This window comes from Bacillus sp. BACIII (assembly GCF_057836745.1).
Window position 1 is genome coordinate 828096 of the sequence record NZ_CM174437.1, and the last position, 110799, is coordinate 938894.

Annotated in this window: 131 protein-coding genes, 1 other RNA gene, 6 pseudogenes and 1 riboswitch (2 of these 139 running past the window's edge); of the genes and pseudogenes, 100 read left to right on the forward strand and 38 right to left on the reverse strand. The window is 45.5% G+C overall.

All coding sequences use genetic code 11. The annotated features are described in order from the left end of the window. Nucleotides 1–722, forward strand: partial view of a sporulation protein YpjB gene (gene ypjB / locus ACXN9U_RS04265; RefSeq protein WP_016939084.1) — the 3' portion only. 61 nt of this gene lie to the left of the window's left edge; the window shows 722 of its 783 coding nt (coding positions 62–783); its start codon lies beyond the left edge, outside the window; the stop codon is at nt 720–722. A gap of 30 nt (nt 723–752) precedes the next feature. Beyond that, a complete protein-coding gene (locus ACXN9U_RS04270) occupies nt 753–1928 on the forward strand; it encodes an oxalate decarboxylase family bicupin (RefSeq protein ID WP_489202208.1) in 1176 nt (391 codons plus the stop codon). 23 nt (nt 1929–1951) lie between these two features. Here the strand turns inward: ACXN9U_RS04270 and ACXN9U_RS04275 are convergent, their stop codons facing one another. Beyond that, complete coding sequence (locus ACXN9U_RS04275) at nt 1952–2824, reverse strand: YitT family protein (RefSeq protein WP_060964905.1); 873 nt, start codon at nt 2822–2824, stop codon at nt 1952–1954. Nucleotides 2825–2966: 142 nt separating this feature from the next. Between ACXN9U_RS04275 and ACXN9U_RS04280 the strand changes: the two genes are divergently transcribed. From ACXN9U_RS04280 to ACXN9U_RS04365, 18 genes are all read left to right on the forward strand, one after another. Beyond that, nucleotides 2967–3302 (forward strand): nucleotide pyrophosphohydrolase, encoded by a 336-nt coding sequence (locus tag ACXN9U_RS04280; protein WP_003153495.1) that lies wholly within the window; start codon nt 2967–2969, stop codon nt 3300–3302. Nucleotides 3303–3310: 8 nt separating this feature from the next. After that, nucleotides 3311–4114, forward strand: a complete 804-nt coding sequence (gene dapB, locus ACXN9U_RS04285; RefSeq protein ID WP_489202209.1) for a 4-hydroxy-tetrahydrodipicolinate reductase — start codon at nt 3311–3313, stop codon at nt 4112–4114. Between the two features lie 23 nt (nt 4115–4137). Next, nucleotides 4138–4551, forward strand: a complete 414-nt coding sequence (mgsA, locus tag ACXN9U_RS04290) for a methylglyoxal synthase (protein ID WP_489202210.1) — start codon at nt 4138–4140, stop codon at nt 4549–4551. Then, a complete protein-coding gene (bshB1, locus tag ACXN9U_RS04295; protein ID WP_489202211.1) occupies nt 4544–5257 on the forward strand; it encodes a bacillithiol biosynthesis deacetylase BshB1 in 714 nt (237 codons plus the stop codon). The genes mgsA and bshB1 overlap by 8 nt, the downstream gene beginning before the upstream one ends. Then, a complete protein-coding gene (gene bshA / locus ACXN9U_RS04300; RefSeq protein WP_016939079.1) occupies nt 5254–6387 on the forward strand; it encodes an N-acetyl-alpha-D-glucosaminyl L-malate synthase BshA in 1134 nt (377 codons plus the stop codon). Before bshB1 ends, bshA begins: the two co-directional genes overlap by 4 nt. A gap of 4 nt (nt 6388–6391) precedes the next feature. Further along, nucleotides 6392–7582 carry a CCA tRNA nucleotidyltransferase gene (locus ACXN9U_RS04305; protein WP_060964909.1) on the forward strand — a complete coding sequence of 397 codons (1191 nt, stop codon included), beginning with the start codon at nt 6392–6394 and terminating at the stop codon, nt 7580–7582. Next, a complete protein-coding gene (locus tag ACXN9U_RS04310) occupies nt 7567–8544 on the forward strand; it encodes a biotin--[acetyl-CoA-carboxylase] ligase (protein WP_060964910.1) in 978 nt (325 codons plus the stop codon). The genes ACXN9U_RS04305 and ACXN9U_RS04310 overlap by 16 nt, the downstream gene beginning before the upstream one ends. Nucleotides 8545–8788: 244 nt before the next feature. Continuing rightward, nucleotides 8789–9622 carry a 3-methyl-2-oxobutanoate hydroxymethyltransferase gene (panB, locus tag ACXN9U_RS04315; protein WP_016939076.1) on the forward strand — a complete coding sequence of 278 codons (834 nt, stop codon included), beginning with the start codon at nt 8789–8791 and terminating at the stop codon, nt 9620–9622. Between the two features lie 3 nt (nt 9623–9625). Further along, the gene (gene panC, locus ACXN9U_RS04320) at nt 9626–10486 is read left to right on the forward strand and encodes a pantoate--beta-alanine ligase (protein WP_060964911.1); all 861 of its coding nucleotides are present in this window, start codon (nt 9626–9628) and stop codon (nt 10484–10486) included. Nucleotide 10487: 1 nt separating this feature from the next. After that, the gene (panD, locus tag ACXN9U_RS04325; protein WP_045927211.1) at nt 10488–10871 is read left to right on the forward strand and encodes an aspartate 1-decarboxylase; all 384 of its coding nucleotides are present in this window, start codon (nt 10488–10490) and stop codon (nt 10869–10871) included. Nucleotides 10872–10992: 121 nt separating this feature from the next. Then, entirely contained in the window at nt 10993–13779 is a 2787-nt protein-coding gene (dinG, locus tag ACXN9U_RS04330; RefSeq protein WP_489202212.1) for an ATP-dependent DNA helicase DinG, read from the forward strand. Nucleotides 13780–13926: 147 nt separating this feature from the next. Continuing rightward, on the forward strand, nt 13927–14097 hold the full coding sequence (locus ACXN9U_RS04335; RefSeq protein WP_003153512.1) for a YpmA family protein: 171 nt from the start codon (nt 13927–13929) through the stop codon (nt 14095–14097). Between the two features lie 9 nt (nt 14098–14106). Then, nucleotides 14107–14592, forward strand: a complete 486-nt coding sequence (tseB, locus tag ACXN9U_RS04340) for a cell wall elongation/penicillin-binding protein regulator TseB (protein WP_060964913.1) — start codon at nt 14107–14109, stop codon at nt 14590–14592. A gap of 22 nt (nt 14593–14614) precedes the next feature. After that, entirely contained in the window at nt 14615–15796 is a 1182-nt protein-coding gene (locus ACXN9U_RS04345; RefSeq protein WP_060964914.1) for a pyridoxal phosphate-dependent aminotransferase, read from the forward strand. A gap of 134 nt (nt 15797–15930) precedes the next feature. After that, a complete protein-coding gene (gene asnS / locus ACXN9U_RS04350) occupies nt 15931–17223 on the forward strand; it encodes an asparagine--tRNA ligase (RefSeq protein ID WP_060964915.1) in 1293 nt (430 codons plus the stop codon). 94 nt (nt 17224–17317) lie between these two features. Further along, entirely contained in the window at nt 17318–18016 is a 699-nt protein-coding gene (gene dnaD, locus ACXN9U_RS04355) for a DNA replication protein DnaD (protein ID WP_016939069.1), read from the forward strand. Between the two features lie 18 nt (nt 18017–18034). Then, nucleotides 18035–18694, forward strand: coding sequence for an endonuclease III (gene nth / locus ACXN9U_RS04360; protein ID WP_016939068.1), 660 nt, complete (start codon nt 18035–18037; stop codon nt 18692–18694). Next, on the forward strand, nt 18691–19182 hold the full coding sequence (locus ACXN9U_RS04365) for a YpoC family protein (RefSeq protein WP_269774889.1): 492 nt from the start codon (nt 18691–18693) through the stop codon (nt 19180–19182). The genes nth and ACXN9U_RS04365 overlap by 4 nt, the downstream gene beginning before the upstream one ends. A 77-nt stretch (nt 19183–19259) precedes the next feature. On the opposite strand, the gene ACXN9U_RS04370 is transcribed toward ACXN9U_RS04365, so the two are convergent. Next, a complete protein-coding gene (locus tag ACXN9U_RS04370; protein ID WP_489202213.1) occupies nt 19260–22040 on the reverse strand; it encodes a transglycosylase domain-containing protein in 2781 nt (926 codons plus the stop codon). Nucleotides 22041–22078: 38 nt separating this feature from the next. Next, complete coding sequence (recU, locus tag ACXN9U_RS04375) at nt 22079–22687, reverse strand: Holliday junction resolvase RecU (protein WP_029575375.1); 609 nt, start codon at nt 22685–22687, stop codon at nt 22079–22081. Nucleotides 22688–22728: 41 nt separating this feature from the next. Here recU and ACXN9U_RS04380 point away from each other — a divergent pair, with 41 nt between their 5' ends. Then, on the forward strand, nt 22729–23691 hold the full coding sequence (locus tag ACXN9U_RS04380) for a DUF2515 domain-containing protein (protein WP_032864901.1): 963 nt from the start codon (nt 22729–22731) through the stop codon (nt 23689–23691). Nucleotides 23692–23729: 38 nt separating this feature from the next. On the opposite strand, the gene sspM is transcribed toward ACXN9U_RS04380, so the two are convergent. Further along, on the reverse strand, nt 23730–23834 hold the full coding sequence (sspM, locus tag ACXN9U_RS04385) for an acid-soluble spore protein SspM (protein ID WP_489202214.1): 105 nt from the start codon (nt 23832–23834) through the stop codon (nt 23730–23732). 204 nt (nt 23835–24038) lie between these two features. Between sspM and ACXN9U_RS04390 the strand changes: the two genes are divergently transcribed. Beyond that, on the forward strand, nt 24039–24284 hold the full coding sequence (locus ACXN9U_RS04390; RefSeq protein WP_016939062.1) for a DUF5446 family protein: 246 nt from the start codon (nt 24039–24041) through the stop codon (nt 24282–24284). 45 nt (nt 24285–24329) lie between these two features. After that, a complete protein-coding gene (locus ACXN9U_RS04395; protein ID WP_060964919.1) occupies nt 24330–24698 on the forward strand; it encodes a YppE family protein in 369 nt (122 codons plus the stop codon). A gap of 37 nt (nt 24699–24735) precedes the next feature. Here ACXN9U_RS04395 and ACXN9U_RS04400 read toward each other — a convergent pair whose 3' ends face one another. Then, nucleotides 24736–24918: a YppF family protein gene (locus tag ACXN9U_RS04400; protein ID WP_003153532.1), complete on the reverse strand. Its 183-nt coding sequence runs from the start codon at nt 24916–24918 to the stop codon at nt 24736–24738. A 187-nt stretch (nt 24919–25105) separates the two neighbouring features. Between ACXN9U_RS04400 and ACXN9U_RS04405 the strand changes: the two genes are divergently transcribed. Beyond that, on the forward strand, nt 25106–25576 hold the full coding sequence (locus ACXN9U_RS04405; protein WP_489202215.1) for a YppG family protein: 471 nt from the start codon (nt 25106–25108) through the stop codon (nt 25574–25576). Nucleotides 25577–25706: 130 nt separating this feature from the next. After that, a complete protein-coding gene (locus tag ACXN9U_RS04410) occupies nt 25707–27059 on the forward strand; it encodes an IS1182 family transposase (RefSeq protein ID WP_060963187.1) in 1353 nt (450 codons plus the stop codon). Between the two features lie 131 nt (nt 27060–27190). Here ACXN9U_RS04410 and ACXN9U_RS04415 read toward each other — a convergent pair whose 3' ends face one another. After that, on the reverse strand, nt 27191–27604 hold the full coding sequence (locus ACXN9U_RS04415) for an Hsp20/alpha crystallin family protein (protein WP_045927220.1): 414 nt from the start codon (nt 27602–27604) through the stop codon (nt 27191–27193). 137 nt (nt 27605–27741) lie between these two features. Here ACXN9U_RS04415 and ACXN9U_RS04420 point away from each other — a divergent pair, with 137 nt between their 5' ends. The 9 genes and pseudogenes from ACXN9U_RS04420 to ACXN9U_RS04460 all read left to right on the forward strand — a co-directional run bounded on the left by ACXN9U_RS04420 (nt 27742) and on the right by ACXN9U_RS04460 (nt 35126). Further along, complete coding sequence (locus tag ACXN9U_RS04420) at nt 27742–28248, forward strand: PTS sugar transporter subunit IIA (protein WP_016939058.1); 507 nt, start codon at nt 27742–27744, stop codon at nt 28246–28248. 98 nt (nt 28249–28346) lie between these two features. Then, a complete protein-coding gene (locus tag ACXN9U_RS04425; RefSeq protein ID WP_095241705.1) occupies nt 28347–30593 on the forward strand; it encodes a DEAD/DEAH box helicase in 2247 nt (748 codons plus the stop codon). 19 nt (nt 30594–30612) lie between these two features. Then, complete coding sequence (locus ACXN9U_RS04430) at nt 30613–31851, forward strand: ribonuclease H-like domain-containing protein (RefSeq protein WP_489202216.1); 1239 nt, start codon at nt 30613–30615, stop codon at nt 31849–31851. Between the two features lie 121 nt (nt 31852–31972). Next, nucleotides 31973–32080 (forward strand): annotated as a pseudogene (locus ACXN9U_RS04435) (hypothetical protein); the annotation flags it as partial. 83 nt (nt 32081–32163) lie between these two features. After that, complete coding sequence (gene cotD / locus ACXN9U_RS04440; RefSeq protein ID WP_269774894.1) at nt 32164–32409, forward strand: spore coat protein CotD; 246 nt, start codon at nt 32164–32166, stop codon at nt 32407–32409. An 88-nt stretch (nt 32410–32497) separates the two neighbouring features. Next, nucleotides 32498–33046, forward strand: coding sequence for an SLOG family protein (locus ACXN9U_RS04445; protein WP_489202217.1), 549 nt, complete (start codon nt 32498–32500; stop codon nt 33044–33046). A gap of 79 nt (nt 33047–33125) precedes the next feature. Continuing rightward, nucleotides 33126–33425: a cell division regulator GpsB gene (gene gpsB, locus ACXN9U_RS04450; protein WP_003153541.1), complete on the forward strand. Its 300-nt coding sequence runs from the start codon at nt 33126–33128 to the stop codon at nt 33423–33425. Between the two features lie 55 nt (nt 33426–33480). Beyond that, an RNA gene (gene rnpB, locus ACXN9U_RS04455) (RNase P RNA component class B) lies at nt 33481–33862 on the forward strand. A 97-nt stretch (nt 33863–33959) separates the two neighbouring features. Continuing rightward, nucleotides 33960–35126 (forward strand): THUMP domain-containing class I SAM-dependent RNA methyltransferase, encoded by a 1167-nt coding sequence (locus tag ACXN9U_RS04460; protein WP_489202481.1) that lies wholly within the window; start codon nt 33960–33962, stop codon nt 35124–35126. Between the two features lie 39 nt (nt 35127–35165). On the opposite strand, the gene ACXN9U_RS04465 is transcribed toward ACXN9U_RS04460, so the two are convergent. Beyond that, nucleotides 35166–35318: a YpzG family protein gene (locus ACXN9U_RS04465; RefSeq protein ID WP_003153548.1), complete on the reverse strand. Its 153-nt coding sequence runs from the start codon at nt 35316–35318 to the stop codon at nt 35166–35168. Between the two features lie 164 nt (nt 35319–35482). Between ACXN9U_RS04465 and ACXN9U_RS04470 the strand changes: the two genes are divergently transcribed. From ACXN9U_RS04470 to pbuX, 5 genes are all read left to right on the forward strand, one after another. After that, nucleotides 35483–35674, forward strand: coding sequence for a hypothetical protein (locus ACXN9U_RS04470; RefSeq protein ID WP_060964923.1), 192 nt, complete (start codon nt 35483–35485; stop codon nt 35672–35674). Between the two features lie 102 nt (nt 35675–35776). After that, complete coding sequence (locus ACXN9U_RS04475; protein ID WP_489202218.1) at nt 35777–37696, forward strand: ATP-dependent DNA helicase; 1920 nt, start codon at nt 35777–35779, stop codon at nt 37694–37696. A gap of 119 nt (nt 37697–37815) precedes the next feature. Continuing rightward, the gene (locus tag ACXN9U_RS04480; RefSeq protein ID WP_047475751.1) at nt 37816–39318 is read left to right on the forward strand and encodes a carboxypeptidase M32; all 1503 of its coding nucleotides are present in this window, start codon (nt 37816–37818) and stop codon (nt 39316–39318) included. Nucleotides 39319–39447: 129 nt separating this feature from the next. Beyond that, nucleotides 39448–39547, forward strand: a riboswitch (purine riboswitch). Nucleotides 39548–39645: 98 nt separating this feature from the next. After that, entirely contained in the window at nt 39646–40230 is a 585-nt protein-coding gene (xpt, locus tag ACXN9U_RS04485) for a xanthine phosphoribosyltransferase (RefSeq protein ID WP_060964925.1), read from the forward strand. Further along, nucleotides 40227–41531 (forward strand): xanthine permease PbuX, encoded by a 1305-nt coding sequence (gene pbuX / locus ACXN9U_RS04490; protein WP_438420102.1) that lies wholly within the window; start codon nt 40227–40229, stop codon nt 41529–41531. Before xpt ends, pbuX begins: the two co-directional genes overlap by 4 nt. Before the next feature lie 408 nt (nt 41532–41939). Here pbuX and ACXN9U_RS04495 read toward each other — a convergent pair whose 3' ends face one another. After that, nucleotides 41940–42215 (reverse strand): hypothetical protein, encoded by a 276-nt coding sequence (locus tag ACXN9U_RS04495; protein WP_159354295.1) that lies wholly within the window; start codon nt 42213–42215, stop codon nt 41940–41942. 369 nt (nt 42216–42584) lie between these two features. Here ACXN9U_RS04495 and ACXN9U_RS04500 point away from each other — a divergent pair, with 369 nt between their 5' ends. Further along, nucleotides 42585–43151, forward strand: coding sequence for a cysteine hydrolase family protein (locus tag ACXN9U_RS04500; protein WP_489202219.1), 567 nt, complete (start codon nt 42585–42587; stop codon nt 43149–43151). Between the two features lie 122 nt (nt 43152–43273). On the opposite strand, the pseudogene ACXN9U_RS04505 reads toward ACXN9U_RS04500, so the two are convergent. The 3 genes and pseudogenes from ACXN9U_RS04505 to ACXN9U_RS04515 form a co-directional block, all read right to left on the reverse strand. Continuing rightward, nucleotides 43274–43857 (reverse strand): annotated as a pseudogene (locus ACXN9U_RS04505) (DUF421 domain-containing protein). A gap of 530 nt (nt 43858–44387) precedes the next feature. Then, nucleotides 44388–44654: a hypothetical protein gene (locus tag ACXN9U_RS04510; RefSeq protein ID WP_489202220.1), complete on the reverse strand. Its 267-nt coding sequence runs from the start codon at nt 44652–44654 to the stop codon at nt 44388–44390. Between the two features lie 140 nt (nt 44655–44794). After that, nucleotides 44795–45058 (reverse strand): transcriptional regulator, encoded by a 264-nt coding sequence (locus tag ACXN9U_RS04515; RefSeq protein WP_438420098.1) that lies wholly within the window; start codon nt 45056–45058, stop codon nt 44795–44797. A gap of 220 nt (nt 45059–45278) precedes the next feature. Here ACXN9U_RS04515 and ACXN9U_RS04520 point away from each other — a divergent pair, with 220 nt between their 5' ends. After that, nucleotides 45279–45587, forward strand: coding sequence for an MGMT family protein (locus tag ACXN9U_RS04520; protein ID WP_489202221.1), 309 nt, complete (start codon nt 45279–45281; stop codon nt 45585–45587). 27 nt (nt 45588–45614) lie between these two features. On the opposite strand, the gene ACXN9U_RS04525 is transcribed toward ACXN9U_RS04520, so the two are convergent. After that, nucleotides 45615–46223 (reverse strand): GNAT family N-acetyltransferase, encoded by a 609-nt coding sequence (locus ACXN9U_RS04525; protein ID WP_489202222.1) that lies wholly within the window; start codon nt 46221–46223, stop codon nt 45615–45617. 166 nt (nt 46224–46389) lie between these two features. Here ACXN9U_RS04525 and ACXN9U_RS04530 point away from each other — a divergent pair, with 166 nt between their 5' ends. From ACXN9U_RS04530 to ACXN9U_RS04560, 7 genes are all read left to right on the forward strand, one after another. After that, nucleotides 46390–47490, forward strand: coding sequence for a type III polyketide synthase (locus ACXN9U_RS04530; RefSeq protein ID WP_489202223.1), 1101 nt, complete (start codon nt 46390–46392; stop codon nt 47488–47490). Further along, a complete protein-coding gene (locus ACXN9U_RS04535) occupies nt 47490–47996 on the forward strand; it encodes an isoprenylcysteine carboxyl methyltransferase family protein (protein ID WP_045926127.1) in 507 nt (168 codons plus the stop codon). The genes ACXN9U_RS04530 and ACXN9U_RS04535 overlap by 1 nt, the downstream gene beginning before the upstream one ends. 71 nt (nt 47997–48067) lie before the next feature. Further along, complete coding sequence (gene fbpC / locus ACXN9U_RS04540) at nt 48068–48163, forward strand: Fur-regulated basic protein FbpC (RefSeq protein ID WP_095241696.1); 96 nt, start codon at nt 48068–48070, stop codon at nt 48161–48163. A gap of 182 nt (nt 48164–48345) precedes the next feature. Continuing rightward, nucleotides 48346–51927 (forward strand): dynamin GTPase, encoded by a 3582-nt coding sequence (gene dynA, locus ACXN9U_RS04545; protein WP_489202224.1) that lies wholly within the window; start codon nt 48346–48348, stop codon nt 51925–51927. Between the two features lie 67 nt (nt 51928–51994). After that, on the forward strand, nt 51995–52252 hold the full coding sequence (locus ACXN9U_RS04550) for a YpbS family protein (protein WP_489202225.1): 258 nt from the start codon (nt 51995–51997) through the stop codon (nt 52250–52252). A 76-nt stretch (nt 52253–52328) separates the two neighbouring features. After that, nucleotides 52329–52472 (forward strand): hypothetical protein, encoded by a 144-nt coding sequence (locus ACXN9U_RS04555; protein WP_101605452.1) that lies wholly within the window; start codon nt 52329–52331, stop codon nt 52470–52472. Between the two features lie 96 nt (nt 52473–52568). After that, nucleotides 52569–53456, forward strand: a complete 888-nt coding sequence (locus ACXN9U_RS04560) for a 5'-3' exonuclease (protein ID WP_438420093.1) — start codon at nt 52569–52571, stop codon at nt 53454–53456. Between the two features lie 5 nt (nt 53457–53461). Here ACXN9U_RS04560 and sspL read toward each other — a convergent pair whose 3' ends face one another. The 3 genes from sspL to ACXN9U_RS04575 are packed head-to-tail and all read right to left on the reverse strand — an operon-like array spanning nt 53462 to nt 54721. Next, entirely contained in the window at nt 53462–53590 is a 129-nt protein-coding gene (gene sspL / locus ACXN9U_RS04565; protein WP_003153575.1) for a small, acid-soluble spore protein L, read from the reverse strand. A gap of 51 nt (nt 53591–53641) precedes the next feature. Next, nucleotides 53642–54034, reverse strand: a complete 393-nt coding sequence (locus tag ACXN9U_RS04570; protein ID WP_029575232.1) for a reverse transcriptase-like protein — start codon at nt 54032–54034, stop codon at nt 53642–53644. 6 nt (nt 54035–54040) lie between these two features. Next, nucleotides 54041–54721: a queuosine precursor transporter gene (locus ACXN9U_RS04575; protein WP_060962492.1), complete on the reverse strand. Its 681-nt coding sequence runs from the start codon at nt 54719–54721 to the stop codon at nt 54041–54043. 81 nt (nt 54722–54802) lie between these two features. On the opposite strand from ACXN9U_RS04575, the gene ACXN9U_RS04580 reads away from it, so the two are divergent. Both ACXN9U_RS04580 and ACXN9U_RS04585 read left to right on the forward strand, forming a co-directional pair. Further along, on the forward strand, nt 54803–55477 hold the full coding sequence (locus ACXN9U_RS04580) for a ribonuclease H family protein (protein ID WP_060962493.1): 675 nt from the start codon (nt 54803–54805) through the stop codon (nt 55475–55477). 2 nt (nt 55478–55479) lie between these two features. After that, the gene (locus ACXN9U_RS04585; RefSeq protein WP_003153581.1) at nt 55480–55662 is read left to right on the forward strand and encodes a zinc-finger domain-containing protein; all 183 of its coding nucleotides are present in this window, start codon (nt 55480–55482) and stop codon (nt 55660–55662) included. A 26-nt stretch (nt 55663–55688) separates the two neighbouring features. Here the strand turns inward: ACXN9U_RS04585 and ACXN9U_RS04590 are convergent, their stop codons facing one another. Continuing rightward, nucleotides 55689–55946 (reverse strand): DUF2564 family protein, encoded by a 258-nt coding sequence (locus tag ACXN9U_RS04590; RefSeq protein WP_016936693.1) that lies wholly within the window; start codon nt 55944–55946, stop codon nt 55689–55691. A gap of 159 nt (nt 55947–56105) precedes the next feature. On the opposite strand from ACXN9U_RS04590, the gene ACXN9U_RS04595 reads away from it, so the two are divergent. Further along, nucleotides 56106–56288: a hypothetical protein gene (locus tag ACXN9U_RS04595; RefSeq protein ID WP_049628657.1), complete on the forward strand. Its 183-nt coding sequence runs from the start codon at nt 56106–56108 to the stop codon at nt 56286–56288. Between the two features lie 51 nt (nt 56289–56339). Here ACXN9U_RS04595 and cspD read toward each other — a convergent pair whose 3' ends face one another. From cspD to metA, 4 genes and pseudogenes are all read right to left on the reverse strand, one after another. After that, entirely contained in the window at nt 56340–56540 is a 201-nt protein-coding gene (gene cspD, locus ACXN9U_RS04600; RefSeq protein ID WP_003153604.1) for a cold-shock protein CspD, read from the reverse strand. Between the two features lie 15 nt (nt 56541–56555). After that, a pseudogene (locus ACXN9U_RS04605) lies at nt 56556–56667 on the reverse strand (hypothetical protein); the annotation flags it as partial. Between the two features lie 87 nt (nt 56668–56754). Beyond that, the gene (locus ACXN9U_RS04610) at nt 56755–57897 is read right to left on the reverse strand and encodes a diglucosyl diacylglycerol synthase (RefSeq protein ID WP_489202226.1); all 1143 of its coding nucleotides are present in this window, start codon (nt 57895–57897) and stop codon (nt 56755–56757) included. Between the two features lie 224 nt (nt 57898–58121). Further along, nucleotides 58122–59027: a homoserine O-acetyltransferase MetA gene (gene metA / locus ACXN9U_RS04615; RefSeq protein WP_060962495.1), complete on the reverse strand. Its 906-nt coding sequence runs from the start codon at nt 59025–59027 to the stop codon at nt 58122–58124. Between the two features lie 282 nt (nt 59028–59309). Here metA and ACXN9U_RS04620 point away from each other — a divergent pair, with 282 nt between their 5' ends. The 10 genes and pseudogenes from ACXN9U_RS04620 (at nt 59310) to ACXN9U_RS04665 (ending at nt 67606) form a co-directional block, all read left to right on the forward strand. After that, nucleotides 59310–59792: a glutathione peroxidase gene (locus tag ACXN9U_RS04620; RefSeq protein WP_016936690.1), complete on the forward strand. Its 483-nt coding sequence runs from the start codon at nt 59310–59312 to the stop codon at nt 59790–59792. Next, nucleotides 59789–60251 (forward strand): annotated as a pseudogene (locus ACXN9U_RS04625) (HD domain-containing protein). Before ACXN9U_RS04620 ends, ACXN9U_RS04625 begins: the two are co-directional and overlap by 4 nt. A 68-nt stretch (nt 60252–60319) precedes the next feature. Further along, complete coding sequence (locus ACXN9U_RS04630) at nt 60320–61453, forward strand: conserved virulence factor C family protein (protein ID WP_060962496.1); 1134 nt, start codon at nt 60320–60322, stop codon at nt 61451–61453. Nucleotides 61454–61711: 258 nt separating this feature from the next. Continuing rightward, a complete protein-coding gene (gene ilvD / locus ACXN9U_RS04635; RefSeq protein ID WP_016936688.1) occupies nt 61712–63388 on the forward strand; it encodes a dihydroxy-acid dehydratase in 1677 nt (558 codons plus the stop codon). 82 nt (nt 63389–63470) lie between these two features. After that, nucleotides 63471–63905, forward strand: coding sequence for a BrxA/BrxB family bacilliredoxin (locus tag ACXN9U_RS04640; protein ID WP_060962498.1), 435 nt, complete (start codon nt 63471–63473; stop codon nt 63903–63905). A gap of 39 nt (nt 63906–63944) precedes the next feature. After that, entirely contained in the window at nt 63945–64715 is a 771-nt protein-coding gene (locus tag ACXN9U_RS04645) for a class I SAM-dependent methyltransferase (protein ID WP_060962499.1), read from the forward strand. 263 nt (nt 64716–64978) lie between these two features. Then, nucleotides 64979–65587, forward strand: a complete 609-nt coding sequence (locus ACXN9U_RS04650) for a YpjP family protein (protein ID WP_060962500.1) — start codon at nt 64979–64981, stop codon at nt 65585–65587. Between the two features lie 100 nt (nt 65588–65687). Continuing rightward, nucleotides 65688–66482 carry a thymidylate synthase gene (locus ACXN9U_RS04655; RefSeq protein ID WP_060962501.1) on the forward strand — a complete coding sequence of 265 codons (795 nt, stop codon included), beginning with the start codon at nt 65688–65690 and terminating at the stop codon, nt 66480–66482. After that, nucleotides 66479–66964, forward strand: a complete 486-nt coding sequence (locus tag ACXN9U_RS04660) for a dihydrofolate reductase (RefSeq protein WP_489202227.1) — start codon at nt 66479–66481, stop codon at nt 66962–66964. Before ACXN9U_RS04655 ends, ACXN9U_RS04660 begins: the two co-directional genes overlap by 4 nt. Nucleotides 66965–66985: 21 nt before the next feature. Further along, the gene (locus ACXN9U_RS04665; RefSeq protein ID WP_489202228.1) at nt 66986–67606 is read left to right on the forward strand and encodes a lysophospholipid acyltransferase family protein; all 621 of its coding nucleotides are present in this window, start codon (nt 66986–66988) and stop codon (nt 67604–67606) included. Nucleotides 67607–67647: 41 nt separating this feature from the next. On the opposite strand, the gene trhA is transcribed toward ACXN9U_RS04665, so the two are convergent. Next, nucleotides 67648–68286 (reverse strand): PAQR family membrane homeostasis protein TrhA, encoded by a 639-nt coding sequence (gene trhA / locus ACXN9U_RS04670; RefSeq protein ID WP_016936682.1) that lies wholly within the window; start codon nt 68284–68286, stop codon nt 67648–67650. A 15-nt stretch (nt 68287–68301) separates the two neighbouring features. Then, complete coding sequence (locus ACXN9U_RS04675) at nt 68302–69288, reverse strand: sigma 54-interacting transcriptional regulator (protein ID WP_489202229.1); 987 nt, start codon at nt 69286–69288, stop codon at nt 68302–68304. A 184-nt stretch (nt 69289–69472) separates the two neighbouring features. Between ACXN9U_RS04675 and ilvA the strand changes: the two genes are divergently transcribed. The 5 genes from ilvA (at nt 69473) to ACXN9U_RS04700 (ending at nt 73171) form a co-directional block, all read left to right on the forward strand. Further along, complete coding sequence (ilvA, locus tag ACXN9U_RS04680; RefSeq protein ID WP_489202230.1) at nt 69473–70741, forward strand: threonine ammonia-lyase IlvA; 1269 nt, start codon at nt 69473–69475, stop codon at nt 70739–70741. Between the two features lie 92 nt (nt 70742–70833). Beyond that, nucleotides 70834–71085 (forward strand): DUF2535 family protein, encoded by a 252-nt coding sequence (locus ACXN9U_RS04685; protein ID WP_016936679.1) that lies wholly within the window; start codon nt 70834–70836, stop codon nt 71083–71085. 98 nt (nt 71086–71183) lie between these two features. Beyond that, a complete protein-coding gene (locus ACXN9U_RS04690; protein WP_489202231.1) occupies nt 71184–71765 on the forward strand; it encodes an SCO family protein in 582 nt (193 codons plus the stop codon). Nucleotides 71766–71842: 77 nt separating this feature from the next. Further along, a complete protein-coding gene (locus tag ACXN9U_RS04695; protein ID WP_438420083.1) occupies nt 71843–72598 on the forward strand; it encodes an SGNH/GDSL hydrolase family protein in 756 nt (251 codons plus the stop codon). 9 nt (nt 72599–72607) lie between these two features. Then, nucleotides 72608–73171 (forward strand): YpmS family protein, encoded by a 564-nt coding sequence (locus tag ACXN9U_RS04700; protein WP_016936676.1) that lies wholly within the window; start codon nt 72608–72610, stop codon nt 73169–73171. A 51-nt stretch (nt 73172–73222) separates the two neighbouring features. Here the strand turns inward: ACXN9U_RS04700 and ACXN9U_RS04705 are convergent, their stop codons facing one another. Next, the gene (locus ACXN9U_RS04705) at nt 73223–73648 is read right to left on the reverse strand and encodes a MarR family transcriptional regulator (RefSeq protein WP_060962506.1); all 426 of its coding nucleotides are present in this window, start codon (nt 73646–73648) and stop codon (nt 73223–73225) included. A 128-nt stretch (nt 73649–73776) separates the two neighbouring features. On the opposite strand from ACXN9U_RS04705, the gene msrA reads away from it, so the two are divergent. Then, on the forward strand, nt 73777–74310 hold the full coding sequence (msrA, locus tag ACXN9U_RS04710; RefSeq protein ID WP_047474523.1) for a peptide-methionine (S)-S-oxide reductase MsrA: 534 nt from the start codon (nt 73777–73779) through the stop codon (nt 74308–74310). A 1-nt stretch (nt 74311) separates the two neighbouring features. Further along, complete coding sequence (gene msrB, locus ACXN9U_RS04715) at nt 74312–74746, forward strand: peptide-methionine (R)-S-oxide reductase MsrB (protein ID WP_060962507.1); 435 nt, start codon at nt 74312–74314, stop codon at nt 74744–74746. Between the two features lie 41 nt (nt 74747–74787). Here the strand turns inward: msrB and ACXN9U_RS04720 are convergent, their stop codons facing one another. Beyond that, nucleotides 74788–75813, reverse strand: coding sequence for an SDR family NAD(P)-dependent oxidoreductase (locus ACXN9U_RS04720; RefSeq protein ID WP_489202232.1), 1026 nt, complete (start codon nt 75811–75813; stop codon nt 74788–74790). A gap of 319 nt (nt 75814–76132) precedes the next feature. Here ACXN9U_RS04720 and phyC point away from each other — a divergent pair, with 319 nt between their 5' ends. Next, nucleotides 76133–77284, forward strand: coding sequence for a 3-phytase (gene phyC, locus ACXN9U_RS04725; RefSeq protein ID WP_489202233.1), 1152 nt, complete (start codon nt 76133–76135; stop codon nt 77282–77284). Nucleotides 77285–77333: 49 nt separating this feature from the next. On the opposite strand, the gene ACXN9U_RS04730 is transcribed toward phyC, so the two are convergent. After that, entirely contained in the window at nt 77334–78290 is a 957-nt protein-coding gene (locus tag ACXN9U_RS04730; RefSeq protein WP_045926146.1) for a CgeB family protein, read from the reverse strand. A 6-nt stretch (nt 78291–78296) separates the two neighbouring features. After that, nucleotides 78297–78728 (reverse strand): hypothetical protein, encoded by a 432-nt coding sequence (locus ACXN9U_RS04735; protein WP_016936653.1) that lies wholly within the window; start codon nt 78726–78728, stop codon nt 78297–78299. Nucleotides 78729–78936: 208 nt separating this feature from the next. Here ACXN9U_RS04735 and cgeC point away from each other — a divergent pair, with 208 nt between their 5' ends. From cgeC to ACXN9U_RS04805, 14 genes are all read left to right on the forward strand, one after another. Further along, complete coding sequence (gene cgeC, locus ACXN9U_RS04740) at nt 78937–79236, forward strand: spore maturation protein CgeC (protein WP_060962528.1); 300 nt, start codon at nt 78937–78939, stop codon at nt 79234–79236. Nucleotides 79237–79299: 63 nt separating this feature from the next. After that, nucleotides 79300–80571: a glycosyltransferase family 2 protein gene (locus ACXN9U_RS04745; protein ID WP_060962529.1), complete on the forward strand. Its 1272-nt coding sequence runs from the start codon at nt 79300–79302 to the stop codon at nt 80569–80571. Nucleotides 80572–80609: 38 nt separating this feature from the next. Continuing rightward, the gene (locus ACXN9U_RS04750; protein ID WP_060962530.1) at nt 80610–81389 is read left to right on the forward strand and encodes a GNAT family N-acetyltransferase; all 780 of its coding nucleotides are present in this window, start codon (nt 80610–80612) and stop codon (nt 81387–81389) included. A gap of 76 nt (nt 81390–81465) precedes the next feature. Beyond that, nucleotides 81466–81603, forward strand: coding sequence for a YjcZ family sporulation protein (locus ACXN9U_RS04755; protein WP_047474574.1), 138 nt, complete (start codon nt 81466–81468; stop codon nt 81601–81603). Nucleotides 81604–81732: 129 nt separating this feature from the next. Continuing rightward, nucleotides 81733–82179: an AraC family transcriptional regulator gene (locus tag ACXN9U_RS04760; protein WP_489202234.1), complete on the forward strand. Its 447-nt coding sequence runs from the start codon at nt 81733–81735 to the stop codon at nt 82177–82179. Between the two features lie 231 nt (nt 82180–82410). Then, nucleotides 82411–83745, forward strand: a complete 1335-nt coding sequence (locus ACXN9U_RS04765) for an aspartate aminotransferase family protein (protein ID WP_060962532.1) — start codon at nt 82411–82413, stop codon at nt 83743–83745. 6 nt (nt 83746–83751) lie between these two features. Next, nucleotides 83752–84441, forward strand: coding sequence for a CoA transferase subunit A (locus ACXN9U_RS04770; protein ID WP_489202235.1), 690 nt, complete (start codon nt 83752–83754; stop codon nt 84439–84441). After that, nucleotides 84426–85121: a 3-oxoacid CoA-transferase subunit B gene (locus tag ACXN9U_RS04775; protein WP_489202236.1), complete on the forward strand. Its 696-nt coding sequence runs from the start codon at nt 84426–84428 to the stop codon at nt 85119–85121. The genes ACXN9U_RS04770 and ACXN9U_RS04775 overlap by 16 nt, the downstream gene beginning before the upstream one ends. Continuing rightward, nucleotides 85093–86394, forward strand: coding sequence for a peptidase (locus ACXN9U_RS04780; RefSeq protein WP_489202237.1), 1302 nt, complete (start codon nt 85093–85095; stop codon nt 86392–86394). The genes ACXN9U_RS04775 and ACXN9U_RS04780 overlap by 29 nt, the downstream gene beginning before the upstream one ends. Beyond that, nucleotides 86372–87214, forward strand: a complete 843-nt coding sequence (gene ablB, locus ACXN9U_RS04785) for a putative beta-lysine N-acetyltransferase (RefSeq protein ID WP_489202482.1) — start codon at nt 86372–86374, stop codon at nt 87212–87214. The genes ACXN9U_RS04780 and ablB overlap by 23 nt, the downstream gene beginning before the upstream one ends. A gap of 12 nt (nt 87215–87226) precedes the next feature. Then, nucleotides 87227–88648 (forward strand): lysine 2,3-aminomutase, encoded by a 1422-nt coding sequence (gene kamA / locus ACXN9U_RS04790; RefSeq protein ID WP_049628641.1) that lies wholly within the window; start codon nt 87227–87229, stop codon nt 88646–88648. Continuing rightward, a complete protein-coding gene (locus ACXN9U_RS04795; protein ID WP_016936641.1) occupies nt 88645–88923 on the forward strand; it encodes a YokU family protein in 279 nt (92 codons plus the stop codon). Before kamA ends, ACXN9U_RS04795 begins: the two co-directional genes overlap by 4 nt. A 74-nt stretch (nt 88924–88997) precedes the next feature. Beyond that, a complete protein-coding gene (locus tag ACXN9U_RS04800; RefSeq protein WP_016936640.1) occupies nt 88998–89222 on the forward strand; it encodes a YozE family protein in 225 nt (74 codons plus the stop codon). Nucleotides 89223–89369: 147 nt separating this feature from the next. Then, on the forward strand, nt 89370–90050 hold the full coding sequence (locus ACXN9U_RS04805; RefSeq protein WP_016936639.1) for a hypothetical protein: 681 nt from the start codon (nt 89370–89372) through the stop codon (nt 90048–90050). Here the strand turns inward: ACXN9U_RS04805 and ACXN9U_RS04810 are convergent. Then, the gene (locus tag ACXN9U_RS04810; RefSeq protein WP_014418137.1) at nt 90047–90190 is read right to left on the reverse strand and encodes a hypothetical protein; all 144 of its coding nucleotides are present in this window, start codon (nt 90188–90190) and stop codon (nt 90047–90049) included. The two genes, ACXN9U_RS04805 and ACXN9U_RS04810, sit on opposite strands and share 4 nt — an antisense overlap. A 119-nt stretch (nt 90191–90309) precedes the next feature. Between ACXN9U_RS04810 and ACXN9U_RS04815 the strand changes: the two genes are divergently transcribed. The 3 genes from ACXN9U_RS04815 to ACXN9U_RS04825 all read left to right on the forward strand — a co-directional run bounded on the left by ACXN9U_RS04815 (nt 90310) and on the right by ACXN9U_RS04825 (nt 91551). Beyond that, entirely contained in the window at nt 90310–90483 is a 174-nt protein-coding gene (locus ACXN9U_RS04815) for a YozD family protein (RefSeq protein WP_013352563.1), read from the forward strand. 76 nt (nt 90484–90559) lie between these two features. Then, nucleotides 90560–91171: a phosphatase PAP2 family protein gene (locus tag ACXN9U_RS04820; RefSeq protein WP_060965030.1), complete on the forward strand. Its 612-nt coding sequence runs from the start codon at nt 90560–90562 to the stop codon at nt 91169–91171. 59 nt (nt 91172–91230) lie between these two features. Further along, the gene (locus ACXN9U_RS04825) at nt 91231–91551 is read left to right on the forward strand and encodes a YodL domain-containing protein (RefSeq protein WP_003153700.1); all 321 of its coding nucleotides are present in this window, start codon (nt 91231–91233) and stop codon (nt 91549–91551) included. Nucleotides 91552–91591: 40 nt separating this feature from the next. Here ACXN9U_RS04825 and ACXN9U_RS04830 read toward each other — a convergent pair whose 3' ends face one another. Beyond that, a complete protein-coding gene (locus ACXN9U_RS04830) occupies nt 91592–91717 on the reverse strand; it encodes a hypothetical protein (RefSeq protein WP_003153701.1) in 126 nt (41 codons plus the stop codon). 136 nt (nt 91718–91853) lie between these two features. On the opposite strand from ACXN9U_RS04830, the gene deoD reads away from it, so the two are divergent. Both deoD and ACXN9U_RS04840 read left to right on the forward strand, forming a co-directional pair. Further along, nucleotides 91854–92552: a purine-nucleoside phosphorylase gene (gene deoD, locus ACXN9U_RS04835; RefSeq protein ID WP_047474591.1), complete on the forward strand. Its 699-nt coding sequence runs from the start codon at nt 91854–91856 to the stop codon at nt 92550–92552. Nucleotides 92553–92635: 83 nt separating this feature from the next. Continuing rightward, nucleotides 92636–93454 (forward strand): M15 family metallopeptidase, encoded by an 819-nt coding sequence (locus ACXN9U_RS04840; protein WP_060962536.1) that lies wholly within the window; start codon nt 92636–92638, stop codon nt 93452–93454. Nucleotides 93455–93498: 44 nt separating this feature from the next. Here ACXN9U_RS04840 and ACXN9U_RS04845 read toward each other — a convergent pair whose 3' ends face one another. Both ACXN9U_RS04845 and ACXN9U_RS04850 read right to left on the reverse strand, forming a co-directional pair. Beyond that, on the reverse strand, nt 93499–93753 hold the full coding sequence (locus ACXN9U_RS04845) for a hypothetical protein (protein ID WP_060962537.1): 255 nt from the start codon (nt 93751–93753) through the stop codon (nt 93499–93501). 92 nt (nt 93754–93845) lie between these two features. Then, nucleotides 93846–94547, reverse strand: a complete 702-nt coding sequence (locus ACXN9U_RS04850; protein WP_489202238.1) for a class I SAM-dependent methyltransferase — start codon at nt 94545–94547, stop codon at nt 93846–93848. A gap of 146 nt (nt 94548–94693) precedes the next feature. Here ACXN9U_RS04850 and ctpA point away from each other — a divergent pair, with 146 nt between their 5' ends. Then, nucleotides 94694–96100 carry a carboxy-terminal processing protease CtpA gene (ctpA, locus tag ACXN9U_RS04855; RefSeq protein WP_489202239.1) on the forward strand — a complete coding sequence of 469 codons (1407 nt, stop codon included), beginning with the start codon at nt 94694–94696 and terminating at the stop codon, nt 96098–96100. Nucleotides 96101–96154: 54 nt separating this feature from the next. On the opposite strand, the gene ACXN9U_RS04860 is transcribed toward ctpA, so the two are convergent. Further along, nucleotides 96155–96880 (reverse strand): GntR family transcriptional regulator, encoded by a 726-nt coding sequence (locus ACXN9U_RS04860; protein WP_016936631.1) that lies wholly within the window; start codon nt 96878–96880, stop codon nt 96155–96157. A gap of 241 nt (nt 96881–97121) precedes the next feature. On the opposite strand from ACXN9U_RS04860, the gene bglA reads away from it, so the two are divergent. Together bglA and ACXN9U_RS04870 are read left to right on the forward strand one after the other, a co-directional pair. Next, nucleotides 97122–98564 carry a 6-phospho-beta-glucosidase BglA gene (gene bglA / locus ACXN9U_RS04865; RefSeq protein WP_060962541.1) on the forward strand — a complete coding sequence of 481 codons (1443 nt, stop codon included), beginning with the start codon at nt 97122–97124 and terminating at the stop codon, nt 98562–98564. A gap of 99 nt (nt 98565–98663) precedes the next feature. Continuing rightward, nucleotides 98664–100142: a glycoside hydrolase family 30 protein gene (locus ACXN9U_RS04870; RefSeq protein ID WP_489202240.1), complete on the forward strand. Its 1479-nt coding sequence runs from the start codon at nt 98664–98666 to the stop codon at nt 100140–100142. A 32-nt stretch (nt 100143–100174) separates the two neighbouring features. On the opposite strand, the gene ACXN9U_RS04875 is transcribed toward ACXN9U_RS04870, so the two are convergent. Together ACXN9U_RS04875 and ACXN9U_RS04880 are read right to left on the reverse strand one after the other, a co-directional pair. Beyond that, a complete protein-coding gene (locus ACXN9U_RS04875) occupies nt 100175–101665 on the reverse strand; it encodes a sodium:solute symporter family protein (RefSeq protein WP_045926158.1) in 1491 nt (496 codons plus the stop codon). Continuing rightward, nucleotides 101665–101865, reverse strand: coding sequence for a DUF3311 domain-containing protein (locus tag ACXN9U_RS04880; RefSeq protein WP_003153716.1), 201 nt, complete (start codon nt 101863–101865; stop codon nt 101665–101667). The genes ACXN9U_RS04875 and ACXN9U_RS04880 overlap by 1 nt, the downstream gene beginning before the upstream one ends. Before the next feature lie 185 nt (nt 101866–102050). Here ACXN9U_RS04880 and ACXN9U_RS04885 point away from each other — a divergent pair, with 185 nt between their 5' ends. Together ACXN9U_RS04885 and ACXN9U_RS04890 are read left to right on the forward strand one after the other, a co-directional pair. Continuing rightward, nucleotides 102051–102974: a ring-cleaving dioxygenase gene (locus ACXN9U_RS04885; RefSeq protein WP_489202241.1), complete on the forward strand. Its 924-nt coding sequence runs from the start codon at nt 102051–102053 to the stop codon at nt 102972–102974. 2 nt (nt 102975–102976) lie between these two features. Next, on the forward strand, nt 102977–103579 hold the full coding sequence (locus ACXN9U_RS04890; protein WP_060962544.1) for an alpha/beta hydrolase: 603 nt from the start codon (nt 102977–102979) through the stop codon (nt 103577–103579). Nucleotides 103580–103624: 45 nt separating this feature from the next. Here ACXN9U_RS04890 and ACXN9U_RS04895 read toward each other — a convergent pair whose 3' ends face one another. Next, nucleotides 103625–104233, reverse strand: a complete 609-nt coding sequence (locus ACXN9U_RS04895) for a nitroreductase family protein (RefSeq protein ID WP_060962545.1) — start codon at nt 104231–104233, stop codon at nt 103625–103627. A gap of 129 nt (nt 104234–104362) precedes the next feature. Between ACXN9U_RS04895 and yodB the strand changes: the two genes are divergently transcribed. After that, nucleotides 104363–104707 (forward strand): transcriptional regulator YodB, encoded by a 345-nt coding sequence (yodB, locus tag ACXN9U_RS04900; protein WP_060962546.1) that lies wholly within the window; start codon nt 104363–104365, stop codon nt 104705–104707. A gap of 25 nt (nt 104708–104732) precedes the next feature. On the opposite strand, the pseudogene ACXN9U_RS04905 reads toward yodB, so the two are convergent. Continuing rightward, a pseudogene (locus ACXN9U_RS04905) lies at nt 104733–104891 on the reverse strand (hypothetical protein); the annotation flags it as partial. A gap of 102 nt (nt 104892–104993) precedes the next feature. Here ACXN9U_RS04905 and ACXN9U_RS04910 point away from each other — a divergent pair. Beyond that, on the forward strand, nt 104994–105230 hold the full coding sequence (locus ACXN9U_RS04910; RefSeq protein ID WP_049628635.1) for a hypothetical protein: 237 nt from the start codon (nt 104994–104996) through the stop codon (nt 105228–105230). Between the two features lie 34 nt (nt 105231–105264). On the opposite strand, the gene ACXN9U_RS04915 is transcribed toward ACXN9U_RS04910, so the two are convergent. After that, nucleotides 105265–105729 (reverse strand): hypothetical protein, encoded by a 465-nt coding sequence (locus ACXN9U_RS04915; RefSeq protein WP_016936621.1) that lies wholly within the window; start codon nt 105727–105729, stop codon nt 105265–105267. A 151-nt stretch (nt 105730–105880) separates the two neighbouring features. Between ACXN9U_RS04915 and rarD the strand changes: the two are divergent. The 4 genes and pseudogenes from rarD to bshB2 all read left to right on the forward strand — a co-directional run bounded on the left by rarD (nt 105881) and on the right by bshB2 (nt 108098). Then, nucleotides 105881–106722, forward strand: a pseudogene (rarD, locus tag ACXN9U_RS04920) (EamA family transporter RarD). 67 nt (nt 106723–106789) lie between these two features. Beyond that, nucleotides 106790–107068: a hypothetical protein gene (locus ACXN9U_RS04925; RefSeq protein ID WP_060962547.1), complete on the forward strand. Its 279-nt coding sequence runs from the start codon at nt 106790–106792 to the stop codon at nt 107066–107068. Further along, a complete protein-coding gene (locus tag ACXN9U_RS04930) occupies nt 107065–107415 on the forward strand; it encodes a YojF family protein (RefSeq protein ID WP_016936618.1) in 351 nt (116 codons plus the stop codon). Before ACXN9U_RS04925 ends, ACXN9U_RS04930 begins: the two co-directional genes overlap by 4 nt. Before the next feature lie 17 nt (nt 107416–107432). Continuing rightward, the gene (bshB2, locus tag ACXN9U_RS04935; protein ID WP_015417637.1) at nt 107433–108098 is read left to right on the forward strand and encodes a bacillithiol biosynthesis deacetylase BshB2; all 666 of its coding nucleotides are present in this window, start codon (nt 107433–107435) and stop codon (nt 108096–108098) included. A gap of 38 nt (nt 108099–108136) precedes the next feature. On the opposite strand, the gene ACXN9U_RS04940 is transcribed toward bshB2, so the two are convergent. Beyond that, a complete protein-coding gene (locus tag ACXN9U_RS04940) occupies nt 108137–108973 on the reverse strand; it encodes an STAS domain-containing protein (protein WP_489202242.1) in 837 nt (278 codons plus the stop codon). A gap of 13 nt (nt 108974–108986) precedes the next feature. Then, entirely contained in the window at nt 108987–110348 is a 1362-nt protein-coding gene (locus ACXN9U_RS04945; protein WP_489202243.1) for an MATE family efflux transporter, read from the reverse strand. Nucleotides 110349–110625: 277 nt separating this feature from the next. Here ACXN9U_RS04945 and cdaS point away from each other — a divergent pair, with 277 nt between their 5' ends. Continuing rightward, nucleotides 110626–110799: the beginning of a sporulation-specific diadenylate cyclase CdaS gene (gene cdaS / locus ACXN9U_RS04950; protein WP_060962550.1), read on the forward strand. Its footprint extends 453 nt past the window's final position; the window shows 174 of its 627 coding nt (coding positions 1–174); the start codon lies at nt 110626–110628; the stop codon falls past the right edge of the window.

The following is a 110799-nucleotide window of genomic DNA, read 5'->3' on the forward strand; positions in this document are numbered from 1 at the left end:
AAGCTGAAGGTGAGGGCGGTCTCAAGGAACTGAACGACCTTTCGGATACCGTTTTCCAGATGACGAGGCATTCGCAGTATGATGAGGCCCTGCAAGTGCTTGGCTACTTTAAGAAAAAAATGACACACGTAAACTCACTGACCGGCGCCGAAGTCAGGCAGGTGACTCTGGGCTGTAATGATTTAGAGCGCGCCTTGAAACAGGCGGATGCCTCAGATTCCGAAAAAATTCGCGCAGCCGCTCAGTTCAGGCTTGTAATGGATGCGATGGAAGACCACTCCGATCCGCTGTGGGGTTCGCTTGAAAGACCGATTATGGCGACATTCAGCGCCTTAAAAGAAGATGTCAGCGGGAACGGAAGTGAGAATTTCAATGAAAAGTGGAATGAATTTATATCATTATATGATTTAATTTATCCCAGCCTGACAATGGATGTGTCGGCCGGCCAGCTTGATACGGTGGCGAAACATATCGAGGTGATTGAGCAGGAAGGGTTTCAGCAGATGACAAAAGGAACAAAGCTTGAGCGTCTGACGCTCCTGCAGCAGGATTTAAAACGTGTATTTGACAAGGTGGAGCGGGATGACGCTGATCCTTCGCTGCTCTGGGTCATTCTGACAACAGGCGGTATCATTATTACTGCGCTGACATATGTCGGCTACCGAAAATACAGAGCGGAAAAAAAGAAAGAGAAAAAGCGTGAATATCCTAAGTCTAAATAAACACAAATTGCTGTAAAGGAGCTAAAGCCAGTGAAAAAACTCATCCAGCAATTGGCTTCAAAACACCTCCCGCAGCCGATCAGAGGCAGAAAAGGAGCGACTGATGAAGGACCGCGGAACCTCGTGCGTGACTTCCAGAATCCTGACATGCTCGTTCCGCCTTCAACGGATGCGGGAACGGTTCAAAATTTGAAATTCTCTTTTTCTGATACGCATATGAGGCTTGAAGACGGCGGATGGTCAAGAGAAGTGACGGTCAGGGAACTGCCGGTGTCCAAAAACATCGCGGCGGTGAACATGAGACTGAAACCGGGAGCTGTGCGGGAACTTCATTGGCATAAAGAAGCCGAATGGGGATACGTGATAAACGGAGAAGTCCGTTTAACCGCAGTCGACCAAAACGGGCGGAATTTTATTGACAACGTCAGTGAAGGGGATTTGTGGTATTTTCCTTCCGGCATCCCTCATTCCATTCAAGGGATGGAGCAGGGCAGTGAGTTTTTGCTTGTCTTTGATGACGGCTCATTTTCAGAAAACAGCACCTTTTCAGTAACGGACTGGTTTGCCCACACCCCGCGCAGCGTGCTGGAGACGAACTTCGGTGTTCCCGGATATGACTTGGCCTACATTCACAAGAAAGAGCGTTACATGTTCCAGCTGGACCCGCCTCCCCCGATTGAACAGGCAGCCGTTTCTTCCCCGGAAGGCACCGTTTTGGAGCCGTTCAGCTACAAGCTCTCCCGGCAGGAGCCTCTTGTTACCAGCGGGGGAAGAGTCAAGATCGTCGATTCCAAAACGTTTAAGGTGTCAAAAACAATTGCCGCCGCTCTTGTGGAAGTCGAACCCGGAGGCATGAGAGAATTGCATTGGCATCCGAATACGGACGAGTGGCAGTATTATCTTTCGGGAGAAGCGAAAATGACGGTGTTTGCGGCGGAGGGAAGAGCGCGGACATTTAACTATCAAGCGGGTGACGTGGGATATGTTCCTTTTGCGATGGGGCATTATGTCCAGAATATCGGTGACACCGTGCTTCGCTTTCTGGAAATTTTCAAAAGCGACCGTTTCGAAGACGTCTCCCTAAACCAATGGCTGGCACTGACGCCGCAGCGCTTCGTCGAGCAGACGCTCAATGTCAGTCCGGCATTCGCCCGCCGATTGAAAAAGAAAAAATCACCGGTTGTCAAATGGAAACACGAACAGTAAAGGCGGCAAAAGCCGCCTTTTTATTATCGTCTGATCGGATTTTTATTTTCATCAAGCGTAAATCCTTCTCCGAGTACGTCATGGACGTCGCTTACGGCAACAAAGGCGTGCGGGTCAACAGAAGTGATGACGCTTTTTAAAAGCACAATTTCGTTTTTCGGAACGACGCAGTAAAGAACGTCTCTGTCTTCTTTTGTGTATGATCCTTGTCCTTTTAAAACGGTGACGCCGCGTTCCATTTCATCTATGATCTTTTGCTGGATCAGATCGTTTTTCGAAGAAATAATCGTTGCCCCTTTTGCGGCATAACCGCCTTCCTGTATAAAATCAATCAATCGCGCAGCGACAAAAACGGCTACAAGCGTGTACATCGCTTCCTTGTAAGAAAGATACGTAAACAAAGAAAGCAGAATGACGCAGGCATCAAAGGCAAACATCGTCCGGCCCATCGGGATTCCGAAAAATTTATTAATCAGCCTGGCGATGATATCAACTCCGCCCGTCGTGCCTCCATATTTAAAAATAATGCCGAGACCCGCGCCGATAAATACACCCGCGAACAAGGCCGCCAGAGCTAAATCATGCGACAGCGGCATATGAATTTCGTAACGCTGAAAAATACTCAGAAAAACGGAAAGAGAGACGGTGCCGATCAGGGTATAGACAAACATCGTCCGGCCGAGCATGCGCCAGCCGATGAAAAAGATAGGAATGTTTAATACCAGGTTGGAAATAGAAGGGCTGATGTGGAATAACGCATATAAGAGCAGCGTAATGCCGGTAAATCCGCCTTCCGCCAAATTGTTCTGCATATTAAAGTGAACCAGTCCGAATGAAAAAACAGCGGCGCCGATTAGAATAAAGCAAATGTTTTTGATTCTGATTTCTCCAAGCATTGCATCAAACCCCTTTTCCTTCCATTAGATTGCGTAAATATTATAGTGGATACAAAAGAAAACAGCAAACTGCCGTTTTTAACATTTGTCAAATGTACTTGAATTAGCTAACATGGAAGAGATGACAGGAGGTATTCGCACAGTGAGTGACAAAACGATGAAAGACTTACAAGCTGAGGTCGATGAATATATCGGCCAATTCAAAGAAGGCTATTTCAGCCCGCTTGCCATGATGGCCCGTCTCACCGAAGAACTGGGCGAACTTGCAAGAGAAGTCAACCATTACTATGGGGAAAAGCCGAAGAAAACGACGGAAAATGAGAAAAGCATGGAAGAGGAAATGGGCGACGTGCTGTTCGTCCTGATCTGCCTCGCCAACTCCCTTGATATTTCATTGGAGGAAGCTCATAACCGCGTGATGCATAAATTTAATACACGGGATAAAGACCGCTGGACGAGAAAAGAAGAAGGAAAGTAGGAGAAACCATGTCAAATGAAACCATTAAAGTCGTAATCGCCGGACCGAGAGGCAGAATGGGCCAAGAAGCCGTAAAACTTGCCGTCCGTACGCCAAATTTTGAGCTTGTCGGCGCCATTGACCATACATACGATCAGCAAACATTGCGGGAAGTGATGTCAGCTGATTCAGATGCCCTTATTTATACGGATATCCGCGCATGTTTCCAAGAAACACAACCGGATGTGCTGATCGATTTAACAACGCCTGAAATCGGCAAAAAACATACGAAAGCGGCTCTTGAACACGGCGTCCGTCCTGTTGTGGGAACGACCGGATTTTCCGAAGCGGATTTAGAGGAGCTTCAAGCTTTGACTGAAGAAAAAGGAATCGGCGCCATCATCGCTCCGAACTTTGCATTAGGCGCGGTGCTGATGATGAAATTCTCACAAATGGCCGCCAACTATTTTGAAGATGTAGAAATCATTGAGCTTCATCATGATCAAAAACTGGACGCACCGAGCGGAACGGCGCTGAAAACAGCGGAAATGATCTCAAGCGTCCGTACAGAAAAGCAGCAGGGTCATCCTGATGAAAAAGAAATCCTGCCGGGCGCCCGCGGTGCTGAATTAAACGGCATCCGCCTTCACAGCGTGCGTCTGCCGGGCCTTATCGCCCACCAGGAAGTCATGTTCGGCATGGACGGACAGACGCTGAAATTACGTCATGATTCCTATAACCGGGCTTCCTTTATGTCAGGAGTGAAGCTGTCAGTGGAGCAAGTGATGAAAATCGACCAGCTTGTGTACGGCCTCGAAAATATTATCGACTGAATCGGCAAGGGGGAGAATATCAAATGAAAATCGCTTTGATTGCTCACGATAAAAAAAAGCAGGATATGATTCAGTTTACGACCGCATATAAAGATATATTGAGCCGCCATGAGTTATACGCGACAGGCACGACAGGCTTAAAAATCCAGGAAGCGACCGGATTGTCCGTTGAACGTTTTCAATCCGGCCCGCTCGGCGGAGATCAGCAAATCGGGGCATTAATTGCGGCGAATGCTCTTGATCTCGTCATTTTTCTGCGGGATCCGTTAACTGCGCAGCCTCACGAACCGGATGTATCGGCGCTGATCCGGCTGTGTGACGTATACGCGATCCCGCTGGCCACAAATATGGGAACAGCGGAGATTCTCGTCCGTACGCTGGACGGCGGGGCGTTTGATTTCCGCAATCTCGTGCGCGGAGGAGAGCCGAATGTCTGAACATGTTGATATTCTTGCGTTCGGCGCCCATAGCGATGATGTCGAGATCGGTATGGGCGGCACAATCGCAAAATTTACGGGCCAAGGAAAAACCGCTGTGATATGCGATCTGACCGAGGCCGAGCTGTCATCTAACGGAACGGTAAGTATAAGAAAAGAAGAAGCGGCGGAGGCCGCCCGAATTCTCGGCGTGAAGGAGAGAATTCAGCTTGCACTTCCTGACCGCGGGCTTTTGAAAAGTGATGACAGCATCCGCCGGATTGTCAGTGTCATCAGAGCATGCCGGCCGAAAGCCGTTTTCATGCCTTATCCGAAAGACCGCCATCCAGATCACGGCAATGCGGCGGCATTAGTCGAAGAGGCGGTATTCTCAGCGGGAATTCATAAATATAAAGATCACCGGGAACTGCCGGCTCACAAGGCTCAAAAAGTTTACTATTATATGATTAACGGATTTCACCGTCCGGACTTTGTAATCGACATAACGGAAACCATCGATCTGAAAAAAGAAAGCCTGCACGCCTATCAAAGTCAGTTTATTCCTACGGCGCAGTCAGTGAACACACCGCTGACAAACGGTTATATCGAAATGGTGGAAGCGCGGGAAAGACTGTATGGCAAAGAAGCCGGGACGGGGTATGCCGAAGGTTTCTTTTCAAAACAGCTTCCCGTTTTGAATGATGATGTTTTTGGGGGCGGACAATGAGACCATTAAAAATAGGGATTACATGCTACCCGAGTGTCGGAGGCTCGGGTATTATTGCGACGGAACTCGGCAAGCTGCTTGCGGAAAAGGGGCACCAGGTTCATTTCATCACATCAAGCATCCCGTTCAGATTAAATACATATCATCCGAATATTCATTTTCATGAGGTGGAGGTCAACCAATACGCGGTATTTAAACATCCGCCTTACGACCTTTCACTGGCGAGCAAAATCGCCGAGGTTGCCGCAAGGGAAAATCTTGATATCATCCACGCGCACTATGCGCTCCCGCATGCAGTATGCGCTTATCTCGCCAAACAGATGCTAAAGCGCGACATCGGCATTGTTACGACGCTTCACGGTACGGACATTACCGTTTTAGGGTATGATCCGTCATTAAAAGATTTAATCCGGTTTGCCATTGAAGCGTCCGACAGAGTGACCGCTGTATCAACCGCGCTTGCCGGAGAAACATATGATTTAATCAAGCCGGATAAAAAAATTGAGACCATTTACAACTTTATTGATGAACGTGTTTATCTTAAGAAAAATACAGAGAGTATAAAAGAGAAGCACGGTATTTCGCCGGATGAGAAAGTCGTCATCCATGTTTCCAACTTCAGAAAGGTAAAACGCGTGAAGGATGTTATCCGTGTTTTCCGTAATATCGCAGCCAAAACAAAGGCGAAGCTTCTGCTTGTCGGCGACGGACCGGAAAAGTGCGTCGCTTGGCAGCTTGTCGAGAAATACGGCCTGCAGGACCAAGTGCTGCTCCTCGGAAACCAGGACAGGGTGGAAGAGCTGTATTCCATCAGTGACCTTAAGCTCCTTCTTTCTGAAAAAGAAAGTTTCGGACTCGTACTTCTGGAGGCGATGGCCTGCGGTGTGCCGTGCATCGGAACGAATATCGGCGGAATACCGGAAGTGATTAAAGATCAAGTAAGCGGTTTTCTGGTGGAAGTCGGCGATATTCAAGCGGCTTCTGAAAAAGCGCTTGCCGTTTTAGAAGACAAACAGCTCAGCAAACGTTTGACTGACCATGCGCTGAAAATGGTGGAGACCGCCTTTTCTTCGCAACGAATCGTCAGTCAGTACGAACGAATTTATGATGAATTGGCAGGACCGGAGTGATCTTATGGAACAGGAATTTGTCAAAGCCCTCCCCATCCTTCACCATCTGATAAAGGCGGGCCACCAGGCCTACTTTGTCGGGGGAGCCGTCAGAGACAGCTATATGAAACGAAAAATAGGTGATGTGGACATCGCGACAAGCGCTTCGCCGGATGAGGTGGAGCGCCTCTTTGAGCGGACCGTCGATGTCGGCAAAGAGCACGGCACCGTAATCGTCTTATGGGAAGATGAAACATATGAAGTCACCACCTTCCGCGCCGAATCAGAATATAAGGACTACCGGCGCCCTGAAGCCGTCCGGTTCATTACATCTTTATCAGAAGACTTAAAGCGGAGAGACTTAACGATTAATGCAATGGCGATGTCTGCCGAAGGAGAATTGCTTGATTATTTCGGAGGCGTTCGTGATATCGCGCAAAAGCTGATCCGTACGGTCGGGAACCCTGAAGACCGTTTTCGGGAAGACGCTCTGCGGATGATGAGAGCCGTCCGGTTTATGAGCCAGCTCGGCTTTCTGTTAGAGAAAGAAACAAAAGAGGCCGTCATAAAAGACAGGGAGCTTTTGGCGCACGTATCAGTAGAACGAAAGACCGTCGAGTTTGAAAAGCTGCTCGTTGGCGCATCTTCAAAAGAAGCGATTCAAACAATGGTGCAGACAGGCCTGATACAAGAGCTGCCCGGCCTTTCTGATTATGAGAAGCAAATGCTTGAAGCGAGCGGATATCCGTTTTCCTCCTTAGATGCGCGCGAAGAACGCTGGGCAGCGCTGTTATTATTTCTCGGTCTTTGTCCGAAAAGCGCCGAACCGTTTTTAAAACAATGGAAACTGCCGGGAAAAGTCATAAAAAAAGCAGTGCAGATCATAAGCGTTTATCCGGCGCAGCTTGAAGCCCAGGCGATGTACCGGGCTGGAGATGCGCTGTTTTCAGCCGTTAAAATCGAAATGCTGAAAAAGCATAAGACGGTTGATGAACAAAAGCTGAAAGAGATTCGGAGCCTGTATGAGCAGCTGCCGATCAAAAGCCTTCGTGACCTCGACATTTCAGGCGCTGATCTGATGGAGCTCAGAAACCGCCGTGCGGGTAAATGGATTGCCGAAGAACTTAGCCGGATTGAAGAAGCGGTATTGGCAGGGAAGCTCTCCAACCGAAAACATGACATAAAGGAGTGGCTCGCATCATGGGATCAACATTAAGAACCCGATTAATTGATTTATTTTCTGAGGCGGGTGACGGCTTCATCTCCGGGCAGAAAATAAGTGACGCGCTCGGCTGTTCGAGAACCGCCGTTTGGAAACATATAGAAGAGCTCCGCAAAGAGGGCTATGAGGTTGAGGCGGTCAGACGAAAAGGGTACAGGCTCATTAAAAAACCGGGGAAACTCAGCGAATCTGAAATCCGCTTCGGGCTGAAAACAGAGGTTATGGGCAAACAGCTGTATTACCGGGACGTCCTGCCGTCCACCCAAAAAACCGCCCATGAACTGGCCAATGACGGCTCGCCGGAAGGAACACTCGTAGTTGCCGATAAACAAACGGCAGGCAGAGGAAGAATGTCCAGAGTGTGGCATTCTCAGGAAGGAACCGGGATTTGGATGAGTCTCATCCTGAGACCGGAAATTCCTTTGCAGAAAACGCCGCAGCTCACTCTGTTATCTGCCGTTGCGGTCGTTCAGGCCATCGAATCCTTTACCGGTGTACAGCCCGCTATTAAGTGGCCGAATGATTTAATGATTCACGGCAAAAAGGCCGTCGGAATCTTAACTGAGCTGCAAGCGGAAGAAGACCGTGTCCGTTCGGTCATTCTCGGCATCGGAATCAACGTGAACCAGCGGGAAACCGATTTTCCCGGCGAGCTTCAGGACATTGCGACAAGCCTCAGCCTGGAAGCCGGCGAAAAAATTGACAGAGCCGGTCTGATACAAGAGATTCTGCTGACTTTTGAAAAACGCTATCAGGATTATCTGAAGCACGGCTTTACACCGATCAAGCTGTTATGGGAAAGCTATGCGGTTGGATTGGCGAGTGAGCTCAGAGCGAGGACGCTGCAAGGGACGTTTTACGGGAAATCGCTCGGCATTGATGATGAGGGGGTCCTTCTTTTGGAAACGAAAGACGGAATAAAGAAGATCTATTCTGCCGATATTGAGCTCAATTAATCTTAGTTGGTACAAGCCTCGTGAATTTGGTATACTTCCTATGGGCAGTATCATAATGAACTGCACCTGATCAGCAGAACAGAGATTACGAAAAGTCTGCCTTGATCCAAAAAAGGACTGGGACAGAGGGATGACATTCGCTGAACGTTAAACAAGTGGAAATCCTTCTTATTTTACAGAAGGCTTTTTTGCTTGCGAAGAATTGGCGGATCATCTCCTCACCGTTTAGAGGAGGAGAAACAGAATGAAAACAAAACTGGATTTCATGAAAATGAAGGAAAACGGAGAGCCGATCGTGATGCTGACCGCTTACGATTATCCGCAGGCAAAACTGGCGGAACAGGCTGGAGTCGACATGATTTTAGTCGGAGATTCGCTCGGAATGGTCGTGCTCGGGCTCGATTCAACCGTCGGCGTAACGGTCAGTGACATGATTCACCATACAAAAGCGGTAAAACGCGGTGCGAAAAATACGTTTATCGTAACCGACATGCCGTTTATGTCTTACCACCTTTCAAAAGAAGATACATTGAAAAATGCCGCGGCCATTATTCAGGAAAGCGGCGCAGACGCGTTAAAGCTTGAAGGCGGAGACGGCGTTTTCGAATCCATCCGCGCGCTGACACTCGGGGGAATTCCTGTCGTCAGCCATTTAGGCCTTACACCGCAGTCTGTCGGAGTGTTAGGAGGATATAAAGTGCAGGGAAAAGATGAGCAAAGCGCGAAAAAGCTCATCGAAGACAGCGTGAAATGCGAACAGGCGGGAGCGATGATGCTCGTGCTTGAATGTGTGCCTGCTGAACTGACCGCAAAAATAATAGAAGAAGTATCCATTCCCGTCATCGGAATCGGAGCCGGTTCAAAAGCTGACGGCCAAGTTCTTGTTTACCATGACGTCGTCGGCCACGGCGTGGACAGAACACCGAAGTTCGTGAAGCAATATGCCAAAATCGACGGCGCGATTGAATCTGCGCTCAGCGGTTATGTGCGTGATGTGAAAGAACGGGTTTTCCCGGAAGAAAAGCATTCTTTTCAGATCAACCAAACTGTGCTGCAAGGCTTGTACGGAGGAAAGTAAGCGATGAAACAACTGACAGAAACTCAACAGCTGAAAGAACTGATTGCGCAATACCGCTCAGAAGGCCGGACGATCGGATTCGTCCCGACAATGGGTTTTCTTCATGAAGGGCATCTGACGCTGGTTGAAAAAGCAACCAAAGAAAACGATATTGTCGTGATGAGCATCTTTGTCAATCCGACTCAATTCGGACCGGGTGAGGATTACGAAGCATATCCGCGTGATTTAAACCGTGATGCCCGGCTTGCAGAACAGGCGGGGGCAGATGTATTGTTTACGCCGTCTGCAAGTGACATGTATAAAGGCGAGCAAAATGTTGCCGTGCATGTAAAAAGAAGAACTGACGTGTTATGCGGCGCCTCCCGCATCGGTCATTTTGACGGAGTGGCCACTGTGCTGACGAAGTTTTTCAATCTCGTTAAACCGACCCGCGCCTACTTCGGGCTGAAAGATGCCCAGCAGGCAGCGGTTGTGGACGGATTGATTGAGGATTTCTTTATGGATATCGAATTGGTTGCGGTGGATACGGTCAGAGAAGAAGACGGACTTGCTAAAAGCTCTCGCAACGTCTATCTGACTGAGCAGGAACGAAAAGAAGCGCCGATGATCTATAAAGCATTGCAAAAAGGCGCCGAACTGATCAGAGACGGTGAAAGAAACCCGGAAGCCGTCATAAAAGCCGTCAGCAGCGTCATCGAAAACACTAGCGGCGTCATTGATTATGCCGAATTGTACGCTTATCCTGAACTGACTCCGCTTAAAACGTTAAACGGCAAGATTATTCTGGCCTGTGCCGTTCAATTTTCTAAAGCAAGACTGATTGATAATATCATTATTGATATTGATGAATGGGAGAGATTATAATATGTACCGCACTATGATGGCCGGAAAACTGCACCGCGCTACCGTGACGGAAGCCAATTTGAACTATGTCGGCAGCATTACGATTGATGAAGATCTTTTGGATGCCGTCGGAATGCTCGTTAATGAAAAAGTTCAAATTGTGAATAATAACAACGGAGCGAGACTTGAAACGTATATTATTCCCGGTAAGCGGGGGAGCGGCGTGATCTGTTTAAACGGAGCTGCCGCCCGCCTCGTCCAACCAGGAGATAAAGTCATTATTATTTCTTATCAAATGATGTCTGATCAGGAAGCAAAAAGCCATCAGCCGAAGGTGGCGGTTTTGGACGATCAGAATAAAATCGAGCAGATGCTGGGCCAGGAGCCGGCGCACACGATTTTGTAAAAGAGCCCCCTTCATGGGGGTTTTCTTTTAAGATTCAGGGGCAAAAGCTGTTTTTCCGCTCCATTTCTCAGCAAAACGTGTTACACTTTTCTCGTATGCAAGAATTGAGGTGTCCATTTTAATGAACAAGCAACGGTTCGTTGTCATAGATGTCGAAACAACAGGAAATTCGCCGAAAAAGGGCGATAAAATCATTCAAATCGCAGCGGTTGTCATTGAAAATGGACAAATAACTGAGCGGTTTTCAAAATATATCAATCCGAATCAGGCCATTCCGCCGTTTATTGAACAGCTGACCGGAATTTCATCCGGTATGGTTGAAAATGAACTGCCGTTTGAAGCGGTCGCAGAAGAGATTTTTCATCTGCTTGACGGCGCGTATTTTGTTGCCCACAATATTCATTTTGATCTCGGATTTGTCCGGCATGAACTGAGCGAAGCGGGCTATGAGCTGCCGGATTGTGAAGTGCTTGATACGGTTGAGCTCTCACGTATTGTTTTTCCGGGGTTTGAAGGGTATAAGCTCGGTGAATTGTGCACGGAGCTGAATATTGTACATGACCGGCCTCACCGCGCAGACAGCGATGCGGAGGTTACGGGGCTGATCTTTTTAGACATTTTACATAAACTGAAACATTTGCCTTTGCCGACGTTAAAGCAGCTTAGAAGGCTTTCACAGCATTTTATCAGCGATTTGACGCTGCTTTTGGATTCTTTTATACATGAAAGCAGACCGGCGGCAGAAGAAAGCTGCATTCCGTACGCGTCTTTTTCAATTAAAGAGCCCGATCAAATTCCGGCTTCCCGACCGGTGAGTGCTGCCATTGACCTTGAAAAATGGAACGATGAAAAAGAACAGCTCCTATCTGACATCATCCCCCGCTACGAAAAGCGGAAAGGGCAGCTTGCGATGATGGATGAAGTGCTTGGCGCCTTTTGCAACCGGGAGCATGCGCTGATAGAAGCGGCGCCCGGCATCGGAAAAACAATCGGTTATCTCGTTCCGGCTCTCTTATTTGCTAAAGCGGAACAAACTCCCGTCATTATCAGCACGTACTCTACTCTTTTGCAGCAGCAGATCATGACTAAAGATATTCCGCTTTTGGAGCGTATGTTTCCATGGCCGGTTAAGGCCGCTGTTTTAAAAGGGAAATCGCATTATCTGTGCTTGCGCAAGTTTGAACATATTCTGCATGAGGAAGATGACAACTATGATGCGGTTCTGACGAAAGCACAGCTTCTCGTCTGGCTGACAGAGACTGAAACGGGCGACGCCGCCGAGCTGAATCTTCCTTCAGGCGGCAGATTGCTGTGGGAGCGCATGTCTTACGATGAGGATTCTTTTTTGAAAAAAGGGAACAACTCCGCCGCCGAATTTTATGAACGGGCAAAAGAAAAAGCGCAGGCCGCAGATCTGATTATCACCAACCATGCTTTGCTGTTTGCAGATCAAAGCAGTGAAACAAAAAAACTGCCCGCAAGCGGAACGGTCATCATTGATGAAGCGCATCATTTCGAACGGGCCGCCAGCGAGCATCTGGGGCGGAGAGCTTCGTACATCGGGCTGCACACAAAGCTCAGCCGAATCGGAATATTAAAAGAACACGGGCTGTTAAAGCGGATGAGAAAACTGTTTTATACGTATGAATTGCCGGCCGAAAGTTTTTTTGACGCCGATGAGTGGATGAAGCATATTCAATCTGAAAGTGACGCATTTTTCAGTTCGGTGCATTCTTTTGTCAAACGAAGAAAACCTAAAGACGATCTGAACCGTCTCGTCTATAGTCTGAATCATAAAAGCCAGGATAAAGGCCTTTACATGATAACGGACGGAGCGGAGCGGCTTTGCGCGATGCTGGATCAGCTGCTCGATGTGTTTTCAGTACAGGAGAAACTGTTGCATCAAAAGCTTGATGAGATGAAGAGCGGCGCAGCTTTTTTAGCGGCCGAGTATGTAAAATGCATCAGGGGGCTGAAAGAATATCGCGATACGTTCAGCAGACTGCTGTTTGAAAATGATGAAAAAGAAGCCGTTTGGATTGAAATTGATGCCAAAGGCGCAAAAAACGCCGTCAGCATCTATGCACAGCCGCTGGAGCCCGGTGAAATGCTGGCAGACCAGTTTTTCGCCCGCAAAAAAAGCGTAGTGCTCACATCAGCGACCTTAATGGTGGAGCAGTCTTTTCAATTTATGATTGAAAGGCTCGGACTGTCGGATTTTTATCCGCGCACCAAAAGCATCCCGTCTCCTTTTTCTTATGATGATCAGATGAACGTCATCATTCCGAAAGAGATGAAATCCCTCAAATATGACGGAGAGCGGGAAGTCATTGAGCATATTGCCAAGTATGCCGAAATCATGTCAAAGGGAAAACAGCCGAAGATCCTTATCCTGTTTACGTCTCATGATATGCTGAAAAAAGTGTATCAGGAATTGAAACTCAGCATGGAGATCTCAGGCATTCAGCTTCTCGGCCAGGGCATCTCGGGCGGAAGTCCCGGTAAATTAATGAAAACCTTTAAAACGGCAAGCCGGGCGATTTTGCTCGGGACGAATCATTTCTGGGAAGGTGTTGATTTTCCGGGGGATGAATTGTCAACCGTCATGATTGCAAGGCTTCCTTTCCGGGCGCCTGATAATCCGCTTCATGCCGCAAAATGTGAATTCGCCAAGAAGCAGGGGAAAAACCCGTTTCAGACGATTTCTCTGCCTGAGGCCGTGTTAACGTTCAGGCAGGGAATCGGGCGCCTGCTCCGTACGGCGGGAGACAAAGGAACGATCGTTCTTTTAGATCAGCGTGTAAAGACGGCGGGATACGGACGGCTGTTTCTTGATGCGCTCCCGACTTCATCCCTTTTGGAACTGACGGATGCCGAACTCGGGGATTACGTCAGCCAAACGGAATAAAAGCCGCATAAACGCGGCTTTCGTGGTGTGGGATGAGGAATTGTTTATATGGTAAAAGCGGGTTCATGCCGCCTTGTGATTTTATTATGCCGCGCGTGCATCCCGTTATGACTAACAAAATTTGTTCGACCGATGGAGGGTATAAAAATGGAAAGCAAAATTGAGATTCTTTCTACAATTAATGTGGAGCATTCAGATGATTTATATAAAATCGTCGATACATTAAACCGGACTTTGAAAAGAGATAATCTGATGTTCGGACTGGCGCTTGACGAAGAAAATCAAAATGAAGCGGTCTTCACCATTTATCGCACATAGGTGAAAAAGATGAGAAAAAAAGCGTTAATATTTACAGCCGTATTTGGTATTATTTTTTTAGCGGTTCTTTTATTTTCGGCCGGCATTTTTAAATCTGCAATGGCTCAAAAAGAGGAAGGCCACGACACAGCAGCCGCAGCCGCTAAAGAAAAAACGGATCTGACAGATGCTGAGAAAGTGGAAACCTTTGTCGGTAAACAGAAGTATTACGTTGTGTCCGGAACGGATAAACATGGAAAAGACATGTATGTATGGGTCCCGGCCGGCAAAAAAGCAAAAATTCTCTCGAAAAAAGCCAGTGACGGCATTTCAAGCAGCAAGGCTGCCAAAATCGTTCAAGACGCAGGGCTTGTTTCAAAGCTGAATGACGTTCACCCGGCGAGAGAAAACGATGTCCTGCTGTGGGAAGTGACCTACATCAACAAAAACGGGCAGTATAGTTTTAGCTATGTGGACTTTACAAGCGGCAAGATTCTCAAAAACATCACACCGTGAGACGTATTAGGGGGAGTTCAAGTTGAAATTGGCAAAAAGAGTATCCGCATTAACACCGTCTGCAACACTTGCAATTACCGCAAAAGCGAAAGAGCTGAAAGCAGAAGGCCATGATGTCATCGGCCTCGGAGCAGGAGAACCTGATTTTAATACGCCTCAGCACATTATAGATGCCGCGGTGCGTTCCATGAATGAAGGCCACACAAAATATACGCCTTCAGGCGGTCTGCCGGCCTTGAAAGACAGCATCGCTGAAAAATTCAAAAACGACCAGGGAATTGAATATAAACCGTCAGAAATCATTGTCTGCACCGGAGCGAAACACGCCCTGTACACATTATTTCAGGTTATTCTCGATGAAGGAGACGAAGTGATTATACCGACTCCTTACTGGGTAAGCTATCCTGAGCAGGTGAAATTGGCAGGAGGACGTCCCGTCTATGTGGAAGGACTGGAGGCCAATCAGTTTAAAATTTCACCGGAGCAGCTGAAGCAGGCGCTCACTGAGAAAACAAAAGCAATCATTATCAACTCACCGAGTAATCCGACAGGTGTCATGTATACGAAAGAAGAGCTTAGTGAACTCGGAAAAGTGTGTCTGGAGCATGACATTCTGATCGTTTCTGACGAAATTTATGAGAAGCTTACATACGGAGGAAAAAAACACGTCTCAATCGCACAGCTTTCCGATGAATTGAAAGAGCAGACGGTCATCATCAACGGCGTGTCGAAATCCCACAGCATGACGGGCTGGAGAATCGGTTATGCGGCGGGATCTGAGACGATTATTAAAGCGATGACGAGCCTTGCGAGCCACAGCACGTCAAATCCGACGTCCATCGCTCAATACGGCGCCATTGCGGCATATAACGGGCCTGCTGAACCGCTGGAAGAGATGAGACAGGCATTTGAGCACAGACTGAATACCATCTATGCTCAGCTCAGCGAAATTCCCGGATTTACCTGTGTCAAGCCTGAAGGGGCATTTTACTTGTTCCCTAACGCCAAAGCGGCAGCAGAAAACTGCGGATTCAAAGATGTTGATGAATACGTGAAGGCGCTTCTGGAAGAAGAAAAAGTCGCCATCGTACCGGGCTCGGGCTTCGGCTCACCGGACAACGTCCGTTTATCTTACGCAACGTCACTTGATCTTTTAGAAGAAGCGGTCGAAAGAATCCGCCGCTTCACGGAAAAACATAGCTGATTCTGAAAAAGCGGCTTTTGAAGCCGCTTTTCACCTGCATTGACCCCGTAAGAGTAGAACGGGTATAATAAAGTGATGAAAAAAGAGATTCAGGCAGATTCCTGAATGTCTTTCTTGTTCTGGAGGGAAAGATTTTGAAAACAACAATCAACCAAGTGTATAAACACACAGGCGAGGAAGTAACGATTGGAGCTTGGGTCGCAAATAAACGCTCAAGCGGTAAAATCGCATTTTTACAGCTGAGAGACGGTACCGGCTTCATTCAGGGAGTTGTCGTCAAAGCTGAAGTTGAAGAAAACATCTTCCAAATCGCGAAATCAGTGACGCAGGAAACGTCACTTTACGTAAAAGGGATTGTGAAAGAAGACGAGCGTTCACCGCTTGGCTATGAGCTTGCAGTCACATCCATTGAAGTCATTCACGAAGCGACCGATTATCCGATTACACCTAAAGAGCACGGCACGGAATTTTTAATGGACCACAGACATTTGTGGCTCCGTTCGAAACGCCAGCACGCGATTATGAAAATCCGCAACGAAATCATCCGTGCGACTTATGAATTTTTCAACAAAGAAGGTTTCGTGAAAGTTGATCCGCCGATTTTGACGGGAAGTGCTCCTGAAGGCACGACTGAGCTGTTTGCGACAAAATATTTTGATGAAGACGCCTTCTTGTCTCAAAGCGGCCAGCTGTATATGGAAGCTGCTGCAATGGCGCTGGGAAAAGTATTCTCATTCGGACCGACATTCAGAGCGGAAAAATCAAAAACGAAACGCCATCTCATCGAATTCTGGATGATTGAGCCCGAAATGGCATTTGTTGAATTTGAAGAAAACCTTGAAGTTCAGGAGAATTATGTTTCTTACATTGTACAAAGCGTGCTGGAGCATTGTAAGATCGAGCTGAACACACTGGGAAGAGACACGTCCAAATTAGAACAAATGAAAGCGCCTTTCCCGCGCATTACGTACGATAAAGCGATCGAGTTCCTGAAAGAAAAAGGATTCGACGATATTGAATGGGGAGATGACTTCGGTGCGCCGCATGAAACAGCGATTGCAGAAAGCTATGACAAACCGGTGTTTATCACTCATTATCCGACTTCATTAAAACCGTTTTATATGCAGCCTGCCAAAGATCGTGACGATGTCGTGCTATGTGCCGATTTAATTGCTCCGGAAGGCTACGGGGAAATCATCGGCGGATCTGAACGCGTTCACGATATGGATTTATTGGAAGAAAGATTAAAAGAACACGGTCTGGATTCAGATGCTTACAAATGGTATGCTGAACTCAGACAATACGGTTCTGTTCCGCACTCAGGCTTCGGTCTCGGACTTGAGCGGACAGTGGCTTGGATCAGCGGAGCGCCTCACGTGCGTGAAACAATTCCGTTCCCGAGACTTCTGAACCGTCTGTATCCGTAATAGTTTTAAAAAACGAAGTCTCCTGCAAGGGAGACTTTTTCTAAGTAAAGGGGAAAGCTCCCGGAGATAACCTTTTACAGTAAGAGGTGTAAGGATGAAAAAACAGCAATTTATAGATATGCAGGAACTCGGCATTTCAAGCATTCCCAACCTGCTGCTGACACATTACCGGCAGCTCGGTCTGAATGAAACCGAATTGATTCTGCTTTTAAAGATTAAAATGCATTTGGAAAAGGGTTCTTATTTTCCGACGCCGTTTGAACTGCAGTCAGGGATGTCCATTTCTGCTGAAGAATGTACAAGCTGCCTGAGAATGTTCATTCAAAAAGGTTTTCTGTTTATTGAAGAATGTGAAGACCATAACGGCATAAAGTTCGAAAAATATTCTCTGCAGCCGTTATGGGCGAAGCTGTATGATTACATGCAGCATTCACAAAATGAAACGCAGGAAAGAACGTCAGAAAGAGAACAAAAAAGCCTGTACACCATCTTTGAAGAAGAATTTGGAAGGCCGCTGTCTCCGCTTGAATGTGAGACGCTGGCCATATGGCAGGACCAGGATCAGCATGACGCGATTCTGATTAAACATGCGCTAAAAGAAGCTGTCTTATCAGGAAAGCTCAGTTTTCGCTATATTGACCGGATTTTATTTGAATGGAAAAAGAACGGCTTCAAAACGGTTGAGCAGGCGAAGGCGCACAGCCAAAAATTCCGGCGTGTTCAGACGAAACAAAATGAACCGCAAAAAGAGTATACGAGACAGGTGCCTTTTTACAATTGGCTGGAACAGTAACTTGAGAAGGGGAGAAACGTGTTAAATTTAAAGCAGATTGAATATTGTCTTGATAAAATCGGTGATATGTTTCCGCACGCAGAATGTGAACTTGTCCATTCAAATCCTTTCGAACTGGTTGTGGCAGTCGCTTTATCTGCGCAATGTACGGATGCTCTCGTCAACAGAGTGACAAAAACGCTATTTCAAAAATATAAACGGCCTGAAGATTATCTTGCCGTCCCGCTGGAAGAATTACAGCAGGATATTAAATCAATCGGCCTGTACCGAAATAAAGCCAAAAATATTCAAAAACTGAGCAAAATGATCATCGAAGAGTACGGCGGAGAAGTGCCGAAAGACCGGGATGAGCTTGTGAAGCTGCCGGGTGTCGGACGGAAAACGGCAAATGTGGTCGTATCCGTTGCTTTCGGCGTACCGGCAATCGCTGTGGACACTCATGTGGAACGTGTCTCGAAAAGGCTAGGCATCTGCCGCTGGAAGGACTCTGTATTGGAAGTAGAGAAAACATTAATGAAAAAAGTGCCCAAAGAGGATTGGTCTGTCACACATCACAGATTAATATTTTTCGGGCGGTATCATTGTAAAGCGCAATCTCCCCGCTGTGCGGAATGTCCTTTGCTTTCGTTATGCAGGGAAGGGCAAAAGCGTGACAAAAAAGGGCTGGTGAAACGGTGACGGCGATTAATATTCTGGCAGGCTATGAAACATACTTGCGCAGTCTTACGGATCTGGATAGCTTAGAGGTCAAAGCGGCTTTGCGCCGGCATCCGCTGTATATGGATTTCAGCAGTCAGCCAAAAGTGCAGCCGTGGACGGAAAGGAGCGAATATGTTCCGTTTCTTTTTCAGATTTGGAACGAAACGAAAGAAGCGCTGCTTCCTGTTTTTCAAACAAGAAAATCCAGGTGTGATCAAAATGATATGCTGAAGGGGATTGCCTGTCTGATTGCCGCGTTTCATTGGACGGCAGGGGAGCGGGTCACCTCACTTGATTGGTCTGTGCTTGAAACCAAGCATTTTCCCGCGGAGCCGATTAATTGGGCGGAGAGAGTGGCGTTTATTCTAACAAAACCGACTCAATTTCACTCGTTTATTCAGCTGGACGAATTGATGACGGAGATGACAAAACAATATCATAAATATGAAGCTATGAACAAATCATAAAAACCTCCTTATAAGAAAAGGAGGTTTTTTTGTATGAAAAAAATCCTTCACCTGTTTGAGGTGAAGGATTCCGTCCGCTAATGAGCGGGATTTGACTGGATGGTTGACGAATTGGACTGCCCGTTGACATTTGAAGATGAGTCTTGGTTTTTGTCCTTCTGACCGCTGTCAGGTTTTTTCGAACCGTCTGAACCGGTATCGGAACCATTATCAGAGCCGTTATCTTGCTGTCCGTTGTTATCCGTCCCGTTACCTGGCTGATTCGGATTGTTATTATCCGTTTGATCCTGATCGGATTGATCCGGATTTTTATTCGGGTCATCGGTTGGTGATTGATCCGATCCGTCTGACGTATCTGTCTGATTATCGTCTGTTTTCGAATCATCGGTTTGGGTCTTGTCTTTATCCTTATCATCAGGTTTCTGTTCATCGTCAGTCGTTTTATCTTTATCTGCATTGTCTTCTTCATCTTTCGGAACTTTGAAAGATGCTGATGCCGTATCGCTTTTTCCGTCATCATTTTCCGCTGTCACCTGGAAGCTGTATGTGGACCCAGGGGTGACATCTGAGACGACGGCTTCTTTTGCCGAACTGTTTTGAATGTCACTGTAACTTCCGCCGTCAACGGATTGTTTGACATTGAATGTTGCATCGCCGTCATAATCCCAGCTTAAAGTTAATGATTTTTTATCTTTGTCGTATTTCACTTGCAAGCCAGTCGGTTTATCTGCTTTTTCTTTCGCGTACGTTTTAGAAACGGCAGTAGGTTCCGTTCCTTTCACGAAGTACTCTGTCACTTTTTTATCATCCGGCGTGTTTGGTCCGGCTAAAGCGGCAGGATTCGAGCCTTTCTCAACTGTTTCTTTTACGACGCTGTCAGGCTGCTTGAAGCTTCCTTTACCGTCATCAACGTATGAGATCAGCTTTTGGAAAATCCGTTTTGCAACTTGCTGGTCTGCAGAAGACAGTGATTTCTTGCCTGCTTTGTTGCCAGACTCAACACCGGTCCAAACCGCCGCTGTATATTGAGGGGTGTAGCCGACAAACCATGAGTCCGGAACTCCGCCTGGAGCAATGTTATATTTTTGAATATCACCTTTAGTGAAGTTTGTCGTACCCGTTTTACCGGCGACTTCCACATTCGGTACTTGAGCCAGTTTACCCGTTCCTGACTGCACCACTGTTTTAAGCATATCGGTAATCATGAACGCCGTGTAATCGCTCATAGCACTCTTCGGTTTCGGTGTTAAATCAAGCTTAGTGCCGTCATTGAATTCAATCGATGTGACCGCGTGCGGTTCATTGTACGTTCCGTTATTTCCGAACGCACTGTAGGCGCCTGCCATGGTCAGAGGGGAAACGCCCGGATTATCAGCTCCAAAACCGCCGATCGAATAAGATTCAGTTACACTGTCTTTGTTTAATCCTAGTCCTAAGTCGTTCGCAAAGTCGACCGCATTATCTTTACCGGCTGCTTGGTATGCCTTCAGAGCCGGAATATTACGTGAGTCTGCGAGAGCTTGACGCATAGATATCTGACCTTTGTAATCATTGTCCCAATCATGGATCGGTGTGCCGTCAGAGTACGTATATGCAGAATCATTAATCTGCTCATACGTCGACCATTTTTTATTTTCAATGACCGGCCCGTAATCAAGAATCGGTTTTATCGTTGAACCTGGCTGGCGTTGAGTGTCTGTGGCGTAGTTAAATCCTCCGGCAGTTCTATTCCGACCTGCTCCGATGGCGCGGATTTCTCCGTTTGTCGTATCAAGGAGCGTGACACCGCCCTGCATGCCTTGGGTAAAGCCGGCTGTATCGCCGTTCATCAATTGATCAAGATAATCTTGTGCTTTCGTATCAAGGGTCGTGTAAATTTTTAATCCGTCAGTTGAAATATCGACGTCTTTCTTTTCTTTTGTCTCAATTTCTTTCATGACTTCTTCGACAAAAGCGCTGTATTTATTTGTGTCCTTTTTATCGTATTCCTTTTGGCTGACGACGCCTTCATCTTTCATGGACACTTTCTTCGCTTTTTGGTATTCAGAATTTGAAATGAATCCTTGTTTTTCCATCAAGCTGAGAACGATGTTCCGGCGTTTTTCGGAAGCCTTCGGATTTTTAACCGGGTTATATCCGGTCGGGCTTTGCGGCATTCCGGCAAGCGTTGCCGCCTGTTCAACCGTAAGCTTGCTCAAATCTTTTACGCCGAAGAATTCTTCAGCCGCTTTACCGACGCCATAGGCGCGCGGTGAGAAATAAATTCTGTTTAAATACATTTCTAAGATTTCATCTTTAGAATAATGGCGCTCCAGCTGCAGTGAAAGCCACACTTCCTGTGCTTTCCGCTTAATCGTTTTTTGATGGGTCAAAAGCGAGTTTTTCACAACCTGCTGGGTGATCGTGCTTCCTCCCTCTGAACCGAAACCATCCGTAAAGTTGGCGACCAAGGCGCCGCCGATCCGGATCGGGTCTATTCCGTGGTGCTTATAAAAACGGGCGTCCTCTGTTGCGATAAATGCTTCTTTCACAACATCGGGTATATCTTTAATCGGGACGTAGGTTCGTTTTTCGCCGCCCACTTCCGCGATTTCTTTGCCGTTTTTATCGTAAATTGTTGAAGAGTAAGGCGTTTTCAGCTTGGCTTCGTCCAAAGACGGCGCACCGGAAACTAAAACGGCAAATGCCGCGGCTCCGCCGACTATGCCAAGGACAAACAGAATAACCAAAGACAGCACAATCTTTTTGAATAAACCGCCTTTACGCTGTTTCTTTCCTTTTTTCGGTGAAGAAGACTTGGGGCTTTTCGTCTGCCTAGCCTTGCGGCGTTCTTCACGGCTCTTAAATTGATCTGACATAACATCTCAACCTTTCGTTAATCAACCTTTCGCTCAGTCTACTGTCCCTGCGAAAAATAAAGCTGTTCAATAATACTAATATAATCAATTCTCGGTGAGTATCCAAGGGAAATCGGAAAGGAAGCATCTTCTAATTCGTCTTTGCGAATCGACTTTCTGCCGTTGTTCTCCTTTCTCTCCCAAAAGACAAACAGCTTGTCGGCCTCGAGGAAATAAACCTTTTCGAAAGCGGATATAATAACAAAACAAATGCCGTCTTGCCTGACCACCTGCTTCATGTGCTCAATTTGATGGTCATGAAAATTCTGCAGGGGAAATGCCGTTTTGTTTTTTGTTTCTTTTGCTTCGAAATCAATGTAGCGCCCTTTATAAATCCCATTGTAATCGGTTGTCGAAGACTGCTTAAAATAAGCCTCCTTAATGACTGCGGCGCTTCTTTTCGGATAATGGACGTTTACAATCTGGACGGGTGTCGGCTTTTTGTGAATGACCGCAATTTGGTTAGCCAGATAATACTTATTCGTTTCATTCAGGTCGTCTTCGAGGGTCATGCCGCGATTACTGTATGAATGGGACCGTTTCTGGCTGTTTTGGGATGAAACCGTTTTGTTCGGCTGAAAAGTTTTTCCATTCGGATACCGAATCACTTTTTCCATCCTCCTTATCAAACTCATAGTGACGGAAGTGAATGAACGTGCATAAACGACAGACCGTAACCGCCATTCTTCATCAGATCGAAAAAGAGACGAAAATAAAAAATGCCGATAACATTTCCCGGACAAATGCCTATAAAGCATATTATGACCGCCATCCTGAGATCAAATGGCCGCTTTTGGCATCTTTTGTGTCCCGTAATGCGGGCTGGTCGATGACTGATTTAAGAGGCGTCCTTTATCAGGAAGGTCTTGACAGCAGGCAGAAAAACTGGTTTTTCCTTTCGTATGAGAGGGCGAATTGGCTGATTTTTTCTGATGCCTATCCTCAGCTTCTGATCTACCAGTGGTCAAAACAGATCGGCGAACCTCTTTTCTGTCATCTTCCTTATTTCCGCGTCTCGGCTTTCATGCAGGAAGAATGGCTCCGCTTTTGGCGTGACGGAGATACGGAACGGCTCATGTATGCTCTTATTATAAATGAACAAAACACTATCCAAGCACCTATTATACAAAATCCTTCGTTTAAAAAGAATGTTTTTGGTACGATTCCTTTTTATTTAAGTGATTGGTTTCACTTTAACACGGTGATATTCCCCTCATTTGACGGATGTTTATACGGAATTTCCGTCAAACGGTTTTCAAAAACAGAAGAAAGAATTACGCTCGGAAAACAGCTTGCCCGTCTTTTATTCAGTCCTGATCTTCACGCTTCTTTTTACCGTTTTCTCGATACCGTTCCACATACCGGCTCGCGCTTTGATATGGAGAAAATGATCGGCATCAAAAAAAGAACGTCACCGATGCTGAGGACAACTTATCCGATTGTTGCCCACTCATTAGACGGCAAAAAGGCGGATTGGTTTCAAAAAAGGTTAAGGAAAGGGGCTTTTTTACAGGAGAAAATGCCGAAACAGCTTGAACTGACGGACTGGTATTTACAGAAAAGGCGGGAGCTCCACGCGCTTTTTGCGGTTAAAGAGTGGCTTAAAAAATAAAAAGCCCGAAACCGTTCGCTGCGGTTTCGGGTGGTGTCTTACGTAGAAGGGCGGTTTGGGCCGCCTAATTTTTTATCAAGCGTATCAGTCGTTTTTGATTCGTCTTTTTGCTGTTTACCTGCATTTTTCGGTCTCGTTTTCATACGGCACCTCCTCAACTGTATCGTTTGCATTAACGTGCCGGTTCATACAAAGTTTGCGGCAATTTTTTGTCGAAAAGTCCGTCTTTTAGGTTAATCTCTGTTTGTTTGCCGAACTGCTTCTAGTTTTGTCAGGTGCGGAGGAGAGCGGTATGAAAACGAGAATTATATCAGGAAAGACGCAAGTGACAAAAGGGAGGAACATGAATGTCTGTTTACACGAGTAAGGCTGATATTCTCCGTCTGCTTTCTGATATCGAAGTCCGGATTTCTGCCGCTGAAAAGACTCTTACACAGGCAGTTAAGTCCTGTCAGGCGGAAGCTGAAGAAATCAGGCAGGACCGGCTTGCCCGCATTGAAGAAGAGGCCCGCGAGCTTCATGTTTGCATTGATGATCTGTTTTTGACTGACCGTCGTAAAAAGGATTTACCGAGAGCCTGCCGGATCAGCTGATTTTATGTGAAAACTTTGGTACGATATGTACTGAGGTGAGTCCGTTTGCAGACACAGTCGTTATTGGAACTGACAGTACAAATGATAGAGGCGGCTCTTGAAGCCGACAGAAGATATCAGGAAGGAAAAGAAACCGGCCGTTCATATGATTTTTTTGACGTGATTAAACCCGATGTTGAAAAAAAAGACCGGCTTTGTGCGATTTGGACTGAAGCAGCGCTTGCGTTTATTCAGGAAAACCGTCCAAAATACGTTCATCACGCCCAAATTCAGGCCGTTTCAGAAAATTTCGGAGAGCTGATGCTCCAATCATATGTTCATCATATTCATAAAAAAAGATACAAGGATCTAACTGAATCTGTTTTATATACGCTTCGTATATTGAGGGATGAAATTGAAAAAGAAGGCAGCTGAAACAGCTGCCTTCTTTTATATAAAGGGGTCGGGTATGTTATTCATACGCCGGGTTTTCTGCTCCACTTGCTTCGAGAACCTTCATACTGTTACGAAATTCGGTTGCGGTGAGATGGCCTTGAATATAGAGGAACTTGGCAAAGTCCATCAGTTTATCTGCACAATCTGTTTCATATTTTTTCACTTCTGCAAAACGTTTTCTTAAGTATGATACGTTCATAATGGTGCATCCCCTCTCATGTATGTTGAGATTATGTTAACATAACGATTCGACTTTTTTCTGTTTTTAAAAAATTAAGACTTTCGACAGCATTTGACAAAGATGAGGCTTTCCAAAAGCACATAACCAAGGCGGGATTCATACATATATAGAAGAAACTAAGCGAGAGGCACAGGGGGAATGTCATATGCAATGGAGAGCGCAGCCGTATCAAAATATGTACCAGCAGCCGGCGGGATATTTCTATCCGCAGCAGATACAGCCGCTGCAGCAGCCGAATCAGCAGCAGATGCAGCCATTACAGCCGCAGCCGTATCCGCAGCAAATACAGCCATTGCAGCAGCCGCCGTATCATCAGCAAGGGCAGTTTCCGCCGCAATTTTATCCGAATCAGGAATACGGTCATATGCAGCAGCCGTACACTCCCGCCCCGCCTCAGGCAGGCATGCCCGGGGGGCCGCCGGGATTTGTGAATCCTTACCCCGTTCCCAGACCGAATCAACAGCAGCCTTCCCAATTCTCAGGGATACTCTCACAGTTTAAAAAGACTAATGGACAGTTTGACTTTAATAAAATGATAGATACAACGGGGCAGATGGTAAGCGCCGTAAACCAGGTCGGATCGCTGGTGAAAGGATTTACCAGTATCTTTAAATAAAAAGCATGAATGATATCTATCATTCATGCTCAGGCTGTCGAGAAAATCTCGACAGCCTTTATTTTTCCTTAAAATATCCATTCTCCTGTATTAAAATAAAAGAAAGACTAAAAAGGACGGTGTCTTTCTCATGTTCCACACAAGAAACTCTTCTCAAAACACAGCCGAATTTGTTTTGCTTGACCAACTCGTCGAAGAAGATCATCTGCTTCGAAAAATTGATAAACACATAGACTTCTCTTTTATCATTGAAAAGGTTAAGCCTTACTACAGCGAAAACAAAGGCCGCCCTTCACTCGATCCGCTGATTTTATTCAAAATGATGTTTATCGGCTACCTCTACGGTATCCGTTCAGAAAGACAGCTCGAAAAAGAAATTTACTACAATATGGCATACAGATGGTTTCTCGGATTGAACATAAATGATCCAGTTCCGCATCACTCCACCATCAGCTGGAACAGACGCACACGCTTTAAAGATACAACCATCTTCCAAGACATCTTTGATGAGATCGTTCTTCAGGCCATCAATCATGACATGGTGGGCGGACGTGTCCTATTCACTGATTCAACTCATCTGAAAGCCAATGCCAACAAGCATAAATACACAAGAAAAACAATTGCGCAGGATACCCAAAACTATATCAAGGATTTAAATGAAGCCATACAAGAGGATCGGGAGGAACACGGAAAAAAGCCGTTAAAAGTCAAAGAGGAGGTGAAAGCTGAAAAAGAGATCCGCCACAGTACAACTGATCCGGAAAGTGGATATATGTATCGTGAAAATAAACCGGAGGGTTTCTTTTATTTAGATCACCGAACAACGGATATGAAACATAACATTATCACCGACGCCTATGTCACGCCCGGAAATGTCCATGATTCTGTACCTTATCTTGACCGATTGGATCACCAAATCGCACGATTTGATTTTGATGTAGAAGCCGTCGCTCTTGATTCTGGTTATTTAACGACCCCGATCTGTAAAGGATTAGCTGACCGCCATATTTTTGGCGTTATTGCCTATAGACGATATCACCCTGCCAGAGGCTTGTTTCCAAAATGGAAATTTCATTATGACAGTGAACAAGATAGATACATTTGTCCAAATCACCAAACACTTACATACTCAACAACTGACCGAAAAGGCTACCGGTCATATAAATCAAATCCTGAAATCTGTTCCGCATGCCCATTGCTTGCACAATGCACAAAATCAAAGAACCGCCAAAAGGTCATCACCCGGCATGTATGGGAGGACCATAAAGAAAGGGTCAGACAAAATCGCTTGTCTGTTTCAGGAAAAAACCTCTACAAAAAAAGAAAAGAAAAAATAGAGCGAAGCTTTGCAGATTCAAAACAGCTGCATGGGCTTCGCTATTGCAGGTTGAGGGGAAAGCGGAATGTGAGCGAGCAAGTCCTCCTCACAGCCGCATGCCAGAATATGAAGAAGATTGCCACATACCTAGCCAAACAAGGCTAGGCATGTGGGAGCTCTTTTTCTGCATCTGAAACCTGATGAATATCTAAAGAAACTGTATAAAACAAAAAAGCTTGTAGAAAAAACATCGTTTTCTCTACAAGCTGAGCATGAATGATATCTATCATTCATGCTTATTTTTTAGGTAAAAAGATGGTAAGCGTGTGCTCATTCCAGGATGTTTCCATATCTTCTTCACGCACCTCATAAGGGAGGACGACGGTTCTTGTCATGCTTGAAGACACATGGGATGAATGGGCTTGCTTGTGATCGTGCCGGATTGTCACGTGGAGGTAGCACCCTTTCGTTTCCACCAGCATATCCCCGTCACGGAACGTCGGAGGGACGCTGATGTCAACCGCAAGGCCCGAGGGCTCTTCTCTGACGTCAATCGTTACTTGTGCTTCAGTAAAAGCAGAATTGACAAGATGCTGAAAACCCTGCATCAATTCTGAGAAGGGGCCTGAGTGAAAAAATTGATCCATCGCATGGCTGAGGATGTCTTCATTTCTTTCCAAATAACGTTTATCGTCTTCATTTTGTTCCATAGGATCACCGCCTTTTTACAACAGACTATGCACTGGTATCCCGTATGGTTAAGAATTGAAGGAAAAAAGAAAGTATGGTTAAATAGTGGAGAATAAACTGGTAACGGACTCACATTTAGGAAGGGGAGCACAACACATTGCTGAAAAAATTATTCGGATTGGGAGACAGCCGGAAAAAGCCTGCCGAGGAAGTGATTTTTTCTCCGGCTGACGGAGCGGTGATGGATTTGGCTTCAGTGCCGGATCCTGTATTTTCACAAAAAATGATGGGAGACGGGATCGCCATCGAACCTGCAAACGGAGATATTGTTTCACCGGCTGAGGGTGAAGTGATTCAGCTGTTTCATACAAAACACGCAGTCGGCATCCGCACCCTTTCCGGAGCGGAACTTTTGATACATGTCGGTTTGGATACCGTCAACATGAACGGAGAAGGCTTTGAAGCACACGTAAAAGAAGGAGACAAAATCAAGACAGGCGACCTGCTTTTAACCTGCGATCTGGATTTAATAAAAGAAAAAGCAAGCAGCACCGTCATCCCTATGGTCATTATGAACGGCGATGCCGCGGAGCCTTTGCAATTTGCAGGCGCAAATGAAGCGAAAAAAGGACAAACAGAGCTTTTTACAATAAAAATGAAGTAGGCAGGGGCTGATTCCCTGCTTTTTTTCTTGTACAGTATTTTCATCTAGCCAGGCAAACAAATATTCGGTAAACTGTACCTCATAAAGAGGTGTGAACGATGAAGAAAAAATCACTGAGCGAACTGATTCAGGAATTAAAAGATCACGAAAATATTGTGCATTGGCATGAAGAGGAACCGCGGGAGGCCAAAACCATGCCAATGCCCGATCAAGTGGACCCGAAGATCCGGGCGGCTCTCGAAAAGAGGGGAATCGAACGGCTCTTTACCCATCAATACTCCGCTTTCCGGACGGTTCAAAACGGAGAAAGCATCGTGGCCGTCACACCGACGGCCTCCGGAAAAACTTTGTGCTATAATCTTCCGGTTCTCCAGTCTATTGCGGAAGATTCCACAAGCCGCGCGCTTTATTTATTTCCGACAAAGGCGCTTGCGCAGGATCAAAAAAGCGAACTGAACGAAATCATAGATGAGATGGGCATGGACATCAAAAGTTTTACTTACGACGGCGATACCTCTCCGGCCATCAGGCAGAAGGTCAGAAAGGCCGGACACATTGTGATTACTAATCCCGATATGCTTCATTCAGCCATTCTTCCCCATCATACAAAATGGGTGAGTCTGTTTGAAAACCTGAAATATATCGTCATTGATGAATTACATACGTACCGCGGCGTATTCGGCAGCCATGTGGCAAACGTCATCCGCCGCTTAATGAGAATCTGTGCCTTTTACGGAAGCACGCCGTCATTTATCTGCACATCCGCAACAATCGCCAATCCGAGGGAATTGGCGGAACAGCTGACGGGAAATCCTGTCAGGCTGATTGACGACAACGGCGCTCCGAGCGGAAGAAAGCACTTTGCTTTCTATAATCCGCCGATTGTGAATAAACCGCTGCATATTCGAAAAAGCGCCACCGTGGAAGTGAACGAGCTAGCCAAAACATTTCTGAAAAATAAGATCCAGACGATTGTTTTTGCAAGAAGCCGCGTCAGGGTTGAAATTATTTTAAGCCACATTCAGGAAATCGTAAAAAAAGAAATCGGCGCGAAGTCTGTCAGAGGCTATCGCGGCGGATATCTTCCGAAAGAAAGAAGAGAAATAGAGCGGGGATTAAGAGACGGCAGTATTCTCGGTGTTGTCAGCACAAATGCGCTGGAGCTCGGCGTTGATATCGGCCAGCTTCAGGTCTGCGTGATGACGGGATACCCGGGCAGTGTCGCGAGTGCGTGGCAGCAGGCGGGCCGGGCCGGACGGCGGCAGGGGGAGGCGCTGATTGTGATGGTCGCGAACTCTGATCCGATTGACCAATATATTGTGCGCCACCCTGATTATTTCTTTAAACGCTCGCCTGAATCTGCACGGATTAATCCTGATAACCTCATTATACTGGTCGATCATCTGAAATGCGCGGCGTATGAGCTGCCTTTCAGAGCCGATGAAACATTCGGAGAAAATGAGGCAAAAGACATTCTCGAGTATTTAGAAGAAGAAGGGGTGCTTCATGAAAATCGTGAACGATATCACTGGGCGAGCGATTCATTTCCCGCTTCAAACATCAGTCTTCGTTCGGCCTCGCAGGAAAACGTGGTCATCGTGGACCAATCAGAGACGGCCGATGTAAAAATTATCGGAGAAATGGACCGCTTTAGCGCGATGACGCTGCTTCATGATGAAGCGATTTATCTTCATGAAGGGGTGCAATATCAGGTTGAAAAGCTTGATTGGGAGCACAAAAAAGCATACGTGCGAAAAGTCGATGTCGAATATTATACGGATGCCAATTTAGCGGTGCAGCTGAAAGTGCTGGAAATCGACAGAACGGACAGCAGAAGGGAAACGGCCATCCATTTCGGGGACGTGACCGTGAATGCCCTTCCGACGATATTTAAAAAAATAAAAATGACGACATTTGAAAATATAGGATCAGGACCGATTCATCTTCCTGAAGAAGAGCTGCATACAAGTGCAGCCTGGCTTGAATTAAAAGAGACGGATTCTGAGATCGGCGAAAAAACGCTTGAGCAGCTGCTTTTAGGCATTGCTCACGTCCTGCAGCATATCGTGCCTGTATACGTCATGTGCGACCGAAATGACGTGCATGTCGTGCCGCAGATCAAAGCGGCTCATACGGGACTGCCGACAATCTTTTTGTATGATCATTATCCAGGCGGAATCGGACTTGCTGATGAAGTATATAAACGATTTGATGAAATCAATGAAGGGGCTATGCGTCTGATCAGACAATGTCCATGTCAAGACGGATGTCCTTCCTGCATCGGCTCCGAAATAGAGGGAATAGATGCAAAGAAAGCGATTCTCCGGCTCTTGAATTACGTGTAAAAGAAAAGGGGGACGAAAGATGTCCTTGAAAAATAAATTAAAGCGGATGAAAAACCACCTGAATATTCCGGAAGCTGAAATAAAGCCTGCTGCTTCTTCGCTTTCGGACCCGGATATTGAAGTCCCGTTTAGAGAAGAATGGGAGGCATTCGGAGTTAAGCCTTTCTTCTTTGAGGATGAATACTGTCTTATCCGCGAAACCGTTTATCCGCTTTCGCACCGCCACGGACGGTACAGCTTCAGTGAACTTGATGACGTCATGGCGTTATGGAATACAGGCGGTTTGACACATACTTTATCAGCCGAAGGATACGAAAAGAGCCAGCTGTTTTTCTTTGATACTGAAACGACCGGACTCGGCGGCGGGGCCGGCAATATGATCTTTTTGCTCGGCCATGCGAGGGTATATGAAGACCGTGTCACAGTCAAACAGCATCTGCTCCCCAAGCCGGGAAACGAGGCGGCTCTTTACCAAAGCTTTTTAAGTGAGGTTGACATTACGTCCCTTGTTACGTATAACGGCAAAGCCTTTGATTGGCCTCAGGTCAAAACAAGACACACATTGCTGCGGGACAGGCTTCCGAAACTTCCTGAATTCGGCCACTTTGATCTTCTGCACGGGGCGAGACGGCTTTGGAAACATAAACTGGAACGAGTATCGCTTTCGGCGGTTGAAAATGAAGAGCTTGCCTTTAAAAGGGGCGAAGACACGCCCGGGTATTTGGCGCCGATGCTGTATTTCCAATTTTTAAAGGCGGAGGATCCCGATCTTTTAAAGGGAGTGCTCCTGCATAATGAACAAGACGTGCTCTCCCTTATTGCTCTTTACATCCATATGTCAAAAAAGATTTTTGCATCCGCTGATCAGACGTCAGAACATCAGGAAGCCTACGCCATGGCGAAGTGGTTTATCGCCCATAAAGAAACCGATCGGGCTGTTTCACAGCTGGAAGCGCTGCGAGGCAAAGCCTTTGAAGATTCGGATCGGGCCCTTTTTGACTTAGCGATGCTTTATAAAAAACAAAACCGCAGGCAAGACGCAGTGCCCCTTTGGGAGGAACTGACGGGCTCTGATCTTCACATATGCAGACATCAATCAGCGGTTGAGCTGGCGATCTATTTTGAGCATCATGCAAAAGATTTCAAAAAAGCTCTGCAGGCCGCGCAGCTGGCCGCAAAAGACGGGGAAATATCGGAAAAAGAAGCCGAGAAACTCCATGTGAGAATTGCCCGGCTGAAGAGGAAATATTCCTCTTGAAATATTGCCCGGGAAAGCGCAAAAGCCGAGCTGTTTCGCCAAAAATATTTTTTTCTGAATCAGCATCGATTTTGTTGTAGAATGGTGCCGCATCCTGTAAAATAGCGTTAGTTATTTATAGGGGAGAGTTGGTATGTATAAAGGTGTTTTTTACTTGTTCTTTGTCGTGGTTTTTTTGATTGCGTTTGTATTTTCGAATTTTAAAGACAGTCTGCTGATGCACTTCTAAATTGGGTGATTGAATTAGAACATGCACCCGCTTATCTTCATAACCTAACAGTGTAATAAAAGTTAATGGAGAGGGGATTTAGCATGTTTCATCATCATCATCATCATTGCTGCAGACCAAACGTAATGCCGCCGATTGTTCATCCGACTAATTGCTGTGAACACCATTGTTTTACTAACACGGTTGTGCCGCATATTCATCCGCAACATACAACTAACGTAAATCACCACAACTTTGAGCACGTTCATTACTTTCCGCACACTTTTTCAAATGTTGACCCGACAACTCACCAGCATTTTCAGTGCGGAAGCCCTTGCTGCGATCATTAGTATTGAACGTTTAAGCATGGTCGGTAAGGATATCAGCAAATCAAAATGGGGCCCGATGGGAGCCCCATTTTTTAAAGCAGGTGATCAATTGAAAGTATTAGCCGTAACGGGGTACAAGCCGTTTGAACTCGGTATCTTTAAACATGATGACCGGGCGCTTGTTTATATAAAAAAGGCGATAGAAGCCAGACTCAGAAGCTTTCTTGACGAAAGCTTGGAATGGATTCTCATATCCGGACAGCTGGGGACGGAACTATGGGCGGCAGAAACGGCGTACGATCTCAGGGAAGAGTATCCGGAATTAAAGGTTGCTGTAATCACGCCGTTCTACGGGCAGGAAGAAAAGTGGAAGGAACCGAATAAAGAAATGTATGAATCTGTGCTTGCACAGGCAGATTATGAGGAGAGCCTGACGCATCGGCCATATGAAAGCCCGCTTCAATTCCGGCAGAAAAACGCGTTTTTTATTGAAAAGTCAGATGCGCTTTTGCTTTTATATGATCCTGAAATGGAAGGATCGCCGAAATATATGCTGCAGCAGGCGGAAAAACGCCGTGAAAAAGACGGTTATCCGATTTATTCGATTACGATGGACGATCTCCGGGCTGCCGTTGAAGAAGAAGACTTCTTTACATAACATGTCAGAGAACATTTGACAACGGGACGTGTTTCTGAATAAAATATAACATGATGATTCACGATACGAGGTGAAAAAGATGCTTGCTGATAAAGTAAAGCTTTCTGCGAAAGACATTTTGGAAAAAGAATTTAAAACAGGCGTTAGAGGTTACAGACAAGAAGACGTTGACAAATTTTTAGATATGATTATTAAGGATTATGAAACCTTCCATCAAGAAATTGAAGAACTTCAGCAGGAAAATCTGCAGCTGAAAAAACAGCTTGAAGAAGCAAGCAAAAAACAGCCGGTGCAGTCGAATACGACCAACTTTGACATTCTGAAAAGGCTGTCCAACCTTGAGAAACATGTATTCGGCAGCAAGCTTTACGACGAATAAGACAGATGCACTTGTCAAATGAGACAAGTTGCTTTATAATGAACAAGTGTTCTTAACGTTCGGGTAATCGCTGCAGATCTTTGAATCTGTAGAGGAAAGTCCATGCTCGCACGGTGCTGAGATGCCCGTAGTGTTCGTGCCTAGCGAAGAAATAAGCTAGGGCAGCCTTGATAGGCTGACGGCAGGAAAAAAGCCTAAGTCTCCGGATATGGCTGAGTATCCTTGAAAGTGCCACAGTGACGAAGTCTCATCAGAAATGTTGAGAGTGGAACGCGGTAAACCCCTCGAGCGAGAAACCCAAATTTTGGTAGGGGAACCTTCTTGAAGGAACTGAACAGATAGAAGGACAGAATACTTTCTGTAGATAGATGATTGCCGCCCGAGTACGAGGTGATGAGCCGATTGCAGTACGACGGAACAAAACATGGCTTACAGAACGTTAAACATTTATTGATATGACAAATTAGAGCTCTCCTTTAAAGGGGAGCTTTTATCTTGAATGAAACGAAAGCTGAAAAGAGACAGGGTGATACGATGAAGAAGTACACACTAATCGCGACGGCGCCGATGGGAATTGAAGCGATTGTCGCCAAAGAAGTGCGTGATTTAGGGTATGAATGCAAAGTAGACAACGGAAAAGTCATTTTTGAAGGGGACGCGCTTGCGATCTGCCGCGCTAACTTATGGCTGCGGACGGCTGACCGCATCAAAGTACAGGTCGCCGAGTTTCAGGCAAAAACGTTTGATGAGCTGTTTGAAAAAACAAAAGCGATTGACTGGCGCGCATACATTCCGGAAAACGCAAAATTTCCCGTTATCGGAAAGTCCGTGAAATCAGTGCTTGCCAGTGTGCCTGACTGCCAACGGATCGTCAAAAAGGCGATAGCGGAAAAGCTAAAACTGCAATCAAGAAACCAAAATGAATGGATTGAAGAAACGGGTCCCGAGTACAAAGTGGAGATTTCGCTTTTAAAAGATAAAGCCGTCATCACGCTGGATTCATCGGGAACAGGCCTTCATAAACGGGGATACAGGGTTGACCAGGGCGGAGCCCCGTTAAAAGAAACGCTCGCTGCTGCTTTAGTTCTGTTAACGAACTGGACGCCTGACCGTCCGTTCGTCGATCCGTTTTGCGGTTCCGGCACGATAGCGATTGAAGCCGCTTTAATCGGGCAAAACATTGCGCCCGGTTTTAATCGTGATTTCGTCTCAGAAGACTGGGAATGGATCGGAAAAGAAGTGTGGGACAAGGCACGTCTTGAAGTAGAAGAAAAGGCGAATTATGATCAGCCGCTGCAGATTTTTGCAAGTGATGTGGATCATCGGATGGTCAACATCGCAAAAGAAAATGCTGAAGAAGCGGGGCTTGGAGACCTGATTGAATGCAAGCAAATGCGGGTGCAGGACTTCACGACGAAACTCGAATTCGGCGTAATCGTCGGAAACCCTCCGTACGGCGAACGGCTCGGCGAAAAAAGGGAAGTCGAGCGGATGTATAAAGAAATGGGCCGGGCATTTGAATCTCTTGATACATGGTCTATCTACATGTTAACGTCAAATGAACAATTTGAAGAGGTTTACGGAAGAAAAGCGACAAAAAAACGCAAGCTCTTTAACGGTTTTATCAAAACGGATTATTATCAGTACTGGGCTAAAGTGCGGCCGCAGCGGAAAAAGCCGCAACAAAGAGAAGACGCCTGAAACAGCGTCTTCTCCGGCATCTTTACATTTATTCTGCCATTACCAGCGGTGCGCTTTTGCATTGCTCCGTAAAATAATGTTGGTCTGGGACATTTCGGTGTGGCCGTTCACCTGTGATTTAGAGCGTTTCGGCCGCGTCCAATTGTGATGAAACAATTCAGAATGCTGATCTAATCGATCTTTATAACTCATGTAACCATCACTCCCGGATAGAATAAATTTGTGAAGATGGATATTCGATCGAATATCTGTTGTAGTTTGTGCAGGTCATGTGCCAATCATTCAGGAAGCATGTATAGAAAGTGAAGCATCGGCATAGAATGATGATTATTTCTATTTGAGAGGTGATCTATTTTATGCTGAACAGCGAGCACTTCAGTAAGATACAAAAGGCGCTAGCCGCAACTTCTTCCCAGCTGCAGGAAGTTGGAGAGGAGTTCGATCCTTCCGCCATGACTCACGCACAGGAAGATCTTGAAAATGCAGTAAAACATACACATTCAACAGACCATCCCTTTTTATGTTTGCATATCTTTAATCGGAAATGAAAATCAAAAAACTTGGCGCGGCCAAGTTTTTTTGTTGTATTGAGAAGGGTTAAATGATATTATAGATGGTCTGAATGCCGAATAGTTAGGGGTTGGAGTTGGGTGACAACATCACGTTTGCCTTTTGCTTTAACAAAAGAAAAGAATTTTTACGAAGAATTGAACAATTGGATTGGTGACGTGTTTTACGATATCCTTCCCGAAAAAGGCTTTGACCTTCGGGATGAGCAGGTATTTATGGCGTTTCAGCTTGAACGGGCATTTAAAGAAAAAAAGGTCATGTTCGCTGAGGCAGGAGTCGGTACGGGGAAAACGCTGGTGTATCTGCTGTTTGCCATCAGCTATGCCAGATATACGGGGAAACCGGCGATTATTGCATGCGCCGATGAAACGTTAATTGAACAGCTTGTCAAAAAAGAAGGCGACATTTCCAAGCTGACAGAGCATTTGGATTTACAGATTGATACTCGGCTGTCAAAATCCCACGAGCAGTACCTGTGTCTGAAAAAGCTTGAAAAAACGATGCAGCGTTCTGATGATGAAAAGTGGCTGGACCTTTATGAGTCGCTGCCTTCATTCGTGCACGAGTCACAAGCGATGCAGCGCTTTTATCCGTACGGAGACCGCAAGCAGTACGCTGATCTGACGAATGAAGAGTGGTCAAGCGTAAGCTATGATTCCTTCCAGGATTGTTTAACATGTGATATGAGACATAGATGCGGTTTAACACTTTCAAGAGATCATTACAGAAAATCAACGGACCTGATCGTTTGCTCCCATGATTTTTACATGGAACATGTATGGACGGAAGAATCACGCAAGAGGGAAGGGCAGCTGCCGCTTTTGCCGGATCACAGCGCCGTCGTGTTTGACGAAGGGCATCTTCTGGAATTCGCCGCGCAAAAAGCGTTAACCTATCGCGTGAAGCAATCGACGCTTGAGCTGTTTTTAGAGCGCCTGCTTCAAAATGACATCAGAGAAGAATTTGCCGAACTGATTGAAGATTCCCTTGCTGCAAACGATGAGTTTTTCTACGTGCTTTCAGAGGAATCGAAGGAAATCGCCGGTTCTCACCGATTGGACATCCAAAACGACCAGCGCGTGAAGCGTGCGGCTGATGAACTGTGCCGTCTGCTCGATAAAATCGGCGAAGCGCTGGTATTTGAATCGGAAATGTATACGATCGATAAGTACGAGCTGTCAGTCGTAGAAGAATACGTCGAACAAATGGCATATTCCCTTTCACTGTATCAAAAGGACGCCATCAGCTGGCTTGAAACGCAGGATACGGACTCAACATTTGTCGTTATGCCGAGAACTGTAGCCGAAGTGCTTGGAGAAAAGGTCTTCTCTAAAAAGATCCCTTATATTTTCTCATCAGCCACTCTTTCTGAGGGCGGTTCATTTGATTATATTGCACACAGTCTCGGAATCCGCGATTCTTTATCATTTACTGTTGAGTCACCGTACGATTACGAGGAGCAAATGTCAGTTTCTCTTCACGGTGATATGACGTCTGAGCAGAAAACAGTCCGAACGATTGATACGATTAAGGAGAATGAAGGCCGAACCCTCGTTCTTTTCCCTTCCTTTGAAGACATGAAGGAATTTAAAGAACAGGCTGCCGCATGGGAGCTGCCGTATCCGATATATTACGAAGGTGACGAAGAGATCAGTAATCTGGTCGAAAAATTCCAGCGGGATGAAAAATCCGTGCTTTGTTCCGTCCACTTATGGGAAGGTCTTGACATTCCGGGTGACTCGCTTCGAAATGTGACCATTTGGGCATTGCCGTATCCGCCTCATGATCCTGTGTTTACCGCGAAGCGGAACGGAGCGAAAAAAGATCCGTTTGAGGAAGTTGATCTGCCGTACATGCTGCTGAGAGTCCGGCAGGGAATCGGCCGCCTGATCCGCTCCAATCAGGACAGCGGAACCATATCTATTTATGCGGGCGGAGAAAGTGAACGGGTCTTGTCCGAGATCAAAAAGGTCTTGCCTGTTACACCAAAAATCGTATAAAAACAAATGCTGCAGGATTTTTATCCTGCGGCTTTTTTAAATTCTGGAAAACCAACAAGTTGACTTTATCACAGCGTTCCATTAGCCTGTAATTGATAGTGAAAAGGGAGGGAACCGATATGGATATACATACATATGAAAAAGAGTTTTTTGATCTGTTAAAAAGAGTATCCCATTATGAAGAAGCCATTGCGCTTATGCATTGGGACTCAAGAACGGGAGCCCCGAAAAAAGGCTCCGATGACCGTGCGGAAAGCATCGGACAGCTGTCGGCTGACGTTTTTCAAATCCAGACATCCGACCGGATGAAAGAGCTGATTGACATCCTTCTCGCGCATGCAAAGGAGCTCTCTGAAGATACAGTGAAAGCGGCGGAACTGGCAAAAAAAGATTATGACCATAATAAAAAAATTCCTGAAGAAGAGTATAAAGAATATGTCATTTTGACATCAAAAGCTGAAACGGCTTGGGAGGAAGCAAGGGCGGCCTCCGATTTCTCCATGTTTGCTCCTTATCTTGAGAAGCTGATTGATTTTAATAAGCGGTTTATATCTTATTGGGGCTATGAGGATCATCCGTACAACGCATTGCTCGATATTTTCGAACCGGGTGTTACGGTAAAGGTGCTGGATCAGCTGTTTTCTGAATTGAAGGAAGCGATCATTCCCTTAGTCAAAAAAGTGACGGCATCCGGCAATAAACCGGACACCGCCTTTATCACAAAAACGTTTCCGAAAGAAAAACAAAGAGATCTCTCCTTGTACTTCTTAAAAGAGCTCGGGTATGAGTTTGACGGCGGCCGCCTGGATGAGACGGTGCATCCGTTTATGACGACAATCAACCGCGGCGATGTGCGGGTGACGACCAGATATGACGAAAACGATTTCCGTACCGCGATTTTCGGAACGATTCATGAATGCGGGCATGCAATCTACGAGCAGAATATTGACGAAGCGCTGAGCGGGACAAATTTATCTGACGGTGCATCCATGGGAATTCATGAATCCCAATCGTTATTTTATGAAAATTTTATCGGCAGAAATCAACATTTCTGGACCGCATATTATGAAAAAATGATTGAGGCTTCGCCTGATCAATTTCAAGATGTAAAAAGAGAGGATTTTGTACGCGCCGTCAACGAGGCGAAACCGTCCTTTATCCGAATTGAAGCGGATGAGCTGACATACCCGCTTCACATTATTATCCGTTATGAAATTGAAAAAGCGATTTTCAGTAATGAAGTGTCAGTGGAGGAACTGCCTGCATTGTGGAATCAAAAATATCATGATTATTTAGGTATTACGCCGCCGTCTGATGCAAAAGGTATTTTGCAGGACGTTCATTGGGCTGGCGGAGATTTCGGTTATTTCCCTTCCTATGCGCTCGGATATATGTATGCGGCTCAGCTGAAGAATACCATGCTTGACGATTTGCCTGAATTTGATCAATTAATCGAACGGGGCGATTTTGAGCCGATCAAACAATGGCTGACAGAAAAGGTTCATCAGCACGGAAGACGCAAACTGCCGCTTGACATTATTAAAGATGCAACGGGAGAAGAGCTGAACGTTCAATACCTCATTGAGTATCTTGTCGGCAAATATTCGAATTTATTTCTATAAACGAAACACCCGGTGTATACCGGGTGTTTTTCTAAACCGAAAAGACGAATAATAGAGATTAATTGTTCGAAAAAAGTTCGTGATTATTAAAATTTCTCTATGCAAAATAAGCGGGTCTTGTTATAATTTGATTAATATCATACGAACACTCATATAATCGCGTGGATATGGCACGCAAGTTTCTACCGGTCACCGTAAATGTCCGACTATGAGTGAGCAATGGAACGGCTTTTATTCGGCCGTTACGTGTAGACATTCGGCATTGCTTGCTCTTTTTATTGAGAGCGGGCAATGCTTTTTTATTTTCTATAAGCGGGGGTAATCATTGTGGAAGCATTAAAACGAAAAATAGAAGAAGACGGAATCGTTCTTTCTGACCAAGTGCTGAAAGTTGATTCTTTTTTAAACCATCAAATTGATCCGGTTCTTATGCAGCAGATCGGCCGTGAATTTGCACGCCGTTTTGAAAAAGACGGTATCACAAAAATCGTCACAATTGAATCTTCGGGCATTGCGCCTGCGGTGATGGCCGGCCTTGAACTCGGCGTTCCCGTCATTTTTGCGAGAAAAAGGAAGTCTCTCACGTTAACGGATGATCTGCTGACGGCGTCCGTTTATTCTTTTACGAAAAAAACAGAAAGTCAGATTGCCGTCTCAGGCAGTCATCTTTCTAAAGATGACCGCGTGTTAATCATTGACGACTTTTTAGCGAACGGACAGGCGGCAGAAGGGCTTTTATCCATCGTAAAACAAGCGGGCGCAGCGGTTTGCGGGATCGGCATTGTCATTGAAAAGTCGTTTCAGCCGGGAAGAGACGGGCTTGTGAAAAAAGGATGCCGTGTCGAATCACTGGCGAGAATTCAATCGCTTAAAGACGGAAAAGTGACATTTGTACAGGAGGTCCGTTCATGAAAAACAGCTATGCCAAAACTCTTTCCCTCGGTATCCAGCATGTCCTTGCCATGTATGCCGGCGCCGTTGTCGTTCCCTTAATTGTAGGAGCGGCGCTGGGACTGAATGCAGAACAGCTGACATATCTCGTTTCAATTGACATTTTTATGTGCGGGGCGGCTACGCTGCTTCAAGTATGGAGGAATAAATGTTTCGGCATCGGCCTGCCCGTTGTGCTCGGCTGTACGTTTACCGCGGTGGCGCCGATTATTTCCATCGGCAAGGAATACGGGATTTCTGCCATTTACGGAAGCATTTTGGCATCGGGTCTGCTTGTCATTCTGCTGTCTTTTTTCTTCGGCAAGCTTGTCGCCTTTTTTCCGCCCGTTGTAACCGGATCTGTCGTCACGATTATCGGGATGACCTTGATGCCGGTTGCAATGAATCATATTGCCGGCGGGGAGGGCAGCAAGGATTTCGGTGATCCGGCTAACCTTGCCCTCGGATTTACGGTGCTTGTCATCATCGTGCTGCTTTATCGGTTTACAAAAGGATTTATGAAATCCATTTCGATTTTAATCGGCATTGTCATCGGGACGGCCATCGCTTATTTTATGGGCAAAGTGCAATTTGACAATGTGGCGAACGCTGACGCAATTCAAATGATTAAACCGTTTTACTTTGGGACGCCGACATTTCATGCGGCACCGATTATTACGATGTCCATCGTTGCCATTGTCAGCCTTGTGGAATCAACCGGCGTCTATTTCGCTTTAGGTGATCTGACAAACCGGCGCCTGTCAGAACGTGATTTAGCAAAAGGCTACCGCGCTGAAGGCCTTGCGGTATTCATCAGCGGCATTTTCAACGCATTTCCGTACACGGCCTATTCCCAAAACGTCGGCCTCGTGCAGCTGACGGGAATTAAGAAAAATGCGGTCATCGGCGTTACGGGCGCACTTTTAATGCTTTTCGGTCTTTTTCCGAAAATCGCAGCTTTCACGACCATCATCCCATCTTCGGTACTGGGCGGAGCGATGGTGGCCATGTTCGGCATGGTCATTTCCTACGGCATTAAAATGCTCAGCCAAATTGACTTCAAAAAGCAGGAAAATCTTCTGATCGTCGCGTGTTCAGTCGGATTGGGACTCGGCGTAACCGTCGTTCCCGATATGTTTAAACACCTGCCGTCTTACTTAAATCTTTTGACCACAAACGGAATCGTCGCCGGCAGCTTTACCGCCGTCCTTTTGAATATTGTTTATAATATGATTCCTAAAACGAAAAAAACCCTTGATGTGACAAGGGTTCAAGAGGGTTAGTCATCCGTTTTTTTTAAAATCACATTTTAATAACATTTCTTTATGAAATCCCGAGATCGAGGATGCTTCCGAAAGTTTGCTGAACTTTTTGTGAGGCATCCTCTTTCATTTTATTATTATCATTGTTGAAAAAGAAACAAATTGAGCGATACGGGTTCCGCCTTACTTCGCTGAAAACTATCCGAAACTGTATGTAAGTGAACATATGACCAAATGTAATAGAAAAAAGGAGAATGGAGGGGTTATATCATAAACGAATACCATTTTCGGACTGTGATGACACGAAACTCGGTTTAGACCATGCAATGAAATGCCTGATGCCTGAAATTTTAACTGCAGGATGGGCACTGAGGGGAATGTCTTGTGCCCGAATCCTTACAAAAGAAGAAGAAGGGAAAGCCCCTTCTTTTAATTAATCCATCCTTCAAAAGTTGCACGATAGAACCCTTCGATTATCTCTACTTTCTTAAGGTAATACGTAACACCATTCTTAACAGTTGTATTTGGGATATCCCATCTGTGAAGGTAATCAATTGTAAAAGAATCTTTGGTGGCTTGTGTCGAAAATTTTGTTTGTGTTGAGTCGCTATTTGTATTGCCAGGGCTAGATGCAAAAGCAGGGGCGGCAGAAACGAGTAAAGCGAGAGACAAGGCAGAACCAGTTAAAACTTTTTTCAATTTCATTTTAAACACTCCTTTATTTTTTAATACACTTGTATTATTACACATAATACAAAAATAACCAAGGGGTTTATTGTTAATATTTTGTGAGTGTGAATTTAGTTAGGGGAGTGGATGGCGATAGGTGCAATTCTTTCATTCAATGTTGGGACTTTTTTCAGGATATTGATAACTATATAGAGAAAAAGAGTTGAATATTGCTGGCCTCTGGTGATCTGCAGCGTTTGAGTGAGTGCTTGCTTTAGATATTTCAATGCTTTTCCAACGGGGAAGGTGCGATATGAAATTTAACACTGAACCAATTGTACAAAAGTAAAATCTTTATTTAAAATGTTATAATAAATACGAATTTTCAATGTGGGGGGTTATCTTTTGGAAGAGACGAAAAAAGCTTTAATCATTGTGGATGTACAAAAAGCTTTCGATGATAAAAAATGGGGAGAACGAAATAACGTAATGGCAGAAGAAAATATCAGTAGAATACTGAAATTATGGAGAGAAAAAGGATGGACAGTCATATACATCCAACACATTTCTGATAAACCCGGTTCTTTATTTTATCCGAAAAGTGAGGGAGTTGCGATAAAGGAAATCGTTAAGCCTATGGATGAAGAAGTCATCATAACGAAGAAAGTAAACAGCAGCTTTATTGGTACTAATCTGGAAGAATTCTTAACATCAAATGGTATAACAACTGTCGTAATAACGGGTTTGACTACGCCTCACTGTGTTTCAACAACTGCAAGAATGAGCGGGAACCTAGGATTTGATACCTACCTCATTTCAGATGCAACAGCAGCCTTCGGTATGAGAGACCAAAATGGTACATATTATGATGCGGCAGCTATTCACAATATATCTCTGGCTACATTGCATGATGAATTTGCCACAATATTAACGACTGATCAATTAATCAATGATTTTATTGAAACTCACTGATTATGGGCGGGCGGCTTCTCCAATAGGAGGCATTTTTTTATTGTTCGTCACTTTGTTTTTATTAGCAGTAGCGATTGAAAAAAGCATCTGAAGCAGATGCTTTTTTTGTTCGTATATGCGAATCATTCAAGCTTTGTTGGCTTGTGCTGAGTCTGGTGTCTTTTGATTTCCTCGAATATATTGGCTTGATCATCTTTTTCTGGTTGAGGCTCTTTGTTAAGGAATTTTGGATCGATCACATTTTTAAGATCTTTGATGGTTAAAGGCTTACAGTCATCTTTTAATTCGTAGCCTAATTGTCCATTAGCTTCTAAAGTGGCATATTTAATTGTGTTTATATTTGAAATGCCAAGAAGCCTTAAACGCATTTCAAGTTGATCTGCTGTCAGTCTCAACTTCTTTAAGTTTTTTATATTAAGTTGGCCGTCTTCTATAACGAATTTAGATTTTCCGGTTAAAAAAATTCAATCCAGTTTACTTTTACTTGAATCCATTCCATCAAAATCAAAGCACTAAAAAGGATAGACGCAGCGATTAATGTTTTCAATAAACTAGTTTCTAAAATGGGATGAACGATAATCGTACCGATTGAAATCATCACCATTGTCTGTGCGATGGTCATTTGTGCAATGGATTTTCTCCCTGAAATTCTCAGTAAAATCATTCCGAATGCAATTATAATTAATTCTTCCCAAGCAAATTTCATGTTATCACCCTGGATTGTGTTTTATCAAAAATAAAAGAGCAAGTAAGAGGTTTTATGGGGTACTTGCTCACGAAGAATTATTACCCTTACATTTAATTTTATTCATTTTAGGTGTTTTCCTGATCGGGGAACTTATCTTGTGCAGACGAGGTTCTTCCGGAATTTTTAAAAGGGAGTGTGGGAAAAGCGACATGGTTGGGAACGAAAAAAGGGTGCACACACAAAAAAGGCAGCGCTCAACTCGAGCAAAAGAGGGTTTGATAATTGAACAGCCTAAGGGGGAAGAAAACATTCCATATCCTTTGGTCACGTCAGCATATATCAAGATATAGGGTGATCCTTAACAGTAGCTGGGGAACTCAAGCGCCCGAGAAATGATTGAAGATTCCGGATTAATCCTCGATAAAAGGAAAACCAATAATTATCATCGGGTAAAATGAAAATAGCACAGGGATATTAATATGTTTGATCTTTTATAAAAGGCAATGAAAAGTGAAACTGGAAGAAGGGGCAGAGCCCCCGCATATATATTAGTAACAGCGCTCATAATTCCCATACCAGACCCCGTTCCAGGAAGAAACTCCTTTTAGATACCAGTTATTAACGCCGTCAAAATAGATGTTCGGAACTTCATTTCGGGAAAACCATGGACCAAATTGATCTGCCACACATGTTCTTAACGCCTTTGTTTCATTGGTTGTGCTGGCAGCCGGAGCAGCAGTTGCAAAAGCAGGAGACGCTGATACAAGTAGAGCTACAGATAATGCAGAACCTGTCAATACTTTTTTTAATTTCACTTTTGACACTCCCTTTAAAATAGGATTGAAAAAAATAATATCTGGTTGAAAAATAGAATACTGGCAATCAATTATTCTTTCATCGAAAAGGTAATATACTGATTATATTTATTTGTTATTTAAGCCAAGCTTTCTGTCCGTCAACTTTTATAGACGGCTGTCCAAGTCCCATCAGCACCATGGAAGGTGATGTTGTCTAAATAATAGGTGATTCCATTCCGGTAAATTGAAGTAGGATAATCAGGGCCAGAACCATTAAGTATGAACGTCGCCAAAGCAGATACTTCCTTCGTTTTACTATCTGCAGAAGGTGTATCAGCAGGACCTGCGGCAAAAGCAGGGGCGGCAGAACAGAGTAAAGCGAGTGACAAGGCTGATCCTGCTAAAACTTTTTTCATCTTCATTGTAAACACTCCTTTTCTTTTTTAATACAATTGTATTATTACATATTATGTTAAATATGTACATGACTATCTTTGTTAATTTTTTGTGAACAAACAGATAATCTATTTAAACGCAGAGATGAAATAAGTATGATGATGAAGCAATTATCATCTATAAAAATAAGATCAGGAAGCGGCTGATTTCTCAAAAATCATCTGCTCTTGCGAAATGAGGAGTTGCATGACATTTACGGAGCGGGCGTTAGCCATTATTAAACAGATACCTGAAGGAAAAGTGATGACGTATGGGCAAATTGCCGGTCTTGCGGGAAGTCCGCGGGGAGCGAGGCAGGTTGTGAGGATTCTTCACTCCATGAGTAAAAAGCATCGTCTTCCTTGGCACAGGGTCATCAATGCGAAGGGGGAAATCGGATTGAAAGATGAAGAGCTGTTTTCTGTACAGAAGCTGTCCCTTGAGGCTGAGGGGGTAGAGGTCACGTCAGACAGACGGATCGATCTCAATTTATACGTCTATGATCCGAATATGTAAAAAACCTGCCGTATATCGGCAGGTTTTTCAGTTATATGCTCCGACCCGATCAGAAAGGTTTTGCCGGATATAAGGCCATTCCTCCCGGAGGATGGAGTAGTAGGCGGTATCTCTGAGGCCGCCGTCGACAGCCCGAACATGCGCGCGGCGGATGCCTTCAAATTGGGCACCGATCCTCAAAATCGCAGTCCGTGAGCGCTGATTGCGAACGTCGGTTTTCAGCGTCACCCTGACAGCCTGCCACACGTCAAACGCATGGGTCAGCATCAAAAGTTTACACTCCGTATTGACACCGGTCCGCTGTACGGAAGAGGCATACCATGTGCTGCCGATCTCACACAATTCCGGAGCTGCCTCCGCCGGCCGCGTAAATACCTCCACATCCATAAACCTCGTGCTTCCGACGATTCGGTCAGTTTCAAGGGTCCGTACTGCAAAAGGCAATGCAATTCCTTTTTCATAATCGGAAAGCGCACGCTCAATATAACGCTTTGTTTCTTCGATGCCGTCAGGAACATGGGTGTAAGCATAAGTCGTCCTATTTTCTGAAGCTGCTTCGCAAAGTGCCTGAGATTGATCAATCGCCAGCGGCTCTAACTGAACGAGTGACCCTTTAAGAATGACAGGTGTCAGCATTCCCAATCACAACCTTTTTTCATGAATGGGTCAAGTATAGTCGAACGGCTTATCATTCAAAAGGGCCAATTTTAAATTAAAATGGCATGTCAGTGAAATCCTCGATTCAAACTTATGCATACATTCAGGAAAAAAGCGGAAACCTTTATGTGAAGAGGTGATGGGCATGGCATATGTGTTATCGGTCGGAACCAGCATTCCGGAATATCATGTCTCGCAAGAAACGGCGGCGGATTTTGCGAGAGGGATGTTTGCCAATTCATTTAAGGATATTGATCGGCTGTTAAAAGCTTTTCAAAACGGCGAAATTGAATCAAGACAGTTTGTCCGGCCGATTGAATGGTATAAAACGGCACGGGGTTTTTCAGAAAAAAACCGGCTGTATACGGAAGAAACCGTTAAGCACAGTGTGGATGCGGCGGTTGATTGTTTGACAAACCCCCGATGTTTAACAAACCCGATTCCATATGAAAAAGTGGATGCGATCTTTTTTATTTCCAGCACCGGGCTTTCGACACCGAGCATTGAAGCGAAAGTGATGAATCAGCTTCCGTTTTCTCCAAAAACAAAACGGATTCCGATCTGGGGACTAGGATGCGCAGGCGGAGCGGCCGGCCTGTCCAGGGCGTACGAATACTGCCGCGCCTATCCCGAAGCTTACGTGCTTGTCATCGCGGCTGAGCTTTGCAGCTTAACATTTCAGCCGGAGGACAAGTCAAAAAGCAACTTAATCGGAACCTCCCTGTTTGCGGACGGAATTGCCGCCGTGCTGATCGGAGGGGAGAAGGCGAACCGAAAAGACGTCAAACTGCCGCTCGTTCCGCGGATATTCGCCACTCAATCGGTGATGATGCCCGATGCGGAAGATGTGATGGGCTGGGAATTCACCGACAGCGGGTTTCAAGTCATTTTTTCAAGAGACATTCCTACCCTTGTTTCGCATTGGCTGAAAGACAATGTTAATGTATTTTTACAAGAACAGGGAATCCTGTCTCACGACATTAAAACCTTTCTTGCCCATCCCGGCGGGAAAAAGGTCATTGACGCCTATTTAACGAGTCTTTCAATGGACACCGGACAGCTTGCTGCATCTCAGAAGGTGCTGCAAAAACACGGGAATATGTCTTCCGCAACTATTTTTCATGTCATAAAAGAGCAGCTGCTGCACGGGATGCAGAAAGAAAACGAAAAAGGGCTGATCGGCGCTCTCGGGCCGGGATTTTCGTCTGAGCTTTTGCTGTTCAGCTGGGAAAAGGGGGCATCTTAATGTTTTGGCTGTTTATCATGCTGCTTGCGGTCCAGCGGATTGCGGAGATGATCGTAGCCCGGCGCAATGAGCGGAAAGTGAAAAAGCAAGGCGCCGTCGAATACGGAGAAGGGCATTATCCCTTTCTCGTCCTGATGCACGTGCTCTTTTTTGTCTCTCTTACAGCCGAGGTGGCGGCATTTCATAAAGCGCCTTCTCCAAGGTGGGCCGCCATTATATGTATCATTTTCTTTGTGCAGGGGATCAGGTATTGGGCGCTTTTATCATTAGGGCAATATTGGAATACGAAAATTCTTGTCGTGCCGGATGCGGAGCTTGTCAAAAAAGGGCCGTACAGGTGGATGAAGCACCCGAACTATGCGGTCGTCATTTTAGAATTTATCTTGCTGCCGCTGTTATACGGAGCGTACTGGACATTGTTTCTCTTTTCAATCTTGAATGCATGCATGCTCACTGTAAGAATTCGCGCCGAAGAGAAGGCTTTAGAAGAAAACACCGCAAAATAGGATTGAAAATCATTCTCACTCGTGATAAGATGTAAATATGAAAATGATTCTCATTCAAGGTGGTGCGGAAAATGACCATGTTATTTTTACTAGCAGCCGTTTGTACATACAGTGTTTTAATTGGTTTTGTTTTGAAAAAAGTTTCGAATAAATCAATGTCCTCTTAAACATCTGCGGTTTTTCCTGCCGCGGGTGTTTTTTCTTTATCAGCTGCCGATATCGGCGGCTTTTTTGCGTTTCCTGAAGAAAAGTAAGCCATTCTTGTGTAAAATGGGGGAGAGGTTTTTTTCAGAGCTTTCTAAAAACGAAAACGTCATTTGATGCGACAGACACAAAGGGGTAAAGACACATGACAGAAGAAGAACGCCGTAACAGGGAGATGTTCAGCAGAACGGGCGCTTTATACGCACAATTTTTGGATCACCATGATGAAAAACGGGCCGATCAGCTCGCGGCCATTATGAAAAAAGCGGCTGATGAAGAGGTTTATATCGCGTTTACCGGGCATTATTCGGCCGGAAAATCCTCTTTATTAAACACATTGCTCGATGAGGACATACTGCCGACAAGTCCGATTCCTACGAGCGCCAACCTCGTTGTCATTCGGCATGGTGCGGATAAAGTCGTGCTTCATACGACTGACGGGGCTTATGCAGAAATAGAAGGAAGTTACGATAAAGAACAAGTGCAGCAATTTTGTAAAGACGGTGAGCAGATTGAGACGGTGGAAGTCTATGCCGGCTTTGAGGAGTCAGAGCCCCATGCGGCCTACATTGACACACCGGGGATTGATTCAACCGACGAAGCGCATTTTTTATCAGCCGCATCAATTCTTCACCAGGCTGATGCTTTATTTTACGTCGTTCATTATAATCATGTTCATTCAGAAGAAAATATGCTATTTCTCAGCTCAGTCAAGGACCGTGTTCCGAATCTGTTTTTGATCGTCAACCAAATTGACAGGCATGATGAAACCGAAACGAAATTTGAAGAGTACCGCGGGCAGGTGGAAGAGATGCTCGAAGGCCTCGGAATACCGAAGGAATCGCTTTTCTTTACATCTGTCACCGAGCCTGATCATCCGTTAAACGGCATTGAAAAGCTGAAAAAACATCTGCAGCAGCTGAAACGGCAGGCAAAAACAAATCTATGGTCCTTAACGGAGAAAAAAGTCGAACACGTGGTCAAGGAGCATAGAGACATGCTCGTAAAAGATGCTAAGAGCGGCAGCGGGGAGCGGTTTGAGAAACAGGAAACACTCGTCCGTTCTGTCGAAGCTGAACTTGAAAATGCCGTTCAACAGGCTGAAACAGCAGAGAAAGACATCAGAAAAGACGTGCAGAACATCTTGCAAAACGCTAATCTGACACCGTTTGAGATGAGGGAGCTTGCATCTGCTTATATTGAATCACAGCAGCCCTCGTTCAAAACAGGATTATTCTTTTCAAAAGCGAAAACGGCAGCGGAAAAAGAGAGAAGGCAGGCTGAATTTTTTGCTGATATTAAAAAAAGAACGGAAGGGGAAGCGGATTGGCATATTATCGACACATTTACGAAAGCGGCCAAGCGTTATGAAGCGGAATCTGATGAACTGATCAAGAAAATACAGGCGTACCGCACAACGCTTTCTGATGATATCATTGCACAGGCCCTAAAGCAGGGAGCGGCCTTTTCAGCTGAATACGTATTAACCTATTCGAAAGATCTCGCCGACATGATCCGAAGAGAAGCGAAAAGGCAGACAGCAGAGCTCATTGAGGAACTGACCGCTTTTGTGCAGGCAAAAAACGGACCGCTTATAGAGAGCCTGAGAAAACGGCTTGAGAAAGAAAGAGCAATAAGAGATGAACTTGCGCAATCGGCAGAAGAAGAGCGCAATGCCGAAGAAAAAGCTGCCCGCGTCCGCGCTTTGTGGGAAGAAGAATCCGCCTATGATACGGAAAGCAGCGACTGGTATACGCAAAAAAAACGCCTTGCGAAAGCGCCTGTCCAAAAAAAGAAACCAATAGAGACTGTACTGCATGAAGTAAACCAGCCCGAGGAAATTGGGGTGAAGGAACTTTCTATAAAAGAGCAAGTGGATCGGTTCTATGAACTGGCGGGGATTCTTGACTCATCAAGCCTATTAGGAAAACAGGCAGAAGCCTTTCGAAGCAGGATTGAGCGGCTTGAAAACCGTCAATTTACATTGGCGTTATTCGGAGGTTTCAGCTCGGGGAAATCATCGTTCGCCAACGCGCTGGTCGGGGAATACGTGCTTCCTTCATCACCGACGCCGACAACGGCCACGATCAACAAAATAACGAAACCGCAAGACGGCAAACCGCATAAATCTGCGGAAATCGTTTTTAAAACGGAAGAGGAGCTGGACGCTGAAATGCTTCAGCTGACAGAGCTGAAAGATGCTGACATAAAAGGGCGGTCACTGAACGAGAGATGGAATTATGCCATTAAAAAGGGAAAAGTGCCTGATGATCTTACGCCGGTGATTCAAACGATGCTTCAGGCGTTTAATACGTACGAAGAACAGATCCGTCAGAGGCTGACACTGACGGTTCCGATTGAAGATGTAAAACCGTACGCAGCTGAAGAAAAAACGGCCTGCTGCGTGAAGGAAGTCACCGTGTATTATGATTCGCCTCTCACGCAAAAAGGGATTACCATTGTTGATACGCCGGGAGCAAGCAGTATAAACAAGCGCCATACAGAGCTTGCCTTTCAATATATAAAAGATGCTGACGCGTTCTTTTATATGACGTACTATCAGCATTCTTTTTCAAAAGGAGACAGGTCTTTTCTGAAGAAACTCGGCCTCGTCAAAGAATCATTCGGCATGGATAAAATGTTTTTTGTCATTAACGCTGCCGATCTTGCCAAAACGGAAAGCGAGCTGGAAACTGTCAAAGACTATGTCCGTTCTGAACTCTCAAAAGAAGGAATTAAACAGCCGAAATTATATCATGTTTCAAGTAAAGAAGAGCTTGCGGGGAAAAATAAAGCTTTCTATAACGGGTTCTCTGATGTAAGAACCGGACTTGCACACTTTATTGAGGAAGATGTAATGAGGGCCAGCTGCGCGCAGCTGCAAACAGAGGCGGACAAATTGTGCGATATGGTGGAACAGCTTCATGAATCTCTTCACCAGTCGGCAGAAGAAAAAGAAAAAAAGAAACAGCGACTGGAATCTTCTTATGAAAAAGCACTCGCTGATGTTTCAAAGCGCCGTACGTCTGAGGTTATCATTCGAAAAGTGATGAAAGATACGGAAGAACAGCTTTATCACATTAAACATCGTCTGTCGTTTTATGCGAATGATATGCTGAAAACCGCCTTCCATCCGAGCCTTCAAAATGGCGATTGGAAACGAAATCTATCAGCGGCGCTGAAGGAGGCGCTGAAGGAATTCTGTTTTGAATACATTCAAGAGCTGAAGACGCTCGATATCCGGATGACCGGGTTTATTGAGCGCCATATGACTGAGGAGTGGATGGAGAACTGCCGGAAGAAGCTCATGGAAGACGGGGATTTTTCCATTTATGTCAGCGCTGAAAACGAATTTGCCGTTCAGCTGAAAGAGGTCGCGCCGGTCATTGATGTCTCAGCATTCACACATCACGTAAAAGAAGTGAAATCGCCGAAACAGTTTTTTGAACAGAACGGAAAAGCGTCATTTGTGGAGGGGCTCAGGCTCAGCCTGCAAAAAGTGACAGAAAGATGGCTTGAGCAGGAGAAAGAAAGCCTTTCAGCGCGCTATACTGAGCAGGTGCGCCGGCTTCAGGAAAAAATGGCGGTTCAAAGCCTGTCCCAGATCCGCGAGCAGCGTGACACTTATATACGGGGGCTTGAGGAAAATACTGGTGCCGGAGAAATTGAACGCCTTTACGAAGCCGGAAAAGCATGGAAAAAGAAAGATGAAATCCTGAAAATTTAAAAATCCGGTTGGCGGGTAGATAACAGTCGTGGTAGACTAAAATGAAAAAAGCGAGATGAAACCTTTTATGTCAGAAGTCCATAAAGCAATTTCAGCACATTCCGCAAAACAGCATCAGCACGTCAAAACATTTGTGCAGCTTGACTATCAGCGTGAACAGGCGATTGACGAAGCCATTGTAAAATGCAGACGGAATGAACCGTTCACGACAGATGCCATCAACGGCATCACCGCAAAAATGAACCAGCTGGCTGAAAAGGGAATAGTGCCGCAAAGGCGATTCGTAAGTGAAGAAATGGTGAAAGAATTCGTCAGCAGACAGTAATGGTTGAACCTGCCGTGTGTGGCGTCAGCGCTTGCTGCGCATACTATCCGTATCTTCTCTAAGGGGGGATATGACAATGGGCAGAACAAAGCTGGGAAACAGAAATGCACAGCAGAATAACAATGCCAAAAAGAAAAACGGCTTCGGACAGACATTTGATTCCTATGCCGGCCGTGAAGCTGAAAAGCTGATGGCAAGCAATAAAAGACACGGCGAGTAACGTGACGGCAGCATCTTCCAAACGGGAGGATGCTGTTTTTTTACGGCTTTCCTATGGTAAAATAGGAGCATTGAATAAAAAAGGAGTTTTCGATATATGAATAACAAATTACTGCTCGTTGACGGCATGGCGCTTTTATTCCGTTCGTTTTTCGCCACGGCCGTGCATCGCAATTTTATGATAAATGAAAACGGAATTCCGACAAACGGAGTCAACGGATTTTTAAAGCATCTCATTACGGCGGTTGATACTTTTCAGCCCACACATGTCGTCTGCTGCTGGGATATGGGAAGCAAAACGTACCGCAATGACTTGTTTCAGGATTATAAGGCCAACCGGAGCGAACCGCCTCTTGAGCTCATTCCGCAATTTGATTTAGCGAAAGAAGCGGCGCGTGAGCTTGGGTTTTTAAACATCGGTATAAAAGGCTATGAAGCGGATGACTGTATCGGTACGCTCTCTGCCTTATTTTCCGGGGAAGCGGAAATTACGATCGTAACGGGCGATAAGGATCTGCTTCAATTGCTGAATGAACAAGTTCAGGTGGCCCTGCTGCAAAAGGGCATCGGCAATTATAAGGTATATACAGATGAGATATTCAGAGAAGAAATGGGAGTTCCTCCAAAAGCGCTGATTGACATAAAGGCGCTGATGGGAGATACAAGCGACAACTATCCCGGCGTTAAAGGAATCGGAGAAAAAACGGCGTACAAGCTGATCCGTGAATACGAAAACATAGAACGGTTATTAGAAAGTCTCGCTTTACTGCCGAAGGGCCAGCAAACGAAAATTCAGCAAAGCTTAAAAGAATTGGAGCTGTCAAGGCAGCTTGCTGAAATACATTGCGAAGTGCCGTTAGTCTGTACGCTTGAAGAAGCGATTTTTTCATTGAAGATGGAAGAAGCATCCTTAATGCTCAGACGCCATCAAATAAAAGGAATTGAAAGGATGCTCGAAAAACTGAACGCCAGAGAGATCAGCTGATCCCTCTAGCGTTTTGTATTGCTTTTTTTTGCATTGTTTTCAAGGGCTGATTTCGGGTCTTTGTGCGCATTTCCCTCCATATTTCCCTGAGGATTCACGCCTCCGGTCAGCCGGCCTTTATTTTCTTTTCTCATAGCTGTTCACCTCATTTGTAGGATGAACAGTATGACGCAATTTCATTCCGGTTATTTATTCAGCCGAACCGCTTTTTTTGCGAGCTGATCGGCTGTTTGGTTCTGTCTGCCGGGAATCCACTTAATAAAAAACAATGGAAACCCGGCCTTTAATCGGACAATTTCATCCACAAACGGCTGGAAAGCCTTGTTTTTAACCGCTTCAAGTTCAGCGGCCCGCTCCACGATATCTGAATCCGTCCGGAATGACACCGAATCATATCCGCGGGCGGCACACAGCTTCATTCCTTCAATTAAAGCGAGAAATTCAGCTTCCTGATTTGAATGGTCGCCGATCGGAATTGAGAAAGATTCTGATTTCCCGTCATGCTTAATAAAAATACCGATACCGGACGGACCCGGGTTCCCGGCGCTTGCGCCGTCTACATAAATTTCAGCGGGCATCATCCGTCACTCTCCGTTCGGTGTCATTCGTTTTGCCGCATATGCATATGGGACAGAAATGAGTGATACCGCAAATTTAATCAGATAAGTTGAAATAAAAATGCTGAACCACACTCCCGCAGAATAAACACCGATAAAGGCCACGGCAGTGAAAATAAATGTATCCAGCAGCTGGCTGAGCGCCGTGCTTCCGCTGTTTCTGAGCCAGAGAAGCCGATCAGAAGGAAAGATTCGCCGAATGGCGGAATATACATAAACATCTATCGTTTGGCTGAAAATAAAAGCCAAGAGGCTTCCGAGCGCAACACGCGGCAGAAAACCGAAAATCGTCTCAAGGGCAGGCTGCGCGATATCTGACGCATCCGGTTTATATAAAAGAGCCCCCTGCATGGCGCATGTCAAAGCGAGCAAAGTGGAAAAGCCGAGCCAGACGGCTTTGCGCGCTTCCCGGGGACCGTATTTTTCGTTCAGCACATCCGTTGCGAAGAAAACGGTGCCGTACATGATATTTCCGAGTGTCGCCGTAAGACCGAACAGCTCAACTGTTTTGACGACCTGCAAGTTGGCGCACACCGTGGCGAAACCGATCCATACAAATAGGCCCGTTTTGCCAAATCCTTTATAAAACAAAAGAACAATGATAAAATGAATGATCGCAAATAAAATCCATAACACATCATTAAACAAAACCTGCTGACTTCCTTTCAATTTGAGAATGGTTTGATTATAGCACACGCCCGTCAACTAATGAATGGTAAGGTGATTTCAATGAATCTTAAGCCGTATATCGAAATAGAAGCAAAAGGAACAGGCCCAGTCGCGTTTTTTTCTGAAGATTGGATGACCGTTCCGAAAGCGCGCATGCTTGCAAGAGAAGTCAGCCGCTTTCCATATATAAAAGACATTTATTTTGAGGATGAAAAAGGCGCAAGCTGGACGCTAAAAGAGCTGGAAAAACTTACGGAAGAGCTTGCGCACGAACCTGACGACATTACGGTGTATTTCGACGGCGGCTTTGACAAAAAAAGCGGCTTAGCCGGACTCGGAATTGTCGTGTATTATTCTCTCGGCGGCAAGCGCCACCGCATACGAAAAAACAAAAGCTTAACGCTTCAGACGAACAATGAGGCGGAATATGCCGCGTTGTACGAAGCGCTTAAGGAAGTGCAGGAACTTGGCGCAAGCAGAAATTCAATCACGATAAAAGGGGATTCCCTCGTCGTTTTGCATCAGCTTGACGGCAGCTGGCCGTGCTATGATGATACGCAAAACGACTGGCTCGATAAAATTGAAGCGCTGCTCGAATCCTTAAAGCTGACCCCGACATATGAAGCCGTAAACCGAAAGGAAAATCAAGAAGCGGATGACCTTGCCAGAAAAATTCTTTCGGATAACCGGCAGATTGAAAGCCGCATTATACTAGAAGGTAACGGAGATGACTGATATTGGATAAAAAAAGTATTTATAAAGAATTGACAGAGCTTCAGGATGAATATTGCAAAGACTGCTTTGTTAAAAAGCATTTCCGCAAGGAGTTCGGAAAAACGCACGCCCATTCTTTCTGCATTAATCAATGCACAGTGGGGGAGAAACTGAAAGCCTACGGCAAGGTGCTGACAAATCAATAAAAAATAAAACCGCAGCTTTTGCGGTTTTATTTTTTGAATTCATCGAGCTGGTGCTGGCAATCGTCCAGAAGCATTCGCTGCTTTTGCAGGAAATCTTGATCGAGTGCCTGCAGTTCACTGGATTGTGACATCGTTCTCGCATCCTGAATCGCCTGGTAAGCAGATTCAACCAAAGTTGAATTTTGACCCCGAGTAGCCGCGCCTGTTGTTTTCTGGGCCGTTTCCACCGCTAATTCAAGCTGGCGTTTATCCGTCAGTCCGTTTGGAAAAAATTCAGAGTCCATAAAAAACACCTCCGCAAATAGTTTGGAGATTTTTTTTAGAAATATGTATGGAAAATAGAAAAAAATATAGAAAATAAGCCGATATAACTATTGAACCTGATAATTAGGGCTTATTTACTATTATTCAGGGTATCTTGGGAGAGAAGGGAAAAACCAGCCGTGAATGATAAAGATTTAAAAACAATCCTTCAGCAGACATTTAAAGAAATATACGGTGATTTGGGAAGTTTAGCGGAAATGGCGAAAAAAGGAATGCCGTCAATGGAGAAACAAATTGAAGAAATCGAGCAGCGGTGCAAGCAGAATATTGTAGCAATCGAGATTCAGACGGCAATCAAATAGGAGAGGCATGCGCCTCTCCTCTATTTGTCATCTGATCAACATGTATTGAGTTTAGAGTTTTACAACATTAGAAGCTTGAGGTCCACGATTACCTTCGACAATTTCAAAAGAAACTTCTTGTCCTTCTTCTAATGATTTGTATCCTTCTCCTTCGATAGCAGTGAAGTGAACAAATACATCGTCTCCGCCTTCAACTTCGATGAAGCCGAATCCTTTTTCGTTATTGAACCATTTTACTTTACCGTTTTGCATATTGCTTAATTCCTCCTAGTACTGTAGCACCTTCGTGCTAAAAAAAATTTTGTCATCATCCAACCGTACGTATGTAAACGTTGTTAAATGATGGTTCAACTATACACCAAATGGGAGCGGGCGTCAAGCGGCCGATCCCTATTTTTTATCTTTATTTTTCCAGCGGCAACACTTATCCGAACAAAAAGCACACGAATCATTCGTGTGCTTTTTGTTATGACATTGCCATATCTGCCTTCCCGGCCATCAGTTCAGATTCTTTTATAATGTCCTGCAAAATGACTTCAGAAGAGTTGGGGAGGTGAAGGCTTTTAATATTGTCCTTCATCCGGTTCAGCTTTTCCTCATCCGCAAGAAGGGAGGTGACAGACTCTAAAATTTCTTCGTGGCGGTTGACCACGACAGCCGCACCGCAGTCTTCAAAGAAAATGGCATTTTCCTTTTCCTGTCCTGGCACGGGTTTGTACAAAATAACCGGTACGCCGATCGCTGTCGCTTCCGTCAGCGTGATGCCGCCCGGTTTTGTAATCATGCAGTCCGTAATCCGGAACAGCTCGTCGATTCTTTCTACATAGCCGAGCACTTTCAGGCGGTCGGTATTGCCGCTTTCCAAGCTGCTGAGTGATTCTTTCAGCGAGCCGTTTTTGCCGCATACCACTACAACTTGGACCTGATCGTCATGAACGAGGTTTTCGCACAGTTCTTTTACGTTTTTCAGCACACCATGCGCTCCCGCCATAATAAGAAGCACTTTTTTGTTGGGAGAAAGATTGTATTTTTTATAAATCGGTTCTTTCGGCATCGTTTCCTCGAATTGAGGCCTGATGGGAATGCCTGTGATCTTTACGTTGTTCGGATGAGTGCCGATTTCAATCAGTTTTTCCTTCACGTAATCCGTGGCGACATAGTATTTATCCACATTTTCATGAACCCAGATTTTGTGAAGGCAGAAATCGGTCATAACGTTGAACGTCGGGATCACTTTTCCGGTTCTCCGTCTGTATTCCGGTACGACAATCATCGGAAATGTATTGATTATAATGTCTGGCTTATGCTCTTCCACGAGCTGGCCCAGACGTTTATTTCCCATTTTAAAATAAATATTGAATTTGCGTTTATTATAGATTTTGTCAACTCCGTAATAAAACAAACGATAAAACTGTTTCCCGATTGAGAAGCTTTTTAAATAAAGGTATTGAGTAACCTCTGAAACAATCGGATTTGACTCTTGATACAAATTGGAAACCGTCACTTTTAAGCCGAGACGCAGACATTGTTCGTAGAGCGTTTTGGCCACTTGAACATGTCCGTTTCCGTAATTTGCAGTCAAAATTAATACTTTTTTATTGGTATTCAAGTAAATTCACCTCAATGTAATCAACAACAAGCAAGCTTCATGCATCGTAAGGAGTTATTGTCTATAGATAAACATAACACAAGTACATCATTTTATAATAAGCGCGGCAACATATTTAAACTAAATTTAATTGATATGTTCCAGTATTTTAAAGTTCTGTTATACCCATACTGAATCAAGAGTATTTTATCATATTTTTGTCACCGTATCACTCAAAACAAAAATTAATCCCATTCATACGGGGTTTCCTGATATACATAATAATTCAGCCAATTCATAAACAATAACGTCGCATGAGCCTTCCAGCGGTTTACAGGTTCTTTCCCGCCGGGTGCAAAATAGTGCTTAGGAGCTTCTACGTTTGAAAGCTTTCTTTCTATATCCCTCTCATACTCCTGAAGAAGCGTATCAGTATCGTATTCCGGGTGACCCGTTAAGAAAATCTGCTTTTCGTCTTTTGAAACGATTAAACAGACACCGGCTTCCTCTGAAACGCTCAGCACATCCAAATCTGAAGCAGATTTCAGCTGCTCCGTATTAATATCTGTATGCCGTGAGTGGGGCACATAGTATAGCTCGTCAAAGCCTCTTACCAATCTCTCGTGTTTTTTAAGAACGGTATGCTCAAACACGCCGAAGATTTTTTTCGGCAGCTCCGTTTTTTCAATGCCGTAATGGTAGTATAAACCGGCTTGAGCCCCCCAGCAGATATGGAGCGTTGAAGTGACGTTCGTTTTGCTCCACTCCATAATTTCCTTTAATTCTTCCCAGTAAGAAACATCTTCAAACGGCAGGTGCTCAATCGGAGCGCCGGTAATAATCATTCCGTCAAACCGTTTGTGGCGGATGCTGGAAAATTCCGTATAAAATTCATCCAAATGCTGCCTTGCTGTATTTTTTGGAGTATGTGTGCTCGGAATTAGGAATGTAAAGTGAACTTGTAAAGGCGAATTCCCAAGCAGCCTGAGGAGCTGGGTTTCCGTTTGGATTTTTTTCGGCATCAGATTTAAAATCACGATCTTCTGCGGCCGGATATCCTGAGAAAAAGCCCGGCTTTCATCCATTACAAAGATGTGTTCACTTTCAAGCACCTGCTTAGCGGGCAGGTGATTTGGTATATTAATAGGCAACATGCCACCTCCGTTATTCCCCGTTAATTTTCTTCATTATAGAAATTTTTAAGCCATTTTTCAATCCATCCCGGCGTAATAAGCCGCAATTAACACATAAAGACAGGATGAAAGCGGCAAATGGGCATAAATTCGGGGCGGCTCTTTATTATGACGGGCAAAGAGCCGTTTGGTTCCTCGAAAAAAATGTTTACCGGTAAATGGAAGGGAAAAGCGGTTTCCGTTTGTTTTGCATTGTAAAACAGTTAAAATAAATGAAGAATGAAAGAAGGAGGGGCGCAGATGACAATCTACGACATAAACGTACGGACCATAACCGGCGAAGACATGACGCTATCGGCTTACAGGGGCAAGGTGTTGATCATTGTGAATACAGCGAGCAAATGCGGGTTCACGTCCCAGCTCAAGCAGCTTCAGGAGCTCTATGATACATACCGGGAGGAAGGGCTTGAAATATTAGGATTTCCCTGCAATCAATTTATGAACCAAGAGCCCGGAAACGAGGCGGAAATTCAGGAATTCTGTGTGAAAAATTACGGCGTCACATTCCCGATGTTTGCGAAAGTGGATGTCAATGGAGCAGACGCTCATCCTCTTTTCACATATTTGACGGAGAAGGCGAAGGGGATGCTCGGCACAAAGGCGGTCAAATGGAATTTCACTAAGTTTATTGTGGACCGAAACGGCGAGGTCACCGGGCGTTTTTCTCCAAACGTCAACCCGAAGGAGCTTGAAGATACAGTACAGAGGCTTTTGGCTCTATAAGAGGTGACACGGTGAACGAAAAAGAACCGCTTATCAATGAAAGAACGGGCCATGACAGGCTTCATATTTCCCGGATCGCAACACTTTCTGTTTGTATTGCAAAAGAAGAAGGCGCACCGAGGCGGCCGCGTTGGTTCATGATCTAATTGATGATAAGCTCGAAGAAAGGCTGACGGCGGGCGGAGTGACAGAACGGCTGGCTGCTCTTTCAACATCGCGCATGACTCCGTTCGGGAGATCGCGGATATGATCACAGGGATGTCATTTTTGCACAGGGAACCGCTGAAAAAACAGCCGCTTTCATTGGAAGGAAAAGTTGTTTCAGGATGCAGACATGCTTGATGCGATCGGCGCTGCGGGTATCGGCTCGGCTTAATGAATACAAAAACAGGGGCCGGATTGGCAGGGGAGCGGCATCAATTTCTATTGCAGTTTGCCGCCAGCATGACAAAAAGCTAAGCGGGGCAATAGAACGCTTGTGCAGGCTGTGTTAGAATAAGTGTCAGATTGTGCATAGGAGGACCAAAATGAAGATTAAATCAATAGAACCGACGCCGAGTCCGAACACGATGAAAGTGATCTTGACCGAAGAGCTTCCGGCAGGCAAAAGCAACAATTACAAGCCGGATCAGGCAGAAGATGCTCCGGCCGTCGTACGTGATATTTTAAAGATTGAGGGAGTAAAAGGCGTTTATCATGTTGCTGATTTTTTGGCTGTGGAGAGAAACGCCCGTTTTGACTGGAAGGAAATTCTGCCGCAAGTCCGATCAGCCTTCGGAATGGAACAAACGGAGCAAACTGAGAGCCGTTCTGAACAGGAATCATTCGGAGAAGTGAAGGTTTTCGTCCAAATGTTCAGCGGAATCCCGATGCAGGTCAAATTGACGGACGGCGAACGTGAAGAACGGTTCGGCCTTCCGGAACGTTTTCAAGAAGCCATATTAAAGCTGCGTTCGGAAGCCTCAAATGTCGTATTTGAGCGCTCCTGGAAAGAACAAGGCGTCCGCTTCGGGGATTTTACCGAAATCGGACACGATGTCACAGAAGAGCTTCAGGCTGCTTACAGTGATGAGCGGCTCAAACGCCTGACCGAAGCGGCTGCACAGCAAAAGGGTGAGGCCAAGCCGGCAGTGCAGCGGAAAGCTTATAAAGTGACTCCGGACATGCTCGATGATGAAGACTGGAAACAGCGCTATGCCCATCTTGAGCAAATGGACCCGGATGAAGACGATTTACCTGTATTGGAAAAAGCGCTTCATGATCCGAAGACCTCGATCAGAAGACAAGCCGTCGTCTATTTAGGAATGATCGAAAAGCCGTCTGTGCTTCCGCTTTTATACAAAGCGCTTGAAGACAAAACGGTGACGGTCAGAAGGACGGCGGGTGACTGCCTGTCAGATATCGGCGATGCGAGCGCGATTCCGGCAATGATAAAATCGCTCAGTGACTCAAGCAAGCTCGTGCGCTGGCGCGCGGCCATGTTTTTATATGAAGTCGGCGATGAAACAGCGCTGGAAGCATTAAAAGCGGCGGAAGACGATCCGGAATTCGAAGTCAGCCTGCAGGTCAAAATGGCGATTGAACGGATTGAGCACGGAGAAGAGGCGAAAGGTTCAGTCTGGAAACAAATGACTGAAAGCAGAAAAAAAGAACAGCAGTAATAAAAAGGTGCGCCATGCACCTTTTTTATTTGAATTCACTTTTTATAAAAATTATTTAGAATATTGTTGAAAAATGATTCAAAACTCTATATAGTAAGTACAATATTAATTGTTGGAGGGTTTTTATCGAGATACAAAAAGAATACGAAAGCGGACAGGGCGGAAACGCTGTAACTGAAGATATATACAGAATGCGCCCTTAAATAAACTGAAAATTTTAAAAATATCGCACAGTCTAAAAACAGTAGGGGGATCACCATGGCAGAATTACGCAGCAACATGATCACACAGGGAATAGACAGAGCGCCGCACCGCAGCCTGCTTCGCGCTGCCGGCGTAAAAGAAGAAGACTTCGGCAAGCCGTTTATCGCGGTCTGCAATTCATACATCGATATCGTTCCCGGACATGTTCATCTGCAGGAATTTGGAAAAATCGTAAAAGAAGCAATCAGGGAAGCGGGCGGAGTCCCTTTTGAATTTAACACAATCGGAGTAGATGACGGAATCGCAATGGGGCATATCGGCATGAGATATTCGCTGCCGAGCCGTGAAATCATTGCCGATTCAGTTGAAACGGTCGTCTCGGCGCACTGGTTTGACGGAATGGTCTGCATTCCGAACTGTGACAAAATTACGCCGGGAATGCTGATGGCGGCTATGCGGATTAATATCCCGACCATTTTCGTGAGCGGCGGGCCGATGGCAGCCGGCCGCACAAGCGACGGCCGCAAGATCTCGCTTTCTTCAGTATTTGAAGGCGTCGGCGCCTATCAAGCCGGGAAAATCGGTGAAGGCGAACTGCAGGAGCTGGAACAGTTCGGCTGTCCGACGTGCGGATCTTGTTCAGGCATGTTTACGGCAAACTCGATGAACTGTCTGTCTGAAGCGCTCGGTCTGGCGCTTCCGGGCAACGGAACAATTCTTGCGGCTTCTCCGGAAAGAAGAGAGTTTGTGAGAAAATCAGCGGCCCAATTGATGGAAACCATTAAAAAGGACATTAAGCCGCGTGATATCGTCACAGAAAAAGCGATTGACAACGCGTTTGCGTTAGATATGGCTCTCGGCGGCTCAACCAACACAGTGCTTCATACGCTTGCGCTTGCCAATGAAGCGGGAGTCGAGTACTCATTAGAACGCATTAACGAAGTGGCTGAACGAGTACCTCACTTATCGAAATTGGCGCCGGCCTCGGATGTCTTCATTGAAGATCTGCATGAAGCGGGCGGAGTCTCTGCGGCCCTTAATGAATTGGCGAAAAAAGAAGGCGCGCTTCATCTTGACGCGCTGACTGTGACAGGCCGGACACTCGGAGAAACAATAGCAGGTCATGAAGTAAAGGATTATGACGTGATTCATCCGCTTGACAATCCGTTTACCGAAAAAGGCGGTTTGGCCGTGCTGTTTGGGAATCTGGCTCCGGACGGCGCCATTATCAAAACAGGCGGCGTACAGGACGGGATTACAAGACACGAAGGCCCCGCTGTCGTCTTTGATTCACAGGATGCCGCGCTTGAAGGCATTATAAACCGCAAAGTAAAAGAAGGAGACGTTGTCATTATCCGTTATGAAGGTCCAAAAGGAGGTCCTGGCATGCCGGAGATGCTCGCTCCGACTTCTCAGATTGTCGGAATGGGGCTTGGCCCGAAAGTGGCGCTTATTACAGACGGACGTTTTTCAGGGGCGTCCCGCGGCCTTTCAATCGGCCACGTATCCCCTGAAGCGGCTGAGGGCGGCCCGCTCGCATTCGTCGAAAACGGAGACCATGTCATCGTTGACATAGAAAAACGGATTTTGGATGTGCAAGTGCCTGAAGAAGAATGGGAAAAACGTAAGGCGAATTGGAAAGGCTTTGAGCCGAAAGTCAAAACAGGATATCTTGCACGGTATTCCAAACTCGTGACAAGCGCCAATACGGGCGGAATCATGAAAATTTAAATCAGTGGCCTGAACAATTGAATTCCAGCTCCCTCTATAGTATCCTTGACATCATATCAGGATTTTAGAGGGGGCTGTTTTTATGTCAATGGCTTATGAAGAATATATGCGCCAGCTGGTCGTGCCGATGCGCCGCGAGCTGACGGGCGCGGGTTTTCAGGAATTAACGACGGCGGAAGAAGTGGAAAGCTTTATGGAACAAGCTGAGGGCACGACATTGGTCGTTGTCAACTCCGTGTGCGGCTGTGCCGCGGGTCTTGCCCGTCCGGCTGCGACTCAGGCTGTTTTACAGCATGAAAAAGCGCCTGATCATACGGTTACCGTATTTGCCGGTCAAGATAAAGATGCGACTGCAAAAATGCGTGAATATTTTACGGGGCAGGAACCTTCCTCGCCATCAATGGCGCTGTTAAAAGGGAAAGAGGTCGTTCACTTTATTCCCCGCCACGAAATCGAAGGGCATGACATGGAGGAAATTATGAAAAATCTGACGAATGCCTTCGATGCACACTGCTGAAATGCCCGAATTCCGGGCATTTTCTTTTTGGAGAAATAAATGATCACAACCAGTTACAGACCTAGCGAATATACGATACACACAGCACAGTCTCTCAGTGACAGGCTGGGTGACACCTATTGCAGCCGCAATAAACAGCCCATTGAAAAAATGCTGGAACGAGCGGCAAACGATCTTTTGGTCATTGGAAAGGAACGGTTCGAACTTTACACGAAGCAAGGGGAAAAGTTCTTTTTTCACCCGAATACAGCGATGTTCCGGGCAAAGCGGTTATTGAAAGGGGAAGCCGAGCCGATGTTAAAAGCAGCCGGTTTACGCGAAGGGGACTCCTTTTTAGATTGCACGCTCGGCCTGGCATCCGATGCGATTTTGGCAAGCATGGCTGTCGGAAAAAGCGGACAAGTAATCGGCCTGGAGAAAAATGAGCTTGTCTCATTGCTTGTTAAAACAGGCCTTCAAACGTGGGAAACCGGTATTGAACCGCTGCAAGCCGCCATGAAACGCATTCAAGTCAAGCATGCCGACTGCGCCGATTATTTGCGGGAGCTTCCTGATTCATCGGTAGATGTCATCTATTTTGACCCGATGTTTCACGAACCTGTTGAAACGTCAGACGGCATTGCGCCGCTCCGTGCGCTGGCAGAAGAAGGTTTTAACGAAGAGTGCATCACGCAAGCCGTTCGGGCGGCGAAAAAATGCGTAGTGCTTAAAGACCATTGGAAAAGCCCGCGGTTTGAACGATACGGCTTCAAGGTGCTGAAAAGAAAAACGGCGCTTTTCCACTTCGGTGTCATTCATGTAAGCTCATGATATCATGAGCTTCTCTTTCGTTAATCAGTGATTTCCATCACGATAAAATAAAGCAGCGTGAGAAGTGATACAGTCGCAAATAAAGCGTTAATCATCTCATCCCCTCCTTTTTCTCTTTCTTATTGTAAGCGGTTTAGCCGCTCGGTCACAGTTACCAATTTCCCATATTGTATGATCAGGCGCTTCCGGACATGACACCGCGCTTTGATCTATGCTAGAATATAGGGACAAGAGGACAATAAAACAGAGGGGAACTATCTATCATGAAATTGTGGATGAAAAAGACCCTTGTGGTTCTGTTTACCATTGTAACGTTCGGGCTCGTGTCTCCTCCGGCTGCTTTGATGACAGACAAGCCTTCAGGACAGTCGAGCAGTCTTGAGCAGAATGATTACACCGCTTTTTATGATGAACACTCCCTGCCGGGGGAAGAGAAGGCAGGGCGGGAGCCTGAGTTACAGTTTCAATCGTATCAGCAGCAGCTTCTTGGTGATGCTGAAAATCAATCACTTCTAAAATTCGGCAGCAAAATCTCTCCGGTCATTGAAGATGATTACAGAAGTGAAATTCTGCCGAAAATCGAAGATGTGATCACAGGGCATTTAGCCAAGTTTCAAGATGATGAAGCGTATCAGGATGTGGTCATTTCCAGCAAGCCGTCAGCCGGAAAAACCGAAAAAATTTTTCATGTGTATAACAGGCTGACGGGTGAAGATCTTTTAAGATTCCACGTCCGCCGGGATCATCCTCCGCAAGACGGCTACTGGTTTAATTTTCATTACCATACCGCTGAAGACGGATTCCAATCACACCATGAGCTCGGCAGCATTTATTGGGACCGGAATACGCCGCCTGACTGGATGAGCGTGTAATAACGTGAAGAAATAAAAAAATCATTTCTGAGAAATTTTGCAGAAATGATTTTTTATTGTGTTACACTACTAAAAGACTACGTTAAAAGGATGAAAAAAGATGAAACAATATAAAGATTTGTGCCGTCATGTGTTAGAAAACGGAGAAAGAAAAGGAGACCGTACGGGAACGGGGACGATCAGCACGTTCGGCTACCAAATGCGTTTTAACCTTCAGGAAGGTTTCCCGATGCTTACGACGAAAAAGCTCCATTTTAAATCAATCGCGCACGAGCTGCTTTGGTTTTTAAAAGGAGACACGAATGTCCGCTACCTTCAGGAAAACGGGGTACGCATCTGGAACGAATGGGCCGATGAAAACGGAGAGCTCGGACCGGTTTACGGCTCTCAATGGCGCTCATGGCGCGGAGCGGACGGCGAGACGATTGATCAAATCTCTCGGCTGGTTCATGACATCAAGACCAATCCGAATTCCCGGCGATTAATCGTCAGCGCGTGGAATGTCGGCGAAATTGATCATATGGCGCTTCCTCCTTGCCACTGCCTGTTTCAGTTTTATGTCGCAGATGGAAAACTGTCGTGCCAGCTTTACCAGCGGTCGGCGGATGTTTTTCTCGGCGTGCCGTTTAATATCGCGTCTTATGCGCTTTTAACAATGATGATCGCGCATGTGACGGGTCTTGAACCGGGTGAGTTTGTTCATACGTTCGGAGACGTCCACATTTATCAAAACCATGTGGAACAGGTGAATTTGCAGCTGACAAGAGATGTCCGCCCGCTGCCGAAACTGCGGTTTGCGCGCAACGTTGATTCTATTTTTGATTTTACGTTTGAAGACTTTATCATTGAGGATTATAACCCGCATCCGCATATAAAAGGAGCTGTCAGCGTATGATTTCGTTTATTTTTGCGATGGATGAAAACCGGCTGATCGGAAAAGATAACGATCTGCCTTGGCACCTTCCGGATGATCTCGCATATTTCAAAAAAGTGACGACTGGACACACCATTGTGATGGGGCGGAAAACGTTTGAATCAATCGGACGTCCGCTTCCGAATCGGCGTAACATCGTTGTAACTTCACGGGACGAATCCTTATTTCAAGGCTGTACTGTCGCTTCCTCGGCTGAGGAAGTGCTCAAACTGATCCCGGGGAATGAAGAATGCTTTGTAATCGGCGGCGCCCAGCTGTACAGTGCGCTCTTTCCATATGCGGACAGACTCTACATGACTAAAATTCATCATGTCTTTGAAGGTGACCGTTTTTTTCCGGAGTTTAATGAAGCTGAATGGGAATTGACATCCCACAGACAGGGAGTAAAAGATGAAAAAAATCCTTACGATTATGAGTACCTTGTATACGAGAAAAAGAATTGAGATCAAGCAGGGGGGCAAGAATTGATTCGTTACGGCTGCCTTGTCATGTACGTTGTATTTATGTGCATGAAAAATATTCAGGAATATATCAATCTAAAAGAGCTTGACCCGCGGCTGTCTTTTCAAAAACAGATGAAACGGGTGTACGAACAGCCGAAAGCGTTTATGAGGGGCTGCATTGACGTGTCGGGATCGGTAATCAGCATTCATCATGATCGGCCGATACCGGACGGACCTGTATTGTATGTGCACCCCAGATTAGGTGTGGGTGATCTTGTGCTGCTTGCGGGACATCTTGAAGATCCGGCTGGTTTTATTGCCGGCAAGAAAGCTTTCCGGATGCCGTTTCTCGGGAATTGGCTGAGACTGATGGGCGTCATTTGTGACGGAGACAGCCGGGACGTGCGTCAGGAGGCGGAAGTCCGCCTGCAAAAAAGACAAAGCCTGATTCTTTCTGAAGACGGCAAAATCAATCCGGAGGAACTGGCCCTGCGTTTTGACCTTCCGATTGTTCCGGTCAGCACAACGGGAACAGACCGGCTGCTTCGGGGCAGATTATTGAAACGGCTGAAACCGGCTGACATTGAATTGCATGTCAAGCCCGCTTATTATCCGGCCGTTCAAAAACGGCTCCGTGCATAAAAAAAGCACAGTCTCTTTACGAGAGGCTGTGCTTTTTTATTTCAGATAAAGGGAACTTTGACACAATAAAATAAAATACAGAAAAACATTGAGGCACTGCCGCCTAAAACAAAGCTGTGCCAAATGGCGTGATGAAACGGGATCTTTCTCCAAATATAAAAAACGGTGCCGGCGGAATATAATAAGCCGCCGAGAAGAAGAAGGCCGAATCCCGGGCCTGACAGCGAAGCGTACAGCGGTTTAATGGCGACGATAATCAGCCAGCCCATCATTAAATAGACAAGCGTTGAAAAAATGATAAACCGCTTCACGAAAAAGATTTTAAACACGATGCCTCCGAGGGCAAGCGACCAAACGATAATTAAAAGAGTCAGGCCGAGTGCGCCTTTAAGCGGCCCTAATAAAAATGGCGTATATGTCCCCGCTATTAAGACGTAAATCGCGGAGTGATCCACAATCTCAAGAATGTCTTTCGTTTTTTTATGCTGAATGCTGTGCAGGAGAGTCGAGCTGAGATACAGAAGCAGCATTGAGGCGCCGAAAATCGAGAAGCTGGCGATGTCTGTCGGCGATCCGTATTTCACCGCGAAGATAATGAGAAAAATCAGCGCCGGAATTGACAGCAATACACCGATTCCGTGTGTGATGGCATTTGCGATTTCTTCTTTAATCGTGAACAATCAAATGTCCTCCTTTTAAAGGATTTGTTTTTGCAGTGACTGCAAAAAGCCTAATCCTTCTATTGTGATTTTTGTTCCTGCGCGTCCCCGGCCTTTTGTGACATAGTTCATCTTTTCTAAGTAATCAAGCCTGTTTCTGACCTGCTGAGGCGTCAATGTCATTGTGCCGTTCTCACTTAATTCGGATATGCTCCGTCTGCTGGCGGGTTCGCCTTTGGCATTTAAGCCTTTGATTGATTCCAAAATAAACAAAAATTCTTCTTTCTCCATCAATGTCAGGCGCTTTTCTTTTTTCTTGGCGGTTTTCGCTTTCTGGCTGTTTTTGATATACGGCGGGACATCCTCGGGATAAATCGTACCGCCGGAGGCTGCCGCAGCCATATAATGCGCCGCGTTTTGAAGCTCTCTGATGTTGCCGTTAAAGGTGTGCCGCTCAAACAGCGGATAAACGGACGGATCGAGATGCAATTGCTGCCCAGAGGCTGCCAGAATATGCTGAAGAAGGAGCGGTATATCGCCTTTTCGTTCAGATAAAGCAGGGAGCGGAAGGCATAACACGTGAAGCCTGTAAAATAAATCTTTGCTGAACGTGTTTTCCGCATCGGCAAGATCCGACGTGCTGCTTGCAATGATGCGGGCGGAAAGCCCGGCATCAAGCTCCGAAAGAAGGCGGGCCTGTACCGACAGCGGCATGTCTCCGATTTCATATAAGAATAATGTTCCGCGGCGGGCCCTATTTAATGCACCTTCAGCACAGAACAGTTCATGATTGAGCCGCTCTTCGCTTTGGCTGCAGTGAACGGTAATAAATAGTTCGCTGTTTCTGCGGGATTTATGGTGGATCGCTGCGGCCATTTGTTTTTTTCCGGTTCCGACTTCACCCGTGATGAAGACAGGCAGATCCGATAAGGCGAATTTGGCGGCCAATCGTTTCGTTTCTAAAAAGGATTTATGTTCGCCGGCTAGCTGATGAAAGGGATCAGATTGTTCAATTACAGTCATGAATTGGCTCCTTTTGGTTCTAATTGGTTTAAGTATAACATGTTTTCACCTTTGAAAATATCTTTTTCTCGCGAATCGGTTTATTTAATTTTATTTACGAAATTCAAATAATTATCTTATTATTTGAATATTCATGTTATAATGGCATATTAAATAGGGATTTAAATAAGAAAGGACTCTGTAAATGAAACCGTTACTTAAAGAAGACTCTCTCATCCAGGTAAAAGACATTTTAAAAGCGCACCAAAACGTAAAGGACGTTGTGATACATACGCCTTTGCAGAGGAATGACAGACTTTCTGAGAGATATGACTGCAATATCTATTTGAAAAGAGAAGACCTTCAGGTGGTCAGATCATTTAAGCTCAGAGGGGCTTATAATAAAATGAGACAGCTCTCAAAAGAGCAGACTGAAAACGGAATTGTCTGCGCCAGTGCGGGAAACCACGCGCAGGGGGTTGCGTTCTCATGCAAACATCTCGGCATTCACGGCAAGATTTTTATGCCGTCAACCACACCGAGACAAAAGGTATCTCAAGTGGAGCTGTTCGGAAAAGAATTTGTTGAAATCATATTGACGGGTGACACTTTCGATGATGCATATAAGAGTTCTGCGGAATGCTGTGAAAAGGAAAACCGCACGTTTATTCATCCGTTTGACGATCCGGACGTCATGGCGGGGCAGGGAACGGCTGCCATTGAAATTTTAAATGACATTGACGTTGAGCCGCATTTCCTCTTTGCGAGTGTAGGGGGAGGAGGACTCCTTTCCGGTCTGGGCACGTACATGAAAAACATTTCGCCGGAAACAAAAATCATAGCGGTGGAGCCGAAGGGCGCAGCTACATATTTTGAATCGAAAAAAGCCGGACAAGTCATTGAACTTGAGAAAATCGATAAATTTGTTGACGGGGCGGCTGTAAAAAAAATCGGCGCGGAAACTTTTCAGACGCTTGAAACTGTAGTTGATGACATTCTTCTTGTCCCGGAAGGAAAAGTGTGCAGCACGATTCTCGAATTATACAATCAATGCGCCATCGTAGCTGAGCCGGCGGGCGCATTGTCCGTGTCGGCACTTGATCTGTACAAGGAAGAGATTAAAGGAAAAAACGTCATCTGTGTGGTCAGCGGAGGGAATAACGACATCGGCAGAATGCAGGAGATGAAGGAACGCTCCATGATTTATGAGGGGCTGCAGCACTATTTTATCGTTAATTTCCCGCAAAGGGCGGGAGCGCTTCGTGAATACCTTGATGAAGTGCTCGGACCTGATGATGACATCACCCGGTTTGAATATACGAAAAAAAATAACAAAAGCAGCGGACCTGCATTGGTCGGCATTGAACTGAAACATCGGGAAGATTACGGCGCGCTCATTGCCCGGATGGATCGAAAAGGATTTCATTACGTAGAAGTGAATAAAGATCAGGACCTGTTCCACCTGTTAATCTGACTTTTTTTAGAACGGCCGCGCAAAATGACAGACACGCTTTCTCAGATTGTATATAATAAAAAGAAAACAATCGAAAAAGAAGGATTGATATCTTGTTACTCAAAAGCCTAGAGTTCAAACGACAGGACGGGATTCAGGTGAAAGTGACAGAAATACCGGTTGTCACGAAAGGTGAACATTATTTTTTTCAAATTCATCGGCACCTTGAGCTTTATTTGAGAGAAGTTTTTGCTTCACGAAGTGTGAGAACAGTGTATTCATTCCGACAATATGTTAAGCGCCGTATGAAGTGGAAAGATTACGAGGCCGTTTTCAACCAAGAGATATTGAAACATAACGCATGACGGCGCGCATTCCTTAGCGCCCTCCTTTTGATAAGGGAGGGTGCGGGGATTTTTTTATGATGAATGCTGTAAGCGTTTTATCCATGGGGGGAATGGAAATGAAAAAAATGAAAAGCTTCGCTGCCGTCACCTGTTTGCTGCTCTTGTGCGCCTGCGGGGGGAAGACGATAAAAGACCCGCTGAACTATCAGATTGAGCCGTTTTCATATCAGAACCAAGACGGAAAAACAGTGTCACTGAAAAGCCTGAAGGGGCATGTCTGGATTGCGGATTTTATGTTTACAAATTGTAATTCTGTCTGTCCGCCGATGACAGCCCATATGACTGAACTGCAAAAAAGACTGAAGGCTGAGAACCCGGATGTGCGGATTGTGTCGTTCAGTGTAGATCCTGAAAATGATACGCCTAAACAGCTGAAAGCATTTGCTTCCAAATATCCGCTCTCACTTCGCAACTGGGATTTTCTGACCGGTTACAGTCAAAAGGACATTGAAGATTTTGCGCTCAACAGCTTTAAAGCAATTGTCAACAAGCCGAAGGGGGAAGATCAGGTTATACATAAAACTTCTTTTTATTTAGTCGGACCTGACGGCAAGGTGCTTAAAGATTATGACGGCGTGCAGAAAGTTCCGTATGATGACATCCTCTCAGATGTCAAAGCGGCTGAGGAGCTCAAGTAAACTGGCAGATTAGACATTTTCAAATCTGAAAAAACATGTTACACTTTCCACTAGTAGACGTGGAAGGAGCAACCAGATTGAAGCTGCGAATGTTCTCATTGATCGCCGGACTGGCCTTGCTTTTATCAGCTTGTTCTGTCCAGCGCACCGGTTCTGATGCTGAAGAACCGAAAACGAAAGATCATATTGTCATAGCTGCGGTCGGAGATTCATTAACTGAAGGAGTAGGAGATTCTGACGGTTCAGGATACGTCGGCAAGGTGGCGGATTCCCTCAAGAAAAAGGGACATGTGAAAACGGTAGATATTAAAAATTATGCGGTGCAGGGCGACAAGACGTCTGACCTGCTTAAAAAGCTTGATGATAAAAAAGTGCAGAAATCATTGAAGGGCGCCGACTATATCTTTTTTACCATCGGCGGTAATGATTTAATGAAGGTGCTCCGCCAGAACGTTATGCAGCTGACGGTTCAGCCGTTCCAAAAGGAAGAGAAACCTTTTGAAAAACGGTTCAAGGCGATCATTTCAAAAATACGCAAATACAATCAAAACGCTGAGCTGGTGTATGTCAGCATGTACAATCCGTTCACATTTACGCTGCCTGAGTTAAAAGAGATTAACGGGGTTGTGACTGATTGGAACCAGATCGCCGCAAAAGAGCTGAAAAAAGATCCTCACGCCGCTGCGGTGAATGTTGAAGACTTGTTCAGTCAAAAAAGCGGCAGCAGCCGGATTTCAAAGGATGATGATTTTCATCCGAATGCAAAAGGGTATACACTCATCGCCGATCGATTGTACGGCACTATTGAAAAACAAGGGTTACCAGCAGAATAGGGTGAAATGATGAAGAAATGGAAATCGCTGTTTTTTATTCTTCTTGCACTCAATGTGATTGCCGCCGCGGTCATCGTGACATTGATGGTTATGCCGGGAGAACAGGCGAAAATACAAGATGAGACAAAAAGCGAGTACGGCTTTCACATTACCAGCTCCAAAGAATCACTTGCCAGGTTTGTGAATTCGTACTTAAAAGAGAAGGCATCGAATCAGCTTGACTACAAAGTGGACATCAATAACGACGTGCACGTAGCCGGTAAAATCAAGGCGTTCTCAACATCTATTAATGCGGTTGTCACATTTGAACCGTCCGTACAAAAGAACGGAGATGTGGTTCTGAAAGTGACGAAGTTTTCATTAGGTGAATTAAGCCTTCCGATCAGCTTTGTGCTGAATTATATGGACAGCTTTTACGAACTGCCGTCATTTGTGCACGTTCATCCAAGTGATAAAAGCATTGAGGTCCGTCTGTCGGAAATGCCATTAGACAACGGTATGTATGTTAAGGCTGATAAAATCAATCTCGACACGGATGAAATTGAATTTTCCTATTATCATCCGAAGCAATAAGTTTTCATAAAAAAAACACAGATCCTTTCTGGGATTTGTGTTTTTTACGTTTCAGCGTTTTTTATCCAGCTTGCTGAACAGTTTGATTAACGTTGCAAGCTCTTCATCAGAGTAGCAGTCAAACCGTTTAAAAAAGTATTCTGTTTTTTTCTGGTTGAAATGATCGACAATTTTCTCCCCGTCTTCCGTAATATGGATTCTGATAATTCGTCTGTCCTCTTTAGAACGGATGCGGGTAATCCATTCCTTTTCTACTAAAGCGTCAGTCACTGCGGTAATGTGGCTTGCGGAGACCTCAAGAATGGGAGCGAATTCCGTTACTTTTTTAGGTCCTTGTTCACTGAGAATCCACAAAATGGTGAATTCGTTCCTGGACAGCTCTTTATCTAGAATTTCATTAACTTCATTTCTGATTTGTTTAAACACTTTTCGAAGCAAAGCTTCCATATCATACATCATTTGTGTTCTTACTTTCAAAACATGAACCTCCAATATGTAGTCAGCGCGGCATTCATTTAGCTTCCCCTGAAAGCAGAATTATTTTTATTCTGTTTATACATGCTATAATATAATAATACCACGTATGAACAAAGGAGGGCACCCGTATGTCAGAAAAAAAAGAAATCGCCACATTTGCAGGCGGCTGTTTTTGGTGCATGGTGAAGCCGTTTGACGAACAGCCCGGAATTGAAAGAGTGGTGTCCGGTTATACAGGAGGCCATACTGAGAATCCGACTTACGAAGAAGTGTGCAGTGAAACGACCGGCCACAGGGAAGCCGTTCAAATCACATTTCAACCAGACATTTTCCCGTATGAAAAGCTTGTTGAGCTGTTTTGGCAGCAGATCGACCCGACTGACGCAGGCGGCCAGTTTGCGGACCGCGGAAGTTCATATCGGGCGGCGATTTATTACCATAATGATGAACAAAAAGAGATTGCTGAAGCCTCAAAAAAACAGCTTGAAGACAGCGGCATTTTTAAAAAGCCGATCGTGACAGACATTTTAAAGGCTGAGCCTTTTTATGAAGCGGAAGGTTATCATCAGCATTTTTATAAGAAAAATCCTGATCACTACGGGCGCTACCGTGTAGGCTCCGGACGTCAAGGATTTCTGGATGAACATTGGAGGGACAGATAGGATGGCTCTAAATAAAGAAGAAAAAATCAAATCATTAAACCGCATGCAATACGAAGTCACGCAAAACAACGGAACAGAGCCGCCATTTCAAAATGAATTTTGGGATCACAAAGAAGAGGGGCTTTATGTTGATATCATCTCAGGAAAACCCCTGTTTACTTCTTTGGATAAATTCGATTCTCATTGCGGCTGGCCGAGTTTTACCAAACCGATTGAGGAAGAAGAGGTTGACGAAAAACTGGATACAAGCCACGGGATGATCCGGACGGAAGTGAGAAGCAAAACAGCGGACTCCCACTTGGGCCACGTATTTAATGACGGCCCGGGGCCGACCGGTCTCCGTTATTGCATTAACTCTGCGGCACTCCGTTTTATTCCGAAGGACAAGCTGAAGGAAGAAGGCTATGAAACCTATCAGCATTTATTTGAGAAATAGAGCTCAGCAATGAGGCCTGCCGATTTAGACAGGCCTTTTTTCTATGCTTTTTTTTCTTCATGTAATCGTTCAATAATCTTTACGACTGTGTCTGTTGTGATGAGCGGCGCTTGATCGGATTGATATCTGGGGAGATTGACCTTCCGGAATTCAGGGTGTTTGGCGGGGTCCGGCAATACCGCGTAAAGATTGCCCCATTCATATAAAGATTCCGTTTCATGAGGAGAGGTCAGTTCTTCGTGAAGTTTCTCCCCGGGGCGTTTTCCTACTTCAACAGCGGCGGGGCGAGGCAGTCCGTGCCGGGTCGCATATTCCTCAAACCCGTGAAGCAGTTCTTCAAGCCTCAGGGACTCCATTTTAAAAATAAACGTTTCTCCGCCCTTTGTAATCGCTGCAGATTGCAGGGTAAGCATTGCTGCGTCATCAATCGACATAAAAAACCTCGTCATATTTTTATCTGTAATGGTGAGCGGGCCGCCATCCATCATCTGTTCAAATAATATAGGAATAACAGAACCGCGTGAACCGAGGACATTGCCGAAGCGGACCGAACAAAACACCGTACCGCGGTTTTGAACATGATGATTTGCCTGATGAAACAGCTTCTCGGACAACAGCTTCGTAGCTCCCATTGTGTTTACCGGAGAAACGGCTTTATCGGTACTGATATTAATCACATGCGCCACCTCTTGCAGCAAAGCGGCTTCTGCGACATTTTGTCCGCCGATAAGGTTGGTTTGAATGGCTTCAAACGGATGATCCTCACAAGTCGGAACCTGCTTCAGCGCAGCGGCGTGAAAGACAATATCAACACCTTTCATCACTTGGTTTACTCTTCTGTAGTCACGTACATCGCCGAGCACAAATGACAGTCTTTGTTCATCCGCGTATTTTTGTTTCATCACATATTGTTTGCTGTCATCTTTGCTGAATACAATGACTTCTTTAGGCGTTAAGAGCAAAAGGCGTTTAACAATTTGGCTTCCGATTGACCCTGTCCCGCCGGTGACGAGAACAGTTTTATCGTGAAAAAATGGTTTTAGCTCTACTGCTTGCTGTTTAGGCATGGCTTATCCTCCAACTCTCGTTTCTCTACCATGCATCATATGTTGAACAATTTCAGCGAGTTAATGAAAGCAACCAATAAATCAAAAATTAGAGAAAATCATTAATCTGATGCGCTTTCATTTCGCTTGATCCGATTAATAGAAAAAGAATTACTAACAAATCATTGTACTAAATATTCACTTATAATTCTGCTCTCATCTTTTTTTCTTCTCTCACCACGAATTTTCACTTTCTTACAATTTTCACAAAAACTTAACACTGATGATTCTGTATGTATTTTACAATTGAAGTGCAGGTTTAAAAAAAGGAGGAAGTAAAATGAATCATTCAAAAACACTTTTGTTAACCGCGGCCGCCGGACTGATGCTCACATGCGGTGCCGTTTCTTCTCAGGCCAAGCATAAGCTGTCTGATCCTTATCATTTTACCGTCAATGCGGCGGCGGAAACGGAACCTGTTGATACAGCCGGTGATGCGGCGGACGATCCTGCGATTTGGCTGGACCCCAAAACTCCTCAGAACAGCAAATTGATTACGACCAATAAAAAATCAGGCTTAGTCGTTTACAGCCTTGATGGTAAGATGCTTCATTCCTATAATACCGGGAAACTGAACAATGTTGATATCCGCTATGATTTTCAGTTGAACGGAAAAAAAGTTGATATTGCGGCAGCATCCAACCGGTCTGAAGGGAAAAATACAGTTGAGATCTACGCCATTGACGGAAAGAACGGCACATTGCAAAGCATTACAGATCCAAAAAATCCAATTGCATCAGCAATTGATGAAGTATACGGTTTCAGCTTGTACCACAGTCAAAAAACGGGAAAATATTACGCGATGGTGACAGGAAAAGAGGGCGAATTTGAGCAATATGAATTAAAGGCGGACAAAAATGGATACATATCCGGCAAGAAGGTAAGGGCATTTAAAATGAATTCTCAGACGGAAGGGATGGCAGCAGACGATGAATACGGCAGTCTTTATATCGCGGAAGAAGATGAAGCCATTTGGAAGTTCAGCGCCGAACCGCACGGCGGCAGTAACGGAACGGTTATCGACCGAGCCGACGGCAGGCATTTAACGCCTGACATTGAAGGATTGACGATTTACTACGCTGCTGACGGGAAAGGCTATCTGCTGGCATCAAGTCAGGGAAACAGCAGCTATGCCATTTATGACAGACAAGGACAGAACAAATATGTGGCGGATTTTCGCATTACAGACGGGCCTGAAACAGACGGCACAAGCGATACGGACGGAATTGACGTTCTGGGCTTCGGGCTTGGGCCAAAATATCCGTTCGGTCTTTTTGTCGCACAGGATGGGGAAAATATAGATCACGGCCAAAAGGCAAATCAAAATTTTAAAATAGTGCCATGGGAAAGAATTGCTGATAAAATCGGCTTCCGCCCGCATGTTAATAAACAGGTTGACCCGCGAAAACTGACCGACAGAAGCGGAAAATAAACATACAAAAAGCAGCTTGGATAAGCTGCTTTTTCATGTGAAGAGCGTTTCATGAGAAAGTATCGGAGCGAATAGCCGTAAGCACGGCCGGAAGCTGGTCATACGTGTAAGCCGGCACTGTCTCTTGATAATTAAGCGCCGCAATTCGTTCACGTTCAGTTGGGTTTGTCATATAAAAATGGATCTTATCCGCAAAATCCGCAAGCCCGCTGTAAGAAACAAAGGATGAAAAAGGGGGCGCGGGAGATAGATCTGTCAGCTGAAATGTCTGACAGGCCGCAATGTCAAAGCTTCTCGTATTTAAACTGATATTTTGGATGCCGCGTCCATTCTGATTGAGCGCAAACCGGTAAGAACGGTGCGGGTTTAAGACCACGTCTGCGCTGTTGTAATACAATGCGGCATGTTCAGGTTCAATCCATTCATCCATTATGAGCACATTTTTCTGTCTGGCGATTGTTTTAGGCAGATGTCTGCGCCATCCCTTCCCGATGATACGAAGCGTATACGGAAGCTTCGCCGCTGCTTTCACGAGTTCAACACGATTCGGATACGGATATCCGATCAGAAGCAGATTGGTGTGAAGAGAAGCGTCAGGCGCTTGTTTCGTAAAAATCCGCTGATTAACGGGAATCGGGACATAATATACGTGCTGTAAGCCCATTTGCCGGTAAGCATCAAGAGCGTTTTGTTCTATGGTCAAAACGGCATCGGCGAGCGGGGCGATTTTTGCGCTCACATCAAAATAAAAAGGGTCCTCCGTCAGCCATAGATAGACGGGAATCTGCTCTGTTCTCAGCCATTGAAGCCATTCTGACGGAATACGGTCGCCCGCCATCATCAGACTGATGTCAGGTTTGAATGCCCGTATGCTGCTGATTGTATCTTCCTGAAGCTCAGAAACAGAAAAAAAGCGGACGGAAGACTGTAAAAAACCTTCCTCGATCCAGCGGTCAAAATACGTGTAAATGCCTTTATATCCTGAACGGATATATAGAACGTTCATCTGCTGTTACGAAGTGAAGGTGACACTTTCGACTTTGTCAACATCAAGCAATGTTGTAGCAGAGCCTGCCGGTGTAACGGAATTTTCCTGCGTAACATAAACAATTCCGTGAACTTCGTCAAAGAAAACAAATTGTACCGGACCGATCATGTCTCCTGAATCCATCACAATGCTGATAACAGTGCCGGGCTGAACTCTCGCAAAAATCCATCTCGCCGCTAATGAAATGCCGCTTCCTAAAACAGATTGAGCGCTGAGACTGTCTTGCGCAGCTGCTTCATCCACTTTTGCATCAATTGCAGATTCTAATAAATCTTTTATATTGTTTTCCACGTTATCTCCTCCATCTGTGCCGCTAGATAAAGCGCTGTTGTCAAATATAGGGTTCAAAAGAGTTTTCAATAGCTTCTTTTTGAGCTCTAAACGATCCTCGCTCATGGGATCATACACCTCCTTTAACGATTTCAACCTCACGTTTATTCATATTCCTGATTGATGTGATTGGTATAAGTCGAATGCCGTTTTGCCGTATTTTTTTCATATTTAATAAAACCGCTGAATTTAGAATCAGGCTTTATCTGTCTATGCGGATTGCAAGCGTGCGACATACGTTGTATAGATGAAAAAAAGAAGGAGAGGAATTATTTTGGATTCAGACGAAACTGTAAAACACGGGGGTTTTGATGAGGAATTTCACCTTTTACTGCTGCTTCTTCTTTTGGTATCGCGGCAGCCGTCCGGAGATCAATCAGATTTGCGGCGTCAGCTTGTGATGGCAAAAGAGCTTGGAGTTCCTGTTTCACGTGTCAATCTGGTTAACGGCAGCACATTGCAGAACGTGATTGTCAAAGAAGTGCTGTCAGATTTGGCCGTTTTTCAAAATCCTCTCAATAATACGAGATCAAATGTCGCGATTTCAAGCATCGTCAGCTGGGGTGCTTTTTAATAACAGATATCAGGCTCTGTCATTTTCGGAGCCGTTTTTTATGTGTTCAGAAGGGGTGATGGGATGGAAAAGAAGATCTCGATTATCTTAACGAGTTACAACAAACCCGATCTCGTGAAACAGGCGATTGAAAGTGTGTTGCAACAGACCTACAGCAATTGGGAGCTGTTTGTAATGGATGATCATTCAAATGAAGAAACCTCGGCGGCCATCAGTACGTATATAAAAGATCACCGCATATACTATTACAACAGTTTTATCAATCCGGCTGAACGGCTGAAATCGACCCGGTATGCCGTTTTGATTAATGATGCGCTTTCACGGATTAAAGGTGAATACGTCACTTATCTGACGGATGACACCGTATATCATCCGGATAGACTCAGCCGCATGGCGGAAACGCTTAATCAATGCACCGAATTTGATGCCGTCTATTCCAGTCAGAAGGTGGTGCATGTAAACGAGCGCGGAACAGAGCAATTCCACTTTTATCGTTTTGCTGATGACGTGCTTGACCAGGCTGCTTTTCTCGTTGATCACTGTTCAGTGATGCACAGGAAGTCATTGCTTCGGCGTGTGAAGGAGAAGTACGGCAGTTTTTGGGACGAAGATGTCATGCATTGGAATCACGGAGACTCTGTTTTTTGGAGCAGGCTCAACACATTTACATCATTTCTGCCGATAAAAGAAGTGTTGGATACGACCTATAAAACACCCCACTCATTCCAGAACACGTATCAATCGCTTCCGTCAGAGCTGGTTGACGGGTCTTTTGTAAAGGGGACGGATCAGAAGGTATATCAGCTTGACCGGAATAAAAGAAAGCTTGTCAATGAGCGCTGGCGACCGTTATATGAAGGAAGAGCCGTCGTCATTCCGGATCCTTTTTTATTTCAATACGAGGAAGAGAACACTGCCGGTATTCCGAATTTTCAGCTCGTCACGGATCAGTGTCATATCTATTTTGTAGAAGACGGGACGAAAAGGCTGATTGATCTTAACGCCTTTCGCTTTTACCAATTTAAACGCCCCGGCATCCTGGCTTTAGAACGGGATGAAATCCAAGCGCTGCCGGACGGTCCGCCGATCAGATGGGAGAGATCGGGCTGTGTTCAGCATCTTCCCGGAAGAATGCTGTTGCGCATTGAACGTGAATTTTATGTTTATTTGAGAGGGGTTCTCCATCCGATCAGTCAGGATGTAGTGAAACGCTTTTTTGCAAATCAGAAGGCGCTACCCATTTCCTTTCAGCAAATTAAACAATTACCAATTGGAAAGCCGTTCTATCCGATGTACGATGAAATTATAAGAAATCTCAATATAACAAAAGGATGAGAGATGCAGTTGGATGTGTAAGGAAAAGGAGAGCTTTTATGACCGATCAATTTGCTAAAACCGAGAAACAATATATTGAGCTTACTTCCGGCATGCAGAGGTTCGAGCATTACAGTGTGTATAGAGACCCTTTGCTGCCGCAGATTTTTTCACATAACTTTGTTCAGCTGCACCGTACATTTCCGTTAGACGGACTGCTTCCGTTTTTTGCGTCTGTTCCGAACATGCTTCAAACCAATTATATTCATGTGAAAGCGGCACCGGAGCACACATTTCCGCTTCTTCTGAAACAAACATTGGTAAAGCAGGGATACGTAGTGGAGGATGAACTGTTTTTCGCAAGGAAGCTGGAAAATGGGGACCGGCAGGCCGGACATCCTCTCACCGCTTGGGGAACGGACAAAAGTCTTGCTGACGGGTCATCTATTATGAACATTTATGATGCCCTTTACATTGGCGAGGCGGCGGCCGAACAAAAGCTTGAGCGGAAATATCCTTTGTATAAGGACGGGACGGTTTTGCTTGTTGTGTGTTACAGCGATGCCTCCAGAACGATTCCGATCGGCTGCGGAGAGCTTTTCATCAACAAAGCGGATAAAACCGCTAAAATTGAAGAAGTTGCCATTCTGGATCAATTTCAGCGGAAAGGCTACGGAACGATATTGATGAACGAGCTGATGGCTGCGGCAAAGCTGAACGGCATGGAAACCGTATACCTTGTGGCGTCCGGGATGGACGGTGTAAACCGCTTTTATGAGAAACTCGGCTTCAAAAGATTTCGGCGTGTGCATACAATTTTTCATTATTTTCTTACATAGATGGGCATTCGCATAAAACAATTGGGAGTTGGCCCGCATACAATGCCGTATATCGTAAGAAGAAAGGGTGATTCGTATGTACGGATACGGATATGGGGGATGCGGCGGTTATGGCTTTGGATACGGCGGCTGCGGAGGCGGAACCAGTACATTCGTGCTGATCGTGGTATTGTTTATTTTATTAATCATCGTCGGTGCGGCTTTTATTTGTTAGACTGAAAAAATCCTATAATGAAAATCAGCCTGCAGAGAACATCACTTCCTGCAGGCTTTTTGTTATGTTCAAAGTCAGCTTGAAAAACATTTTAATACATATTACCTTTCTGAAGAAGGGGGCGAAAATGTGAAAATAACAATTGAAGAATTGCCTGAATCAAGAATTGCTTATTTCCGAAACGTCGGGGAGTATGGCGGAAAGCAAAATAAAGAACTTATGGAGTCTTTTAAAAATTGGGCGCAATTGAATGGCCTGCTTGATCATTCTGTCATTTTAGGAATTCCGCAAGATCATCCGAATCGTACGTCTAAAGAGAAATGCCGCTATGATGTTTGTGCTGTTATTCATCAAGATCATGTGCCTGAACCAGCTCGGATCGGCACATTTTCCGGGGGCAGGTACGCTGTTTTCTTGCTTGATCATACGAAAGAGGCAGTCAGTGGATTTTGGAAAACTGTTTTTTCAGAGATCGAAAAAAATAATCTAATCGTAAGAGATCAGCCCATTATCGAAAGGTACACCTTACAAAAGGTGAATGATCAATTGTGTGAAATATTGGTTCCCATACAGTAAAGAAGACGGGAATTTTCGCCTTCTGCTTATGCCGATTCCGATCAAAATTGCTGTGATGATGAGCTGAGCAGATAAATAGCAGAACTGAGAACGCTCTTCAGGCTGTCGGGATATCTCCGGCAGCCTGTTTTACAAAAAGGTATTTTCTACAAAAAAACTTTCTGAAGGATAAGAATGCTGTTATTCATCTGTTCATACAATGAAGCAAATGGGTTTTTGAGGTGGAAAGATATGGGGAGTTATTTAATCAAACCGGAGCTTGACGGGATCTATCCGACAGTCAGCCATGGAAAAGGATCATATGTGTATGATCTGGAGGGGAACAAGTATCTTGACGGGGCATCGGGTGCGGTCACTTGCAATATCGGCCACGGGACGGAGGATATTATACAAGCTTTAAAAGAGCAGCTTGACTCCGTTTCGTTTGTGTATCGCTCGCAATTCACCAGTGCGCCGGCAGAGGAGCTGGCTTTATTTCTGGCTGATCATCTGCCGGGCGGGCTGAATTGGTCATTTTTTGTAAACAGCGGCTCAGAGGCAGTTGAAACAGCGATGAAAATGGCCGTTCAATATTGGCAGGAAAAAGGCCAATACCAAAAATCCGTCTTTTTATCAAGATGGGGAAGTTACCACGGAATTACTTTGGGAGCGCTTTCATTATCGGGGTTTTATGAACGGAGATACCGTTTCACCCAGCTGCTTGAACGGTTTCCTGCCGTTTCAGCGCCGAATATGTACCGTTCGGAGCTGCAGGGAGAGGAATTTGTAAAAGCTGCGGCAGAGGAGCTGGAAACGGCTGTTAAACGGATCGGCGCCTCATTTATCGCCGGTTTTGTCGCAGAACCGATTGTCGGAGCGGCCGGGGCTGCCATCACTCCGCCGGCAGGCTACTATGAAGCGCTTAAGGATGTCTGCCGCAGGCACCGTATTTTGTTTATCGCGGATGAAGTCATGACGGGGCTCGGAAGAACAGGACGGATGCTTGCTTCTGAGCATTGGGGAATCGTGCCTGATATCGCGGTGCTCGGAAAAGGGTTAGGCGCCGGTTACGCTCCGATTGCGGCAGCCGTTGCCTCTGATGACATCATTGAAACGATCAAGCGGGGCTCCGGGGCCATTATGAGCGGGCATACGTACAGCGCCAATCCATACTGTGCAAGAGCGGCGCTTGAGGTGCTTCGCTATGTCAAGAAACATGGGCTGCTTCAGCAGGCAGAGGAAAAAGGCGCAATACTGAGGCGGAAATTAGAACAAATCAAAGAGCGCAGCGGGGTGATCGGGGATGTCCGCGGAAAAGGCCTTCTGATCGGGGTGGAGTTCGTCAAAGATAAAACGACAAAGGAAGTTTTTCCGAAAAAACAGGCGTTTACAGAAAAAATGATAACAGAAGCAAAAAAACGGGGGCTGCTGATTTACCCTGCAAAGCCCGGTATTGACAGCGGCGAAGGAGACGCCGTCATCATCGCGCCGCCGTTGACGGCTTCCCATGCTGAGCTGGATGAACTGTCAGATCTATTTTCACTAGCTGCAGAAGAAGCAGCAGAAAAAATGATGAAGAGGGATTGAACTGACATGTCTATTTTTCATAAAAAAATCGATATTCATGAAGCAATTGCCGATGTCAAGGACGAATCTGTCATCATGTTCGGCGGTTTCGGGGGTGTGGGGTCTCCTCCGTCATTAATCGAAGCGATTTTAGAAAGCGGCGTTAAAGAGCTGACTGTCATCTGTAATGATGCCGGCTTTCCGGAAATCGGTATTGGCCCGCTTATCGTTCATAAACGGGTGAAACGGCTGATCGCTTCCCATATCGGCTCAAACCCAGTAGCGGGCAGTCAAATGACTGACGGAACGCTGGAGGTGGAATTTTCGCCTCAAGGGACGCTTGCCGAACGGATTCGCGCAGGCGGAGCGGGGCTTGGCGGTATTTTAACGGATATCGGGATTGATAACGCAACCGTTTGCGAGAACAAAGAAACTGTAACGATTGACGGAAAACCCTATTTAGTTGAAAAAGCGCTGACGGCTGATTTTGCTTTTGTGTCGGCACATACTGCTGATGAATTCGGGAATTTGACGTATGACAAAACGGCGCGCAACATGAACCCTCTGATGGCGGCTGCGGCCAAAAGAACCTTTGCTGAGGCGGCGGAAATTGTGCAGGCCGGCGAACTTGACAGCGAGCATATTGTAACACCGGGCGTTTTTGTGGAGGGTGTCGTGCAAAGTGAAGGAGTGAAATGGAAATGGGCTTGGGAATAGCGGAAAGAGAGAGTATCGCAAGGCGGGCCGCCAGTGAAATTACCTCAGGTATGATTGTCAACCTGGGGATCGGCATTCCTTCTTTAGTGCCGAACTTTCTGCCGGCCGGCATGGGGGTGATGCTGCAGGCGGAAAACGGCGTTCTTGGGATAGGAGGAAGTCCTGAGCCCGGAGCGGAGGATGAACTCTTATGCAATGCCGCCGGATTTCCCGTCAGTACGGTAAAGGGAGCCTCATATTTTGATTCAGCGCTGTCTTTTGCCATGATCAGAAAAGGGCTGATTGATATTACCATTTTAGGCGCATTGCAGGTCAGCCGGACAGGTGATCTCGCCAACTGGCTCGTCCCGGGGAAAAAAGTGCCGGGAATGGGCGGGGCGATGGAGCTTGCCCAAGGTGCGAAAAAAGTGGTTGTCGTCATGGGCCACACCGATCAGAAGGGCCGGCCGAAATTAGTCGAAAGCTGTTCATTGCCGCTTACGGCCTCGGGCTGTGCAGACCTCATTATTACAGAGAAAGCCGTCATCAGCATAGAGGATGGGACTTTTGTTCTTGAGGAACTGCTGAATGGTTCGACGATAGACGATGTCATCCAAACGACGGATGCCGAAATCAGATTGGGAGAATGTTTTCTGAAAAGGGGGCCTGTCCATGGATCAATTAGAAAAGAAAATAACTGAGTGGGCGGAAGAAAATGCGGCAAAAGCGGTAAGTCTGCTGAAACGGCTGATCGGGGAAAAAAGCACGTTCGGACATGAATTTAACGCACAGGCAGTCGTTTTAGAAAAACTGAGACAGTTTGACATGGATATTGATGTGTGGGAACCGAATGTCAAACAATTGAAAGAGCATCCTTATTTTGTATCGGAACGTAAAGACTTTCATGAAAGCCCGAATATTACCGCCATAAAGAAAGGAGCCGGCGGCGGGAGATCACTGATACTGAACGGACATATTGATGTTGTCCCGGAAGGAAATCCCGCGGCATGGATGTATGAACCGTTTACCGCTGTTGAAAAGGACGGCAAAATTTACGGCCGCGGTTCAACAGATATGAAAGGCGGCAATACAGCTCTCTTGTTTGCATTAGAAGCACTTGAAGCCTGCGGGGTTACGTTAAAAGGAGATGTTCTGTTTCAAAGTGTCGTAGATGAAGAGTGCGGCGGCGCAGGAACGCTTTCGACGGTTATGAGAGGCTATAAGGCTGACGGGGCGCTTATTCCGGAACCGACTAATTTAAAGCTGTTTGTGAAGCAGCAAGGGTCTATGTGGTTCCGCATTACGGTAAGAGGATTGTCCGCACACGGCGGCACCCGCTATGAAGGGGTGAGCGCGATTGAAAAAAGCCTGCATGTCATCACAGCGCTCAAAGAGCTGGAACACGTCCGCAACGCCCGTATCACGGACCCGCTTTACCGGGATGTTCCGATTCCGGTTCCCATTAATATCGGCACCGTCCAAGGCGGAACGTGGCCATCTTCGGTAGCTGACCGTGTCGTGATAGAAGGCAGGTGCGGGATAGCTCCGGATGAAACACCTGAAGCCGTAAAAGAAGAGCTCGCAAGCTGGCTCAAAGATTTGGAGTACCGGGATGAGTGGTTTAAACACCATCCGGCGGAAGTTGAATGGTTTGGAGCTCAGTGGCTTCCGAACGATCTCCCGGATGACCATCCGCTGATTTCCGCTTTGGAATCTTCTTTTGAGAAAATGAAAGGGACAAAACCGATACGTGAAGCGTCTCCGTGGGGAACGGACGGGGGGCTTTTGCATCATGCGGGGCAGACGCCGGTCATTGTCTTCGGGCCGGGAGAAGTCAAAGCGGCGCACCAGGCAAATGAATATATTGAAGTCCGGGCGTTAATTGATGCCGTCAAAATCATTTCTCTTTTTATGATGGAATGGTGCGGGGTGGCAGATGGAGGTGGCAGAGCTGATAAAGGAACTGAGGGCTGAAAGCGGATCGGCCGAGATTGATGCAGACCGTTTCAACGAGCGGCTCAGGGTCATTCGTTATGACGGGCAGCCCGAGGCGCTTATTCCGGCTGTTTTGGCAGAAGCGAAGCAAGAAGGGGCCCAAAAGGTGATTTTCTTTGCCAAGCGCAGCGATGAGCCGGAACTTGTCAAGCATCTCTTTATTCAGGAGGGGGTCATAGACGGATATTACAATGGACATAAGGCTGCTGTGATGGTGCGTTATTTATCAGAGAAACGGAGACAGTCAGATTCATATGTATCGGAAGATTCGACTGTTGACCGTTTATATGAGACACAGCGGCGGAAACTGACGCAGACAGAAAGCAAGCTCATGTTCAGAAAAGCGGATGAAGATGATGCAGACCGCTTATCGCACTTATATAAACATGTTTTTCTCACCTATCCTACTCCTGTCTTTAACCCCCTTTATATAAAAAAAACAATGAGAGAAAACACCATCTATTATGCCGCCTTCGATCAGGAACGTCTTATCGGCGCGGCAAGCGCGGATCTCAATCCCGTATTGGGGCACGCCGAAATGACCGATTGCGCAGTTCTGTCAGATTACAGAGGAAATTCCGTAACGGCACACCTGTTTAAAGCCTTGGAGCAGGAACTTTCGGGCCGGGGAACCATTCATCTTTTTTCCTTGGCCCGTGCAGCCTCTTACGGGATGAATGCCGTTTTGTATCATGCGGGATACGGCTACAGAGGCAGGCTTGTGAACAACTGCCGGATTTCAGAAGGGCTCGAAAATATGAATATATGGTGCAAGACATTACGTTTCAGCCATTCATAAGGAGGAATTCGTTTGACAAATAAATGGTTTCAGCCGAAGCGTCATTGGAAGGAGATTGAATTATGGAAGGATGTGCCGGAAGAAAAGTGGAATGATTGGCTGTGGCAGCTCACTCATACTGTAAGAACCGTCGATGACCTGAAAAAAGTCATTCATTTGACCGAGGAGGAAGAAGAAGGCGTCAGAATGTCTGTAAAAACCATTCCTCTGAACATTACGCCTTATTATGCTTCCTTAATGGATCCCGATAACCCGAGATGTCCGATCCGCATGCAGTCCGTGCCGCTGTCAGAAGAAATGCACAAAACGAAATATGACCTCGAAGATCCGCTGTTTGAAGATGAAGATTCACCGGTGCCCGGCCTTACGCACCGCTATCCCGACCGCGTTCTTTTTCTCGTGACAAACCAATGCTCGATGTACTGCCGATACTGCACCAGAAGACGATTTTCCGGGCAGATCGGGATGGGCGTGCCGAAAAAACAGCTTGATGCGGCGATCGCTTATATTCGGGAAACGCCTGAAATACGTGACTGTCTCATTTCCGGCGGTGACGGGCTTTTAATTAACGATCAGATTCTCGAATATATTTTGAAAAACCTTCGCGACATTCCTCACCTCGAAATTATCCGGATCGGAACGAGAGCGCCTGTCGTTTTTCCGCAGCGGATAACGGATAACCTTTGTCAGATTCTGAAAAAATATCATCCGGTCTGGCTGAACACTCATTTTAATACGAGCATCGAACTGACGGAAGAATCGGTTGAGGCGTGTGAAAAGCTTGTCAACGCAGGTGTTCCGGTCGGAAACCAGGCCGTTATTTTGGCGGGCATTAACGATTCGGTGCCGATTATGAAAAAGCTCATGCATGATTTAGTGAAAATCCGCGTCCGCCCGTACTATATTTATCAATGTGATCTGTCAGAGGGAATCGGTCATTTCAGAGCGCCCGTGTCAAAAGGTCTGGAAATCATTGAAGGGCTGAGGGGGCACACGACGGGTTTTGCCGTGCCGACTTTTGTCGTCGATGCCCCGGGCGGAGGCGGAAAAATTGCCCTGCAGCCGAACTATTTGCTCTCCCAAAGTCCGGAGAAAGTTGTGATCAGAAACTTTGAAGGGGTGATTACATCTTATCCCGAACCGGAAAACTATATCCCGAATCAAGCCGACGACTATTTTGAATCTGTTTTTCCGGGAACGATGGCCAAACGCGAACCGGTCGGACTAAGCGCTATTTTCGCGGATAAAGAGGTCTCTTTCACACCGGAAAATGTATCGAGAATCAGCAGGAGGAAAGCGTTTACTTCTAACCCTGATCATGAAACGCTGAAAGACCGGAGGGAAAAGAGAGATGAATTAAAAGAAAAGAAATTTATAGCACAGCAGAAAAAAGAGCAAAAAGAAGGCTCGGAAGTCGGAGGTGAATCGCCGTGAAGCCATGCGAGTGGTGCGGCAATCAGAAGGCGTCAGCTTGTCAGTCGGCTGTATACTGGGAGCTTCCTGACGGTACGAGGGCCATAGAAATTACAGACACACCCGCGTTCGCTTGTTCTTCCTGCGGCATGACGTATCAGGAGGAAGCGGTCATAGGCGAAATCGAAAATCAGCTTTTTTTAGTCGACGCCAAAAAATTACCGGAAACACTCACATATCAAGAGCTGATGCAGACAGAACGGATATTGAAACGGAATTATTTTGACTTCTCCTAGTCTTCTTTTGTTGTAATTTCACTTTTGAAATGTATAATAGTACAACAAAAGACAGTCATCAGGAGGGGAAACCCATGAAATCCTTTTACCACTATTTAATGAAATACAGGCATCCTAAGCCGCAGGACGCAATCAGCCGATTTGCGAATCAGGCATACGAAGACCATGGCTTTCCGAAAACGTCAAGCGATTATCATGAGCTCAGTTCGTATTTAGAACTGAGCGCCGATTATTTAGAAACGATGTCGACATTTGATGAGGCTTGGGAAAAATATGAGACCGAGGTGCATCACGCCTGACGAAAAACCGCACATGACATTGTGCGGTTTTTTTGACATGTTGAACAGGTGCAGAAATGGATATTTCCTGTAGTTTTCATGCCCATGCGAAATAATGACGGCCGGCATACGATAGCGTATGACAGTCCGCGGCAAGGGGGAGACAGCATGAAGCCAAATAAACCGAAATTTCAAGTGGGAGATATCGTGGTCGTCGTGATGTACGGAACCGTCGGCACCATTACGAAGGTTCATCAAATTGATAAACATTATCTTTACGAAGTCAACCATAATGAAGTGCTTTATTTTGAATCGTCCATCCAGCTTTATAAAGATTATGAGGGCGTAATCGTCGATATGGAAAAATTGGATATTGAATATGAGTTTCTGATCGGCGACGTCGTATATGTAAAGGACTACGGAAAAGAATTATTCCGTATCATCGGCCACAGAACTGAAATATGGAGATATTTAGAGGATGGCTGGGAGGATATTATTTATGAGCTGACTCGGCTGAAAGACGGAGAGTGGCTTGAAACGGAGGAAGAGGATCTCACGCTGGTTCTGAGAAAATATGAAATGGATCAGTTTGTGCATCAGCTGCTGTTTGTCCACTATGTTGGGGAAGCATCTCATGAGATCGGCGAGGATACCGCCGCGTCCGCTCTTCTTCAGTTTGAAGGCGATGCTGATGATCTTGATACCCTGCATGTGCTGGCGGTATCGATTGTAGATGAGCTCCTTGATATTTATAACGATTATAAGATTCTTTATGATATGTTCGGTGACGAAGAATATAAAGATATGATGAATTTTGTGCTGGAAAGCCTGCGGGAGCATTTCAGCTAGCCGGCAAAAAAACGGACGGTGACATATAAAAACCAGGGCAGACAGCCGGCAAAGATGACAAACGACATTCCTTTCAGCACTTTTTCCAATACGATATCAAATCCATCTCCGTCCAAAAAAGCCATCATTTTCGTCATCATCTTTTCTCCCTCCGGGGGCTTGTTTTTTTAAAAGTATATGAGCGGACAAAGCGATTAGAACTTTCGGGTATAATTTGAAGGGTTTTTTCATAAAACATAAAAAAGGAGGCGGTGTTTGCATGAAAGAAATAGATCTTGTGATTGACACAGAAGAGATAGCCGATTTTTTTTACAGTCAGCTTGCTATGCGCGGGTACATACCGAGTGAAGAGGAGATCTTTGAAATAGCCGACATCACCTTTGATTATTTATTAGAAAAATGTATGATAGACGAAGAGCTTGATGAAGACTGAAACTGCGGAACCGAAGTGAAAAAAGCTTCGGTTTTTTCAATCGGCTCGGGAGAATGAAAAATGGGGGGGGGAAACGTTGTACAAGCCAGCAGGTCTTTTCGCATTGTTTATTCTGCTCGCAGCAGCCATCCGGATCGATGCTGTCCGGGTTTTTGACGAGAGGGTGATAGAAGCGGCGGTCAGGATCAGGGCTGCCTGGCTGAATGAATGGATGTTATGGATAACAGAGCTCGGCACGACCGCGGTGCTTTTACCGCTTCTTCTATTGACGGGAGCAGCCCTGTATATGTACAAAAAAACGCCTGATGTTGTGTTTTTGCCGCTTCTCTTCCTCATTGAACGAATAATAAACATAAAAATAAAAGAATTGATCGAAAGAGCCAGACCCGCTTTTGAGCCGCTCGTCCATGAAACCTCATACAGCTTTCCGAGCGGCCACTCCATGAATTCGGCAGTGATATATCCCGTCATCGCCTACTTTTTAATCAAGCACGTTCCTTTCTTCACGAGAAGAAAGCGGGCCGTCTCCGTCTTTACCGGAGTTCTCGTCATCCTGATCGGGTTCAGCAGAATTTATTTAGGCGCGCATTTTCCGACGGATGTTCTTGCCGGATTCAGTCTCGGACTTTGCCTCGTCTCTCTATTTGCGCTCTTTGACGAAAAGTATCACCCGTTTCGACAAAAATAGAGACAGGAAAAATGAGAAAAAACGCTAATACTATTAAGAAATAAGAGGGAGGGATCTTGATGCTGTTATCGCTGCCCGTGTTTAAAAAAAAGACTTGTGCCTATGATGTGACGATTTTTCAAACACCCCGCTACGGCGAGAAAAAGGGATACAGGGTCGTCTATCGGACAGAGCTGGCCGCTGACAATCATCAAGACGCACTGGAAAGGGCATTTTCTGTATTTAATGTGCCTGATACGGTTCCAAACGACTATCAAGCCAGATTCATAGCGACCGGAGATGTCATACTTATAGACGAAGGAAGAAAAGGAAAGACCTATTACAGGCTTAACCCTGCGGGATGGAGCAAAATCAACCGTTTGCTCGTCCAGCCGAGGTAAGACGGAGCCGGCTGAATGTTCAGCCGGCTTCCGTTTTGTTTTAAGGCTTCCGTTTAGCGGCGGAATGCTCTTTTCCATGCGCTTCATCAGCCGCAATCACGTCTGAAACGGGTACGTGATTGTTCTTTTTCTGACCGGTCACCCGGTTGCGCTGTTTTTTGCCCATTTATGCTCACTCCTTTTTCTTAGGCTGTCATCCCGCATATTCTGCCCAAGATCGCTCTGATCAATGCTGATGATTGTCTCTTACCGTTATTCAGTGTACAATGGGTGGGAGTTTGAATAGGCAGGAGGAAATGGAAATGAGTGTACATATAAACGCAGAAAAAGGTCAGATTGCGGATACAGTGCTTTTGCCGGGAGATCCGCTGAGAGCGAAATTTATTGCGGAAACTTACCTTGAAAATGTGGAATGCTATAATGAAGTCAGAGGAATGTACGGATTTACGGGTACATATAACGGTAAAAAAATATCAGTGCAAGGCACCGGCATGGGTGTTCCGTCTATCTCTATATATGTGAATGAACTGATTCAAAGCTATGATGTTCAAAACCTGATCAGAGTCGGTTCATGCGGAGCCATCCGTAATGACGTGAAGGTGCGAGACGTAATTTTGGCTATGACGTCTTCAACCGATTCACAGATGAACCGTGTCGCTTTCGGAAGTGTAGATTATGCGCCTTGCGCAGATTTCGACCTTCTTCATAAAGCGTACCAGGAAGCGCAAAAAAATAACCTTCCTGTAGCCGTCGGAAGCGTATTCACCGCCGATCAGTTTTACAATGAAGACTCGCAAATCGAAAAGCTTGCGAGATACGGCGTCCTCGGCGTAGAAATGGAAACGACTGCTTTATATACGCTTGCCGCAAAATACGGCAAAAAAGCGCTGTCTATCCTGACTGTAAGCGATCACGTGTTAACAGGAGAAGAGACAACGGCAGAAGAGCGTCAAACGACTTTTCATGATATGATAAAACTGGCGCTGCATACTGTATCGTAAACTTGAGATGAGGGTCATGCTGATAAAAGCAGCCCTCTTCTTTATGCAACGCTCTGATTCAAAAAAAGAAAGGTACGGGTAAAATGAAGAAATCCACTAAATGGTTCTCGCTTGCTGCTGCTCTCAGCGTAACCGCAATCGTGGGCACCGGCTGCAGCATTTCAGGCGGCGACAGCCATAAGGACACAAAAACAACGGCTCAAACAAAACAATCAGATGACACATCAAGCAAAAAAACAACGAAGACAGAAGACAGCGATTTTGTATTGGAGAGCAAATATTTTAATGACATTAAAGAAGTGAACGGGCTTGAAACCATTCAAAACCCGACAAATACACTTGCGCTCGTGAATAAGACATACACGCTGCCGGGAGATTATAAACCGAAGGATCTCGTCATCCCGAAAGTTGAATTTTCTTTCACTGAGAAAATTGAGAAACGATATATCCGCAAACCTGCCGCCGATGCTTTGGCGGAATTGTTCAACGCGGGGAAAAAAGAAGGCTATGACCTGGTTGCCGTTTCTGGATATCGCTCTTATGACAGACAAAAAGTTATTTTCGATAATGAAGTCAGTCTGAAAGGTGAAAAGAAAGCGAAAGAAGCCGTCGCATACCCCGGGCAAAGCGAACACCAGACGGGGCTTGCCATGGATATTTCCAGCAAAAGCAACGGATATGAGCTGAATGAAGCGTTCGGAAACACGGCTGACGGCAAATGGGTGAAAGACCATGCGTATGAATACGGCTTTATCATCCGCTATCCTAAAGGCAAAGAAAATGTAACAAAGTATGAGTATGAGCCATGGCATTTGCGTTATGTAGGCAAAAAAGCGGCAAAAGCCATCCATGACCATCAGTTAACACTTGAAGAATATTTTAATGAAGTAAAGAAAGTATAATAAGAAAAAGCCCGCTTTTAAAAAGATTTAGCGGGCTTTCTTTATTACCAGAAGAGCAAACCTCCAAGCGCAAATCCGGTAATTAAACCAAGGCCGATACCGTAGGCTGCTCCCCAGCCTCCCCAGCCTCCTCCCCAATAACCGAATCCGTACCCTCTGTGACGGCCGCCGACAGGGGCGATATACACTTTAGTGTTTGTCACCCGTACGATTCTACCGACGTGGACTCTGCCGTTTCGTTCTGTAATTCTTGCTACTTTTCCATGGTGCTGCCGGCAAAGATGATAATAGTTTTGCATCTTTTCTCCTCCTATCCAACCTATCTTTCTATGTCAGCTTATGATAGAGTGCGCAAAAAAGGTTGGACGAAAACAGGAGGACAATCGCCGTTTTACTTGTAAGCGATAAAAGCGCAGTGTCCCATATATTCACCGTACTTCTGCATAAGATCGTAATGAGCCGTCAGCGTATCGTAGTGAGCAGGCTGGATAACGGGCGATAAATCCATTTCTGTAGTCGGTTCCTGCGCATTGTTTTCATAGAAAGCGGGAATGAAATCCGCTTTTTGAAAGCCTTGCTGAAGCAATCTCTGCTTCCATGCTGCTTCATCCTGCAATACGGTAAAACCGTAGAAGTCTTTTAACTGCGTGACAGCGTTTTCCGGCAGGGCTTTCTTCAAAGCTGCCTCAATGCCGATCAGCATGCCCCCGGGTTTAAGGACCCGCAGTATTTCAGACAGCGATGAATCAAGCTTTGAAAAGGTGAGAACTGATTCAGAGAGAACGGCAGAAAACTGATTTTCAGCAAACGGAAGCCGCTCAAGCTCAGCCAAATAGCTTTGAATGGTTAAGTCTTCAGCGGCAAATCGCTTTGCTGCCTTTTCAAGCATAAGGGGATCCTTATCAACACAGGTGACGGGATACAGCAGGTGGCTGAGATAAGCGGCCGTCTGTCCAGTTCCGCAGCCGGCGTCAAGGATCGGCTCGCCAGGAGGAGGAGCCGCTTTTGCGAGAACGGCTTTAGAAAAAGCGAGTCCGCCGGGGTGAGCCCCTCCGACTCCGAATAAGGACAGCATTTCTAAATATTTGCTCAAAGTCCGAATCCTCCTTTCTTCCTCAGCATATGTTGGGAGAAAAGCATAGGTTTGGGTAAACGGGAAAGAAGGGCGCCTCACGTTTGAAGTTGACGAATGAGCGTTCGTCTATGATAATAATGTAAGAATAAAAAGGTGGTGTTTTCTTGAAGCGGCAATTTAAACTGTTTTTTATCATATTGATCACTGCGGTCGCAGCCTCGGCGCTTACGCTGTTTATTACGGGCAATACGACCATTTTCGGACAAGGCTCGGCTGCTTTGACGAACAGCAAATTTGAGAAATTCAATAAAGCCTATGAGCAGATTAAAAGTGATTACTATCAAAAAACAGATGACAGCAAATTAGTAGACGGAGCGATAAAAGGCATGATCAGTTCCCTGGATGATCCGTATTCTTCTTATATGGACCCTCAGGAAGGAAAGTCGTTTGAAGAAACAATTTCCGCTTCGTTTGAAGGTATCGGCGCACAAGTGGAAGAAAAGGACGGCAGCATTCTGATCGTATCACCGATCAAAGGGTCTCCTGCGGAAAAAGCGGGGATTAAACCGAATGATCAGATCTTGAAGGTTGACGGCAAAAGCGTCAAAGGCTTGAATGTAAACGAAGCCGTCGCGTTAATCCGCGGCAAAAAGGGGACAAGTGTCAAGCTTGTGCTGCAAAGAGCGGGTGTCGGCGATCTGAACCTGTCGATCAAACGTGACACCATTCCGGTTGAAACGGTGTACTCTGAAATGAAAAAAGGAGACATCGGCGAAATCCAAATCACATCTTTCTCCGAATCGACGGCAAAAGAGCTGAATTCAGCCATTGACAAACTCGAAAAACAAGGAGCAAAAGGATACATTCTGGATTTAAGAGGCAACCCGGGCGGCCTGATGGATGAAGCCATCAAAATGAGCAACATGTTTATCGATAAAGGGAAAAATATTATGCAGGTCGAATACAAAGACGGCACGAAAGAGGTCATGAAAGCAACGAAAGAGCGCAAAGTGACAAAACCGACAGTCGTCCTCGTCAATGACGGCACCGCAAGCGCCGCGGAAATCATGTCAGCTGCGCTGCATGAATCATCGGGGATTCCGCTGATCGGAGAGAAAACGTTCGGAAAAGGGACCGTTCAGACGGCAAAAGATTACAGCGACGGTTCAACCGTTAAACTGACAATCGCAAAATGGCTGACAGCGGACGGAGAGTGGATTCATAAAAAAGGCATCAAACCGCAATATCAGGTTAAGCTGCCTGATTATGCGAACCTGCCGTTTTTAGATGCGAAAAAAACGTACAAATACGGGGATTCCGGAACGGACGTCACCAATGCGCAAAAAATGCTGAAAGCGCTGGGATACAGCGTGAATGTAAACGGCACATATGACAAAGCATTTGAACAAGCCGTCAAACAATTTCAGGCAAAAGAGAAACTGAAAGAAACAGGCATTTTAACAGGAGACACAACGGCAAAATTGATGACAGATCTGCAAAAACAGCTTGCAGACAACGATACACAAATGAAAAAAGCCGTTGAAACATTAAATCTGAACATGAAGAAGTAAAAAAACACCCAGTGCGTCTGTCACGCATTGGGTGTTTTCTGTTTGCAATCCTGCTTACGTCGTTTCCTGTTCAAAAAGGTAGCTGTTCGCCTGTATGAAAAACTGCGATTGTTCATAGTGATAGGTGACTTTTGAAAAGTCGAACGGCTGGCCGTTGGTTAAATGAAAAATCGTTTCAACGCAAAGTTTAGGGGCTCCTGTAAACAGTCCTAAGTACTCCGCTTCTTCTTCATTTAACATCCCCGCATACAAGTATAGATCCGAAAAACCGCGCTTCAATCCGAGACCTTCCCTAATATAATCAAATATTGATTCTGATACGATCTCTTTATTCAAATACGGAATAATCGATTTGTTGTAAAATGACTCCTCGATACATAATGTCTTCCCGTCAATATACCGGATACGTTTGACATAATACACCTCGCCGTCAGACGGCATATTCAGATTTTGCGCAGCCTCAGGTGTGGGCTTTCTCACTTCCAGCGCCAATAATTTGGAGGTGACATTAAAATCTTCAAGCGATTCTTTAAATCCCTGATTAGAAAGCAGGCTGATATACCCTTTTCTTTTATTCCGCCTGACAAAAATGCCGCTTCCTCTGACTTGAAACACAATTCCCTTTTTTTCTAATAGATCCAAGGACTTTGTGATCGTGCTTTTGCTCACGTTAAACTGGGTCATTAAGGTTTGCAGCACAGGCAGTTTATCCCCTTGCTGAAGCTGATGCTCTTCTATGTATTTTTCAATATCCATCGCAATTTGCTGGTATTTTAACATATACATTCCTCATTCATTTATTGTCCCGCTTCTTTCAGAATTATAGCATAAACGTTTTGAAAAGCCATTTTGTGAAATAAATATGATTGTTTACGCATTGATAAATTGTACCGGTACAATTATAATGTTTATGTATAATAAGAAAACTGACTTTTCATGTAAATGCAAAGCATTCTTCCAATCTTGCAAAGCGGATTCATTCGGTTTGACAAGCGGCGGTCAAAAAAGGAGGACATGAACGATGGGAACATTGCCAAAAGACTTTTTATGGGGAGGCGCTCTAGCCGCCCATCAATTTGAAGGGGGCTGGAACAAAGGCGGTAAAGGGCCGAGTGTAGTGGACGTTATGACGGCGGGCGCGCATGGTGTGCCCCGGAAAATAACAGATACAATTGAAGAGCGGGAATTTTACCCGAATCATGAAGCCATCGATTTTTATCATCGTTATAAAGAGGACATCGCATTATTCAGCGAGCTGGGCCTGAAATGTTTAAGAACCTCTATCGGCTGGAGCAGAATTTTTCCTAAAGGTGATGAAACGGAGCCTAACGAGGAAGGATTGGCTTTTTACGACCGGGTGTTTGATGAATTGCTGAAGTATGGGATTGAACCGGTGATTACGTTGTCTCATTTTGAGATGCCGCTGCATTTGGCGAGGGAATACGGGGGTTTCAGAAGCAGAAAAACAATCGGCTTTTTTGTAAAGTTTGCTGAAGTGTGTTTTGAACGCTATAAACATAAAGTGAAGTATTGGATGACGTTTAACGAAATCAACAACAAGATGGATGTGAATAATCCGATCTTTTTATGGACGAACTCAGGTGTCGCCGTCAAAGAAAACGAAAACGCAAAAGAAGTCATGTACCAAGCCGGCCACCACGAATTGCTGGCAAGTGCATTGGCTGTTTCAAAGGGAAAGGAGATCAACCCCGATTTCAGGATCGGAGCGATGGTATCACATGTCCCGATTTATCCTTACTCATCCAATCCGGAAGATGTGATGCTGGCTGAGGAAACGATGAGGCAGCGCTTTTTCTTCCCGGATGTGCAGGTTCGCGGATATTATCCGAGCTATGCGTTAAAAGAGTTTGAAAGAGAGGGCTACCGGATCCGCTTTGAAGACGGTGATGAAGAGATTTTGAAAAACGGCAGGGTGGATTATCTCGGATTCAGTTATTACATGTCCACTACCGTAAAAAGTGACGTGATAAACGATAATACCGGGGATGTCGTAAACGGAGGGTTGCCAAACGGTGTGGAAAATCCCTATATTACAGCGAGTGATTGGGGATGGGCAATTGATCCGACCGGTTTACGGTACACATTAAACCGCTTATACGACCGCTACCAGGTACCGTTATTTATCGTGGAAAACGGATTCGGCGCTATTGACACGTTAGAAGAGGACGGTTCAATCCATGACACAGCGAGAATAGAATATTTAGCGTCACATATAAAAGCTTTGGAAAAAGCGGTCACATATGATGGTGTGGATGTAATGGGGTATACACCATGGGGAATTATCGATATCGTATCATTTACAACCGGTGAAATGAAAAAACGCTACGGTATGATTTATGTTGATCGGGATAATGAAGGCAATGGGTCAATGAAGCGATTCAAGAAAGATTCATTTGAATGGTATAAAAAAGTGATTGAAACAAACGGCTCATTTGTATCCTAAAGGTGTATGTTAAAAGAGAAGGCTTCACAACTGTGTGAAGCCTTCTGTTTATCAGTATATTCGAAAGCGCATTCATAAACCGGGAAGGGAATGATGATCATGTTTATTAAAAAAGGTCTGTCCATTACGGTTGCTTTTCTTTTTCTTTCCTTTCTATTTTCAAGCAGCTTGGAAACCGAAGCCCATGCGGCTGATCGGAAGGCTCCGGACAAAAATAAAGTCAGGGTGTGGTACAGCTCGGAAAAAGATCCGGCTTCCCGTACGTGGTATGACGGGCCAAAAGAAGTGAATTATGCCTTAGACGAACAAACACCCCTGACATTGACAAAAAAGAAGCCTTCTGACTCCGCTGCCGTGTATATTGATCCATCGCACCGTTATCAAAGTGTGTTAGGCATAGGATCATCTTTGGAAGAATCGACCATCCATAATTTATCGAAAATGTCTCCCGGAAAAAGAAAAGAAGTGTTAAAAAAACTGGTTGATCCCAATGAAGGCGTCGGCATGGACGTCATGCGCATAACGATAGGGACATCAGATTTTACGGCACAGGAATTTTACACATATGACGATATGCCTGAGGGCCAAAAAGATCCACAACTCAAAAATTTCTCGATTCAAAAGGATATTGATTTACACATTACATCAACCATCAAGGAAGCGCTGGCGATCAATCCGAAGCTGAAAATCATTGCCTCACCGTGGAGCCCGCCGGCATGGATGAAAACGAATGAAAACCTCAAAAGGGGAAAGCTGAAAGATCAATATATCGGTGAGCTGGCCGTTTATTTCCGCAAATTTATTGAAGCATATGAAAAGCAGGGAATCCCCATTTATGCGATGACCCTTCAAAATGAACCTTTGCTGGAAATCGACTATCCGAGCATGTACATGCCGCCGTCTCAGCAGCGTAAACTGGCGATAGCCGTGAAAAAGGAATTGAAAAAACACGTAATTGACACGAAAATTTGGATTTATGATCATAATGCAATCGGGGCGTGGAACTACATTCCGCCGATTTTAGATGATAAAAAAGGAAATCAGGCGGCAGATGGCATTGCTTTCCATGATTATGACGGGGACCTTTCCGTTATGTCGGAAATCGGAAGAAGGTACCCCGATAAATCCATTCACTTAACGGAGCGGTCCGTCTGGGGGACGGCAGGGGCGGACCGGATCGCGCAGTATTTCCGCAATGGCACGTCCAGCTACAATGCGTGGGTGACGATGCTCGACAGTCAAATCAAGACGCACCATTGGATAGGCACCCCGGATCCGACGCTGTTTATTCAGGATGCTAAAAACCCCGACCGCTATTGGAATATCCCGATCTATCATATGACGGGCAATTTTTCAAAATTTGTCGAGCGCGGAGCCAAACGGATAGAAAGTAATTACGGCTCCAAAAACACCGTCACGAATGTCTCGTTCCTTAATCCTGATCAATCTATTGTAACAATCGTCATCAACCAGACATCCGCCGACCAAAAATTCCGCATTGTTTCAGGGAACCGGCAGTTCGAAGCCGTCATCCCGGCAAAAACCGTCGCCACCTACAAATGGCAGCACAAAAAGTAAAAAAGCCGGCACATCGATGTGCCGGCTTTTGGTTAAGCGCCTTTTTGATTCAGTTTATCAGAGGGCGTTTTTTTGAATAAACCGTCTTTGACGGCGTTTGAGGCTGCTTTTTTTACAAAAAACGGGTTAAGGATAATAACGGCTGCCATGTTAGCGGTCAAACCCCAAAAGCCTTCATATATACCGTGGGCGGATTGGGTGATATTTACCGTGAATGTCACGATAAGACCGACGAGAAGGCCGATAATTGTCGCTTCTTTCGTTTGATTCTTCCAAAACAGACTGACGGCGATCGCCGGAAAGATCTGCACCATGCCGGAAACGCCGAGAAGCTGAAGCGTAACGAGCGCAGTCGGGAACAGCATACCGAATAAAAGCGCGAGACCGATGACGACAAATACCATTGAACGGGTGATCATCGTCAGCTTGTTTGGTGACACATTCGGGTGAATCAAATCCCGATATAAGTTATTCGCAAATAAGTTTGATGCTCCGATCGCCATAATAGAGCAGGGAATCAAAGACGCAAGAGCAATCGTGGAATAAGCAAAGCCCTGCGCGACCCCGCCGTATGACGTTTGAATCAGCTTCAATAAAGCGAGCCGCGGGTTAGTATCTTCCGGCAGGACAAGAAATGCGATAAAGCCGAGAAAAATAACAAGAATCAAAACAATATTATAAAGCGGAAGAAACATGCTGTTTTTGCGGACGGCATCCGCGCTTTTTGCCGTGAATACACCAGTTGCCGCATGCGCCCACATAAAGAGCGCCAAGGCAGATACGATGGAAGCGGTGATAAACCAAGGAATTCCTTTCGGCCCCGAGTCTGGGATCGTCAGCATTTGCGGCGCTTTTTCCGCCAAGGTGTGAATCATCGGTGTCCACCCGTGAAAATGGATCAGCGGGAGCGACACGACCATAAACAGCATAATCACCCACACCAGAATGTCTTTAATAATTGCCGTAAACGTCGGCCCTTTAATTCCGCTGAAAAAGGTATACAGCGCTACAAGAATAAAGGAGATGATAACGACCATATTAACATTAATGACACCCGTTCCGGCCACCTGAAGCGTATCCTGAATGCCGCTCAGCTGGAGACAGATATAAGGAATGAGCATAAGAACGCCGACAATGGCGACAAGACTGGCCAAAAGCTTACTGTCAAAACGCTCACGGGCATAATCGGCAAGCGTCGTTAATTTATGGATTTTTGCCACTTTCCACAGCTTTGGCAGAAAGAAATAAGCAATAAAATACGCCAAAACAGAATACGGAATTGCAAAAAAAGCTACGCTTCCCCCTGTGTAGGCGGTGCTTGTCAAGCCTAAAAACGTATAAGCTGTATAGAGGTCCGCGCCGACTAAAAACCAGACGAGCAGCCCGCCGAACCGTCTGCCCCCGACAGACCATTCTTCAACAGAAGTGCGTGATGATTTGTCTCTCCCGGCTATAAAGCCGATGCAGACAACGGTTAAAACGATGACGGCTGTAATGATCAATGCTGTTATATTTGCGGGCATCAGTCCAGTCCTCCTTGTTTCTTCTGCAGTCTATAAATAAGAAACGAACATAATGGAGTGACTGCGATCCATAAAAGCAGCCAGAAATGAAAAAACGGCAGCCCGATGATGATTGGATGAACCCGATTAGCGACTGACAAAAGGGCCAGCTGGCTGAAAGGGATTAAAATAAGAACGAAAATTAGTGCTTTTCTGACCATTTACTTTCCTCCTGAAACCTGATAATGCTCCTTATCATAGCAGTTGTCAGATAAGATCACAAGATATTTTTCAGAAAAAAAAGAATTCTATTACTTTTTTAACCGAAACACTTTAGTTGCAACTTCATTCATAGTAAATTAGAATAGTTAATATCTCGAAATCAAGATATTTAGGAGTGAATACAATGAATACTCAAGGATTGCACCATGTTACCGCATTTGCGAAAGATCCTGCTGAAAATCTGCGGTTTTATACTGAAGTATTGGGCTTGCGGCTCGTTAAAAAAACCGTTAATTTTGATGACCCGGCCACATATCATTTTTATTTCGGCAACCAAAACGGAGAACCCGGCACGATTATTACATTTTTCCCTTTTCAGGGCAGCCGACCGGGAACCGTGGGAAAAGGGCAGGCCGGAAGAATTTATTTCTCTGTGCCGAAAGGGGCACTCGCGTTTTGGCAGCGACGGCTTGAAGAAAATGGTATACCTGTAAAAGAGCAGACTATGCTTTCTGAACAAGTGCTTCTCTTTGATGATACAGAAGACCTGCCGCTTGCCATAATGGAAGATGAAAGAAGCGGACAGAGTGAATGGACTCCTTCGGGCATTACTGAAAAAGAAGCGATTACAGGCATGAGAGGTGTTCTTTTGTACTCGTACCGTCCTGAAGCAACCATTCAATTTCTAATGGAACGCTTCGGCTATTCAAAGACAGGGGAAGAAAATCAGATTGTCAGACTGCAATCGGAGGCACGGATCGGACATATCATTGATGTTGACCTTGCGCCGAAAGAAGCAGGTGTCGGCGGTTACGGGACAGTTCATCATGTCGCATTCCGCACTACTAAGAATGAGCAGGCGGAATGGAAGAATATTCTTGCTGATTCTCATCTTGCTTCATCTGACTTTCTTGACAGATCTTACTTTACATCAATCTATTTCAGAGAAAGCGGCGGCATTTTATTTGAAATGGCAACCGATGAACCGGGATTTATGACGGATGAATCCTTTGAAAATCTCGGTACAGAGCTGAAACTTCCGGAATGGCTGGAAGAGCACCGCGGTCAAATTACCGCTATTCTTCCCAAAATGGAGAAAGGAGAATGATGATGAAACATGTATTTGAACAGGGAACGTCAGAAAATGTTCTGCTGCTATTGCACGGAACGGGGGGGAATGAACACGATCTTCTGTCGCTCGGACGTTTTATCGATCCGAAAGCAAGTTTGCTCGGGGTCAGAGGATCAGTGCTTGAAAACGGCATGCCCCGTTTTTTTAAGCGGCTGAAAGAAGGCGTATTTGACGAGAAAGATTTAATTGAACGGACGGAAGAATTAAAGAATTTTATTGATGAAGCGGCGCAAATGTACGGATTCAGCAGAGAAAACGTGATTGCTGCCGGCTATTCAAACGGCGCCAACATTGCGGCAAGTCTTTTGTTTCATTATAAAGACGTACTGAAAGGGGCGGTTCTTCATCATCCGATGGTGCCGATTCGCGGAGTGAAGCTCCCAGATATGGCAGGGCTTCCTGTTTTTATCGGTGCAGGGAAGCGGGATCCGCTTTGTACAAAAGAAGAATCGGAGGAGCTTTATCAGTATCTGACTGATGCTGATGCATCTGTTTCTCTTGTTTGGCAGGAGGGCGGCCATCAGCTCACACAGCAGGAAGCCGAGCAGGCACGAACCTGGTACAGTGAGCGATTCCTATAAAAAAAACCCTTAGTCTGCTTAAGCGGACTAAGGGTTTCTTTCATCTTACAGCCAAGTTGACACTTGTGATACAGGGATCCGATTGCTTTTGTGCGCAGGCTTAACGGCTTTACCGATTGAAATCAGCATGACGGGAACGAAACGTTCGCTCACGTCGAATTCCTTCACGAATTGCTCTTTATTAAATCCGCCGATCGCGCAAGTGTCATAGCCTTTAGCTTTTGCAGCAATCATCAGCTGCATCGCCGCTAAAGAAGCGTTTAAAAATGCTGAATCACGGGCAAACTGTTCATTTTGGTATGCACCGTTAATCTGGCTTAACAGCGTCTGTTTGATCTCTTCTGTAATATTGCCTTGCTCAGTCAGTTCAGCATAAACGTCTTCACCATTTTCGTTTGCTTTTAAGTCGCCTAATACGGCAATGACAGCTGAAGATTCAATAATCTGTTTTTGATTAAAGGCAACCGGAAGAAGGGCAGCTTTTGCTTCATCACTGTGGAATACTTGGAAATGCCAATGCTGAAGGTTCCAGGCGGAAGGGGCTTGCGTCGTAATGTCCAGAAGTTCTGTTAATTCCTCTTTAGTAATGACCGCATCTTTATCGTATTCTTTAACGGATGCGCGTTCTTTCAAAACGTCTAATACGGATGTCATCTTGTTTCCTCCTTCGGATAAACGTGTTATTATAATAGAAAAGTTAGAAGCTTACTAAATGTAACTCGGGAACTAATTTTAATGGATTACAGCAAACTTGTCAATTCATAGATGAAGGGATGAACTCACGTGGGATATACAATGTGTCCTAAAATGGAATCCGCTTTTTCTCTTTTGGGAAAGCGCTGGAACGGCCTCATTATCCATGTACTGATGGACGGGCCGAAACGTTTTAAAGATATGACCGAAACCATACCGACGATCAGCCAAAAAATGCTTGCGGAGCGGCTCAAAGAGCTGGAACAAAATGAAATCGTCGAGCGCCAGGTGCTGCCTGAAACGCCTGTCAAAGTCATTTATAAGCTGACTGATAAAGGCATGGCCCTGCAAGCCGTTTTTCAGGAAATGCAAAAATGGGCAGACAGTTTTTGCGAGCCCGGGGGGCCTGTCAAAGACGAATCATGTCATGAATAACAAAGGCTGCCCAAGGCAGCCTTTTCTTAATGAAATGGTCAATCTTTGTCAAAACCATAAACCCTAATCTTACATCATGGTCCTCACTGTAGCCGAACTCAAACCTGCAGCAGGAGCAAATATCAAATGTTTTATGATATTCGCTATTGCAAACAGGATTTTTATCTAATCCTTTAAATCCGCATTACAACTCACTAACCAACATCCATCACTTTTACTATCGCCCAATCAATTTCCGCGCTTTATGAATACCTTTAAGAATAGTCAGACATAAAGGAGGAAAAACATGTACCCTCGTCATGCGTTGTATCGCGGGAATTTCGGACCTGCCGGATTTCCGGTGAGAAGTCCTTTTCTGTTCGGCGCTCCTTTATTCGGCGGTTTTTTAGGCGGTCTTCTCGGAGGCGTGATTGCCACAGGTTTTACGAGACCCCGGTATCCGTACGGTTTCGCCGGTTACGGATACGGAGGCCCATATGGCGGTTTCGGGCCAGGAGTCGGCGGTTACCCGCCATTTTATTAAAGAAAAAACGGCCTGCATCACGCGGGCCGTTTTTTTATCTTAAAATCTCCACTTCCGATAAATTGTAGTCTTCCAGTTTTGAAAACATGACTTCAATCATCCCGTCTTTATAGACTGCTTTTGTTCCTTTCCGTTTGACGAGGCTCGGAAGAACAATTTCTTTTTTTCCTTCCGCCAGACTGCTGTTCTCTACCACGAGGCTGTGTGACGTATGCTTAATCCTGATCCGGTCGAGTTCATCCTGCTCAGCGGGAATTTTTGCAAAAACATGATCGGATGTTTCAAACAGGTCAATTTCCGGCTTGGGCGGTTCTGCTTCGACCGGCTCGGCCTTTTGGGACATCGGGTCGCGAAAAGGGAACTGCCCGGCATAACCGGCGCCGAATACGCTTTCCATTACTCGGTTGACATATGTCTCGACATCTTTCGGATCTGCATTTTTAAACGTTTCTTTAGAGAACTGATTTTGGAAGGGAAAATATCTGTTCCAATCAAACACGGCATCTCACCCTTTCTTAACGGACAACATAGTATATGCCCGCCATAACCTTCCCGTGATATAATATAATCTGTTTACAGAAAGGAAGGGGAAGGCCGTGCAAGGGAATACCGCAAGAAAAGGAATCATTTATACCGCTTGTTCATTTGCCATGTGGGGGCTGTTTCCGGTCTATTGGAAGCTGCTTGAACATATACCCGCATTGGACATTTTAGCTCACAGGATTTTATGGTCGTTTGTTTTCATGTGTGTGCTTTTAACTGTGCTTAAAAAGTGGAAAACCGGATGGCGTGAACTGTGTCTTTTAAAATCTGAAGGGGCCTGCTGGCGCTTTTTTTCGCTTCTGTTTTAATATCCATTAATTGGTTTGTGTACATATGGGCAGTTAACCACGGCTTTTTGCTTGAAGCAAGTCTCGGTTACTATATTAATCCGCTCGTTTCCGTTCTTTTGGGCATCCTATTTTTAAAAGAAAAGCTGAACAGACTGCAAACAGCAGCCGTTTCGATTGCCGGAGCGGCCGTGATCATATCGGCGTTTCAGTATGGCGCAGTTCCTTATATCGCGTTGCTGCTTGCGTTCAGTTTCGGCCTGTACGGCCTATGCAAAAAAAGAACCCGCATGTCCAGCACAATCGGTCTGACATTGGAAACGCTTCTGGTTACTCCGGCTGCTCTTATTTACTTAGGTTATGCGGCTGACGGGAGCGCTTCCGGGTCCTTGGGTGCAGAAACATGGGCGCTCCTTTTTTTCGCAGGCGTATTTACAGCCCTGCCGCTGTTACTGTTTGCAGAGGGGGCAAAGCGACTGCCGCTGTATCAAGTCGGCATTTTGCAATATATATCGCCCACCATTACCCTTATGCTCGGCGTATTTGTATATCATGAGCCGTTTTCCGGGCAAAAAGCGTTTACCTTCATTTGTATATGGGCAGCATTGCTCTTGTTTACCTTTTCACAGATAAAATGGAAACGGCCGTTAAAAAGCCGCTAAGCCTTTCGCTTTCCAGTGATAGCTTAAATTATGTATAATCATTACGAGTATGTAAAGGAGCTGTACAATGGGCACTGATAAAGACATCGCAAAAGCCTATCAGGCGCTGTGGAACAATCGCACACTCCCGGCTTCAACCCTTGAAGAAGCGGAGAAGGCAATTGATCTGGAACTGCTTGATCAAAGAACACATCCGAGGCTCCGAAAGACGCCCGAGGAAAAGTTTGCTCTGGCGGTGCAGCGAATTGTAGATTCCCGGCTGCAGCCGATTGAGAAATATGAATTGGTTGAACTACATACGAAGCGATTGCAATTTTTAAAAGAAGAAAGAGGGGAGCAGCTATGAAAGCGATCATAAAAGAAGATGTGCAAACTTCTTTAGAACGATTTGCCGATCGTCCTGTATATATCCATTTGGAAACAACGACCGGTTCTTATTCAGCGCATCTGAATGAGAAAAATATGACGGTTGTAGCCTATATACGCAATGCAAAAGTGACGTACCATCAGGCGAAAATCAAAGGGAACGGCCCGTACCGCGTCGGTTTGAAAACTGAAGAGGGCTGGATTTATGCAGAAGGCCTGACTGAATATACAGTAGATGACGAAGACCGTCTGTTAATGGCAGGGCATCTGCCGGGCGGAAAATTGGCGATTTCGCTTCAAATCAGCGAAAAGCCGTTTACAGTTTAAAGAAAAGGGTGAAAATCATGAAAGAACACGTACTCGTCATCCTGCCTCACCCTGATGATGAATCATACGGAGTGGCAGGGCTGATTGCTTTACACAGACAAAAAGATATTCCCGTTACGTATGCATGCGCAACGCTTGGAGAAATGGGCAGAAACATGGGGGATCCCTTTTTCGCAAACCGTGAAACACTGCCGCTGTTAAGAAAGCAAGAGCTGATTGACGCATGTAAAGCAATGGACATCACTGACCTGAGAATGCTCGGGCTTCGTGATAAAACACTTGAATTTGAAGATGACGAGTGGCTTGCGGATATGATGGAAGAGATTATCGACGATGTAAAACCGAGTCTGATTGTCACATTCTATCCGGGACACGGCGTCCATCCGGATCATGATGCATGCGGCGAAGCGGTCATCAGAGCGCTTTACAGAAAGAAAAAAGAGGACCGCCCGCGCACGCTTTGCATGGCAATCACCCGCAACAGGGAGGAAGCCGTCGGCAAGCCTGATGTCATTCTTGATATTAAAGAGGTCGCCGATATTAAAATGAATGCCTTAAAAGCGCATCGCACTCAAACAGAAGGTATGCTGAGAGAGCTGGAAGAAAAAATAAAAAATAACGAGCCGGTTCTCCAAACCTGGTTTGAAGAAGAAGTGTATTGGACATATCCGTGGAAAGACTGATAAAAAAAGGGATAAGGCGTTTCTGCCTTATCCTTTTTTTATGTCAGATCGGAAGCGATCGCTTCCGCAAGCGAAGACCGTATTGACAAATTTGAAAAACTCAGGCCGAGCTGCACCGCGGTTTGGGCAATTTCAGGCCGGATTCCGGATAATGTCGCTTTCACGCCGAGCATTCCGAGTGATTCAATTAAAGTGAAAAGCTGTTGGGCAACCATCGTATCAATCATGGCCACACCTGATAAATCGATGTACAGCTGCGTGATCCGTTTCTCTGAACATTGGTGCAGCGTATTTTCTAAGATCATTTTGGCTCTTGCCGTGTCAATATCCCCGATCAGCGGCAGCAGTCCGACATTGTCAAAAAGCACTATGACAGGCGAACTCAGCTCGGTGATCAACTCCTTTTGCGCTTCAAGCTGAATGTGTGTGTGTTTATACATCTCTTCTATGAAAATATGAATGACCACATCAAATGATTTAATCAGCGTATGGAATATATCTTCAGCATCTTCTTCTGTGACGGTGTCTGAATGCAGTTTGGTAAACTGCTTTACATGGCCGACATACAAATCACGAACTCTGATAAACTCGCGAATGATGTAATGGATAGGAGTTTTTAAATGTTCTTTATCCTGTGCGGCTTCGAACGCCCACTTCTCCAATGCCGCTGTATAAATTTCCTTCTTCTCAGAAAAAATCCGATTGATTTGATAATTAAACGTCAGATTTTGTTTTTTCAGATTCATGATTACCGCCGGGTCAGAAGAAGCATAAACAGAATCAGGATCCGTATCATGAAGGGTATCAAACCATGTCTGACTGATTTCTTCCGCCCGTTCGGTTAAATAATCGTACAGCAGTTTATGTGTTGGCATTTCTGTTCCTCCTCTATGAAATCATCATTTTTTTCACATCACGCTTTTGCAGCTTGAGCAGTCTGAAGAATAATCCGACAGCTCCTGCGGCGAGTCCCGCAATTAAACCGATCCAGTAGCCGTATGCCCCGAGGCTCGTATAAGTGCCGGCTGCGTAACCGAGAGGAAGCCCGATGATCCAATACGAAACAAAAGCCGCACCGAGTGTATAATTGACATCCTTATATCCTCTCAGAGCGCCTTGTATCGGAGCTGCCACGGCATCAGAAAGCTGGAAAAACAAAGCATAGATTAAAAAGTGCTGTGTCAACATAAGCACGTCCGGTTCTGATGTATACATTCCGGCGATTTGCGGTCTGAACAGCAAAATGAAAGCAGCCGTGCATAAAGAAAAACAAAGGGCCATCACAATGCCGATATAGCTGTATGACCGGGCATCCCTGTAGCGCTTTGCCCCTGCTTCAAAGCCGACTAATATGGTCAGCGCCATGGATACGCTGAGCGGCAGCATATACAAGAGGGAAGCGAAATTCATTGCCGCTTGGTGGGCTGCAATCGTCACCGTTTGGAAATGGCTCATAAGCAGTGTGACAGCCGCAAAAATGCTCGTTTCAAAAAATACGGCAAAACCGATAGGCAAACCGATTTTCAAAAGCTTTCTGCATTCAGACGGAGAAAACCGGTACAGTTTCCGAAATACAGAGTACCCGGCAAACGGCTCAAATCTTGAGACGATAAAAAAGCTGATAACGCAAATACACCAGTAAGTCAGGGCGGAAGCAAGCCCCGCACCGACTCCGCCCAATGCCGGCATGTTGAATTTCCCGAAAATAAACACATAATTCAAGACAAAATTGATGGGCAGTGAGCAGAGCGTAATAAGCATAGTGACTCTCGTTTTGCCCAGTGCATCAATAAACGAGCGCAAAACGGCGTACACAAACAAAGGAAAAATGCCAAGGGATAAAAACCCTAAAAAGTGTTTGGCGATCGTCCGGACACGAGGCTCCAGGCCCAAATGACCCAAAATCACATCAACAGTGAAAAAGCCGATAAGGATGACCGCCGCACTGAGAATGGCCGCTACGTAAACGGCCTGAATGACGGAAAACGGCGCTTCCTTTTGTCTGCCTGCTCCTAACAGCTGCGACACAACGGGCGTAACGGCCATCAAAATTCCTGCCAGTCCCGTATAAACCGGTGTCCACAGGCTTGAACCGATTGCAACGCCGGCTAAATCCGCGGCGCTCACTTTCCCTGACATCACCGTGTCCAAAAAGGTAATCAAAGAAAGACCGGCCTGTGTAATCAAAATCGGAATGAAGATATGTAACAGCTGTCTGACCTTTTGGCCGATCGTGTTCGTTTCTCTCAAGTTAGGTTCCCCGTTTCTTTATTTTAACGAGAGAAATTATAACATTTTATGTATAAAAAGCAATGAAACCCGGCCTACTCTTTTTTATCCGGCTTCGGCTTTTTAAACATTTTTGCGTAAATGAATGAAAGTGAAATGACACCTAAAAAGGTGCAGATATACTGCAACAGCCTTGTGAGTTCCATACAAATCCCGCCTCCTTTCTTGATTATCGTGCGCATTGCGGCGCATATCCATGCGCGCGATGCAGAAAATAAGGAAAAGGAGCTGATGTGACATGCGCCACACTCAAATGACGGAAAGTGCGTTTACCGCTGCCGTTCAAACGTATCTGAAACAAATTACGGAGGATGCCGCAATGATACTGCGGACATTGGATGAAAAAGATCAATGCCTGCTTTGCGAACTAGATGAACTTGGACATACGTTTCAGGAAATGCAGGCTGTCGCT

Excerpts from the sequence above, each read along its gene's own strand:
- ACXN9U_RS04765 (WP_060962532.1), top strand. The coding sequence starts at position 82,411 with ATGGGGAGTTATTTAATCAAACCGGAGCTTGACGGGATCTATCCGACA.
- sspL (WP_003153575.1), bottom strand. The coding sequence starts at position 53,590 with ATGAGAAAAGAAAATAAAGGCCGGCTGACCGGAGGCGTGAATCCTCAG.
- ACXN9U_RS04590 (WP_016936693.1), bottom strand. The coding sequence starts at position 55,946 with ATGGACTCTGAATTTTTTCCAAACGGACTGACGGATAAACGCCAGCTT.
- dapB (WP_489202209.1), top strand. The coding sequence starts at position 3,311 with ATGTCAAATGAAACCATTAAAGTCGTAATCGCCGGACCGAGAGGCAGA.
- mgsA (WP_489202210.1), top strand. The coding sequence starts at position 4,138 with ATGAAAATCGCTTTGATTGCTCACGATAAAAAAAAGCAGGATATGATT.
- ACXN9U_RS04720 (WP_489202232.1), bottom strand. The coding sequence starts at position 75,813 with ATGCCTAAACAGCAAGCAGTAGAGCTAAAACCATTTTTTCACGATAAA.
- ACXN9U_RS04770 (WP_489202235.1), top strand. The coding sequence starts at position 83,752 with ATGTCTATTTTTCATAAAAAAATCGATATTCATGAAGCAATTGCCGAT.
- ACXN9U_RS04880 (WP_003153716.1), bottom strand. The coding sequence starts at position 101,865 with ATGGTCAGAAAAGCACTAATTTTCGTTCTTATTTTAATCCCTTTCAGC.
- ACXN9U_RS04630 (WP_060962496.1), top strand. The coding sequence starts at position 60,320 with ATGAAGATTAAATCAATAGAACCGACGCCGAGTCCGAACACGATGAAA.
- ACXN9U_RS04825 (WP_003153700.1), top strand. The coding sequence starts at position 91,231 with ATGCTGTTATCGCTGCCCGTGTTTAAAAAAAAGACTTGTGCCTATGAT.
- bshB2 (WP_015417637.1), top strand. The coding sequence starts at position 107,433 with ATGAAAGAACACGTACTCGTCATCCTGCCTCACCCTGATGATGAATCA.
- ACXN9U_RS04305 (WP_060964909.1), top strand. The coding sequence starts at position 6,392 with ATGGAACAGGAATTTGTCAAAGCCCTCCCCATCCTTCACCATCTGATA.
- ACXN9U_RS04755 (WP_047474574.1), top strand. The coding sequence starts at position 81,466 with ATGTACGGATACGGATATGGGGGATGCGGCGGTTATGGCTTTGGATAC.
- ACXN9U_RS04745 (WP_060962529.1), top strand. The coding sequence starts at position 79,300 with ATGGAAAAGAAGATCTCGATTATCTTAACGAGTTACAACAAACCCGAT.
- ACXN9U_RS04690 (WP_489202231.1), top strand. The coding sequence starts at position 71,184 with ATGAAAAAAATGAAAAGCTTCGCTGCCGTCACCTGTTTGCTGCTCTTG.
- pbuX (WP_438420102.1), top strand. The coding sequence starts at position 40,227 with ATGAAAAACAGCTATGCCAAAACTCTTTCCCTCGGTATCCAGCATGTC.
- phyC (WP_489202233.1), top strand. The coding sequence starts at position 76,133 with ATGAATCATTCAAAAACACTTTTGTTAACCGCGGCCGCCGGACTGATG.
- ACXN9U_RS04470 (WP_060964923.1), top strand. The coding sequence starts at position 35,483 with ATGCTGAACAGCGAGCACTTCAGTAAGATACAAAAGGCGCTAGCCGCA.
- ACXN9U_RS04425 (WP_095241705.1), top strand. The coding sequence starts at position 28,347 with ATGAAGAAAAAATCACTGAGCGAACTGATTCAGGAATTAAAAGATCAC.
- ACXN9U_RS04495 (WP_159354295.1), bottom strand. The coding sequence starts at position 42,215 with ATGAAATTGAAAAAAGTTTTAACTGGTTCTGCCTTGTCTCTCGCTTTA.
- bshB1 (WP_489202211.1), top strand. The coding sequence starts at position 4,544 with ATGTCTGAACATGTTGATATTCTTGCGTTCGGCGCCCATAGCGATGAT.
- ACXN9U_RS04640 (WP_060962498.1), top strand. The coding sequence starts at position 63,471 with ATGTCAATGGCTTATGAAGAATATATGCGCCAGCTGGTCGTGCCGATG.
- dinG (WP_489202212.1), top strand. The coding sequence starts at position 10,993 with ATGAACAAGCAACGGTTCGTTGTCATAGATGTCGAAACAACAGGAAAT.
- ACXN9U_RS04530 (WP_489202223.1), top strand. The coding sequence starts at position 46,390 with ATGGCATATGTGTTATCGGTCGGAACCAGCATTCCGGAATATCATGTC.
- dynA (WP_489202224.1), top strand. The coding sequence starts at position 48,346 with ATGACAGAAGAAGAACGCCGTAACAGGGAGATGTTCAGCAGAACGGGC.
- ACXN9U_RS04885 (WP_489202241.1), top strand. The coding sequence starts at position 102,051 with ATGAATACTCAAGGATTGCACCATGTTACCGCATTTGCGAAAGATCCT.
- ACXN9U_RS04775 (WP_489202236.1), top strand. The coding sequence starts at position 84,426 with ATGGGCTTGGGAATAGCGGAAAGAGAGAGTATCGCAAGGCGGGCCGCC.
- ACXN9U_RS04925 (WP_060962547.1), top strand. The coding sequence starts at position 106,790 with ATGGGCACTGATAAAGACATCGCAAAAGCCTATCAGGCGCTGTGGAAC.
- ACXN9U_RS04910 (WP_049628635.1), top strand. The coding sequence starts at position 104,994 with ATGTACCCTCGTCATGCGTTGTATCGCGGGAATTTCGGACCTGCCGGA.
- dnaD (WP_016939069.1), top strand. The coding sequence starts at position 17,318 with ATGAAAAAACAGCAATTTATAGATATGCAGGAACTCGGCATTTCAAGC.
- ACXN9U_RS04460 (WP_489202481.1), top strand. The coding sequence starts at position 33,960 with ATGAAGAAGTACACACTAATCGCGACGGCGCCGATGGGAATTGAAGCG.
- ACXN9U_RS04800 (WP_016936640.1), top strand. The coding sequence starts at position 88,998 with ATGAAATCCTTTTACCACTATTTAATGAAATACAGGCATCCTAAGCCG.
- ACXN9U_RS04370 (WP_489202213.1), bottom strand. The coding sequence starts at position 22,040 with ATGTCAGATCAATTTAAGAGCCGTGAAGAACGCCGCAAGGCTAGGCAG.
- ACXN9U_RS04860 (WP_016936631.1), bottom strand. The coding sequence starts at position 96,880 with ATGTTAAAATACCAGCAAATTGCGATGGATATTGAAAAATACATAGAA.
- ACXN9U_RS04655 (WP_060962501.1), top strand. The coding sequence starts at position 65,688 with ATGAAACAATATAAAGATTTGTGCCGTCATGTGTTAGAAAACGGAGAA.
- ACXN9U_RS04555 (WP_101605452.1), top strand. The coding sequence starts at position 52,329 with ATGGGCAGAACAAAGCTGGGAAACAGAAATGCACAGCAGAATAACAAT.
- ACXN9U_RS04675 (WP_489202229.1), bottom strand. The coding sequence starts at position 69,288 with ATGACTGTAATTGAACAATCTGATCCCTTTCATCAGCTAGCCGGCGAA.
- ACXN9U_RS04805 (WP_016936639.1), top strand. The coding sequence starts at position 89,370 with ATGAAGCCAAATAAACCGAAATTTCAAGTGGGAGATATCGTGGTCGTC.
- ACXN9U_RS04780 (WP_489202237.1), top strand. The coding sequence starts at position 85,093 with ATGGATCAATTAGAAAAGAAAATAACTGAGTGGGCGGAAGAAAATGCG.
- ACXN9U_RS04875 (WP_045926158.1), bottom strand. The coding sequence starts at position 101,665 with ATGCCCGCAAATATAACAGCATTGATCATTACAGCCGTCATCGTTTTA.
- ACXN9U_RS04840 (WP_060962536.1), top strand. The coding sequence starts at position 92,636 with ATGAAGAAATCCACTAAATGGTTCTCGCTTGCTGCTGCTCTCAGCGTA.
- ACXN9U_RS04620 (WP_016936690.1), top strand. The coding sequence starts at position 59,310 with ATGACAATCTACGACATAAACGTACGGACCATAACCGGCGAAGACATG.
- ilvA (WP_489202230.1), top strand. The coding sequence starts at position 69,473 with ATGAAACCGTTACTTAAAGAAGACTCTCTCATCCAGGTAAAAGACATT.
- bglA (WP_060962541.1), top strand. The coding sequence starts at position 97,122 with ATGGGAACATTGCCAAAAGACTTTTTATGGGGAGGCGCTCTAGCCGCC.
- panC (WP_060964911.1), top strand. The coding sequence starts at position 9,626 with ATGAAACAACTGACAGAAACTCAACAGCTGAAAGAACTGATTGCGCAA.
- ACXN9U_RS04570 (WP_029575232.1), bottom strand. The coding sequence starts at position 54,034 with ATGCCCGCTGAAATTTATGTAGACGGCGCAAGCGCCGGGAACCCGGGT.
- ilvD (WP_016936688.1), top strand. The coding sequence starts at position 61,712 with ATGGCAGAATTACGCAGCAACATGATCACACAGGGAATAGACAGAGCG.
- ACXN9U_RS04390 (WP_016939062.1), top strand. The coding sequence starts at position 24,039 with ATGTCTGTTTACACGAGTAAGGCTGATATTCTCCGTCTGCTTTCTGAT.
- ACXN9U_RS04415 (WP_045927220.1), bottom strand. The coding sequence starts at position 27,604 with ATGGAACAAAATGAAGACGATAAACGTTATTTGGAAAGAAATGAAGAC.
- ACXN9U_RS04580 (WP_060962493.1), top strand. The coding sequence starts at position 54,803 with ATGAATCTTAAGCCGTATATCGAAATAGAAGCAAAAGGAACAGGCCCA.
- sspM (WP_489202214.1), bottom strand. The coding sequence starts at position 23,834 with ATGAAAACGAGACCGAAAAATGCAGGTAAACAGCAAAAAGACGAATCA.
- gpsB (WP_003153541.1), top strand. The coding sequence starts at position 33,126 with ATGCTTGCTGATAAAGTAAAGCTTTCTGCGAAAGACATTTTGGAAAAA.
- cotD (WP_269774894.1), top strand. The coding sequence starts at position 32,164 with ATGTTTCATCATCATCATCATCATTGCTGCAGACCAAACGTAATGCCG.
- ACXN9U_RS04890 (WP_060962544.1), top strand. The coding sequence starts at position 102,977 with ATGAAACATGTATTTGAACAGGGAACGTCAGAAAATGTTCTGCTGCTA.
- ACXN9U_RS04550 (WP_489202225.1), top strand. The coding sequence starts at position 51,995 with ATGTCAGAAGTCCATAAAGCAATTTCAGCACATTCCGCAAAACAGCAT.
- deoD (WP_047474591.1), top strand. The coding sequence starts at position 91,854 with ATGAGTGTACATATAAACGCAGAAAAAGGTCAGATTGCGGATACAGTG.
- ACXN9U_RS04465 (WP_003153548.1), bottom strand. The coding sequence starts at position 35,318 with ATGAGTTATAAAGATCGATTAGATCAGCATTCTGAATTGTTTCATCAC.
- ACXN9U_RS04430 (WP_489202216.1), top strand. The coding sequence starts at position 30,613 with ATGTCCTTGAAAAATAAATTAAAGCGGATGAAAAACCACCTGAATATT.
- ACXN9U_RS04810 (WP_014418137.1), bottom strand. The coding sequence starts at position 90,190 with ATGATGACGAAAATGATGGCTTTTTTGGACGGAGATGGATTTGATATC.
- ACXN9U_RS04335 (WP_003153512.1), top strand. The coding sequence starts at position 13,927 with ATGGAAAGCAAAATTGAGATTCTTTCTACAATTAATGTGGAGCATTCA.
- fbpC (WP_095241696.1), top strand. The coding sequence starts at position 48,068 with ATGACCATGTTATTTTTACTAGCAGCCGTTTGTACATACAGTGTTTTA.
- ACXN9U_RS04310 (WP_060964910.1), top strand. The coding sequence starts at position 7,567 with ATGGGATCAACATTAAGAACCCGATTAATTGATTTATTTTCTGAGGCG.
- ACXN9U_RS04645 (WP_060962499.1), top strand. The coding sequence starts at position 63,945 with ATGATCACAACCAGTTACAGACCTAGCGAATATACGATACACACAGCA.
- ACXN9U_RS04525 (WP_489202222.1), bottom strand. The coding sequence starts at position 46,223 with ATGCTGACACCTGTCATTCTTAAAGGGTCACTCGTTCAGTTAGAGCCG.
- panD (WP_045927211.1), top strand. The coding sequence starts at position 10,488 with ATGTACCGCACTATGATGGCCGGAAAACTGCACCGCGCTACCGTGACG.
- ACXN9U_RS04515 (WP_438420098.1), bottom strand. The coding sequence starts at position 45,058 with ATGAAGATGAAAAAAGTTTTAGCAGGATCAGCCTTGTCACTCGCTTTA.
- ACXN9U_RS04845 (WP_060962537.1), bottom strand. The coding sequence starts at position 93,753 with ATGCAAAACTATTATCATCTTTGCCGGCAGCACCATGGAAAAGTAGCA.
- ACXN9U_RS04815 (WP_013352563.1), top strand. The coding sequence starts at position 90,310 with ATGAAAGAAATAGATCTTGTGATTGACACAGAAGAGATAGCCGATTTT.
- ACXN9U_RS04940 (WP_489202242.1), bottom strand. The coding sequence starts at position 108,973 with ATGCCAACACATAAACTGCTGTACGATTATTTAACCGAACGGGCGGAA.
- ACXN9U_RS04895 (WP_060962545.1), bottom strand. The coding sequence starts at position 104,233 with ATGACATCCGTATTAGACGTTTTGAAAGAACGCGCATCCGTTAAAGAA.
- ACXN9U_RS04520 (WP_489202221.1), top strand. The coding sequence starts at position 45,279 with ATGACATTTACGGAGCGGGCGTTAGCCATTATTAAACAGATACCTGAA.
- ACXN9U_RS04750 (WP_060962530.1), top strand. The coding sequence starts at position 80,610 with ATGACCGATCAATTTGCTAAAACCGAGAAACAATATATTGAGCTTACT.
- ACXN9U_RS04830 (WP_003153701.1), bottom strand. The coding sequence starts at position 91,717 with ATGGGCAAAAAACAGCGCAACCGGGTGACCGGTCAGAAAAAGAACAAT.
- ACXN9U_RS04535 (WP_045926127.1), top strand. The coding sequence starts at position 47,490 with ATGTTTTGGCTGTTTATCATGCTGCTTGCGGTCCAGCGGATTGCGGAG.
- msrA (WP_047474523.1), top strand. The coding sequence starts at position 73,777 with ATGTCAGAAAAAAAAGAAATCGCCACATTTGCAGGCGGCTGTTTTTGG.
- cspD (WP_003153604.1), bottom strand. The coding sequence starts at position 56,540 with ATGCAAAACGGTAAAGTAAAATGGTTCAATAACGAAAAAGGATTCGGC.
- ACXN9U_RS04400 (WP_003153532.1), bottom strand. The coding sequence starts at position 24,918 with ATGAACGTATCATACTTAAGAAAACGTTTTGCAGAAGTGAAAAAATAT.
- ACXN9U_RS04405 (WP_489202215.1), top strand. The coding sequence starts at position 25,106 with ATGCAATGGAGAGCGCAGCCGTATCAAAATATGTACCAGCAGCCGGCG.
- ACXN9U_RS04650 (WP_060962500.1), top strand. The coding sequence starts at position 64,979 with ATGAAATTGTGGATGAAAAAGACCCTTGTGGTTCTGTTTACCATTGTA.
- ACXN9U_RS04660 (WP_489202227.1), top strand. The coding sequence starts at position 66,479 with ATGATTTCGTTTATTTTTGCGATGGATGAAAACCGGCTGATCGGAAAA.
- ACXN9U_RS04930 (WP_016936618.1), top strand. The coding sequence starts at position 107,065 with ATGAAAGCGATCATAAAAGAAGATGTGCAAACTTCTTTAGAACGATTT.
- ACXN9U_RS04730 (WP_045926146.1), bottom strand. The coding sequence starts at position 78,290 with ATGAACGTTCTATATATCCGTTCAGGATATAAAGGCATTTACACGTAT.
- ACXN9U_RS04380 (WP_032864901.1), top strand. The coding sequence starts at position 22,729 with ATGAACGTGCATAAACGACAGACCGTAACCGCCATTCTTCATCAGATC.
- ACXN9U_RS04480 (WP_047475751.1), top strand. The coding sequence starts at position 37,816 with ATGGATATACATACATATGAAAAAGAGTTTTTTGATCTGTTAAAAAGA.
- bshA (WP_016939079.1), top strand. The coding sequence starts at position 5,254 with ATGAGACCATTAAAAATAGGGATTACATGCTACCCGAGTGTCGGAGGC.
- tseB (WP_060964913.1), top strand. The coding sequence starts at position 14,107 with ATGAGAAAAAAAGCGTTAATATTTACAGCCGTATTTGGTATTATTTTT.
- ACXN9U_RS04700 (WP_016936676.1), top strand. The coding sequence starts at position 72,608 with ATGAAGAAATGGAAATCGCTGTTTTTTATTCTTCTTGCACTCAATGTG.
- msrB (WP_060962507.1), top strand. The coding sequence starts at position 74,312 with ATGGCTCTAAATAAAGAAGAAAAAATCAAATCATTAAACCGCATGCAA.
- ACXN9U_RS04560 (WP_438420093.1), top strand. The coding sequence starts at position 52,569 with ATGAATAACAAATTACTGCTCGTTGACGGCATGGCGCTTTTATTCCGT.
- ACXN9U_RS04735 (WP_016936653.1), bottom strand. The coding sequence starts at position 78,728 with ATGAGCGAGGATCGTTTAGAGCTCAAAAAGAAGCTATTGAAAACTCTT.
- ACXN9U_RS04275 (WP_060964905.1), bottom strand. The coding sequence starts at position 2,824 with ATGCTTGGAGAAATCAGAATCAAAAACATTTGCTTTATTCTAATCGGC.
- ACXN9U_RS04410 (WP_060963187.1), top strand. The coding sequence starts at position 25,707 with ATGTTCCACACAAGAAACTCTTCTCAAAACACAGCCGAATTTGTTTTG.
- ACXN9U_RS04870 (WP_489202240.1), top strand. The coding sequence starts at position 98,664 with ATGTTTATTAAAAAAGGTCTGTCCATTACGGTTGCTTTTCTTTTTCTT.
- panB (WP_016939076.1), top strand. The coding sequence starts at position 8,789 with ATGAAAACAAAACTGGATTTCATGAAAATGAAGGAAAACGGAGAGCCG.